At 61.8% G+C, this 113292-nt stretch carries 114 protein-coding genes and 1 tRNA gene (2 of these 115 only partly in view); 76 read left to right on the top strand and 39 right to left on the bottom strand.

Going from position 1 to position 113292, the window contains the following annotated elements; translation table 11 throughout:
* On the bottom strand, positions 1–1036 hold the 5' portion of the coding sequence (locus LDN70_RS14640) for a 6-phospho-beta-glucosidase (RefSeq protein WP_223940625.1). Its footprint begins 335 nt before the window's first position; only the first 1036 of its 1371 coding nucleotides appear in the window; the start codon lies at positions 1034–1036; its stop codon lies off the left edge, out of view.
* On the opposite strand from LDN70_RS14640, the gene LDN70_RS14635 reads away from it, so the two are divergent.
* From LDN70_RS14635 to tsaD, 6 genes are read left to right on the top strand one after another with little or no spacing between them, the layout of a single operon-like run.
* Positions 1026–2195 (top strand): carbohydrate kinase family protein, encoded by a 1170-nt coding sequence (locus tag LDN70_RS14635; protein ID WP_502773747.1) that lies wholly within the window; start codon positions 1026–1028, stop codon positions 2193–2195. The two genes, LDN70_RS14640 and LDN70_RS14635, sit on opposite strands and share 11 nt — an antisense overlap.
* A 56-nt stretch (positions 2196–2251) precedes the next feature.
* Positions 2252–3505: an alanine racemase gene (gene alr, locus LDN70_RS14630; RefSeq protein WP_142938404.1), complete on the top strand. Its 1254-nt coding sequence runs from the start codon at positions 2252–2254 to the stop codon at positions 3503–3505.
* Positions 3502–4086 (top strand): tRNA (adenosine(37)-N6)-threonylcarbamoyltransferase complex ATPase subunit type 1 TsaE, encoded by a 585-nt coding sequence (gene tsaE / locus LDN70_RS14625; protein WP_223940623.1) that lies wholly within the window; start codon positions 3502–3504, stop codon positions 4084–4086. Before alr ends, tsaE begins: the two co-directional genes overlap by 4 nt.
* Complete coding sequence (gene tsaB / locus LDN70_RS14620; protein ID WP_223940622.1) at positions 4080–4751, top strand: tRNA (adenosine(37)-N6)-threonylcarbamoyltransferase complex dimerization subunit type 1 TsaB; 672 nt, start codon at positions 4080–4082, stop codon at positions 4749–4751. The genes tsaE and tsaB overlap by 7 nt, the downstream gene beginning before the upstream one ends.
* 53 nt (positions 4752–4804) lie before the next feature.
* Complete coding sequence (gene rimI / locus LDN70_RS14615) at positions 4805–5260, top strand: ribosomal protein S18-alanine N-acetyltransferase (protein WP_166840869.1); 456 nt, start codon at positions 4805–4807, stop codon at positions 5258–5260.
* The gene (gene tsaD / locus LDN70_RS14610; protein WP_223940621.1) at positions 5257–6405 is read left to right on the top strand and encodes a tRNA (adenosine(37)-N6)-threonylcarbamoyltransferase complex transferase subunit TsaD; all 1149 of its coding nucleotides are present in this window, start codon (positions 5257–5259) and stop codon (positions 6403–6405) included. The genes rimI and tsaD overlap by 4 nt, the downstream gene beginning before the upstream one ends.
* A 25-nt stretch (positions 6406–6430) precedes the next feature.
* Here the strand turns inward: tsaD and LDN70_RS14605 are convergent, their stop codons facing one another.
* The gene (locus LDN70_RS14605) at positions 6431–7582 is read right to left on the bottom strand and encodes a glutamate--cysteine ligase (protein WP_142938409.1); all 1152 of its coding nucleotides are present in this window, start codon (positions 7580–7582) and stop codon (positions 6431–6433) included.
* A 167-nt stretch (positions 7583–7749) separates the two neighbouring features.
* On the opposite strand from LDN70_RS14605, the gene LDN70_RS14600 reads away from it, so the two are divergent.
* Genes LDN70_RS14600 through LDN70_RS14590 form a run of 3 tightly spaced genes read left to right on the top strand, consistent with a single transcriptional unit; the run spans position 7750 to position 9898 of the window.
* A complete protein-coding gene (locus LDN70_RS14600) occupies positions 7750–8895 on the top strand; it encodes a GTP-binding protein (RefSeq protein WP_223940620.1) in 1146 nt (381 codons plus the stop codon).
* Between the two features lie 29 nt (positions 8896–8924).
* Entirely contained in the window at positions 8925–9047 is a 123-nt protein-coding gene (gene ykgO, locus LDN70_RS14595) for a type B 50S ribosomal protein L36 (protein ID WP_011775528.1), read from the top strand.
* Positions 9048–9085: 38 nt separating this feature from the next.
* A complete protein-coding gene (locus tag LDN70_RS14590) occupies positions 9086–9898 on the top strand; it encodes a shikimate 5-dehydrogenase (protein WP_142938411.1) in 813 nt (270 codons plus the stop codon).
* A gap of 20 nt (positions 9899–9918) precedes the next feature.
* Here LDN70_RS14590 and LDN70_RS14585 read toward each other — a convergent pair whose 3' ends face one another.
* The gene (locus LDN70_RS14585; RefSeq protein ID WP_223940619.1) at positions 9919–11148 is read right to left on the bottom strand and encodes a THUMP-like domain-containing protein; all 1230 of its coding nucleotides are present in this window, start codon (positions 11146–11148) and stop codon (positions 9919–9921) included.
* A 67-nt stretch (positions 11149–11215) separates the two neighbouring features.
* Between LDN70_RS14585 and LDN70_RS14580 the strand changes: the two genes are divergently transcribed.
* The 9 genes from LDN70_RS14580 to LDN70_RS14540 all read left to right on the top strand — a co-directional run bounded on the left by LDN70_RS14580 (position 11216) and on the right by LDN70_RS14540 (position 24921).
* The gene (locus LDN70_RS14580; protein ID WP_142938413.1) at positions 11216–11578 is read left to right on the top strand and encodes a hypothetical protein; all 363 of its coding nucleotides are present in this window, start codon (positions 11216–11218) and stop codon (positions 11576–11578) included.
* 191 nt (positions 11579–11769) lie between these two features.
* Positions 11770–12066, top strand: a complete 297-nt coding sequence (gene groES / locus LDN70_RS14575) for a co-chaperone GroES (protein ID WP_011775524.1) — start codon at positions 11770–11772, stop codon at positions 12064–12066.
* An 84-nt stretch (positions 12067–12150) separates the two neighbouring features.
* The gene (groL, locus tag LDN70_RS14570; protein WP_062073085.1) at positions 12151–13764 is read left to right on the top strand and encodes a chaperonin GroEL; all 1614 of its coding nucleotides are present in this window, start codon (positions 12151–12153) and stop codon (positions 13762–13764) included.
* Between the two features lie 162 nt (positions 13765–13926).
* On the top strand, positions 13927–15561 hold the full coding sequence (locus LDN70_RS14565; protein ID WP_223940618.1) for a response regulator transcription factor: 1635 nt from the start codon (positions 13927–13929) through the stop codon (positions 15559–15561).
* Between the two features lie 150 nt (positions 15562–15711).
* Positions 15712–16809, top strand: a complete 1098-nt coding sequence (locus LDN70_RS14560; protein WP_223940617.1) for a flavin-containing monooxygenase — start codon at positions 15712–15714, stop codon at positions 16807–16809.
* Positions 16810–17025: 216 nt separating this feature from the next.
* Complete coding sequence (locus LDN70_RS14555) at positions 17026–19089, top strand: SGNH hydrolase domain-containing protein (protein WP_166839977.1); 2064 nt, start codon at positions 17026–17028, stop codon at positions 19087–19089.
* Positions 19086–21170: an acyltransferase family protein gene (locus tag LDN70_RS14550; protein ID WP_223940616.1), complete on the top strand. Its 2085-nt coding sequence runs from the start codon at positions 19086–19088 to the stop codon at positions 21168–21170. Before LDN70_RS14555 ends, LDN70_RS14550 begins: the two co-directional genes overlap by 4 nt.
* A gap of 242 nt (positions 21171–21412) precedes the next feature.
* On the top strand, positions 21413–22924 hold the full coding sequence (guaB, locus tag LDN70_RS14545) for an IMP dehydrogenase (RefSeq protein ID WP_142938418.1): 1512 nt from the start codon (positions 21413–21415) through the stop codon (positions 22922–22924).
* Positions 22925–23028: 104 nt separating this feature from the next.
* Positions 23029–24921: an ABC transporter ATP-binding protein gene (locus tag LDN70_RS14540; protein ID WP_223940615.1), complete on the top strand. Its 1893-nt coding sequence runs from the start codon at positions 23029–23031 to the stop codon at positions 24919–24921.
* Between the two features lie 3 nt (positions 24922–24924).
* Here LDN70_RS14540 and LDN70_RS14535 read toward each other — a convergent pair whose 3' ends face one another.
* The 3 genes from LDN70_RS14535 to LDN70_RS14525 are packed head-to-tail and all read right to left on the bottom strand — an operon-like array spanning position 24925 to position 27159.
* Positions 24925–25575, bottom strand: a complete 651-nt coding sequence (locus tag LDN70_RS14535; protein ID WP_142938420.1) for a hypothetical protein — start codon at positions 25573–25575, stop codon at positions 24925–24927.
* Positions 25576–25580: 5 nt separating this feature from the next.
* Complete coding sequence (locus tag LDN70_RS14530) at positions 25581–26210, bottom strand: hypothetical protein (protein WP_142938421.1); 630 nt, start codon at positions 26208–26210, stop codon at positions 25581–25583.
* 49 nt (positions 26211–26259) lie between these two features.
* Positions 26260–27159 carry a WXG100 family type VII secretion target gene (locus tag LDN70_RS14525; RefSeq protein WP_142938422.1) on the bottom strand — a complete coding sequence of 300 codons (900 nt, stop codon included), beginning with the start codon at positions 27157–27159 and terminating at the stop codon, positions 26260–26262.
* 181 nt (positions 27160–27340) lie between these two features.
* On the opposite strand from LDN70_RS14525, the gene LDN70_RS14520 reads away from it, so the two are divergent.
* The 7 genes from LDN70_RS14520 (at position 27341) to LDN70_RS14490 (ending at position 38270) form a co-directional block, all read left to right on the top strand.
* Positions 27341–28474 (top strand): GuaB3 family IMP dehydrogenase-related protein, encoded by a 1134-nt coding sequence (locus LDN70_RS14520; protein ID WP_024817526.1) that lies wholly within the window; start codon positions 27341–27343, stop codon positions 28472–28474.
* 82 nt (positions 28475–28556) lie between these two features.
* Entirely contained in the window at positions 28557–30311 is a 1755-nt protein-coding gene (locus tag LDN70_RS14515; protein ID WP_166839988.1) for a glycerol-3-phosphate dehydrogenase/oxidase, read from the top strand.
* Positions 30312–30358: 47 nt separating this feature from the next.
* Positions 30359–30847, top strand: a complete 489-nt coding sequence (locus LDN70_RS14510) for a PTS sugar transporter subunit IIA (protein WP_142938424.1) — start codon at positions 30359–30361, stop codon at positions 30845–30847.
* A 42-nt stretch (positions 30848–30889) separates the two neighbouring features.
* Positions 30890–31759: an SURF1 family protein gene (locus tag LDN70_RS14505; RefSeq protein ID WP_166839990.1), complete on the top strand. Its 870-nt coding sequence runs from the start codon at positions 30890–30892 to the stop codon at positions 31757–31759.
* Entirely contained in the window at positions 31756–32256 is a 501-nt protein-coding gene (locus LDN70_RS14500) for a DUF3817 domain-containing protein (protein WP_223940614.1), read from the top strand. Before LDN70_RS14505 ends, LDN70_RS14500 begins: the two co-directional genes overlap by 4 nt.
* A gap of 106 nt (positions 32257–32362) precedes the next feature.
* Positions 32363–33952 carry a glutamine-hydrolyzing GMP synthase gene (gene guaA / locus LDN70_RS14495; protein ID WP_017200327.1) on the top strand — a complete coding sequence of 530 codons (1590 nt, stop codon included), beginning with the start codon at positions 32363–32365 and terminating at the stop codon, positions 33950–33952.
* Positions 33953–34115: 163 nt separating this feature from the next.
* Positions 34116–38270 carry a DUF4011 domain-containing protein gene (locus LDN70_RS14490; protein ID WP_223940613.1) on the top strand — a complete coding sequence of 1385 codons (4155 nt, stop codon included), beginning with the start codon at positions 34116–34118 and terminating at the stop codon, positions 38268–38270.
* A 26-nt stretch (positions 38271–38296) separates the two neighbouring features.
* Here LDN70_RS14490 and cpaB read toward each other — a convergent pair whose 3' ends face one another.
* The 3 genes from cpaB to LDN70_RS14475 all read right to left on the bottom strand — a co-directional run bounded on the left by cpaB (position 38297) and on the right by LDN70_RS14475 (position 40202).
* Positions 38297–39106: a Flp pilus assembly protein CpaB gene (cpaB, locus tag LDN70_RS14485; RefSeq protein WP_223940612.1), complete on the bottom strand. Its 810-nt coding sequence runs from the start codon at positions 39104–39106 to the stop codon at positions 38297–38299.
* A gap of 64 nt (positions 39107–39170) precedes the next feature.
* A complete protein-coding gene (locus tag LDN70_RS14480; RefSeq protein ID WP_166839999.1) occupies positions 39171–39434 on the bottom strand; it encodes an FmdB family zinc ribbon protein in 264 nt (87 codons plus the stop codon).
* 153 nt (positions 39435–39587) lie between these two features.
* Complete coding sequence (locus LDN70_RS14475) at positions 39588–40202, bottom strand: 5-formyltetrahydrofolate cyclo-ligase (RefSeq protein WP_142938431.1); 615 nt, start codon at positions 40200–40202, stop codon at positions 39588–39590.
* Positions 40203–40331: 129 nt separating this feature from the next.
* On the opposite strand from LDN70_RS14475, the gene galU reads away from it, so the two are divergent.
* The 4 genes from galU to LDN70_RS14455 all read left to right on the top strand — a co-directional run bounded on the left by galU (position 40332) and on the right by LDN70_RS14455 (position 43080).
* Positions 40332–41237, top strand: coding sequence for a UTP--glucose-1-phosphate uridylyltransferase GalU (galU, locus tag LDN70_RS14470; RefSeq protein WP_142938432.1), 906 nt, complete (start codon positions 40332–40334; stop codon positions 41235–41237).
* 7 nt (positions 41238–41244) lie between these two features.
* A complete protein-coding gene (locus LDN70_RS14465) occupies positions 41245–41856 on the top strand; it encodes a GNAT family N-acetyltransferase (protein WP_223942660.1) in 612 nt (203 codons plus the stop codon).
* Between the two features lie 145 nt (positions 41857–42001).
* The gene (locus tag LDN70_RS14460; protein WP_223942659.1) at positions 42002–42892 is read left to right on the top strand and encodes a hypothetical protein; all 891 of its coding nucleotides are present in this window, start codon (positions 42002–42004) and stop codon (positions 42890–42892) included.
* Positions 42893–43007: 115 nt separating this feature from the next.
* A tRNA-Ala gene (locus LDN70_RS14455) sits at positions 43008–43080 on the top strand.
* A 22-nt stretch (positions 43081–43102) separates the two neighbouring features.
* On the opposite strand, the gene LDN70_RS14450 is transcribed toward LDN70_RS14455, so the two are convergent.
* The 3 genes from LDN70_RS14450 to LDN70_RS14440 all read right to left on the bottom strand — a co-directional run bounded on the left by LDN70_RS14450 (position 43103) and on the right by LDN70_RS14440 (position 44987).
* Positions 43103–43513 carry an Hpt domain-containing protein gene (locus tag LDN70_RS14450; RefSeq protein ID WP_165450178.1) on the bottom strand — a complete coding sequence of 137 codons (411 nt, stop codon included), beginning with the start codon at positions 43511–43513 and terminating at the stop codon, positions 43103–43105.
* Entirely contained in the window at positions 43497–44207 is a 711-nt protein-coding gene (locus LDN70_RS14445) for a signal peptidase I (protein ID WP_223940611.1), read from the bottom strand. Before LDN70_RS14445 ends, LDN70_RS14450 begins: the two co-directional genes overlap by 17 nt.
* Positions 44208–44378: 171 nt before the next feature.
* On the bottom strand, positions 44379–44987 hold the full coding sequence (locus LDN70_RS14440) for a TasA family protein (RefSeq protein WP_223940610.1): 609 nt from the start codon (positions 44985–44987) through the stop codon (positions 44379–44381).
* A gap of 225 nt (positions 44988–45212) precedes the next feature.
* On the opposite strand from LDN70_RS14440, the gene arr reads away from it, so the two are divergent.
* The 7 genes from arr to LDN70_RS14405 all read left to right on the top strand — a co-directional run bounded on the left by arr (position 45213) and on the right by LDN70_RS14405 (position 49917).
* Entirely contained in the window at positions 45213–45623 is a 411-nt protein-coding gene (arr, locus tag LDN70_RS14435) for an NAD(+)--rifampin ADP-ribosyltransferase (RefSeq protein WP_223942658.1), read from the top strand.
* A 115-nt stretch (positions 45624–45738) separates the two neighbouring features.
* A complete protein-coding gene (locus LDN70_RS14430; protein ID WP_142938434.1) occupies positions 45739–46275 on the top strand; it encodes a PadR family transcriptional regulator in 537 nt (178 codons plus the stop codon).
* A gap of 5 nt (positions 46276–46280) precedes the next feature.
* A complete protein-coding gene (locus LDN70_RS14425) occupies positions 46281–47984 on the top strand; it encodes an ABC1 kinase family protein (protein WP_223940609.1) in 1704 nt (567 codons plus the stop codon).
* Positions 47985–48012: 28 nt separating this feature from the next.
* Positions 48013–48534 (top strand): universal stress protein, encoded by a 522-nt coding sequence (locus LDN70_RS14420; protein ID WP_142938436.1) that lies wholly within the window; start codon positions 48013–48015, stop codon positions 48532–48534.
* A complete protein-coding gene (locus LDN70_RS14415) occupies positions 48521–48964 on the top strand; it encodes a fluoride efflux transporter FluC (protein ID WP_142938437.1) in 444 nt (147 codons plus the stop codon). Before LDN70_RS14420 ends, LDN70_RS14415 begins: the two co-directional genes overlap by 14 nt.
* Positions 48961–49332, top strand: coding sequence for a fluoride efflux transporter CrcB (crcB, locus tag LDN70_RS14410; protein WP_166840004.1), 372 nt, complete (start codon positions 48961–48963; stop codon positions 49330–49332). The genes LDN70_RS14415 and crcB overlap by 4 nt, the downstream gene beginning before the upstream one ends.
* A 54-nt stretch (positions 49333–49386) precedes the next feature.
* The gene (locus tag LDN70_RS14405) at positions 49387–49917 is read left to right on the top strand and encodes a ferritin (protein ID WP_142938439.1); all 531 of its coding nucleotides are present in this window, start codon (positions 49387–49389) and stop codon (positions 49915–49917) included.
* A gap of 42 nt (positions 49918–49959) precedes the next feature.
* Here the strand turns inward: LDN70_RS14405 and zapE are convergent, their stop codons facing one another.
* The 4 genes from zapE to LDN70_RS14385 form a co-directional block, all read right to left on the bottom strand.
* Positions 49960–50655, bottom strand: coding sequence for an AFG1/ZapE family ATPase (zapE, locus tag LDN70_RS14400; protein WP_223940608.1), 696 nt, complete (start codon positions 50653–50655; stop codon positions 49960–49962).
* Positions 50656–50856: 201 nt separating this feature from the next.
* On the bottom strand, positions 50857–51852 hold the full coding sequence (corA, locus tag LDN70_RS14395) for a magnesium/cobalt transporter CorA (RefSeq protein ID WP_223940607.1): 996 nt from the start codon (positions 51850–51852) through the stop codon (positions 50857–50859).
* A 10-nt stretch (positions 51853–51862) separates the two neighbouring features.
* Positions 51863–52288: a DUF1761 domain-containing protein gene (locus LDN70_RS14390; protein WP_166840006.1), complete on the bottom strand. Its 426-nt coding sequence runs from the start codon at positions 52286–52288 to the stop codon at positions 51863–51865.
* A gap of 18 nt (positions 52289–52306) precedes the next feature.
* The gene (locus LDN70_RS14385; RefSeq protein WP_223940606.1) at positions 52307–52840 is read right to left on the bottom strand and encodes an Lrp/AsnC family transcriptional regulator; all 534 of its coding nucleotides are present in this window, start codon (positions 52838–52840) and stop codon (positions 52307–52309) included.
* 155 nt (positions 52841–52995) lie between these two features.
* Between LDN70_RS14385 and LDN70_RS14380 the strand changes: the two genes are divergently transcribed.
* Positions 52996–54267 carry an MFS transporter gene (locus LDN70_RS14380; protein WP_223940605.1) on the top strand — a complete coding sequence of 424 codons (1272 nt, stop codon included), beginning with the start codon at positions 52996–52998 and terminating at the stop codon, positions 54265–54267.
* A 3-nt stretch (positions 54268–54270) separates the two neighbouring features.
* On the opposite strand, the gene LDN70_RS14375 is transcribed toward LDN70_RS14380, so the two are convergent.
* Genes LDN70_RS14375 through LDN70_RS14365 form a run of 3 tightly spaced genes read right to left on the bottom strand, consistent with a single transcriptional unit; the run spans position 54271 to position 56733 of the window.
* Positions 54271–54777, bottom strand: coding sequence for an Lrp/AsnC family transcriptional regulator (locus tag LDN70_RS14375; RefSeq protein WP_026539896.1), 507 nt, complete (start codon positions 54775–54777; stop codon positions 54271–54273).
* A 54-nt stretch (positions 54778–54831) separates the two neighbouring features.
* Entirely contained in the window at positions 54832–55473 is a 642-nt protein-coding gene (locus tag LDN70_RS14370) for a TMEM175 family protein (protein ID WP_223940604.1), read from the bottom strand.
* 30 nt (positions 55474–55503) lie between these two features.
* Positions 55504–56733: an MFS transporter gene (locus tag LDN70_RS14365; protein WP_223940603.1), complete on the bottom strand. Its 1230-nt coding sequence runs from the start codon at positions 56731–56733 to the stop codon at positions 55504–55506.
* Between the two features lie 97 nt (positions 56734–56830).
* Here LDN70_RS14365 and LDN70_RS14360 point away from each other — a divergent pair, with 97 nt between their 5' ends.
* Positions 56831–57805 carry a LysR family transcriptional regulator gene (locus LDN70_RS14360; RefSeq protein ID WP_223940602.1) on the top strand — a complete coding sequence of 325 codons (975 nt, stop codon included), beginning with the start codon at positions 56831–56833 and terminating at the stop codon, positions 57803–57805.
* On the opposite strand, the gene LDN70_RS14355 is transcribed toward LDN70_RS14360, so the two are convergent.
* Positions 57780–58811, bottom strand: a complete 1032-nt coding sequence (locus LDN70_RS14355) for an NAD(P)H-dependent flavin oxidoreductase (protein WP_223940601.1) — start codon at positions 58809–58811, stop codon at positions 57780–57782. The genes LDN70_RS14360 and LDN70_RS14355 overlap by 26 nt on opposite strands.
* A gap of 41 nt (positions 58812–58852) precedes the next feature.
* Between LDN70_RS14355 and LDN70_RS14350 the strand changes: the two genes are divergently transcribed.
* Positions 58853–59788: an N-acetylglucosamine kinase gene (locus LDN70_RS14350; RefSeq protein WP_223940600.1), complete on the top strand. Its 936-nt coding sequence runs from the start codon at positions 58853–58855 to the stop codon at positions 59786–59788.
* Positions 59789–59851: 63 nt separating this feature from the next.
* Here the strand turns inward: LDN70_RS14350 and LDN70_RS14345 are convergent, their stop codons facing one another.
* The gene (locus tag LDN70_RS14345) at positions 59852–60883 is read right to left on the bottom strand and encodes a pirin family protein (RefSeq protein ID WP_142938449.1); all 1032 of its coding nucleotides are present in this window, start codon (positions 60881–60883) and stop codon (positions 59852–59854) included.
* A gap of 50 nt (positions 60884–60933) precedes the next feature.
* Between LDN70_RS14345 and LDN70_RS14340 the strand changes: the two genes are divergently transcribed.
* From LDN70_RS14340 to LDN70_RS14300, 9 genes are all read left to right on the top strand, one after another.
* On the top strand, positions 60934–62730 hold the full coding sequence (locus LDN70_RS14340) for a glycoside hydrolase family 35 protein (RefSeq protein ID WP_223940599.1): 1797 nt from the start codon (positions 60934–60936) through the stop codon (positions 62728–62730).
* Between the two features lie 47 nt (positions 62731–62777).
* Positions 62778–62936, top strand: coding sequence for a hypothetical protein (locus LDN70_RS14335; protein ID WP_223940598.1), 159 nt, complete (start codon positions 62778–62780; stop codon positions 62934–62936).
* A gap of 28 nt (positions 62937–62964) precedes the next feature.
* Positions 62965–64137 (top strand): ribosome small subunit-dependent GTPase A, encoded by a 1173-nt coding sequence (rsgA, locus tag LDN70_RS14330; protein ID WP_223940597.1) that lies wholly within the window; start codon positions 62965–62967, stop codon positions 64135–64137.
* Positions 64138–64291: 154 nt separating this feature from the next.
* A complete protein-coding gene (locus LDN70_RS14325; RefSeq protein WP_286198860.1) occupies positions 64292–65386 on the top strand; it encodes an ABC transporter ATP-binding protein in 1095 nt (364 codons plus the stop codon).
* Positions 65386–66126, top strand: a complete 741-nt coding sequence (locus tag LDN70_RS14320) for an ABC transporter permease (protein ID WP_166840031.1) — start codon at positions 65386–65388, stop codon at positions 66124–66126. The genes LDN70_RS14325 and LDN70_RS14320 overlap by 1 nt, the downstream gene beginning before the upstream one ends.
* The gene (locus LDN70_RS14315; RefSeq protein ID WP_166840032.1) at positions 66123–66866 is read left to right on the top strand and encodes an ABC transporter permease; all 744 of its coding nucleotides are present in this window, start codon (positions 66123–66125) and stop codon (positions 66864–66866) included. Before LDN70_RS14320 ends, LDN70_RS14315 begins: the two co-directional genes overlap by 4 nt.
* Positions 66863–67819 carry an ABC transporter substrate-binding protein gene (locus LDN70_RS14310; RefSeq protein ID WP_142938456.1) on the top strand — a complete coding sequence of 319 codons (957 nt, stop codon included), beginning with the start codon at positions 66863–66865 and terminating at the stop codon, positions 67817–67819. The genes LDN70_RS14315 and LDN70_RS14310 overlap by 4 nt, the downstream gene beginning before the upstream one ends.
* A gap of 120 nt (positions 67820–67939) precedes the next feature.
* Positions 67940–69160, top strand: coding sequence for a pyridoxal phosphate-dependent aminotransferase (locus tag LDN70_RS14305; protein WP_142938457.1), 1221 nt, complete (start codon positions 67940–67942; stop codon positions 69158–69160).
* Between the two features lie 53 nt (positions 69161–69213).
* Positions 69214–70068 (top strand): polyphosphate kinase 2 family protein, encoded by an 855-nt coding sequence (locus LDN70_RS14300; RefSeq protein WP_223940596.1) that lies wholly within the window; start codon positions 69214–69216, stop codon positions 70066–70068.
* Here the strand turns inward: LDN70_RS14300 and LDN70_RS14295 are convergent.
* Together LDN70_RS14295 and xseA are read right to left on the bottom strand one after the other, a co-directional pair.
* A complete protein-coding gene (locus LDN70_RS14295; RefSeq protein WP_142938459.1) occupies positions 70065–70331 on the bottom strand; it encodes an exodeoxyribonuclease VII small subunit in 267 nt (88 codons plus the stop codon). The two genes, LDN70_RS14300 and LDN70_RS14295, sit on opposite strands and share 4 nt — an antisense overlap.
* Positions 70332–70404: 73 nt before the next feature.
* Positions 70405–71682, bottom strand: a complete 1278-nt coding sequence (gene xseA, locus LDN70_RS14290) for an exodeoxyribonuclease VII large subunit (RefSeq protein ID WP_223940595.1) — start codon at positions 71680–71682, stop codon at positions 70405–70407.
* A 182-nt stretch (positions 71683–71864) separates the two neighbouring features.
* Here xseA and LDN70_RS14285 point away from each other — a divergent pair, with 182 nt between their 5' ends.
* Positions 71865–72728: a hypothetical protein gene (locus LDN70_RS14285; protein ID WP_223940594.1), complete on the top strand. Its 864-nt coding sequence runs from the start codon at positions 71865–71867 to the stop codon at positions 72726–72728.
* A gap of 24 nt (positions 72729–72752) precedes the next feature.
* Positions 72753–73838: a 4-hydroxy-3-methylbut-2-enyl diphosphate reductase gene (locus tag LDN70_RS14280; RefSeq protein ID WP_014922310.1), complete on the top strand. Its 1086-nt coding sequence runs from the start codon at positions 72753–72755 to the stop codon at positions 73836–73838.
* An 89-nt stretch (positions 73839–73927) separates the two neighbouring features.
* On the opposite strand, the gene LDN70_RS14275 is transcribed toward LDN70_RS14280, so the two are convergent.
* Positions 73928–75202 carry a DNA recombination protein RmuC gene (locus LDN70_RS14275; protein ID WP_223940593.1) on the bottom strand — a complete coding sequence of 425 codons (1275 nt, stop codon included), beginning with the start codon at positions 75200–75202 and terminating at the stop codon, positions 73928–73930.
* A 111-nt stretch (positions 75203–75313) separates the two neighbouring features.
* Here LDN70_RS14275 and ychF point away from each other — a divergent pair, with 111 nt between their 5' ends.
* From ychF to LDN70_RS14235, 8 genes are all read left to right on the top strand, one after another.
* Positions 75314–76399: a redox-regulated ATPase YchF gene (gene ychF, locus LDN70_RS14270; RefSeq protein ID WP_026546223.1), complete on the top strand. Its 1086-nt coding sequence runs from the start codon at positions 75314–75316 to the stop codon at positions 76397–76399.
* A 102-nt stretch (positions 76400–76501) separates the two neighbouring features.
* Positions 76502–77014, top strand: coding sequence for a DUF1877 family protein (locus LDN70_RS14265; RefSeq protein ID WP_142938464.1), 513 nt, complete (start codon positions 76502–76504; stop codon positions 77012–77014).
* Positions 77015–77051: 37 nt separating this feature from the next.
* Entirely contained in the window at positions 77052–77495 is a 444-nt protein-coding gene (locus LDN70_RS14260) for an XRE family transcriptional regulator (RefSeq protein ID WP_223940592.1), read from the top strand.
* On the top strand, positions 77492–77824 hold the full coding sequence (locus LDN70_RS14255; protein ID WP_223940591.1) for a HepT-like ribonuclease domain-containing protein: 333 nt from the start codon (positions 77492–77494) through the stop codon (positions 77822–77824). The genes LDN70_RS14260 and LDN70_RS14255 overlap by 4 nt, the downstream gene beginning before the upstream one ends.
* A 313-nt stretch (positions 77825–78137) precedes the next feature.
* Positions 78138–79775 (top strand): peptide ABC transporter substrate-binding protein, encoded by a 1638-nt coding sequence (locus LDN70_RS14250; protein WP_223940590.1) that lies wholly within the window; start codon positions 78138–78140, stop codon positions 79773–79775.
* Positions 79776–79984: 209 nt separating this feature from the next.
* Complete coding sequence (locus tag LDN70_RS14245) at positions 79985–80914, top strand: ABC transporter permease (RefSeq protein WP_142938468.1); 930 nt, start codon at positions 79985–79987, stop codon at positions 80912–80914.
* Entirely contained in the window at positions 80904–81887 is a 984-nt protein-coding gene (locus LDN70_RS14240; RefSeq protein ID WP_062072945.1) for an ABC transporter permease, read from the top strand. The genes LDN70_RS14245 and LDN70_RS14240 overlap by 11 nt, the downstream gene beginning before the upstream one ends.
* A gap of 11 nt (positions 81888–81898) precedes the next feature.
* Positions 81899–83614: an ABC transporter ATP-binding protein gene (locus LDN70_RS14235; protein WP_223940589.1), complete on the top strand. Its 1716-nt coding sequence runs from the start codon at positions 81899–81901 to the stop codon at positions 83612–83614.
* Positions 83615–83787: 173 nt separating this feature from the next.
* Here LDN70_RS14235 and LDN70_RS14230 read toward each other — a convergent pair whose 3' ends face one another.
* Positions 83788–84630, bottom strand: a complete 843-nt coding sequence (locus LDN70_RS14230; protein WP_223940588.1) for an SGNH/GDSL hydrolase family protein — start codon at positions 84628–84630, stop codon at positions 83788–83790.
* A 284-nt stretch (positions 84631–84914) separates the two neighbouring features.
* Here LDN70_RS14230 and typA point away from each other — a divergent pair, with 284 nt between their 5' ends.
* Both typA and LDN70_RS14220 read left to right on the top strand, forming a co-directional pair.
* Positions 84915–86831 carry a translational GTPase TypA gene (gene typA, locus LDN70_RS14225; RefSeq protein ID WP_166840042.1) on the top strand — a complete coding sequence of 639 codons (1917 nt, stop codon included), beginning with the start codon at positions 84915–84917 and terminating at the stop codon, positions 86829–86831.
* A 33-nt stretch (positions 86832–86864) separates the two neighbouring features.
* Positions 86865–87296, top strand: coding sequence for a hypothetical protein (locus tag LDN70_RS14220; RefSeq protein ID WP_223940587.1), 432 nt, complete (start codon positions 86865–86867; stop codon positions 87294–87296).
* Here the strand turns inward: LDN70_RS14220 and LDN70_RS21305 are convergent.
* On the bottom strand, positions 87229–87417 hold the full coding sequence (locus tag LDN70_RS21305) for a putative acetyltransferase (RefSeq protein WP_502773820.1): 189 nt from the start codon (positions 87415–87417) through the stop codon (positions 87229–87231). The genes LDN70_RS14220 and LDN70_RS21305 overlap by 68 nt on opposite strands.
* 198 nt (positions 87418–87615) lie before the next feature.
* Between LDN70_RS21305 and fdxA the strand changes: the two genes are divergently transcribed.
* The 3 genes from fdxA to LDN70_RS14205 all read left to right on the top strand — a co-directional run bounded on the left by fdxA (position 87616) and on the right by LDN70_RS14205 (position 90621).
* Positions 87616–87942 carry a ferredoxin gene (fdxA, locus tag LDN70_RS14215; RefSeq protein WP_017200392.1) on the top strand — a complete coding sequence of 109 codons (327 nt, stop codon included), beginning with the start codon at positions 87616–87618 and terminating at the stop codon, positions 87940–87942.
* Positions 87943–87956: 14 nt separating this feature from the next.
* Positions 87957–89105, top strand: a complete 1149-nt coding sequence (gene dapC / locus LDN70_RS14210) for a succinyldiaminopimelate transaminase (RefSeq protein ID WP_223940586.1) — start codon at positions 87957–87959, stop codon at positions 89103–89105.
* Between the two features lie 232 nt (positions 89106–89337).
* Complete coding sequence (locus LDN70_RS14205; RefSeq protein WP_024817462.1) at positions 89338–90621, top strand: citrate synthase; 1284 nt, start codon at positions 89338–89340, stop codon at positions 90619–90621.
* 84 nt (positions 90622–90705) lie between these two features.
* On the opposite strand, the gene galE is transcribed toward LDN70_RS14205, so the two are convergent.
* A complete protein-coding gene (gene galE, locus LDN70_RS14200) occupies positions 90706–91746 on the bottom strand; it encodes a UDP-glucose 4-epimerase GalE (RefSeq protein WP_024817461.1) in 1041 nt (346 codons plus the stop codon).
* 80 nt (positions 91747–91826) lie between these two features.
* Between galE and LDN70_RS14195 the strand changes: the two genes are divergently transcribed.
* Together LDN70_RS14195 and LDN70_RS14190 are read left to right on the top strand one after the other, a co-directional pair.
* A complete protein-coding gene (locus LDN70_RS14195; RefSeq protein ID WP_223940585.1) occupies positions 91827–92453 on the top strand; it encodes a TetR/AcrR family transcriptional regulator in 627 nt (208 codons plus the stop codon).
* Between the two features lie 110 nt (positions 92454–92563).
* Positions 92564–93175: a hypothetical protein gene (locus LDN70_RS14190; protein ID WP_223940584.1), complete on the top strand. Its 612-nt coding sequence runs from the start codon at positions 92564–92566 to the stop codon at positions 93173–93175.
* 63 nt (positions 93176–93238) lie between these two features.
* Here the strand turns inward: LDN70_RS14190 and LDN70_RS14185 are convergent, their stop codons facing one another.
* On the bottom strand, positions 93239–94081 hold the full coding sequence (locus tag LDN70_RS14185) for a transglycosylase SLT domain-containing protein (RefSeq protein WP_223940583.1): 843 nt from the start codon (positions 94079–94081) through the stop codon (positions 93239–93241).
* 13 nt (positions 94082–94094) lie between these two features.
* A complete protein-coding gene (gene dapD / locus LDN70_RS14180) occupies positions 94095–95120 on the bottom strand; it encodes a 2,3,4,5-tetrahydropyridine-2,6-dicarboxylate N-succinyltransferase (protein ID WP_166840052.1) in 1026 nt (341 codons plus the stop codon).
* Between the two features lie 85 nt (positions 95121–95205).
* On the opposite strand from dapD, the gene dapE reads away from it, so the two are divergent.
* Positions 95206–96330: a succinyl-diaminopimelate desuccinylase gene (gene dapE / locus LDN70_RS14175; RefSeq protein WP_223940582.1), complete on the top strand. Its 1125-nt coding sequence runs from the start codon at positions 95206–95208 to the stop codon at positions 96328–96330.
* A 78-nt stretch (positions 96331–96408) separates the two neighbouring features.
* On the opposite strand, the gene LDN70_RS14170 is transcribed toward dapE, so the two are convergent.
* The 4 genes from LDN70_RS14170 to LDN70_RS14155 form a co-directional block, all read right to left on the bottom strand.
* Positions 96409–97257, bottom strand: coding sequence for an amino acid ABC transporter permease (locus tag LDN70_RS14170; RefSeq protein WP_142938480.1), 849 nt, complete (start codon positions 97255–97257; stop codon positions 96409–96411).
* Complete coding sequence (locus tag LDN70_RS14165) at positions 97254–97904, bottom strand: amino acid ABC transporter permease (RefSeq protein WP_011775440.1); 651 nt, start codon at positions 97902–97904, stop codon at positions 97254–97256. The genes LDN70_RS14170 and LDN70_RS14165 overlap by 4 nt, the downstream gene beginning before the upstream one ends.
* A 93-nt stretch (positions 97905–97997) precedes the next feature.
* Complete coding sequence (locus LDN70_RS14160) at positions 97998–98876, bottom strand: glutamate ABC transporter substrate-binding protein (RefSeq protein ID WP_142938481.1); 879 nt, start codon at positions 98874–98876, stop codon at positions 97998–98000.
* Positions 98877–98932: 56 nt separating this feature from the next.
* The gene (locus tag LDN70_RS14155; protein WP_062072913.1) at positions 98933–99688 is read right to left on the bottom strand and encodes an amino acid ABC transporter ATP-binding protein; all 756 of its coding nucleotides are present in this window, start codon (positions 99686–99688) and stop codon (positions 98933–98935) included.
* A 163-nt stretch (positions 99689–99851) separates the two neighbouring features.
* Between LDN70_RS14155 and LDN70_RS14150 the strand changes: the two genes are divergently transcribed.
* From LDN70_RS14150 to LDN70_RS14135, 4 genes are all read left to right on the top strand, one after another.
* Positions 99852–100691: an LOG family protein gene (locus tag LDN70_RS14150; RefSeq protein WP_187697133.1), complete on the top strand. Its 840-nt coding sequence runs from the start codon at positions 99852–99854 to the stop codon at positions 100689–100691.
* Positions 100692–100717: 26 nt separating this feature from the next.
* Complete coding sequence (locus LDN70_RS14145; RefSeq protein WP_166840055.1) at positions 100718–101050, top strand: DivIVA domain-containing protein; 333 nt, start codon at positions 100718–100720, stop codon at positions 101048–101050.
* Between the two features lie 101 nt (positions 101051–101151).
* The gene (locus tag LDN70_RS14140; RefSeq protein ID WP_223940581.1) at positions 101152–102351 is read left to right on the top strand and encodes a hypothetical protein; all 1200 of its coding nucleotides are present in this window, start codon (positions 101152–101154) and stop codon (positions 102349–102351) included.
* A 226-nt stretch (positions 102352–102577) separates the two neighbouring features.
* Positions 102578–102745 (top strand): DUF3117 domain-containing protein, encoded by a 168-nt coding sequence (locus LDN70_RS14135; RefSeq protein ID WP_009357720.1) that lies wholly within the window; start codon positions 102578–102580, stop codon positions 102743–102745.
* Between the two features lie 86 nt (positions 102746–102831).
* Here LDN70_RS14135 and LDN70_RS14130 read toward each other — a convergent pair whose 3' ends face one another.
* Positions 102832–103464 (bottom strand): O-methyltransferase, encoded by a 633-nt coding sequence (locus LDN70_RS14130; protein WP_142938483.1) that lies wholly within the window; start codon positions 103462–103464, stop codon positions 102832–102834.
* Between the two features lie 236 nt (positions 103465–103700).
* On the opposite strand from LDN70_RS14130, the gene sigE reads away from it, so the two are divergent.
* From sigE to LDN70_RS14115, 3 genes are all read left to right on the top strand, one after another.
* Entirely contained in the window at positions 103701–104324 is a 624-nt protein-coding gene (gene sigE / locus LDN70_RS14125; protein ID WP_142938484.1) for an RNA polymerase sigma factor SigE, read from the top strand.
* Between the two features lie 112 nt (positions 104325–104436).
* Positions 104437–105279 carry a hypothetical protein gene (locus LDN70_RS14120; protein ID WP_223940580.1) on the top strand — a complete coding sequence of 281 codons (843 nt, stop codon included), beginning with the start codon at positions 104437–104439 and terminating at the stop codon, positions 105277–105279.
* A 10-nt stretch (positions 105280–105289) separates the two neighbouring features.
* Entirely contained in the window at positions 105290–105670 is a 381-nt protein-coding gene (locus tag LDN70_RS14115; protein ID WP_223940579.1) for a twin-arginine translocase TatA/TatE family subunit, read from the top strand.
* Positions 105671–105721: 51 nt separating this feature from the next.
* On the opposite strand, the gene LDN70_RS14110 is transcribed toward LDN70_RS14115, so the two are convergent.
* From LDN70_RS14110 to LDN70_RS14100, 3 genes are read right to left on the bottom strand one after another with little or no spacing between them, the layout of a single operon-like run.
* Positions 105722–106849, bottom strand: coding sequence for an Mrp/NBP35 family ATP-binding protein (locus LDN70_RS14110; protein ID WP_223940578.1), 1128 nt, complete (start codon positions 106847–106849; stop codon positions 105722–105724).
* A 4-nt stretch (positions 106850–106853) separates the two neighbouring features.
* Positions 106854–107585 (bottom strand): DUF1003 domain-containing protein, encoded by a 732-nt coding sequence (locus tag LDN70_RS14105; protein ID WP_142938487.1) that lies wholly within the window; start codon positions 107583–107585, stop codon positions 106854–106856.
* Positions 107566–108849, bottom strand: coding sequence for a magnesium transporter MgtE N-terminal domain-containing protein (locus LDN70_RS14100; protein ID WP_142938488.1), 1284 nt, complete (start codon positions 108847–108849; stop codon positions 107566–107568). The genes LDN70_RS14105 and LDN70_RS14100 overlap by 20 nt, the downstream gene beginning before the upstream one ends.
* A 76-nt stretch (positions 108850–108925) precedes the next feature.
* Between LDN70_RS14100 and LDN70_RS14095 the strand changes: the two genes are divergently transcribed.
* The gene (locus tag LDN70_RS14095) at positions 108926–109762 is read left to right on the top strand and encodes a YflT domain-containing protein (RefSeq protein WP_223940577.1); all 837 of its coding nucleotides are present in this window, start codon (positions 108926–108928) and stop codon (positions 109760–109762) included.
* A 125-nt stretch (positions 109763–109887) separates the two neighbouring features.
* On the opposite strand, the gene LDN70_RS14090 is transcribed toward LDN70_RS14095, so the two are convergent.
* Positions 109888–111462 (bottom strand): aminopeptidase P family protein, encoded by a 1575-nt coding sequence (locus tag LDN70_RS14090; protein ID WP_142938489.1) that lies wholly within the window; start codon positions 111460–111462, stop codon positions 109888–109890.
* A gap of 80 nt (positions 111463–111542) precedes the next feature.
* On the opposite strand from LDN70_RS14090, the gene LDN70_RS14085 reads away from it, so the two are divergent.
* Positions 111543–112388 carry a PHP domain-containing protein gene (locus LDN70_RS14085; protein WP_142938490.1) on the top strand — a complete coding sequence of 282 codons (846 nt, stop codon included), beginning with the start codon at positions 111543–111545 and terminating at the stop codon, positions 112386–112388.
* Between the two features lie 31 nt (positions 112389–112419).
* A complete protein-coding gene (locus LDN70_RS14080) occupies positions 112420–113028 on the top strand; it encodes a MarC family protein (protein ID WP_142938491.1) in 609 nt (202 codons plus the stop codon).
* Here the strand turns inward: LDN70_RS14080 and LDN70_RS14075 are convergent.
* On the bottom strand, positions 113001–113292 hold the 3' portion of the coding sequence (locus LDN70_RS14075) for a DNA-methyltransferase (RefSeq protein ID WP_223940576.1). The gene runs 623 nt beyond the window's last position; only the last 292 of its 915 coding nucleotides appear in the window; the start codon falls outside the window, past its right edge; it ends in the stop codon at positions 113001–113003. The genes LDN70_RS14080 and LDN70_RS14075 overlap by 28 nt on opposite strands.

Below are 113292 nucleotides of genomic sequence, written 5' to 3'. Positions count from 1 at the left end.
TGAGGATCAACTGCGCCGTACCTCCGCCGGACAGCGCACGCATTACCGAAAGCGCTACACGTTCGTATCCGCCTCCTGCGAGATCGGACTCGTCCCGCTGTTCCCCGTGGGTCCTCGCTTCTGCCAGGTAACCTTCCTCCCGGGAGCGCCGGGCGTCATCCCACAGCCGGTATGGCTGTGAAGCATGGAGAAGCGACGGGTAAAGCAACTGTTGCTGGCCGTGGATGGACGCCCCGCGGGTTTGCTGCTGCTGTCCAATGGCCTGGGTGGCCTGCGACGTTTGGTAGTAGTAGTAAAGGTATTCGTTGGGCAGGCAGCCAAGGAGAAGGAGGGTGTGCTGCCCGAACAAGCGGCCCTCCTCCATGGTTTCAAGTGCACCGTGATCAGACAGCAGATCCGGTAAGAGGTCCCGTCCAGCGGGTGCCAGCCGGTAAAGCCAGCCGAGGTGGTTCAGCCCGAAGTAGCCCACGCCGTCGAGGTGCCCTTCAGCAAGGGGAGCCCCGGCAGCGCGGGCAGCACGCTGGACCAATCCTCCGGCGGAATCGCAGATGCCGATCACCCGGTTACCCAAAACCGGCACCAAAGCCTCGGTAACCATGCCGGCCGGATTGGTGAAGTTGATGAGCCACGCATCGGGGCAATACTCCCGCATGGCCTCAGCGAGTTCCAGCATCCGGGGGATGGAGCGCAGCGCATAGGAGATGCCGCCGGCGCCGGTGGTCTCCTGGCCCAGCAACCCCAACCTCAGGGGAATCTGTTCGTCCGCGATCCTCCCCGCGGTACCACCGGGTCTGATCGCCGCGAACACCATGTCCGTGCCGGTGAGTGCCTGCCCAAGATCCGTGGAAACAACGACGACGGGCCCGGAACCGCCCGTGGGCATGTCGCGAAGCACCGCCTCAATGGCAGCGAGCCGTAATTCATCCACGTCAAAGAGAACAAGCTCGTCCACCAAACCTGCGAAAGGTCCCTCACACAAAGCCCGGTACACGAGGGGAACCCGGAATCCGCCGCCACCGGCGATCATGAGCCGCATGCTCCGAGTCTATGCAGGCCCACAAGTCTATGCAGCCCACAACGGGCAGCGTAGTCTGCCGTGCATGGACGCTATGCCCCAGCGACGATTCGACCCCCTGGCTGCCGTGCGGTCTGACGGGGACCACCAGTGCGATCTCCTCCTGACCGGCACGGTTTTCCAAGACATCATCTTTACCGGACTTCCGCACGCACCCGAACCCGGCACGGAGGTGTGGAGCGAAGGAATGGGCAGCTGCCCCGGGGGCGTAGCCAACCAGGCCATTGCTGCCGCACGGCTTGGCTTGCGCACCAACCTCGCGGCAACCTTCGGAGACGACGGATACGGCGATTACAACTGGCAGATCCTGGAAAGCCAGGAACACGTTGACCTCTCGCTCTCGCAGCGGGTTTCGGGCTGGCACTCACCCGTGACGGTATCCATGTGCGTGAATCAGGACCGGTCCATGGTGACACACGGCCACCCCGCCCCGATCAGTTCCTCGGAATTGATCGGAAAACCACCCAAGGCACTCGCCGCCGTCGCAGATTTAGGCGAGGAACTGGAGCCGTGGATGCTGGCCGCGAAGGATGCCGGCACCAAGCTCTTTGGCGTGGTGGGCTGGGATCCTACGGGGAAGTGGTCCGAGCGTCGCCTGGACCAGCTGGCTAACTTCTACGCCTTCTTGCCTAATGCCCCTGAAGCGATGGCGTTCACCGGCAAAACCGACCCGTGGGCGGCCTTGTATTCGCTGGCTGACCGCGTCCCAGTGGCGGTGGTAACTCTCGGACCCCAAGGCGCGGTGGCAGTGGACTCAGAAACCGGGGAAGAGGAATGGGTGCCGTCCCTGCCCGTATCAGCCTCAGATCCCACCGGCGCCGGGGACTGTTTCGGGGCGGCCTTCATTGTGGGGTGCCTGGCAGGGTGGAGGCTGGGGGACCGGCTCCGGTTCGCGAACCTTTGCGCTTCCCTGGCGGTCCAGGAAGTGGGGGGCTCACTGGCTGCACCGGGATGGGGAGACATCGCGGATTGGTGGCAACGGGCGAACGCGCGGAAGGAGCGTCAGTCCAGTCAATGGCTGCGGCGCTTCGCCTTCCTGGAACCGATCGTGAAGGACATCCCGGCCGAAGCCCAACGACGAGCCCGGGCCACCATCGCGCATCTGTCTGACGCGCAGTAGCCATGGCCGGGCTCCGCAGTTAACCCGAGTTCACTGACAGCACTAGAATCTCTAGGGTGACTTACGAAGCAGCTGCAGAAATCGGGATCGGCGCGAAGACCTCCATAGCAAAGTCAGCGGTCCTGGAGCGCTCCGCCGTGATCGATCTGGACGCCGTGCGGCACAACGTTCGTCAGTTCGTGGGCATTGCCTCCCCGGCCGCTGTGATGGCTGTGGTGAAGGCGGACGCCTATGGGCACGGTGCCGTGCAGGTGGCGCGGGCAGCCCTCGACGCCGGAGCTGCCTGGCTGGGTGTCGCCCACATTTCCGAGGCGCTCGCCTTGCGCGCCGCCGGAGTCGAGGCCCCGCTCCTCGCCTGGTTGCACACCCGCGAAAGCAACTTCCAAGCGGCAGTCGCCGCCGGCATCGACGTCGGGATCTCCGGTTGGGAGCTCGAAGCGGTAGTCGCCGCAGCGCGGGAACAGGAGCGACCCGCGCGGGTGCATCTCAAAGTGGACACGGGACTGGGCCGGAATGGCTGCACCATTGCGGATTGGGACCAGCTGTTGGGACAGGCCATGGACTACCAGGATCAGGGCCTCCTGCGGGTTGTGGGTATCTTCTCGCACCTGGCCGTTGCAGACGAGCCGCAACGCCCGGAAACGGACCATCAACTGGCCGTCTTCCGCGAGGCAATCGCCATGGCCGAGGACGCCGGCGTTGACACCGAGGTCCGGCATATAGCCAACACGCCGGCGGCTTTGTCCCGACCCGACTCTCACTTCGACCTTGTCCGCGTAGGCCTCGGTGTGTACGGACTCTCGCCCTTCGAAGGGGCCACATCTGCCGAATTGGGCCTGCATCCCGCCATGACTGTCCGGACTCTCCTGTCCAACTGCAAAAAGGTACCCGAAGGCCAAGGCGTCTCTTACGGACTCAATTACCGGACCAGCGAGGAAAGCACGCTGGGCCTGGTGCCGCTGGGCTATGCGGACGGCGTCCCCAGGGTCGCCACCGGGGGTCCTGTACGGGTAAACGGCACGACGTATCCGGTTGTTGGCAGGATCGCCATGGATCAGATGGTCATCGACCTCGGACCTCTGTCCCCGGAGGAGGCGACAGGCCTCAAGGGTGCCGAGGCTGTCATGTTTGGTAATGGAGCAGACGGTGGCCCCACCGCCGATGATTGGGCGGCCGCAGCAGGAACCAACAACTACGAAATCGTGACGCGCATCAGCCCCCGGGTCCCTCGCAGCTACGTCAACGAAATGCCCGCCACGCCGGAGTCACCCGCTGCCCTCAACGACGCAGCTGAAACGGCAACGCTGTGAGCGAAGCCCAGTGGGAGCGCACGCTCACAGTCACGACGGCGGAACAGACACACGCGCTCGCAGCAGCTGTGGGCGGGGTGCTTGAGGCCGGGGATCTCCTGGTCCTGACAGGCGAGCTGGGTGCGGGCAAGACCACGTTCACCCAGGGACTTGGCGAAGGCCTGGGGGTGCGTGCAGGCATCATTTCGCCAACGTTTGTCCTGGTACGGATCCACCCTAATCTCCCGGATGGCCCCAGGCCCGGTGGTCCGGACCTGGTCCATGTTGATGCTTACCGGCTGGACTCGGCAGCGGAGATCGACGACATCGATCTTGAGAACACCATGGATACAGCGGTCACCGTGGTGGAGTGGGGCAGGGACCGGGTGGAGCATCTCTCGGACAGCCGTCTGGAGGTTGACCTGCACCGGTCCGTTGGGGGAGGAGCCGCTGCGCCCACCACGGACGGTGACGTTATGGACTTCGACACCGATGACGACGACGAGCCCCGCACCATTGTTTTCCGTGGATTCGGTCCCCGCTGGGCCGAAGCGCCGCAGGTCCTTGAAACTACTTCACCTGTGGAAGGTCTCTCATGCTGATCCTGGCCATTGATACGTCGGCGGTTGCCAGCGCGGCGCTGATTTCGGACGATGCCATGGAGTCCGTGGTGGAATCTTTCGCCACGGAGGATACGCGCAGCCACGCCGAAGTCCTTGCTCCCGGGATCGCAAAGCTTTTGGCCGGTGCCGGTGTCACCGGCGCTGACATTGACGCGATCGTCACGGGTGTGGGACCCGGCCCGTTCACCGGACTCCGTTCCGGCATTGCGACGGCCCGCACCCTCGCCTACGTATGGAACAAGCCGTTGTATGGGCTGATGAGCCTGGACGCCATTGCCTTGGAAGTTGCGGAGTCAACGGCCTCCACACCCGAGTTCCTTGTGGCTACCGATGCCCGACGCAAAGAGGTTTATTGGGCCCGGTATGTGCTGGCTGACGGACAGCTTCCGGAACTCGTGGACGGCCCTCATGTGGGTTTCGCCTCCGAGCTCCCGGACTTGCCGGTGTTTGGGGCGGGTGCAGGTTTGTACGCCGATGTCCTCACTGCGGACGTTGATTTCGCTCAGACCCAGCCGGACGCGGCCTCGCTGGGGCAGTTCGCTTTGGCAAAGCTCACGGCCGGTCAGACCTTGCTGGACTCTACACCGTTGTATCTGCGCGAATCCGATGCCCAGGTGCCTGGACCCAGGAAGCGTGCGCTGTGACCGAAAGGAAATTCTCACCCAAGCTGGAACTCGCCGGTGTTTCCCTGCGGGACATGACCGAGGCTGATATCCCGGCGGTGGAGACGTTGGAGCGCCGGTTGTTCCCCGTGGATGCCTGGCCGTTGCAGATGTTCTTCGACGAATTGGCCCAGCCCGAGACGCGGCGGTACGTGGTGGCGGAGGTTTCCGGGGAGATCGTGGCCTACGCCGGGTTGATGTGTATTGAGCCGATCGCGGACGTCCAGACGATCGCCGTCGTGCCTGAATTCGAGGGCAAGGGCATCGGTTCGGCTGTCCTGACTGAACTGATTGATGAAGCGCGTCGCCGCCGTGCGGCAGACGTCCTGCTGGAGGTCCGGGCGGACAACCCCCGGGCCCAGCAGCTGTACTTGCGGTTCGGCTTCGAGCAGATCCACGTGCGTCCCCGCTATTACCGGGACGGCACGGACGCCCTGATCATGCGTCTTGAACTGAACAAACCACAGTCCCACGAAGGAGCCACGGCGTGAGCGGGCAGTATCCGGAACAGTCAAAGCAGCAGCCGCTGGTGCTGGGCATCGAGTCTTCCTGCGATGAGACTGGCGTGGGGATCGTGCGGGGGACCACCCTCTTGACCAACACCGTGTCCTCGTCCATGGATGAGCATGTCCGCTTCGGCGGTGTCATCCCGGAGATCGCGTCGCGCGCGCACCTGGACGCTTTTGTGCCCACTTTGCAGGAGTCGCTGCATGAAGCCGGTGTCACCTTGGACGAGATTGATGCCATTGCCGTGACATCCGGTCCCGGCTTGGCAGGTGCGCTCATGGTAGGCGTCTGTGCTGCCAAGGCGCTGGCTGTGGCCACGGGAAAACCGCTGTACGCCATCAACCATCTGGTGGCGCATGTGGGCGTGGGACTCCTGAACGGACGTCAAGGAACTGAGGGAAAGAACGACGCCGGTGCTGCCGCCGGCTTGGGAGCCGGCAAGCTGCCGGAGAACCTCGGAGCCCTCCTGGTCTCGGGCGGGCATACGGAAATCCTGCGCATCCGCAGCATCACGGACGACGTCGAGCTTCTCGGTTCAACCATTGACGACGCGGCCGGCGAAGCCTACGACAAAGTGGCCCGCATCCTTGGCCTCGGGTATCCCGGTGGCCCGGCCATCGACAAATTGGCGCGTCAGGGTAACCCCAAGTCCATCCGCTTCCCTCGCGGCCTGACGCAGCCCAAGTACATGGGTACTGCGGAGGAAAAGGGCCCGCACCGCTATGACTGGTCTTTCAGCGGACTGAAGACGGCCGTGGCGCGGTGCGTTGAGCAATTCGAAGCCCGAGGCGAGGAAGTCCCCGTGGCGGACATCGCCGCAGCGTTCCAGGAAGCCGTGGTGGACGTCATCAGTTCCAAAGCAGTCCTGGCCTGCAAAGAGCATGGCATCACGGACGTCTTGCTTGGTGGGGGAGTAGCAGCGAACTCTCGGCTTCGGGAACTGACCGGGCAGCGGTGTACTTCCGCCGGAATCAAGCTCCATGTCCCGCCGCTGGACCTGTGCACGGATAACGGCGCCATGGTTGCGGCGCTCGGTGCCCAGCTGATCATGGCCGGCATCGGCCCCAGCGGAGTCTCCTTCGCGCCGGATTCCTCCATGCCGGTGACCACGGTGTCAGTGCCCGCCTGAGCTTCAGACTCAGGCAAACAGGGAACTAGGCGTCAGGTCCTTTGCGCATTTGGTGCACGAGGTCCATGACCACTGCCTGCAGGTCACCGTTGTGTTCGGCGGCGACGCGGCGCTGGCGCTGGTAGCTTGCCCCACGCTCAATGATCTTCAGGACGTCTGCCAATTCTTCGGAGCAGCCGAGCTTTGCTGCCACGGGCTCAAGCCGTGCGACGGTCTCCGTGAGGTGCTCTGTGACAAGCTGCTCGTTGCCTTCGGCGTCGAGGATGATGATGGCTTCCATGCCGTAACGCGCGGCCCGCCATTTATTCTCCTGCACATGCCAGGGCGGCATGGTGGGGATGCTGCCGCCTGCATCAAGGATGGAGGAGAACTCGTCCACCAGGCATTGGGTCAGCGCGGCAATGGCTCCTACTTCTTCAAGAGTGGCCAGCCCGTCGCAGATGCGCATCTCGATGGTCCCAAGGTTGGCCACCGGGCGGATGTCCCAGCGGATTTCTGAGGTCGCATCGATGACGCCGGTGGTGAACATGTCCTGGACATAGGACTCGTACGCCTCCCACGTGTCGAATTGGAAGGGGAGGCCTGCGGTGGGAAGCTGCTGGAACATGAGCGCACGCTGGGAGGCGTAGCCGGTCTCTTCTCCGGCCCAGTAAGGGCTTGAGGCGGACAGGGCTTGGAAGTGCGGGAAGTAGTTGACCAGCCCGTCCAGGATGGGAAGGACCTTTTCCTTGCGGTCGATGCCCACGTGGACGTGAACACCGTAGATCACCATTTGGCGTCCCCACCATTGGGTCCGCTCAATGAGCTTGGCATAACGCTCCTTGTCCGTGACGGGCTGGAGCAGGGGAGGGCTGAAGGGGTGGCTGCCTGCGCAGAAGACTTCCACGCCCATGGGATCGGTGACTTCACGCACGGCGGCCAGGGAGCGGCTGAGGTCTTCCTTGGCGTCTTTGACTGTTTCGCAGATCCCGGTGACCAGTTCCACCGTATTGAGGAGCAGTTCGCGCTTGATATGGGGGTGTTCGTCGTCCTCGTTGAGGTCGGGGTGGTTCGCGGCGACGCCTTTGAGGACGTCGTTGGCCACTGATACCAGTTCCCCGGTGCGTGCATTGACGAGCGCCAACTCCCATTCCACACCCAGTGTCGATTGCCTGGATGGCGCAAAATCAATCTGCACGTAGTCCCCTCATTTGTCTTGTCTCAGCCGGACACGGTTCCCCGCTGTGGGGCCGCCAGCGGTCGGAACAAGTCTAATGCAGCTGGAACGCAGGTTTCTGCTGTGGTCTTGCTAGGGGGAAAGTCCCGTCATTTGCTATTGAGAATGCTTCTCAATAGAATCGCTGCATGCATCTCACAGTTGTCAGTTCCTTGGACACCCAATGCCGCGAGTCCGCCGCTGCCCGGCTCGGCCAAACCCACGCCAATTCCGTGGTGGTCCTTCACGATCTCCTTGATGGCTCGATGGTCCTGCGGCGGGTATACCGGAACGGCCAGTTGTTTGAGCGCGAAACCACAGTTCTGGAGCATGGTTGCCTCAGCTGCACTGTCAGATTAGATGTAGTCCCGACGGCGGAACGTCTCGCCTCCTGCGGTTTCGACCATGTAGTGCTGGGCCTCCCTCCCGGCGTTGCGGCCGGCATGGCCGTTGGCGAGCTTCGGCGTGGCCTGAGCCGCCCTGCGGTGATAGACAACGCCGTACTGGCTTTGGACCCTGCGGACTTGGATGACCATATTTGGGACCGTCACACGCTGTTCGAGTCCGGGTTTACGTCCATGCCCACAGATGAGCGAACCAGCGGAGAATTCCTGATCGGCGAGTTCGGGCAGGTGGATACGGTGATGGTGCACCCCGGCCTGGGTGCAGTGCTGAGCGGCGAACCTCGCGAAGGCACTTCGCAGTGGCAGTTGGGTGTCCAGTTGCTTGGCCAGTTGGCGTCCCACGCAGGCGTCATTGGCGCCGCTGACGCCTACAGGCCGGGATGCTTCGACGACGCTGAAGCGGCGGCACGCAACCGTCCCGGCGTCGTGCGTGTGCCCGTCAGCGATGGGGGTGGGTCCTACCGGACGGTGCTCCACAAAGTGGGTCGGCCGCTGCATCCGGGACGCTTCCGCGAAGCCCTGCCCCAACTGGCCGCCGGAACGCACTGGCTGCGAGGCCGCCTCTGGATCGCATCAGCGCCGAAAACAAGGATCGCCGTCCAAGGTATTGGGCCTAGGGTCTGGCTCGAAAGTACCGGGAAATGGCTGGCGGACTCGGCCGAACCTGGCCAGGCGCACCCCGGAAAGGCGGGTGCCGACGTCGACTCTGTCCTGGACTGGCATCCCAGCCGCGGCGACCGTGGAACTGTGCTGGCGATCACCGGCCTTTCGGAGGACATCGACGCCCGGGAATTTCGCGGGCTCCTGGACGGTTGCCAACTCACCCAAGCTGAAATGCAGCAGGATTTCGGCGTGTGGGACGACCCCCTGGAACTCAGCGACGCCCTTTAAACCAACCACCCAACCAAAGGAGAAACACCATGAAGGTCAGGAATTCGCTGCGTGCCCTCAAGAAGATCCCCGGCGCCCAGATTGTGCGCAGGCGCGGGCGTACCTTCGTCATCAACAAGAACAATCCGCGGATGAAGGCGCGGCAGGGCTAACCGCACGTCGGTGATAAAGGGGCGTGTTTAATGGGGGAATGCCAATCCTGAACAAAGACATGTCCCTGTGCATTTCGCTTGCGGCCCGGCCCAGCAATATCGGCACCCGGTTCCACAATTATTTGTACGATCTGCTCGGCCTGAACTTTGTCTACAAAGCATTCGCCCCTGCGGACATCACTCTTGCAGTGGCTGGCATCCGCGGCCTCCCGATCCGGGGCGCCGCGGTTTCCATGCCGTACAAGGAAGCCGTCATCCCGTTGGTTGACGTGATGGATCCGTCGGCCAAGGCCATTGATTCGGTGAACACCATCGTCAACGACAATGGCGTGCTGACTGCCTACAACACGGACTACATCGCCATTGCCCGGCTGCTAAAGGACCACCAGGTTCCCAGCAGCCACAGCGTGCTCCTCCGCGGTGCAGGCGGTATGGCCAAGGCCGTAGCCGCAGCACTTCGGGACGCCGGGTTCACCGCCGTCACCATCGTGGCCCGCAACGAGGACACCGGCCGTGCACTGGCAGATCTTTACGGCTTCGCCTGGCAGGATGACGTCAACGGCTCCACAGCTGATCTCATCATCAACGTCACGCCGTTGGGAATGGCAGGTGCGGACGAAACAGCGCAGTCCTTCGACGACGCCACGATTGCCGCGGCGCAAGTAGTGTTTGACGTCGTGGCTTTGCCGTCCGAGACGCCACTTATCAGTGCTGCCCGGAAAGCGGACAAGAAGGTGATCACAGGCGCTGAAGTTATTGCCATCCAAGCCGAGGAACAATTTGTCCTCTACACCGGCGTGCGCCCTAGCCCTGAGCAGGTCCGCGAAGCCTCGGAGTTTTCACGTCGCTGACTGCCGGGTGCCGCTGACTGCTAGCCCGTCACCGGTTCCACCACAACAGCCACTCTCTCCTCGCCGATCCTGGTGAGGACCAGGGTGGCTGTTTTCGTCCCAAGGGACTTATCCGGTTTGGCGGGCAGCAACTGCTTCCGGAGTTCCTCGGGAGTGACTGCCGTGCCGCGCTTTTTGATGTCCAGCACAGTGATTCCGTTGGCCTTGACCCAGGCCTTGAGGGCCTTGACATTATAGGGCATCACCTCAAGAACCTTGTAGGCACGGGCGAAGGGAGTGTCGTGCAGCGCAGGCGCGCAGATGTAGGCAATGTGCTCGTCCACCAGGTGCCCGCCCAGCCGTTCGGCGACGTCGGCCACCAGTCCTGCGCGGATCACCGCACCATCGGGTTCGTAGAGGAAACCTTCTACAGGCCCGACGGCGGCTACCGGGCCGCCGTCGAAATCCGCGCTGCTGGTGATCTCAGCGGCGCCTTGGCCGCCAATCACCAGCGCGGCGCGACGCACGCCGGGGCGGGACACTGCGTTGAACCACAGGGTCACTTCGGTGACGTCGCCGCCTACCGAAACCCACTGGGCTTCGCAGCCTGAAGGCACGGACTCATGCGGGATGCCGGGACCCATCTTGACGCCGATGGCGCGGCCGGTAGCCGCCAGGCGTTCCACGAAGGACAACGGGGGAGAGAAGGCTTCAGGGTCCCAGATCCGTTTGGTTCCGGAGGTGGACGTGGTTCGCCGTGCGGGATCCAGCCATACGCCGTCCACCCCGTCCAGCTCCACGGTTGTTGCGTCGGAGTGCACCACGGTGGCATGCGGGAAGGGCATGAGATTGATGGTGGCGCAGGCGGCGGTGGTTTCATCCATCTCAACTGCGGTCACGGAAATGTCCATTGACGCCATCGCCATGGAGTCGGCGCCAAGGCCGCAGCCCAGGTCTGCAACGTGCGAGATGCCGGCCTTCGCAAAGCGCTCGGCGTGACGGGCTGCGACGTTCAATCGCGTTGCCTGCTCCAAGCCGGCTTGGGTAAAGAGCATCTGCCGGGCAAACTCGCCGAACTTTGCCTCTGCGCGCGTCCGCAGCCTGGATTGCGTGAGGACCGCAGCCACCAGCTCCGGGGAGTGACCCGCTTTGCGGAGGTCTGCGTTGACGCTGAAGGAATCGGCCTCCCGATAGGGTCCCAGTGAGGCAAGAAGTTCCCATCCTTCAGTAGTCAGCAAGGGTGCGATCTGTTCCTGCGGTGCGTGAGGCATGGGATCAAGCCTAACGGCGCGGCGCTTGACAGCGTGACCGGCGAATCAGCCGGATAGGGTTGTTTTCATGGAAGACAACGCAGCACCGCACCCCTCCACCCTGACGAAGATTGCGCGCCCCGCCCTGATAGCGGGGGTCGTGATCGCGGTGGTCTGCATCGGCCTGCTGATCATTATCTTCGCGTTGGATTCCTTCAATGCGGCTACTTACTCGGTGGCCGGCAAGAGCGTCAATGACGCCACCGATGAAGCGCGGGGCATCCGCGAACTTTACAGCGGCGCCCGGACCGGTGGAATTATCACGCTGGTGATCTCCGGCATCGTGGCTATAGCCGCCGCCGTGGTGCTGTACCTGAACCGCGGCAATGCTCCGCTGGATGAGGATGACGACGGCGAAGACTACGATCTGGACGACCTGACGGGCAGGTAAGGGACGTTCACCCATGACGAAATGCTGGCACTCACCTTGACCGAGTGCTAACGCTTACATAGAGTCTTGTTAGCACTCTCCCCCGGAGGGTGCTAACTACGCCAAGCGTTCTCCGGCACCGCGACGACGGTTGAACGCCCAGGCACCCTAGTTCTTAGTCCATGAATCAGCTCATGAAAAGGAGAGTCCGAGTGTCGGTCTCGATTAAGCCTCTTGAGGATCGTATTGTTGTTCGCCCGCTCGAAGCAGAGCAGACCACGGCTTCCGGCCTGGTCATTCCGGACTCCGCACAGGAGAAGCCGCAGGAAGGCGAAGTTGTTGCAATCGGCCCCGGCCGCTTCGATGACAACGGAAACCGCGTACCCGTTGACGTAGCTGTTGGCGACGTCGTCATCTACTCCAAGTACGGTGGAACCGAAGTCAAGACCGGCGGCAACGAGTACCTCGTTCTGTCCGCCCGCGACGTCCTTGCGATCGTCGTAAAGTAACTTCCCGGAGCCCCGCACCGCCGTCGAGTTGGAATGATTCCAGCCGCCAGCGGTGCGGGTTTTCTGTCTTGAAAGGACACAACCATGGCAAAGCAGCTTGCTTTTAACGATGCTGCCCGCCGGTCTCTTGAGGCCGGTATCGACAAGCTCGCCAACACTGTCAAGGTGACGCTTGGTCCGCGCGGCCGCAACGTCGTGCTGGACAAGAAGTGGGGCGCACCCACCATCACCAACGATGGCGTAACCATCGCCCGTGAAGTTGAGCTTGATGACCCCTACGAGAACCTTGGCGCACAGCTGGCCAAGGAAGTAGCCACCAAGACCAACGATGTTGCCGGCGACGGCACCACCACGGCCACCGTGCTGGCACAGGCCCTGGTCAAGGAAGGCCTGCGCAACGTGGCTGCCGGCGCCGCTCCGGGCGAGATCAAGCGCGGCATCGAGGTTTCCGTTGAAGCAGTAGCCGCCCGCCTCCTGGAGAATGCCCGCGAAGTCGAAGGCACCCAGGTTGCCAGCGTCGCAGCCATCTCCGCACAGAGCGACGAGGTTGGCGAACTGCTGGCCGAAGCGTTCGGCAAGGTTGGCAAGGATGGTGTCATCACCATTGAAGAATCCTCCACCACCCAGACCGAACTGGTCCTCACCGAGGGCATGCAGTTCGACAAGGGCTACCTGTCCCCGTACTTCGTCACCGACGCTGAGCGCCAGGAAGCCGTCCTCGAGGACGCCCTCATCCTGATCAACCAGGGCAAGATTTCCTCGCTGCAGGACTTCCTGCCGCTGCTGGAGAAGGCCCTGCAGGCAAACAAGCCGCTCTTCATCATTGCTGAAGACATTGAAGGCGAAGCCCTGTCCACGCTGATCGTCAACCGCATCCGCGGCACGCTCAACGTTGTTGCCGTCAAGGCTCCGGGCTTCGGCGACCGCCGCAAGGCCATGCTCCAGGACATCGCCACGCTGACGGGCGCCCAGGTTGTTTCCCCGGACCTTGGCCTGAGCCTGGACACCGTTGGCCTCGAGGTACTCGGTACCGCACGCCGCATCACAGTCACCAAGGACAACACCACCATTGTTGATGGTGCCGGTACGGCTGAGGACGTCGCTGACCGCGTTGCACAGCTGCGCGCCGAGCTTACCCGGACGGACTCCGACTGGGACAAGGAAAAGCTGCAGGAACGCCTGGCCAAGCTGGCCGGCGGCATCGGCGTGATTAAGGTTGGCGCAGCCACCGAGGTTGAGCTGAAGGAAAAGAAGCACCGCATCGAGGACGCTGTTTCCTCCACGCGTGCAGCCCTCGAAGAAGGCATCGTTTCCGGTGGCGGTTCCGCTCTCATCCACGCCCTCAAGGCACTGGACGAGTCCCCGGCCGTCAAGGCGCTGGAGGGTGACGCAGCAGCTGCTGTGGGCATCGTCCGCCGCGCCTTGGTCCAGCCGCTGCGCTGGATCGCCCAGAACGCTGGCTTCGACGGCTTCGTTGTTGTTGCCAAGGTTTCCGAGCTGGAAGCAAACCACGGCTTCAACGCCAAGTCCGGCGAGTACGAGGACCTGATCGCCGCTGGCGTGATCGACCCCGTGAAGGTCACCCGTTCGGCTCTCCGCAACGCCGCTTCCATCGCTGCTCTGGTTCTCACCACCGAGACCCTGGTTGCCGAAAAGCCGGCTGAGGAAGAAGACGCACACGCAGGCCACCAGCACTAACGGCCTGGTTTAACAGAAGCCCCGGTCACGTTGACCGGGGCTTCTGTTGTCTGCGGCTTTCCGCGGGGCGGCTATTGTGAGCGTACGACGGCGGCGGTAACCTGACGCTACTAGGGCGGCTTGGGTGCGTCATTCGGTCTGTTCCCGGTCGCAAGGTGAGCCATGACAGTTCCGGACACAGACTTGGATTTGGGACGCTCGGCCTTCCACGAGCGCCGTTGGCGCGATGCGCTTGAGTGCCTCACCCGCGCCGATTCAGAGGGCGGACTACCTCCGCAGGACATCGAATTGGCGGCATCTGTGGCGATGCTGCTTGGCTTGAATAGCCAAAGCATTGAGTACCTGACCCGGGCGCACGACGAATTCCTGACCATGGGAGACACTGACAATGCCGCGAGGTGTGCGGCCTGGCTGGTTATGTTCCTGATGGACATGGGAGAGCCGGCCCGAGGAAACGGGTGGTTGTCCCGTGCCAAGCACGTGCTGGAAGGTATGTCAGGTCCCTGTGCAGCCGAGGGATACCTCATGATTCCAGCGGCCCTCGGTTTGTTGCGCAGTGGAGCCCCGGCAGCTGGACACGGTCTGTTCGCCAAAGCCTTGGAGCTGGGAACCTCCTTCCACGACAAAGACCTCCAGGCCTTGGGCCGGCTCGGTGTCGGCACCACCCGCGTTTCCCTCGGGCACGTGGAAGAAGGTTTGCAGCTTTTGGATGAAGTGATGGTCTCTGTCACCTCAGGTGAGGTCTCTCCCATCCCCGCAGGGATCATCTACTGTGCAGTCTTGGGCAGTTGTCGTCTTTCCAACGATGTGCGCCGCGCCCACGAGTGGACTGCGGCCTTGGAACGCTGGTGCGGGGATCGCCCGGACATGGTGATGTTCAGTGGACAATGCCAGGCTTACCGTGCCGAACTGTTGATACTTCACGGAGCGTGGGAAGAGGCCCTGTCGGTGGCGCGGGCCGCCGAAGGCAGGGTGCGGAAGGGCGACCCGGATGCCACGTTTGGATCCTGGTATCAACAGGGCGAAGTACTTCGCCTGCAGGGTTTCCTGGTGGAAGCGGGGAAAGCCTACGCCATAGCTGCCGGGACCGGATTCGAACCTGTTCCCGGCATCGCGCTGCTTGAGCTGGCCGAGCACAAAACGGCCCAGGCACAGGCCACCATGCGGCGGGCGATGGCAGGGGCCGACCCAGCCAATCGACGTCGCTTGCTGCCTGCCGTCGTCGAGGTTGAACTTGCCGCTGGCGACGCGGCTGCTGCCAGGCTCGCGCTGGACGAACTGTCCGAGCCTCTTCAGCAGGGCAGCCGTCCATTGGAGATGGCCCTGGTTGCCTATGCCGCTGCCCAGGTGCTGTTGGTCGAAGCCGAGCCCCAGGCCGCGCTTCGTGAGGCGAGAAGGGCGTGGCGGATCTGGTACAGCCTCGAAGCTCCCTATCAGGCCGCCCGGTGCAGGGTACTTGCGGCGCGTGCGTGTGCCCTGTTGGGCGATCCCGATTCTGCCGCCATGGAGTTCGAGGCTGCCAAAGCCGAGTTGGAAGATCTTGGGGCGATGCCGGCAGTAGCAGAGGTCCTGGAACTCACCGGCGAGAAGAACAAAGGCAGCTCACCGCTGACTGACCGCGAGGTGGAAGTGCTCCGGCTGGTGGCCGGTGGGCACTCCAACCGAACCATCGCCCGGGAGCTTTACCTCAGTGAAAAGACAGTGGCCAGGCATGTGAGCAACATTCTTTCCAAACTCGCGGTGCCGTCCAGAGCGGCCGCGACCGGCTACGCCTTTGAGCACGGCCTGATTCGCTGAAAACCACTGCGAGTGGTCAGAAATACCCATCCCGCTGGAAATGAGTGGCTCACTTGACCGATGCGGACCCAGGCGCCGCGCTCATAGCGTGGCTCCTATCAGGTCACAGCAAAGATCAGTGATCCACTGCAAGCGAGATAGGAGACGATGATGTCCGTTCACCACAATCCAGAAGTTGACACCGTCATTGTGGGTGGCGGCCAGTCCGGGCTCGCGCTCGGGTACTGGTTGGCAAGGCAGGGCAGGAACTTCCTCATCCTGGACCAGCACCAGAGGCCAGGGGATGCTTGGCGTCAACGCTGGGACTCCTTGCGCCTCTTCACTCCGGCCAAGTATGACGGCCTTCCCGGCGCACCTTTCCCCGGCGACCCCTTGGCATTTCCCACCAAGGATCAGCTGGCTGACTACTTGGAAGACTATGTGCGCCGCTTTGAATTGCCTTACGTTGCCGGCGTACGCGTGGAGGACATCAGCTCTGAGGGTGAGGCTTTCGTGCTCCGGTCGGGAGACCGCGAATGGAGAAGCAGGAATGTGGTCATCGCCACAGGTGGTCACCGTATCCCCAAAGTTCCTGCCTTCGCGGGCGAACTGGATCGGAGCATCCTTCAGCTGCACTCTCAGGATTACAAAAACCCCGGTCAGTTAAAGGAAGGCCCTGTCCTGGTGGTGGGCCTGGGCAATTCCGGTGCGGAGATTGCCCTTGAAGTTGCCCGCTCCCGGCCCACACTTCTTGCTGGCAAGCCCAGCGCCGAGATGCCTATGCGGCATGGCCGTGCAGCTGCGCGTTTTGCCCTGCCGGTAGTCCGCTTCCTGGGCCTTTACGTGCTCAACCTCAATACCCCCATGGGACGAAAAGCGGCTCCCAAGTTCAAATCCATGGCGGCCCCGCTGATCCGCACCAAGAGCAAGGACCTGGCCGCTGCCGGTGTCCGCCTCCATCCCAGGTTGGCTGGTGTGCAGGACGGACTCCCGGTACTGGAAGATGGGACGCAGGTGGAGGCCGCGAACGTCATATGGTGCACTGGCTATCACGAGGATTACTCATGGGTGAACCTGCCGGCATTCGACAGTCACGGGGAACCGCAGCAGACCAGGGGAGTGGCAGACAGCGTCCCGGGCCTGTACTTCCTTGGCCAGGAGTTCCTGTTCGCGGCAGCCTCGGCAACGCTGCCCGGTGCCTGCCGGGACGCCCGATACCTCGCCGGGCGGGTCACGGCGCCGCGTTCCAGCGGCCTCGTCAACGTGTAATAGCTCACGTCGTAGTGGGTTGTGCCGGGCGTCAAGGGTGAGGAGCGCCAGGAGTATCAGCACAGGTCACGCACAGGTTTGGGTGGCAGAATGTATGGCTGGACCTGTGCTGATGGGGCATCGAATGGCGGCCGGGAACACTCTCCCGCATGGGTTGCGTGACTGAAAACGCGTAATATTGATGCTTTGTGCCACAGCTTTGAGGAACTGCCTACCGTGACGACGCCAACGATTCCAGCCCCTGCCCACCACGGTAGGCGGGCTTCCGGACCCGTTGCGAAATCCAAATTCCGACCCGAAATCCAAGGCCTTCGGTCCTTGGCTGTCCTTATGGTGGTGAGCTACCACATCTGGATCGGCAGGGTCTCCGGCGGCGTTGATGTCTTCCTTTTGATCTCCGCATTCCTTATGACTCTCCAGTTCACGGGCCGGTACAAACAAGGCCGTCCCATGGACCTCGTGCGGCACTGGCTGCACTTGTTCAGACGGCTGCTACCCGCCGTGGTCGTGGTTCTTGTGTCAACTCTGGCAGCAACCTTTATTTTCCTGCCGGCCACGCGATGGTTCGAGATTGTCCAGCAAACCTGGGCGTCGCTGTTCTACTTCGAAAACCGGCTGCTGCAGGATCTGGCCGTGGACTATTACGCCACTGACCACAGCATGGCCAGCCCTGTGCAGCACTTCTGGTCGCTGTCCATCCAGGGTCAGGTATTCATTCTGTGGCCCGTCATTTTCGCCACTGCAGCGCTGGTGTGCCGACGCTTCGCCCTGCGATACCGGGCCACGTTGGTGTACGTCTTTGCCATCATCTTCCTGGTCTCGTTTGTCTACTCCATCATTTTCACGGCCAGCAATCAGGCAGTGGCATACTTCGATACCTTTGCCCGTTTGTGGGAGTTCGCCCTGGGCACGTTGGTGGCGTTGATTCTTCCCGCCCTGAACTTTTCCAAACCTGTCCGTATTGTCATGGGCTGGGTTGGTGTGGTGGCGATGCTCACGTGCGGCATCCTGCTGCAAGTACAAACGGCCTTCCCCGGATTCGTCGCATTGTGGCCAACACTGGCTGCGGTGGCCGTTATTGCGGCCGGACAGACCGGAAGCCGTTTCGGTGTGGACCGGATACTGAGTTCCAAATTCCTGGTACGGCTCGGTGACAATTCGTATGCGCTCTACCTCTGGCACTGGCCCATCCTGGTGATTGCTTTGGCCTGGAGCGGAAAGGATCACGCTGGCTGGCTGTCCGGCACGGCAATCGTGGCGTTGTCGCTCATCCTGGCTTTCCTCACCACCAAATTCGTGGAGAAGCCGTTCCGCGAATGGAAATGGCCCGAGGTAAAGAGGCGCCGCTCGGTCATCGCGATCGTGGCCTGCCTGGCCGTGGTGTCCGCACCCCTGATGGCATTCCAATACCGCTTGGACCTGGACCAGCAAGCTGCGGAGGCGCGGATGGTCTTTGATAACCCCGGCGCGAAGGCCCTCCTGCCCGGCTACGTCAATGAAGCGGCTCCGAATGCGCTCACTCAACCCACCGCTGAAAGGATTGGGCGTGACTGGGCCAATCTGCCCAACGGATGCTCCGGTGACACGAAACCCGAATCACAGCTGCTGCAGGACAACTGCAAGCAGAACGGCGTGGGAGATGATGCCACCAAGACGGTCCTTGTTGTAGGCAACTCCCACTCCCAGCAATGGCTTGCTGCCATGGAAGTGCTGGCGGAGCAGCACCATTGGCGCCTCTACTCCTTGCTGTACGGGGCGTGTCCCTTTATGACTGAAGATCCCGAGTCCGAGCCGGGCTGCAACAAGTTCAACAGTGAAGTGCGCAGCCATATCCGGGAACATGCGCCGGACGCCCTTTTCATGGTGGGTACGGCGGCTGTTTCCTCCTTGCCCGATGAAAGACTGACACACGGATTCGAGGACCTCATTCCCGAGGTCACGGGGCTGGGCATCCATGTAGTGGCGGTGCGTGACAATCCGCGGTTTACCTACAGCCTGACGGATTGCACCCTTTCCAAGGGGGTGGACAGCCCGGATTGCCGCCCGCTCAAAGCTGACGTCCTGGCCGAACCCAGCCCCTTTGATGCGGTGACTGGCAAGTACCAGAACCTTTCCTTGCTGGATATGTCCGACCTGATGTGCCAAGGACTCTATTGCCCGCCGATCATCGGTAATACGTTCGTCTACCTGGATGACAACCACCTGACCAAAACCTACGTCAAGAGCATGGCAGGCATGTTGGATGAAAGGTGGTTTACCGCGACAGGGTGGCAGCGATGATGGAGAAGAAGGCCGCCGCACCGGCCACTCCCGCAGAAAAGCCCGCGACCCGGGCCAAACCAGGCTTCCGGCCCGAAGTCCAGGGGCTGCGTGCCCTGGCTGTGCTGATGGTTGCGGCTTACCATATCTGGCTCGGTAAGGTTTCCGGCGGCGTGGACGTCTTCCTGCTGATTTCGGCTTTCCTTCTGACATTGTCCTTCACGCGCAAGCTCGAAAGCCGCGCGCCACTAAGGCTTGTGCGCCACTGGCTGCACGTGTTCAAGCGTCTGCTGCCCGCTGTCGTCGTTGTCCTGCTGGCGATCCTCGTCGGCACCTGGGCATTGATCCCGCAAAGCAGGTGGCCGGATGTCCTCACCGAGGCGTGGGCATCGCTGATGTATCGCCAAAACTGGCAGCTTGCCGCTTTCGCGGTTGACTACTACGCCCAGCAGCACGTGGACGCCAGCCCGCTCCAACATTTTTGGTCGTTATCCGTCCAAGGCCAGGTGTTTATTCTGTGGCCTTTGATTTTCGCCGGGGTCGGCCTTGCCCAGCCGCTGCTGGCCAGGCTGTTCCCGCAGCGGAAGGCCGTGGGCCACAGGCAACTGCTGTTCATCGCCTTCGGTGCGGTCTTTCTGGCATCGCTCGTGTTCTCCGTGGAGCAGACCGCCACCAACCAGGCATACGCGTACTTTGATACCCGTGCCCGTCTGTGGGAGTTCGCCCTGGGTTCCCTGCTTGCCTTGACGATTCCCTATCTGAAACCGGGACGCTGGCTCCGTGTCGTCCTGGGCTGGGGCGGTATTGCTGCGATGCTAGCGTGCGGGCTGGTGCTCCCCGTGGATCGTTCCTTCCCGGGTTTTGTGGCTCTCTGGCCAACCCTTGCAGCCGCGGCCGTGATCGTCGCCGGCCACAGCGGAAGCCGCTTCGGCGCAGACCGTCTCCTGAGTTCGCGCCCGCTGGTGGTGCTGGGGGACAACTCGTATGCCCTGTACCTTTGGCACTGGCCGGTGTTGGTGTTCTTCCTCCTGGCCTCCGGCACCAAGCAGCCGAGCCTCCTCCAGGGCTTGGGAATCATGGCGGTTTCCCTTCTCCTCGCGGTAGCCACCACGAGGTTCGTCGAACTTCCCTTGCGCAGCTGGAAGTGGCCGGACGTGCGGTCCTGGCGGGCCGCCGTCGTGATTGCTGCCTGCGGTGCGCTGCTGGCGCTACCTGTCACCGCCTGGCAAAGCGCCATCACCGCGGAAGCGGCAGCGATTGCCGATCAGCCTCACGAACTGACGCCCGGCGCCGCAGCGCTGGCCCCGGATTACGCAGGTAAGCCGAGCGAAGAAGCCCTGATCATCCCGGCGCCGGCGGCCATGAAGGACGAATGGGCCAACGTAGACGGCGCGTGCACAGGGGACAATGTGCCCACCGACCCCGTGTTGGAGGGATGCCTGCAGAATGAGGAACCCGAGGTAGTCACCAAACGAATTGTGGTGTTGGGTGACTCCCACTCCCAGCAGTACATGGCCGCACTTGGCCCGATTGCCAAGCAGCACGGCTGGGAAGTGGTCACGCTGCTCAAGGGTGGGTGCCGGTTTGGCGCGCAATCGCCGGAACGCCCGGAGTTCTGTAACGACTTCAATAAGGCGAGTTCTGCCTACGTTCTGGAACACAAACCCGACGCCGTGTTTACGGTGGCATCGCTGACGCACGTTGACGCGCCTTTCGAGACCGAAGTCCCCGGTTACCTTGAAGGCATCAAGCCGTTCACGGACCTGGGAATTGATGTGGTGGGTGTCCGGGACAACCCGCGATTCAGCTTTAACATGCCTGAGTGCGTCCAAAAAAAGGGCAAGGATTCTCCCGACTGCAACGTTCCGCTTGAAGAATCCTTGGCGGCTTCCTCACCCTTGGATGACTACGTCGGCAAGGTGGAAGGGCTCCATCTCATGGACATGAGCGACTTCATCTGCGAGCAAGGGACATGCCCGGCTGTTGTGGGGAACGTCTACGTCTACAAGGACGACAACCATCTTTCCAAGACCTACGTGCAGACCATGATTCCAATGTTTGAGCAGCGGCTGCTCGCCGCTACCGGCTGGTCCGCCAGCTAGGTTCGCTCTCCCGCGGTTTTAAACGCACGACGCCGGCCTGCCGCCAGTGCGATTGCTCACAGTCGGGCGTCGCGGAATATGGCGATAGGCGCGGAGGTTCTAGTATTTATCCAATACCTTCTGCGCAGGCAACTTCTGCACAGGTACCTCATGCACAGGCCAGTCCCGTAATGACGGGCTGGTCATCAGTTGCAACCCCTACCAGTTAAGCCCCCGGAAACCCAGGTAAGAGGCGCACACTCATGACCCAGCCCGAACACGATCCCTTTGGCTTTGTTGGCCTGACCTACGACGACGTCCTGTTGCTGCCCGGCCACACGGACGTCATCCCGTCCGACGCAGACACCTCGTCACGCATTTCCAGGCGCATCTCCGTCCAGACGCCCTTGCTTTCAGCAGCAATGGACACGGTGACCGAGTCGCGCATGGCCATTGCCATGGCCCGCCAAGGTGGTTTGGGCGTGGTTCACCGCAACCTTTCCATCGACGACCAAGCCGAGCACGTTGACCGCGTCAAGCGCAGTGAATCCGGCATGATCACCAACCCGCTGACCATTGGCCCGCAGGCAACGCTGCAGGAACTGGACGAGCTGTGTTCCCGTTACCGCGTGTCCGGCCTTCCCGTGGTGGATACGGACGGACGCCTCCTGGGCATTGTCACCAACCGCGATACCCGCTTCATCCCGGAATCGGAATTCCCGCTGCGTAGCGTCAGCGACGCCATGACCAAGATGCCCCTCATCACCGGTCATGTGGGCATCAGCCGTGAGGAAGCCTCGCACAAGCTGGCCACCAACAAGATCGAGAAGCTCCCGCTGGTTGACGAGCAAGGCCGCCTGATGGGCCTCATCACCACCAAGGACTTCACCAAGGCCGAACAGTACCCGTTGGCCACCAAGGATGACGAAGGCCGCCTCCGCGTAGGTGCCGCAATCGGCTTCTTCGGTGACGGCTGGGAACGCGCCATGAAGCTCATCGACGCTGGCGTGGACGCACTGTTCGTTGATACAGCCAACGGACACTCCCAGGGCGTGCTGGACATGATCCGCCGCCTGAAGTCCGATCCCATTGCTGCGCACGTGGACATCATCGGCGGCCAGGCTGCCACCCGGGAAGGTGCCCAGGCACTCATCGACGCCGGCGCTGACGGCATCAAGGTGGGCGTGGGTCCCGGATCCATCTGCACCACCCGCGTTGTTGCCGGTGTTGGCGTGCCGCAGATCACCGCTATCTACGAATCTGCCAAGGCCGCGATCCCGGCAGGAGTTCCGCTGATCGCCGACGGCGGCCTCCAGTACTCGGGCGACATTGGCAAAGCGCTGGTTGCCGGCGCAGACACCGTCATGCTGGGCTCGCTTCTGGCCGGTTGCGAGGAATCCCCGGGTGACCTGATTTTTGTCAACGGCAAGCAGTTTAAGAGCTACCGCGGCATGGGTTCGCTGGGAGCCATGCAGTCCCGCGGCAAGAACACCTCCTACTCCAAGGACCGCTACTTCCAAGCGGACGTTTCCGGCGACGACAAGCTCATCCCGGAAGGCATCGAGGGCCGTGTGGCCTACCGTGGTCCGCTGGCTTCGGTTGCTTACCAGCTGGTTGGTGGCCTCCGCCAGACCATGTTCTACACCGGCGCCCCCACCATCCCGGAACTGAAAGCACGCGGCAAGTTCGTCCGTATCACCCCGGCAGGACTCAAAGAGTCCCACCCGCATGACATCCAGATGACTGTTGAGGCACCCAACTACGGTTCCCGCTGATCCATCACCTGCATCAACAGTTGTTCCCCGTGGAAGTTTCCACGGGGAACAACTGTTTAACATGACGCGGCAGAATTGTCGGTCCCGAAGAATAGGCTGGGCACATGTCAGAAAAGCCCGCGCAACCGCGGCACCCGGAGTCGATCAGGCTAAATGCCTTCCCACCGGGCAAGACGCCGCCCCGCAAGTTGGCCCTGCGTCCTTATGCACGCGCCGTCGGGCAGGTCCTCAAGGTGAGTTTCAAAGCCTCACCTGGTGCGGTCATCATGAAGGTGGCAGGGTCCTTGATTTCGGCCACCCTTCCGCTGGTCACCACGTATTTCGCGGCCCTCACCACCACCGCGCTGGCAGCAGGTTATGCGGGAGACCCCGACGCCGGTCCACGGGCCATCCTGTACGTCATCATCACGGCGGCGCTGGGCTTGTTCTGGGGAGCCTTCAACAGCGTGGACCGGTACATCCAGCAGCTGATGAGCTTCAAAGTCGGTGCGATCGTGGGGGACATGATGTACCAGCGTTTTCTGGCGTTGGAGTTCTGGCGCTATGACGACAAAGAAACAGTGGATCTTTACGACCGCGCCAAAAGGTTCTCCGATTCTTACGCCCGTGTGCTGGACCGTATCGCAGCCATTTTCACCCAGTTCGTCTCAGTGGTCCTGGCCATTGGTGCTTTGTTGCTTGTCAGCTGGTGGATCGCGGTCATTGTGCTGGTTGCCATCGTGCCCAGCGTCTACCTGCAGTTCAAACTGTCCCGCGAGCAGATCGCGCACTGGAATACGCAGGTGGATTCGCGGCGGCAACGCCGCATGATCGAACAGAACCTCCTCCGGCCCCAGCACATCGCAGAGATGCGGCTTTACGGGATCGTTGGGTATCTCATGGACCTGAGGTCCAGGCTTCGCGACGCTGACGAACGCAGGCGCCTTGATTTCCAAAAGCGCTACATCCCCAAGCAGCTGGCCGCTGATGCCCTTCAATACGGAGCCGAGGTTGTGTCCTTGGTTTGGGTGGTGGGGCAGATCATCGCGAGGGCGCAGCCGGTGGGGCAATTCCTTTACGTGCAGCAGATTGTGAGCCGTGCCCTGTCCACGGCCAACAGCCTCGTCTCGTCGCTGAGTTCCATTGATGAGGACCTGGCCAACCTCAAAGACTACGAGCTTTTCATGGCACTTCCCGTTCCCAGCGGACAAGAGGAACCGCTCCCGAAGTCGCCAACCATGGTGGAACTGCGGGACATCCGGTTCAGTTACACCGGGAGCGACATTGAGGTCATCAAGGGCATATCCATGACCATCAAGGCCGGCCAGCACATCGCCATTGTGGGGGAGAACGGTGCCGGCAAGTCCACGCTGATCCGCATCCTGGCTGGTTTATACCGGCCCGATTCCGGCCAGGTCCTTCTGGACGGCGTGGACCTCACCACGATTGACGTCACCAGCTGGCACCGGCACCTCGCGGTTCTGAGCCAGGAGTTCCTGAAATACGAATTCGCTACCGCTGCGGAGAACATCTATCTGGGAGATGTTGACCAGCCCCGTGACGACACCCGCATCCGGCGGGCGGCCTCGGACGCCGAAGCCATGGAGTTCATCAACAAGTTGCCCAACGGTCTGGAGAACCACGTCAGTAACTGGATGGAGGACCCCAGGGGACGGAAGGGAAGCGGGCTTTCAGGTGGCCAATGGCAGAGGCTGGCGATGGCCCGTAACTTCTACCGGGATGCCTCGTTCATGGTCATGGACGAGCCCACATCTGCCATTGATGCCCTGGCGGAGCACCGCATCTTCACCAGGCTCTTCGCGGACCGGAGCAGCACCATCATTGCCATCAGCCACCGCTTGGCCACCATCGAGAAGGCGGACATCGTGTACATGCTGGAGGACGGGCGCGTTGCTGAGCAAGGGACACACAAGGAACTCGTAGCGTTGCGGGGCCGCTATTTCCGGATGTTCGAATCTCAGCTCTCCGTGGATGAGAGCACTCAGAACACACCCTGAGGCTTAGAGCGGGCCGTATCCTGCGTTGCCGTAGGGATCACGCCACGTGGCGAGGTCCTGCTCCAGAAGCGCCCGGAAGTGGGGATCAGTTGCAGCCTTGCGGCGAAGCGACTCCCTCGAACGGCCCGCGATGGTGGCCGGGACGATGATCCCAACCACCAGGAGCGACACCATGAAGGCAAGAACCGTAACCAGCGTTAGCAGCGCGGCAGGATCCTGCCAGGTGGACGGTTTGGCCGTGAAAGCAAACAGTCCCGTGAAGACGAGCAGGACGAACGCCACAAAAGAGAATGCACCGCGCAGGTTTCCAGGACCACGATTGACCAGCGCCCGGTCTGTCCGTGGCAACCGGTTCCTAACCCGCGCGAAGTAGATTCCGCACAGGACGGCGAGGGCTGCGCCGGGAATGCCGAGGGCAGCCAGCGTTACCGGGGTGCCGAACCGAACAGCTAGGACTACACCCAGGAGGACAAGGAACCCGCCCACTCCGATTCCCGCAGCCCACGCGCCCATGTAAGCTCCCCGGGCGCTGGCGAGCTCACGCAGGCGGGAACGCGCATTCGTCGGGGTGATGGCCGAGAGCTCCGGGGAAAGCCAATAGTCAAGGGAACGGTCTGAGTGGTAAAGCGGTGCAGGGCCTGACTGGTAGCTCACCGGGGCTATCGCTCCAAGCCTGCGCGGACCCGTGCGTCGAGTTGATCACGCGTTAGGGCCGTAGAGTCGAGATTTTCGCCTTCGCCCGCAGCGATTGACAGGGAACCGTCGGCCTCAGCTTTGACGTGCACCGCTCGGGAGGTTCCGTCGTTGAAGTGCCGGCGGGTAGTTGCGGCCGCGGGAAAGCCGTCCGGCGCCTGATTCAGGTAATAGTCAGCCATCTGCACTGCGGTGGTGACCATACCTTCGGAGCCCGTAATGGGGTGCAGCTCGTGAACGCCGTACTTGCTCAGATTGAGCAACAGGGCACCCTGCTCGGCGCCGAACATGAAGGAAACGTGTTCCGAGGCCGGGGTGACCAGGGCTGTTTCCAGCCATGCCGTGGCATCCGCCAGGACAGCCGTAACGGTGGCGGCCGGCCCAACCGGCAGGAGTGCGTCGTTTTCGATCTTCATCAACCCACGTTCCAACAGCGTGGCAACACCGGCCTGTTCCAGCGGCGACCCGGCGGCGTGATCGAGGCGGAAGAGGGTCTGGCATTTCAGTGCGCCGTCGGTGCCGGCCAGCGCAATGAGGGCGATGAGCTCGTGTTCGGTGATGAGCAATGCCTGGGTTTCTTCTGTCTGGGTGGTCATTTCTGCCTTCTGTTATGGGTTGCTCTGTCCAGTGTAGGAAGTGGCGCGATCATGTAAGCCATCCCCAGACCTTCTTTGCGCCGTCGGCTATTGCTCCGGCGGCGTCCTGTGCTCCTTCCCAGACATGTTCTGCGCCATCAGCGATCATGGAGGACGCGGAGTCGTAGCCCATGTTCGTCGCCAGGAGGCCCAAGCCACCCCAGGCGATGCCGGCGATGGCGCAGGCAGGGCCAACCACCGGAAAAAAGCTACCCACGGCCAACGCGGCGGAGATTCCGCCGTCCACCGCCATTCCGGGATGACCCGTCTGGATACCCTGGTAGACCTGAATTCCGCCGGTGACAAAGCCCAAGGCCCCCGACAACCGCCCGAGCATTGAACTGCCGTTGAGCAGTTGGGTGCCCCTGACATACCCGGCGCCTGCCGCCTGGCCGTACTGGGCACTGAGCCAAGGCCACCGGGTCAGTTCCGTGACCAACCCGCCCTTGGCCATCTGGGTAAGAATTGAGTCCGTCGCCAAACCGCTGGCGGTGACGAGGGCGTTGCCGGCCCACCAACCCTGGCTGCCGGTGACGCCCAACAGCCCCTCCCACCCAGTGGTCGCGGTGTCGTCGTTGACAGTGCCGCCGGGAGCCTGCGGGCTGTTGGCCTCCGTAGACCCTCCGCTGGAGGACCCGCCCTGGGTGCTGGCCTTTTGCTGTTCATCAGCCTGGGCGCGCAGCATTCTGGAGGCGTCATCCAAGGAACGGGAGGCCCTGTGCAACATAGGCCGCAGGGTGCTGTTCCATTCGCGGCGAAAGCGCTCGCCGTCGGCTCCCTTCCACGCAACGCCCGAGATCAGGCCATTGACCTGGAGTTCCTGGTTCTGGAGCCGGCTTCCCGCTTGTCCCATTTGTTGGGATAGCGAGTTGAGCTGTTCAATGTCGGCTCCGTATAACCCAGGCGCCATGGTTCCCCCTTGCAAGATGTGCGTATGGTTTCGCAGGCTATCGGATGCGTCCGGGCCTCTGCCATGGGCAGCCCTGCCCATGTGGAAAGCTGCCCGGCACGCGCGGGGATGCTTCCGTTGCCGGGGACACACTTGATTCCTCGAATCGGGGTTCCGGGAGGGGTCCAGTAAAGTAAGAGCCGTGACTTATGAGATTGAGATTGGCCGTGGCAAGCGTGGGCGTCGTGCCTACTCCCTGGATGACATCGCGATCGTTCCCAACCGACGGACGCGTGATCCGAAGGACGTCTCGGTTTCGTGGCAGATCGACGCCTACAAGTTCGACATGCCCGTCATCGCCGCGCCCATGGACTCTGTGATGTCACCTGAGTCCGCCATCGCCTTGGGGCGCTTGGGCGGGCTGGGTGTCCTGGACCTTGAAGGACTGTGGACCCGGTACGAAGACCCGCAGAAGGTGCTCGACGAGATCGCCGCCCTGGCGGACGAGACCAGTAGCCCAGCCGTCACCCGGCGCATGCAGGACTTGTACCAGGCTCCCGTGCAGCCGGAACTCATCAGCTCCCGCCTGGCTGAGATCCGCGCCGCGGGCGTGACCGTAGCCGGTTCCCTCACGCCGCAGCGCACCCAGGAGCACTACAAGACTGTGGTGGCTGCCGGCGTCGACATCTTTGTTATTCGTGGCACCACCGTCTCAGCCGAGCATGTCTCCAAGAACCACGAACCGCTCAACCTCAAGCAGTTCATCTACGAACTTGATGTTCCCGTCATCGTTGGCGGTGCAGCCGGATATACCCCTGCCCTTCACTTGATGCGAACAGGTGCTGCCGGCGTCCTGGTCGGATTTGGAGGCGGCGCCACAAGCACCACCCGCCGTGCGTTGGGTATACATTCACCCATGGCTTCCGCTATCTCCGACGTCGCTGCCGCCCGCCGCGACTACATGGACGAGTCCGGCGGACGGTACGTCCACGTCATTGCCGACGGCGGCATGGGCAGCTCCGGCGACATCGTCAAGGCAATCGCCATGGGTGCGGATGCCGTAATGCTCGGAAGCGCCCTTGCCCGCGCCGAAGAAGCCCCTGGCCGTGGCTGGCACTGGGGTCCGGAAGCCCACCACCTCGAGTCTCCGCGTGGTGACCGCGTCAACGTGGGCACCGTGGGCCCGCTTGAGGAGGTCCTGTTCGGACCAGGCCACCATACCGATGGAACGTCCAACCTGATTGGCGCCCTGCGCCGCTCGATGGCGACCACCGGCTACTCGGACCTGAAAGAGTTCCAGCGGGTGGACGTCGTCGTCTCGCCGTATCTCGGCTAAGCCTCCGGGAGCCCCTGCCCAAGGCGGCGAGCAGCAAGTAGGGTAGGGGACTACCAAGCTGTTGCGTTTGAGGAGGGGTCCGATGAGCAATGTCGCAGGCGGTCCACAGGTGAATTCACCGGGAGCACTAAGCCCGGAATCCCGCGCCGCATCAATCGAAGTCTTAAAGTCCACCGCCCAGGCGGGCAAAGAGCTCGACATCCTGATTGTCGGGGGCGGTGTGGTGGGCGCCGGTGCGGCTTTGGATGCCGTGACGCGTGGCCTCACCGTAGGCATCGTGGAGGCAAGGGACTGGTCGTCCGGTACGTCGTCCCGATCCTCAAAGCTCATTCACGGCGGACTGCGGTATTTGGAGATGCTGGATTTTGGCCTCGTCCAGGAAGCGCTCCAAGAGCGGGGGCTGCTGATACAGCGCATCGCACCGCACCTGGTGCGCCCAGTACCTTTTCTGTACCCACTGACCCGCCGTATCTGGGAGCGCCCGTATGTGGGTGCTGGGATTATGCTCTATGACACTCTGGGTTTGACGTCCGGCAACAGCCGGGGCGTCCCCATGCATAAGCACCTGTTCCGGCGTGGAACCCTCCGCGCGGCTCCCAGCCTCAAGGAAGATGCCTTCGTAGGTTCCATCCGCTATTACGACGCACAGGTAGACGATGCGCGTCTGGTGGTCAACGTCGTAAGGACCGCGGCACACTATGGAGCCCACGCAGCGAATCGCGTACGTGTGGTGGACTTCCTCCGTGAAGGGGAACGCGTTGTTGGGGCCAAGGTGGAAAACCAGGAGGACGGTAGCGTCTTCGAGATACGGGCCAAGCAAGTGGTCAACGCCACTGGCGTCTGGACTGACGAAACGCAGGCTATGGTGACCGACCGTGGCCAGCTCAAGGTCCGCGCGTCCAAGGGAATCCACCTTGTGGTGCCGCGCGACCGGTTCCAGTCCACCGTCGGGCTGATTCTTCGCACGGAGAAATCAGTGCTCTTTGTGATCCCTTGGGGTCGGCACTGGATTATCGGCACTACTGATACGGATTGGACGCTGGACAAAGCCCACCCGGCAGCTTCCAGCAAGGACATCGATTATGTGCTGGAACATGTCAACAAGGTCCTCAAGCGCCCGCTGACCCGTGAGGACGTGGAAGGCGTTTACGCAGGCCTCCGCCCGTTGCTGGCCGGGGACAATGACTCCACCGCCAAGTTGTCCCGCGAGCACGTAGTGGCGCATCCAGTGCCCGGACTCGTGGTGGTAGCCGGGGGGAAATACACAACCTACCGGGTCATGGCCAAAGATGCCGTGGACGAGGCAACAAGGGCCATGGATGAACGTGTTCCATCCAGCTGCACCGAAACCATTCCGCTGCTCGGCGCCGAGGGATTCAAAGCCGCATGGAACCGGCGCGGCAGGTTGGCGGAACAGGCGGGAGTGCATGTGGCGCGGGTGGAGCACCTGCTCAACCGTTTTGGCTCCATGACCCCCGAAGTTCTGGAAATCATCGCCGCCCGACCCGAATTGGGGGAGCCTCTTCCCGGTGCGGATGACTACTTGGCTGCCGAAGTCGTCTATGCAGCAACCCATGAGGGCGCACGGCACGTTGACGACGTCTTGACCCGCCGCACCCGCATCTCCATCGAAGCATGGGACCGGGGTGTGTCTGCCGCGCCCGTAGTAGCTAAGCTGATGGGAGAAATCCTTGGCTGGAGCGAGACTCAGCGCGAAAGCGAAATCAAGCACTACCTGGCGCGAGTGGAAGCTGAACGGCTTAGTCAGCAGCAACCCGACGACGAATCGGCCGATGCTGCGCGCATGGGAGTGGATGACATCGTTCCCCTCCGCTGACCAGCTCAAGGAATTGAGGCCTGCAGGCCACACGGAGGGAACACAACTTGGCTGAACCACTTGACCGGTACGATGCGGAACTGACAACCCCGGATACGGTCATTCTTGAACTTGTTGCCCAAGACAAGATCGATGCCGCGGCGCAACTGGCTCACAGGCTCTATGCAGCCGGCAGGATTACCAACCTTGAGGGCTTCCTGGAGCAAGTACATTCACGGGAGCACCAGCTTGCCACCGGCCTTCCGGGCGGCATCGGTCTGCCGCATGCCCGCAGCGAATTCGTGGACAGGATCTCCATAGCCGTAGGGGTAACCAAATTTGGCCATGCCTTGGACTTCGGAGCCACCGACGGTCCGGCAACCCTGATCCTCCTGATCGCCACGCCTGCCAGTTCCTTCTCCGACCACCTCGAGGTTCTGGCCACGCTGGCCCGCTCCCTGTCCAAAGAGTCCTTCCGCGAGTCCCTCCGGCGGGCGCATGACCCCGAAGTCATCTCCGAGCTCATCAACTCCAGCCTGGTGTTCTTCGACCACTAGGGCGTTTCGTTGTTCTACAGCCGGACGAAGTACGGTTAAGGGGTGTTGAAAACCGCGTTGAAACCCCGCTGGATCGCAGGACTGATCTTTGCGCTTCTGTTGTCCGGGGTGTTTGTGCTGCTCAGCCAATGGCAGCTCAGCCGGTCCGCCCAGCATGAGCCCCCGGCACCGTCCAGCATCGAAGAAGTGAAACCCCTGGTGGACGTCCTCCAACCGGGCCAGTTCTTTCCCGGCTCGGTTTCGGACCAGATGGTCACGGCCACGGGTACCTACGATCCCAGCAAGCAGGTCCTGGTTGAAGGCCGCCTCTACAACAACCAAAAGGGCTTCTGGATCGTCTCCGCCTTTGCCGTCAATGACGCCCCCACGCTCAAGGGCGCTGGTGCCTCACCCAAGACGTGGATTCCGGTAGCCCGCGGGTGGGTGGCGGATGCCGCCCAAGCCGGCCCGCCGCCGTCGGGAACCATCACCGTGACGGGCCGCCTCATCCCGTCCGAAGCGCCGCTTCCAAACGTCGACGCCGGCCCGGACCGCGCGTCCGCAGTCTCAACGGCGGAACTCATCAATAAATGGGAAGTTTCCAGCTACCAGGGCTTTATCGCAGCTACCACGGAGGTGGCCGGAGGCGCGCAAATTCCCCTCGGAGATGACGTCAAGGCACTGAACATTCCTCCCCAGCCTCCTGCGGAGCAGGTCAACTGGCTGAACCTCTTCTATGCGGTGGAATGGGTTGTCTTTGCCGGTTTCTCGATCTTCATCTGGTGGCGCCTGGTGAAGGACGACTACCGGCGGGACTTGGAAGAGGACGAATTCGACGACGAATTCGCCGATGACGACTTGGACCAGGCAGGCCACCCCGAGGCAACTACAGAACCTACAAACCCAGAGCCAGAACAAAAGGTGCAGCAATGATTGAGCCAAAACCGGCTATCCAGCCCGAACAGTCCGGACCCAAGCCCAGGAAGCGGCGTTTCGGCGGGACGGAAGCGCAAATTCGTTCGGCGTTGAAGTTCTACAAGGTCATGGCCTACCTCACGGGTGCCATGCTTCTCCTGCTGTGCGCTGAATTGATTGCCCGTTACGGCTTTGGCGTCTCGCTCTTCGCGGGCGGAACGAACGCAGTGACGGGCCAGCCGTTTGGCTTCGGTTTCGCTGAATCCGAACCCAAGGGCGTCATTGGCGGCTTCAACATTTCCATCTCGATTCTGATTGTGCACGGTTGGATGTACGTGGTTTACCTGGTCTCCAACTTCCGCTTGTGGTCGCTCATGCGCTGGCCGTTCTCCAAAATGATCCTTTTGGCACTTGGTGGAGTCATCCCCTTGCTGTCCTTCATCGTGGAGAAGAAATTCCACGCGCAGGTTGAAGCGGAACTCGCAGCCAATCCGCAGGCGTCCAAGCGCTACTAGCACCTCACGGCGTCCCGGTGTGAGATGCCTAACGGCGGGGCCGTTTTGGTCCTCTGACGCCTCTGCCAACGTGCACCGGGACGGCTCGGCAAAGTAGTCTTGTCTGGTGACTACTCCCACCGCACCCCAAACTTCCCAGAAGCCGGTGCTGGTTGTTGACTACGGTGCCCAGTACGCGCAGCTGATTGCCCGCCGCGTCCGCGAAGCGAATGTGTATTCGGAAATTGTTCCGCATACCTTCACCACCGAGCAGCTTCTGGCCAAGAACCCGGCAGCCATCATTCTCTCCGGAGGGCCCTCCAGTGTTTACGCGGAGGGCGCGCCCTTCGTGGGTGCCGACCTCTTCGAGGCCGGCGTTCCGGTATTCGGCATCTGCTACGGATTCCAGGCCATGGCAAATGCCTTGGGCGGCAAGGTGGCCCAGACTGGTTTGCGGGAATACGGAGCTACCGAAGCCCTTCTTGTGGGTGATGCACGCTCCATCCTCGACGGCGTCCCGTCCTCCCAGAACACATGGATGAGCCACGGAGACTCCGTTCATGAGGCTCCGGAGGGCTTCGAGGTGCTGGCAACTACGGCCGGAGCTCCGGTGGCTGCCTTCGCCAATGATGAGAAGCGCCTCTACGGTGTGCAGTGGCACCCCGAAGTGAAGCACTCCGTTCTTGGACAGCACGTCCTGGAAAACTTCCTGTTCAAGGGCGCGGGCTTGAGCCCCAACTGGACAACGGGCAACATCCTCGAAGAGCAGGTGGACCGGATCCGCCAGCAGATCGGGGACTCCAAGGTTATCTGTGGCCTTTCCGGCGGCGTCGATTCCGCCGTAGCCGCTGCTCTGGTCCAGCGCGCTGTTGGTGACCAGCTGACGTGTGTCTTCGTTGACCATGGCCTTCTGCGTGAAGGCGAAGCCGAGCAGGTTGAACGCGACTTCGTGGCCGCCACCGGCGTCAACCTTTACGTTGCCAACGAGCAGGAACGTTTCCAGTCGGCATTGGCAGGCGTCAGCGATCCTGAGACCAAGCGCAAGATCATTGGCCGCGAGTTCATTCGTGCCTTCGAAGAAGCGGAACGGGCCATCATTGCCCAGGCCGCTGCCGAGGGTGAAAAGATCAAGTTCCTCGTCCAAGGAACGCTTTACCCGGACGTCGTGGAATCAGGCGGCGGCGAAGGTGCTGCAAACATCAAGAGCCACCACAACGTGGGCGGACTCCCCGAAGATCTTCAGTTCGAACTCGTTGAGCCGCTGCGAGCCCTGTTCAAGGACGAAGTCCGCGCTGTGGGTGCACAGCTTGGCCTGCCGCAGGAGATCGTCGGCCGCCAGCCGTTCCCGGGCCCCGGCTTGGGAATCCGCATTGTGGGCGAAGTGACCAAGGAGCGCCTGGATCTACTGCGTAAGGCTGATGCCATTGCACGTGCGGAACTCACGGCCGCAGGCTTGGATAACGACGTCTGGCAGATGCCGGTAGTTCTCCTGGCTGATGTTCGCAGCGTTGGTGTCCAGGGCGATGGCCGCACCTACGGTCACCCGATTGTGTTGCGTCCGGTGTCTTCCGAGGACGCCATGACGGCAGACTGGTCGCGGTTGCCGTATGACCTGCTTGCCCGGATCTCCAACAGAATTACCAACGAGGTGGATGGAGTCAACCGCGTGGTGCTGGACGTCACCAGCAAGCCACCGGGAACCATCGAGTGGGAATAGCACATTGAGTGGCCGGCTTCCTCTGGGAGGCCGGCCACTTTGTTTGAAGCCGGGATGCTTCTTTGCCCCACTCATTGCCCTCGGCTGTGAAATGACGGCGAATTTCGCAGTGGAACAGCGTTGCGGAGCGAGCTGTCCGCGGATTCCCGCTACCCTCGAAAGTATGCCGGTATGGTCCAAGGCGTCTAAAGCTAGTACAGAAAAGAAGGCAGAAGTCGTGTCAGTAGGTCAAGGCCAGGAAGAGGGCTCCGAAGAGCTCCGCAAATGGCTGTCTGGTCTCAAACCCGTCACCGGGGCCGACACCATGCTGCGCTTCGTCAAGACGCCTGAAGGCGCCATCGATCTCAGCAACGCCCACCCGTCCGGGCTGGCGCAGTTGCTTGCAGGCCGACGAACACGGCTTTCCACGCTCATCAGGGATCGTCAACAGTACCTGGTCGCAGCCAGGGCGGCCCGCAACATCCGGTCCAAGATCTTCGAGCTCAGCAACGACCGCGGCATCGAGGCCGGGTACTTGTCCGCCGGGACCGTCGTGTGGACCTCTGCCGTTGGCGGTAAGCCCCAACGCGTTTCTGCCCCCGTGATGCTTACTTCCATTGTCCTCACGGTCAGGCCTGGCGAGGACGACTTTGAGCTTCAGCTCACCGAGCAGGCGCGAATGAACCCTGCCCTGGTGCGCCATCTGAAGACAGTTCATGGCATCGTCTTTGATGTTAACGCTGTAGCGCGCATGGCCTACAACACTGCCCGGCTTGATCCCCAGCCTGTCCTGGATCGGTTAACCACGCTGATTCAGCCGATTCATGGCGCAGAGGTGGAGTTTAACCTGCTGGTCACTACGCTGGCTGATCTCTCCGGCAACCTGGATGATCCATGGATCAACATGAACAACCCCACGGTTGCAGCACTCTCGACTGCCGCCAACGGCGGAGACATTGAACCAGAGCCGATCAAGGCAGGCCGGTTCCCAAGCCTGGACCTTCGGGATCCGGCCGATGAGCTTCTCCTGCTCGATGCTGATACGGATCAGCAGTATGTAGTTGATGCCGTTCGTGCCGGGGACTCACTTGTTGTCAGCACCCCGCCAGGAAGCGGCCAAACGCAAACAGCAATCAACGCAATAGGTGCGTTGGTCAGCGAAGGCAAGTCCATTCTGGTGGTGGGGGACAGGCAGACCAGCCTTGCAGGACTTTCCGGCCACCTTGAATCCCTGGGCCTGGAGTCGATGCTCTTCCGGCCCGGTAATGGAACCACTCCTCAGCAACTCAAAGGCCAGTTGGTCAGAGCCATCATGCGCAATGAGAAAGCGCTTGAGCCACAGCTGGGCAACCTTCACCAGACACTTACCAGCCACCGTCATGCACTGATGGACCATGTAGCCTCCCTGCATAACGTCCGTGAGCGGTGGGGTTGCTCGCCGTACCAGGCAATGCAGTCACTTGCCGAATTGACCTCAATTCACCCTGCACCCTCCACTACGGTGCGCTTGAAGCGAAGCGTCCTGGACAATATCAAGGACCGTGAAGAGCTCGCTGGCCGATTGCGTCGGGCCGCCGAGCTTGGCAGCTTCAGCCGGTCCTCCACCTCGAGCCCCTGGTATGGCGCCCGTTTGGTGACCCGCAAGGAGACCGAGGAAGCACAGCAGCTTGCCCGCTCGGCCGAGGAGAAACTTCCGGTCCTGCGGGATCGCATGAAGCAGCTTTCCGATCACGCCGAGATCCGCCTAGGTGAAACTTTCACCGAATGGGGCGCTCAGCTGGAACTGCTCATTGCCGTACGCGAGAGCCTGGATAAGTTCACCCCGGATATCTTTGACCGGCCGGTGCACGATCTCATCTCCGCCACTGCCACCTCTGCCTGGCGCCGTGAGCGCAACCTTGAGATGCCCTCCATGCAGCGCTCCCGCCTGCGTCGGGTAGCTAAGGAATACGTGCGGCCCGGTGTTCACATTGCGGACCTTCACAGCTCCTTAGTGCTGGTCCAGGAGCAGCGTGCTCTGTGGGCAGGGTATGCAACAACCCAGCGGCACCCGGCTGTTCCTTCCGGCCTTGCCGATCTCGGTGCACTCTACCGGGAACTCGATGGCGAGCTGCGCCGCCTGGGTGATGCGCTCAAGTACACCTCCGATGGTGGAGCCCTGCACGGGACGCGGTATGCCCCACTCATGGAACGGTTGGAGCGGCTCGTTGCAGACACAGCCACTTTGGAGACGCTTCCTGAGCGGACGCTCCTTATCGAGGAAATGCGCGAGCACGGGCTCGGTGAACTGCTGGCGGATCTTGCTGCCCGGGAAGTCCCGGCGTCTTCTGTAGCCGCCGAACTGGATCTGGCTTGGTGGCAGTCCGCGCTGGAGGCGATGATCAGCGGTGATGATTACCTCGCCATGTCCGACGGTGATTCACTGCGCCGCCTCGAAGCCGAATACCGCCTTGCGGACCAAGCCCACATTGCCAGTGGCGCCGCTCGCCTCCGTTGGCAGCTGGCCCAGAAATGGCGTCAGGGTCTCCTTGAACATCCCAGGCAGGCGGAGCTACTCCGCGCCCTGTTGAAGGATGGCCGGGTGACGCTGCCCGCCCTGAGCGCCCAGGCCCCGGACCTGGTACCCCTGCTGGTGCCGGTATGGTCCGTCAGTCCTTACTTGCTCACCGGGGTGCTCCCGGCCGAGCAAAAATTCGATGCCGTGGTGATCATCGACGCCGAATCCACTTCATTGCAGGCTGTTCTCCCGGCCATCGCCCGGGCACGCCAGGTAGTTGCCTTCGGCGACGCGAAAATTGCCCATGCGCGCACGTTCAGCGTCGCCGTGGAGCCGCCTGTGGCCGGGGTAGCCAGCCACGAGAATGTGGACAGTGCCTTCAAGGCATTGGCCAGGGTCCTTCCCACCTGGCAGCTGAACTGGGTCTACCGTGCGGTGGACGAGGACCTGATCCTCCAGTTGAGCAAAAACTATTACGACGGTGGCCTGCGTCGTTTGCCCGACGGCAACTCGGTCACCGGCTTGGACCGATCAATCCACGTAGAGTACATACCGGACGGCACCGGGCTGCCTGGGGCGGACCATGAGGGCGTTGAGTCCGTCACCGCGGAGGTCAACCGCGTTGTGGATCTTGTGTTCGAACACGCAAGGCTCCGGCCCCGTACATCACTCGCCGTGGTGACGGCGAGCCTGCGCCATGCTGCCAGGATTGGCGAAGCCATCAGGCTGCAATTGCCCAACCACCCCCTGCTGTCCAGCTTCTTCGGAGCCGGCCCCGAGTCTTTCCGTGTGGTGGACCTTGAGCGCGCACAGGGCCTTGTCCGCGACCATGTGATCTTCTCACTAGGCTATGGCCGCACACCGCATGGCCGTGCGCTCCATTCCTTCGGTCCGTTGTCCACCGAGGGCGGGCGTAACCGTTTCGCCCTGGCAATGACACGTGCCCGGCGCTCCATGCACGTCCTGACGTGCTTCCGGCCCGAGGATCTCGACCTTGATCGCCTGGCCCATGGTGCTGTGGACTTCTATGAACTCCTGGACCGGGAGCTCTCCGGCAACAGCAACCTCGGAACGCCCGCCTCCCGCGCTGTCGCCAGTGAGCAGGCTTTAGGTGAAGATCCGTTGGTGGCCGATCTGGGCGACCGTTTGCGCGCCCGCGGAGCCAGGGTATGGCATCTCTACGACGGCGTGCTGGATATAGCGGCGGCTGCGGACCCCGTCCACACCATTGGCCGGGAGGGTGCTGAAATCCCCACCCCCGTTGCCATCGAATCCGATGGTACTGAACGCTACCGGCGGATGAGCGTCCGTGAACGGAGCCGCCTGCGGCCGCAACTGTTGGAGCGCATGGGATGGCGCTATATGTCGCTCTGGACGATCGAGGTCTTCACCGATCCTTCGTCCTGCGCGGACCGGATAGGCTCCTACTTGGGCCTCGAGAATCACCTTGCACAGTCTGCCTCCACCCACAGTGGTTTCCTTCACGCCCCTGGGGAAGAATTGACCTCGGTAACTGACCAGCCTCTGTTGGCCGGAGATTCCGTTGAGCATGCTGAGGGTGAAGAACCTCAACACGACGTCCATGAAGCAGAGAATTCGAAAGAAGCACCACTGATGGATCAGGAAACAGGCGGCGAGGACCGCGCTACTGAGGAAACCGGCGAGAACACCGCTGGTCCTACGGAGGCGGCCGGGGAACCGAAGTCCCCGGCAGCCAAGACCGGCCCGAGCGGGATTCTGCCCACCAAGGCCGCTGAGGATGATCCCCGGCGGTGGGGCGATGACTCCAACTACGACCATGAGCAGTGGCTCAAGGAACAGAAACCCCCGCACTGGGGCTGAGCGGACAATGATCATTGATTAGCCCGCTAGGGGCTAACCAAAACAAAGAAAAGCTTGCCTTGCGTTGATGCGCCGGCAAGCTTTTCTGCTTGTTGAGGATCAGCCGCCACCACCACCAGACCGTCCGTGTCACCTGTACCCAGCCATTCACCGGGCTTGCCGCCCTGGGCTGACGTCCAGAGTACGGGTACAGGTCCTGCGAGGACTTGACTTTGCTGTGATTCGTCATAGGACCCCGCTGCCGTGAGGACCACTGATACCAGCTGACCGGGGGAGAGTAGCTGGATGGACGAAGGATCGGCCATCCGGAGGGGGACAGCTGCCGATCCCACGGGTGCGCCTGTCAGAAGGCCGGGTCCCAGCAGACTTGTCTCCGAAGGGATCTGTCCCTTACCCAGAGGGGACGCGAGTTGGCGGCCAACAAGGGCGCCGACGCTGTCCAAAGCTCCGCTGATCGCGAGATTGGGTGGTACCTCAACAGTGGTGAAGTCCGCTGCGGTGAGGTGGGTCCCCGTTGGAAGGTCCCGGGCTGCCACGAGGACGCTCACCTGTTGCTCAGACGCAGGGGTGAGTTCCTGGACTGCGATGCCGGCAGCCACGCATAACAGCAGCGCTACTGCCAAGCGGCGGTTACGTGCAATCCAGGAACCAAATCCCGTCCGGCGCCCGCGCTGACCTGAGCGCCCTCGTGGACGACCGCGGTTGAACCGTGAACTGGTCCGGGAGCGGGAATGCGGTTGCAGGGAGCGCGAAGGGCTGATGGGCGGCCAAGTACCGGCGGCTCGCGATGAGCGTTCAGCACGGGCGAGGAGGGCGCTGCGTGACATTTGTGGCATGCCGCCACGCTAGCCAGCTTCCCGGGCCGCAAACAGCGCCCGGTTGCCCTATGTGGAAAACCAGTTAGCTGCTTGCCGCTGCAGTTGCCGGTGCTGCTGAAGGCGCGGGTGTAGAGGCAGCAGGCGCCGCTGAAACAGTGCTGCCCTTGGCATCCCGGGAATCAGTCCGGTAAAATCCGGAGCCCTTGAAAACGACGCCGACGCTGTTGAACTTCTTCCGCAGGGCGCCTTTGCATTCGGGGCACTCCGTCAAGGAGCTGTCAGAGAAGGACTGGACGATGTCGAAGGCATGGTCACAGTCTTTGCAAGCGTATGCGTATGTGGGCACTGAGTTCCTCCTTTAGGACAAAGTTCAGGTCCTGGCAGCGTCGGTGGAGATAGTCCGCCTTAGCAGTCACAGGGCCTGAGTGCTAATTCTATCATCGGTCGCCGCAGGGCGTACCCTCGGTAGTTCCGGCCTCACTTGATAAGCCGGCCACCATCAGCGCTGCTCGGCGTCGTCGCCGAGTTCAACCACTCCAGACGGTGTCAGCACTTGTCGCACGGGGCGATCAAAGGCCTCGGCGGGAATGGACCCCGAAGGTAACAAATCGTCGTCGAACACTACGGCGATGGTGGGCGGCCTGCCGCCGGAAGCATCCAGGCCCTGGAGGAGCCTGTCGTAATAGCCGCCTCCCTGGCCGATCCGGTTGCCGTCCCGGTCCACCGCCGTCGCGGGCATGAAGATCCCCGCGGTACCGGCAACTACCGAGCTCTCCAGCCGCTCACCCTCCGGCTCGTCTATCGGCGCAAAGGTGGACCGGACAAATGCTGTGTCAGGTGTCCAATACACCCAGCTCAAAAGCCGCCCCGGCTCGCAGACGGGCAGTAGCACCCGGTGCCCGGCCTTGTGCAGGGCTGTGATCAAAGGGATGGTGGGCGGCTCGAAAGCGACGCCCAGGTACACGGCAAAGGTCGAGGAAGCGCCGGGGGAGACCTTGGCCGCCCAGGCCGTGCCATGCTGTGCAAGGGACTCTCCAGCGCGAGCCAGGTGTTCAGGACTGAGGGCCCGCCTGTGCAGCCGCCGACTGCTGCGAATGTCTTCCTTCGATGCCATCTCTGTCCGTTCGGGTGGTTGTCGCGCGCCGGTTGAGCTGCAGAGGTTATCCACTGCGGAAAACCAAATGTGCTAACGACGCGGCGAGGGGTTTAGCCGTTGGTGTGTTCCGTCCGTTACATTAGTCCGGTGACTCTAGAAAACAACGCTGTCCGCAAGGCCGTCATTCCCGCAGCAGGCCTTGGCACCCGCTTCCTGCCCGCCACCAAGGCGATGCCAAAGGAAATGCTGCCCGTGGTGGACAAGCCTGCCATCCAGTATGTCGTCGAAGAAGCGGTCAAGGTGGGCCTGCATGACGTCCTGATGATTACAGGGCGCAGCAAGCGGGCACTCGAAGACCACTTTGACCGTGTGCCGGCTCTTGAGGCCACGCTTGCTGAAAAGGGCGACACCGCCAAGCTTGAAGCCATTCAGTCCGCCACCAACCTCGGTGATATCCACTACGTCCGCCAGGGCGACCCTAACGGCCTCGGTCATGCTGTCCTTCGTGCAAAGCAGCACGTTGGGTACGAGCCCTTCGCCGTTCTGCTCGGCGATGACCTGATCGATGCCCGTGAGGACCTGCTGAGCGAAATGATTGCTGTTCAGCAGAAGACCGGTGGTTCCGTTGTTGCCCTCATCGAGGTCGAGCCTTCCAAGATCAGCGCCTATGGTTGCGCCGATGTTGAGGACAACGGTGAAGATGGCTACGTGCGCATCAAGCAACTCGTCGAAAAGCCTTCTCCGGAAGAGGCGCCCTCCAACCTTGCCGTGATTGGACGTTACGTGCTGCACCCGGCCGTGTTCGACGTCTTGGAGAAGACGGCTCCAGGTCGCGGCGGAGAAATCCAGCTGACCGATGCCCTTGAGGTGCTTGCTGCCGGCGAAGGTGAAGGTTACGGCGTCTACGGCGTTGTGTTCCGTGGCCGTCGTTACGACACCGGCGACAAGCTCAGCTACCTCAAGGCCTGCATCGAGCTTGCCTGCGAACGCGAAGACCTCGGTCCTGAGCTTCGCGAGTGGCTGCCCAACTTCACCGCCACACTTCCCAAATAGACAAATGATGTATGGCTCTGCGATCTGGCCGGTAACGCTGGAAAGCGGAGACCTGCTGCTCCGGCCCATCCGATACCGCGACAAGCGGGAATGGTCCGAAGTCCGTTCGCGGAACAGCGAGTGGCTGGCGCCGTGGGAGGCGTCCAACCCGGCTCCGGGTGGGCGCCTGCCCAGCTACCGTCAAATGGTGGGGTCCTTGAATGAGCAGGCCCGTCAGTCAACCGCTTTGCCGTTTCTCATAGTTGAGAGAACGGCCGGTTTTCACGAGCCGCAAATCGTCGGACAGTTGACGGTCTCATCCATCGTGTGGGGATCGGCCATGATGGCCACCCTCGGCTATTGGGTGGATAAGGACCGCGCCGGGCGTGGCATTGCGCCCACAGCGGTTGCGATGGCAACTGACCACTGCTTCCGGGTGCTGGGTCTGCACCGTATGGAAATCAACATCCGTCCAGAGAACTCTCCGAGTTTGAGGGTTGTGGAGAAGCTCGGATTCCGCGATGAAGGTTACCGGGAACGCTACCTGCACATCAACGGCGAATGGGCTGATCACCGCTCTTTTGCGTTGACGGCCGAGGAGGTGCCGGAAGGACTCCTGCGCAGGTGGCTGAGAGGATAAACGGGCAGGTCATCGGCCTTTTCGCTCATATCTCCAGTCATTTGCGGACTCGCCCACGACACACCGGCCGCAATGCCGCCGCACCCGGCGATTTGCTTCTACGGTTTTGAATGTGGACTTCCCTCTCAGCAGCTCAGTGATACTCGTGGTCACTGTCGCGCTGTGGATGGTCTGGGTGGCGCCCTATGTTTTGCGGAACAGGCGCCAACAAGTCCAAACGGCCACTGTTCCAGCAGAGGCTCTTGATGACGAACCAGACGAAACGCAGGCAGGGGTGGTACTGACTTTGGCACCTCAGCAGGAGAAACCGATGGAGACCATGCACAGCAAAGCACCGGCGTCGCCCCAGGACTCCCCAGCGGCGGAGTCCTCGCTCCGGAAGGCGCCCCCTACGCCGTTCACTATCCGTTACGCCCGGCTCACGCTCGCCTTGGCAGGCCTGGCCCTGTTAGTTACGGCCGCGGTGTCAGGGGTTCTCAGAATTCTCGGCATCGGTTCTGTGTGGTTGCCGCTGGTTTCCCTCATTGGCGCTGTGCTGGCTGTCGTTACCTTGCGTAAGCTCGCCTTGCGGGACCTTCGTGAACGGCGGGCTCGCCGTGCGGCTCAGGCCTCACCCATCCCCACACCTGCCCGGTACTTGCCCAAGGAGCCGCTTGTCGCAGCGAAGGAAACCACGGTTTTTGACGCCGAAGCCTCTAGCCGTGAAGCTCCTCGATTGTCAGCCAAGGAATTGCGCGAGGCAGCGCTTGCTGTGGCAGTTGCCGCAGGCGATAAATCCGCTCAAGTTGCCAACGACTCCAAAGGCGCCAGCTGGCAGCCGGTGGAGGTCCCCAAGCCAACGTACGTGGCCGCTGCGAAAGCACCGCGACCAGCTCCAGAGCCCTTGGACCTGCCCGAGGCACCCAAGCCCGTTGGCAAGCCTGTGCTGAAGCAGAACGTTGAGCAGGCCGAGGCAGCAGTTGCTGTAGTGGCCACTGCTAAGAACCACAGCGCCCTGAGCAACTTGGACGATGTCCTGCAGCGTCGCCGCGCCTAAGTCCTGGAAGCGACCACAGGTGCAAGGCCAGGAGACGTTCGTGTGGTGGTTGGAAAAGCGCAGGGAAAGTTTGTAGCCTAGGGACACTGGCCGGGCAGTTGAGGCTCTCGGTCCAGGGGCTATAGCTCAGTTGGTAGAGCGCTTCGTTCGCATCGAAGAGGTCAGGAGTTCGAATCTCCTTAGCTCCACAGATTTATTGCACTCAATCGTTCAAGTGCGGAAGTATCCACCATGCCGGCTGAGCGAAACATGCGCTGCGCGAATGAGGTTGGACCGTGATGCAAGGCAGCGGTCCGTTGTTTGCCTCAGCGCCGGGAGTGCTTGGGCGGCGTCGTCGAAATGATTTTCACGGATCATTGATTCCATCGCCCGGCACTGGTGCTCTGTTTCCAAGGCGCCCACCATGGCTGAACTGATCTTCAGGCTGAGGAGTGCCGTTGTGGTCTCTGATGCGTCGCCCTCATCCACAGCATGAACGATCCTTTCCACCCGTTGGGGGAGCATTGAAAGGTACTTCGCCAAGAACCGCAATGCCGGCCTCGGGTTTCCAAGCTCGTCGGCTAGTGACTGGATTCGGCTCAAGTCCCAGTCGCCGGCGGCAGCGCTACGCGGCGCTTTCATCCCCGGCTCCTACTGTTGCTTGCGGGGCTGTGTTGTCCGGGTTTTTGGTCCAGATGGAGGCGAGCATTCCGATGACGAGGATGGCGGGTGCGCCGTACATGAGGGTGTTCATGACGATGGGTTCGCGCAGGGCCCGGATGGCGTTGCCAACGTAGGGGATGGTGGCTACGTGCTTGTCCACGGTGTTGCCTTGGAGGGTGGCGATCCAGGGGTCGAGGCCGTTGTTGGCGTCGCCTTTGGTCTGGACTGCGATGCCGCCGTCGGCGGTGGTGGTGATCTCGGTGATGCGGTGGGTTTCCACGCGCTGGTCTTCGACGGGGATGTGGTAGGTGATGATGTCGCCTACTTTGACGTCGGTGGTGGGGGTGGGGACGGTGACCACGACGTCGCCCGGGTTGATCAGCGGGGCCATGGAACCGGTGAGCATGCTGGAGGTTTGGTAGCCCAGGATCCGTGGCCCGATCGCCAGGAACAGGAACACCAACGCGCCTAGGATCAGCATGCCCACGCCGATGCCCTTGACCACTTTGCCGGCAATCCGACGGAACCGGCCAGCAGTGCCAGCGGCGCTGGCAGCAGTTGTAGGGGCCGCTGCGGGCTGCTTCACAGCGGCGGTCTCGGCGGCGGTTACGGACTTTGCGGCTGAACGCCGGCCGTGGACGGCGGGGGTGGAGATGGTGCTCAGTGCGCTCATGCCTGGCGTTCCTTTCAGGTGTTCGTTGTGCTTTTAGTGTCTCTCGACAGGCTCAAGGGTTGGTGTGCAATGCCCTCAAGACTTGCTCAGGATATGGACCGGGGACCGGCCTGAAGGGCAAACGGGCCGGCCCCCGGGGCCTTGGGTGGGAGCCTTTGGCTCCCTCTGGCTTTAATTGGTGGTTTCGGTGCGTTGGGTGCCGGTGAAGGCGAAGGCGATGGTGGAGGTGGCGCCTTGGAAGTCGTTGTTCGCGGTGGTGGGGAACGCGGTGGTGACTTTGAGGTTGTCGGTCTTGGCCGAGGTCAGCGAGGTGAGGTTGTTCAGGACCTTGTTCGCTGCGATGACCGGTCCGGAGGCCAGGACGGTGGTCTTGGTCCCGGTGCAGTTATAGGGGGCTGCGGCGCCGGTCCAGGCCACGGAGCAGTTTTCGATGGTCAGCTGCAGGCCGTTGGTCACGTCCGTGGTGAGCAGGGATGCGGTGGTGCCGGCGTTGGTGGTGAGGGTGACGTTGTTCAGGTCCGAGTTGCCGGTGTTGGCCAGGGTGACGAGTTTTTCGACCTTGTCACCGGGCAGCAGTCCAGCGACCGGGACGTTGAGGGTGTTCGCCGGGCCGGGTGCGCCCAGGGCGATGGTGACGGTTCCTGCGGTGACGGCTTGGGAGGCGGAGGTCGAAGAGGTGAACGCGCCGTAGGTTCCCATGCCGGCGACGGCGGCTGCGGTGCCGACCAGTGCGACGGAAGCGAGGATCTTGCCGGAGGTGGTCTTGAGGCTGATGGCCATGGGGATCAGTTTCCTTTCGGGAGGCCACCGTGAGACCGGCCGGCCGTTCGTTTCCAGCCTGTGTGGCTGACAAGAACTACTGTGCCGGGCCCGGATCAAGAACAAATCCTGCATACCCGCAACACTCCCTCAGGAAAACCTCAAGACTCCCGCACAGGTCCAGACTGGAACTCCGATACTGTTGCCGGCCCCTGGAAGTAGGCTGTACGTGTGAGTGAACCGCTGATGAGTCAACCGCTTGACGAGGGTCCCTTCTATCACGGGACGAAGGCCGACCTCACGGAGGGCGATCTCCTGAGTCCCGGCTTCAGATCCAACTATCGTCCTGAAGTCGTGATGAATCACATCTACTTCACAGCTCTTCGGGATGGCGCGGGGCTCGCTGCCGAGCTCGCTGCCGGCGACGGCGAACCGCGCGTCTATGCCGTTGAGCCAACCGGAGCTTTCGAGGACGACCCGAATGTGACGGACAAGAAATTTCCTGGCAACCCCACCCGGTCATATCGCAGCAGCGCCCCCCTCAAAGTTATCGGTGAAGTTGACGGGTGGACTCGCCTAACTCCTGAGGCGCTGCAGGAGTGGCGGGTACGACTGGCGGCGATCGTTGCGGACGAACGCGGCGAAATCATCAACTAAGGATGACGAACACGAAGGGTGCGTTAGCCTGCCAGGCAGCCATTGTTTCGCGCATCCAGCATGTATATCGTTAAGTATCGTTCAGTATCGTTCACGACCAACCGAGGTGAGCTTGATGCACAATTCATTCCCTGCAAGCGGATTTATGGGTAACAACCTTGACGGCATGTGGCAGGCCGTGGAGGAGTTCAGGTCGCGGTTTGAAAAGCGCTCCGGAACCCGTGCTGGACGGGGTGAGTTGAGGACAGCCATTCTGGCCCTCCTCGCTGAACGACCCATGCACGGTTATCAGATCATCCGTGAAATCGAAGAGCGCAGTGGCGGAAGCTGGAAGCCAAGCGCCGGCTCGGTGTACCCCACCTTGCAACTGCTGGCAGATGAGGGTTTCGTCAGCACTGAGGAATCCAATGGCCGCAAAATATACTCCCTCACTGAGGCGGGCCGCGAAGATGTCGCAAGCGCCGAAACGGCAGCGCCTTGGGAATCCACAGGCAGCACCTCAGGTTTCGCGGCATTGCCCAAAGCGGGGGTGGAGCTTGCCCAGGCTGCTGCGCAAGTAGGGCGGACAGGAACCCCCAAACAGGTGCAAGAGGCCGTGACGGTGCTGGAAGAGGCTCGTCGTCGGCTGTATTCGATCCTCGCCCGGGACTGAAGGGAGTGACGTCGCTTCGACGCGACCGGACAGATCCCATGGCCGGGGAAGCCCGTGCCCGCTATCGTCGAATCCTCAGGTTTGCTGCATGGCATTTGCTGGTGACCTGGTGGTTTGAGCTGTTCCTTCCTCGTGTGGGCCTGCGAAAACTGACTGAACGCAGCCGTTCGCGGAGGATGCAACGCTTTGCCCGGCGATTCCATGGCCTCGCCGTGGAGCTTGGTGGGCTAATGATCAAGGTAGGCCAGTTCATGTCCTCCCGGCTGGATGTTCTACCGCCTGAGATTACGGCTGAACTGGAGGGCCTTCAGGACGAAGTGCCGCCGGTTCCCTTCCCCGCCATCAGGGCCCTTGCCGAGGCGGAGCTGGGGGCGCCCTTGGAATCAGTGTTCGCTTCGATAGAGGAGTCGCCCATAGCCGCGGCATCCTTGGGGCAGGCGCACCGGGCGAAGCTGCTCGCGGGCAATGCCGAGGATACTGGCCTAAGCAGCGTGGTTTTCAAGGTACAAAGGCCGGGCATCGACAAGATCGTGGACGTCGATCTTGCCGCTCTGCGACGGGTGGGAGGCTGGCTTAGCCGCATCCGCCTCGTCTCAAACCGCGCCGATGTTCCTGCTCTGATCAAGGAGTTTGCGCAGACCAGCCTTGAGGAGATCGATTACCTTAATGAGGCCGCAAATTCAGAGCGCTTTGCAGCTGATTTCGCCGCCGATGGCAGGGTGACCGTGCCGGGGGTGGTTTGGGAACGGACTACACGCCGGGTGCTCACCCTGGAAGACGTCACAGCCATCAAGATCACGGACGCAGAGTCGCTTCGTATGGCGGGGATTGACCCGGCGGAGGTTGCCCCCGTTTTCGCGTCAGTGATGTTTGACCAATTGTTCACCAAGGGCTTCTTTCACGCCGATCCACACCCCGGCAACATCTTTGTCACACCCCATTCCGGGTCAGTGGAACATCCATGGAAGCTGACGTTCATCGACTTCGGCATGATGGGGGAGGTTCCTGCGAAGACCAGAAGCGGATTGCGCAAGCTCCTGATTGCGGCTGCTTCGCGGGATGGAAGGGGGCTCGTGGCTGCCATCAGCGATGTTGGCGTTCTCATGCCTTCGGCTGACACGGCCGAGCTGGAGCGGGCCATGACGCAGCTCTTCGCACGCTTTGGCGGCATGGGCTTTGCCGAACTTCGAGAAGTGGACCCACGGGAATTTCGAGATTTTGGGACGGAGTTCGGCAGCGTCATCAGGTCGCTTCCGTTTCAGCTGCCGGAGAATTTCCTGCTCATCATCCGCGCCATGTCACTGACGTCGGGTGTATGTAGTTCGCTGGATGCCCGGTTCAACTTGTGGGACTCGGTGGAACCATACGCTGCGCAACTGCTGCGGGATGAGCGCGGCAATCTGGTAACTGACGTCGCAGGGCAGGCATTCGAGGCCGCGGCGGTCGCCTTGCGATTGCCGAAACGGCTGGATGGGCTGGTTACCAGGTTCGAAGACGGAACACTCCAAGTATCCAACCGCCGTCTGGAACGACAGATGTCCCGGCTTATTATCCTGGCGCGGCGAGCAGTAGCTGCCGTGATCTTTGCAGCCCTCCTGGTGGCTGGATCCGTGATGAGAGCTGACGACCTCGTACTTGGCAACGTGGTGATGATCGCGTCGGCGGTTCCGCTGCTCTATGGTCTGTGGCCCGGCCGCGGCAATCTGTGAGCCGACTCCGTCGTCGTAGAATTGCGCTGTGACTGAGACCCCTACACCCCATCCCGAGGCCTCCGGCAAGATGTCCGGACCCATCCTGGTAGGTGTGATGCCCGGGCAGCAGCCCGCAGTTCTGGAGCAGGCAGCACGGTTTGCCGCCCGTGCGGGCCTGCCACTTGTTTGCGCGTATGCCGACGTCACGGTGTATCCAGTCGATGGGACCACCGGAGGGCCGGCAGCGCCCATCGACCCCGATACCGTTGATGGAGCCCAAGGGATCCCGGAATCACTAGCGACCACCATTGCCCAACTCTTGGCTGATCAAGACGTTGAGTGGTCCATTGTCCCGCTTGCAGGGGAACCAGCGCACGCCTTGGCCCGCGAGGCCAGGAGCATCGGCGCCTCCATGATTGTGGTGGGCACCCGTGAGCATAAGCTGACGGCCGCGATCAAGGAGCTGACGGCTGGTTCCGTGGCCCGGCATCTGTTTCATCGGCAGGACGTGCCGGTCCTTGTGGTGCCCGTGAACCCCCGGGTCCCGGACGACGATGACGAGGACTGAGGCAAGCAAGCCAGTTCACCTTCACTGGGGTTTCATCGGCATCGTGGCGGCAGGCGGCGTGTTCGGAACGCTCGCCCGGTACAGCCTTGGACTGGTGATCCCAGCGCCGGATGCCTGGCCGCTGCCTACCTTGGTCATCAACCTCTCAGGTGCCTTGGCCCTGGGGGCCCTGCTGGAAGGACTCTCGCGCAGGGGGCCCGACGTCGGCAGCCGCCGGGTTGTGCGCCTCGCCTTGGGTACGGGGTTCCTGGGCGCGTTTACGACGTACAGCACACTGGCTTTGGATGCCATCCACTTATTCAGAGCGGATGCGGCCCCGGAGGCTGCCGGGTACCTCGCAGCGAGCTTGTTCGGCGGGGCCGCTGCCACTACTGCCGGCATCTGGTTGGGTGCCTGGCATCACCGTCGCGTTACCGGGCGTGTGCCGTGACGGTGATACTTCTCGCCCTTGCTGGCGGAGTCGGTGCAGCGGTCAGGTTTATGGTGGACGGATTGATCCGCCAGCGCCTCAGGACTGCACTTCCCTGGGGAACCATCCTGATAAATGTCACGGGCTCGTTTGCTCTCGGGTTCCTTGCCGGACTGGTAATGCGGGGCCAGGCGCCGGAGTCCCTGTTGCTAATACTGGGGACGGGCTTCCTGGGCGGGTACACGACCTTCAGCACGGCGAGTCTGGAGACCATCAGACTGGTACAGAGTGGAAGGGTGGGTTTGGCGCTCATCAATGGATTGGGATCCATGGTGGCGAGCGTTATCTCTGCTGCGGCCGGTGTTGGGATCAGCCTTCTGCTGCCTTGAGTAGTGGCCAACCTCACCAATAAAAGTGTCATGCCCCGGCTGTAGGATCGAGCCATGGCTAAGAAGACTTTCAATGAGCTGTTGTCCGCCCAGGTTGCCAATGAGTTTGCGGCCTCCCAGCAATACATCGCCGTGGCTGTGTATTTTGATGGCGAAGACTTGCCACAGTTGGCCCGCCACTTTTATCGCCAGTCCCTGGAAGAGCGCAACCACGCCATGATGATGGTCCAGTACATGCTGGACCGCAACGTCCACGTGGAGATTCCGGGCATCGCCCCGGTTCGCAATAACTTCGCCAACGCCAAGGAGCCCATTGCGCTCGCCTTGGAGCAGGAAAAGGAAGTCACCCGCAACATCGAGGAGATGTTCCGTGTTGCCCGTTCAGAGGGCGATGCCTTGGGTGAGCAGTTCATGCTGTGGTTCCTGAAGGAGCAGGTTGAGGAAGTTGCCTCCATGACCACGCTGCTGAACATCACCGAGCGCGCCGAGAACCTCTTCGACATCGAGAATTATGTAGCCCGCGAAACCGTTGGCGACGGCGGTCACGACGCCAGTGCTCCCTCCGCGGCCGGCGGCGTCATTTAGCTGCCAGCCTCGGGGTATTTACTACAGGAGGCCGTTGGAACCTTACCTTCCGGCGGCCTCTTCGCGTTCCAAGGCCTGGTCCGGATGGGATCGGCTCAGCGGGGATAACCGGCTGGCGATGCGCGCGAGATCCACGGGTAGAGCGTTGCCGTTAGGCTCGATGTCCCAGTCGAGGGGGCCGTTGCCGATCAGGAAGAGGGTGATGTCCTGGTCGTAGAGCACATCCACCACGTTGCTGAAGCGCTGCCAGGCCGGCGCGGACGCAGCGTCACCTACCGCTGGCGAAGGGACGTCGTCGATGACCCACGTCCTGAATGTTTCGGCCAGGACCAGAAAGTCCGACGTCGAGGTCAAGCCACCGCACAGTTCCGCAAAACCAACCCATAGAAGGTCCGGGTCGGAGTTCTTGACCACTATCGGCTGGGTTGTCGGTTGCACAACACGTCCCCGGGCTGGCGGCGGCCGGAAAAGTCCGAGGCGGCCCAATTGTCCGCGCGTACCGGGGGAAATGATGCGTCCGGATCGAAATGCCCCGGTCTCCGTGGCAGGGCGGGTTCCAGTGGCTGGATAGCGCCGAAAGTCCGTGCTGCCGTTGATCTCCACCACGTCCATCATGTCCTTGATGGCTTCAATGGTGGGCAGGAAATGGTCATGCCATAGGGGATTGGGCAGCAAATCGTCCGGGGCGTAGTTTGATGTCACCACAAGGGAGACGCGACGCTGCGCGGCGGTCCGCAAGAGTCGGGAAGCTTCGTGGCGGCTTTCGGGGAAGCGCCCGACGGCGGCCTGTCACCTGGGCGCCAAAGGTCGCCAACCGCTCAGCTGCTTGCCGCTGGCTGGGTTCAAAGGCAAAACCGGACTGCCCGGCGTCGTGTGCCATGCCCTCGAGTAAAGTCCTGGCAATGTCGCGTTGACTTTGAGGACGTCCCAAGGAAGGCGTCACAGCCAACCTTTGCGTTTGAAGATGGCGTACATGAGGAGGGCTGCGCCAAACATCAGCCCTACCGCCAGGGGATAACCGAAGTCCCAGTGGAGTTCGGGCATATGGTCGAAGTTCATTCCGTAGACGCCGGCTACGAAGGACGGCGCAAACAAGATGGCCGCCCAGGATGAGATCTTCTTGACCTGCTCGTTTTGGGCGGCGCTTGCCTCGTTTTGGCGGTTGGCCGTTAGCGTCCCATCAAGGGTGAGCGCATTCTGGAGGAGGTCCCTGAACGAGTTGGCCCTTGAGATCACCCGTTGGACGTGGTCCTCCACATCACGGAGGGAGCGCTGGAGCTCGATGTCAACGCCGTACTTTTCGAAGCCCTTTTCCAGGAGCACCATCATGTCCGGCAGGGGGTGGATGGCACGCTGGAACTGGATCACTTCACGGGCCAGCTCATAGATACGACGTGAAACAGCGCTGTCGCCGCTGAAGAGCTGGTCTTCGATCTCGTCGATGTCGTTTTCCAGGCCTGCGACCACGGGAGCGTAATCATCCACCACTTGGTCCAGGAGGGCGTACAGCACAGCCTCGGGGCCATGGCGAAGGAGATCGGGGCGCTCCTCAAGCCGTTTGCGCACTCGAGCTACGCCACCGGTTTCGGCATGGCGGATGGTCACCACAAAGTTTGGTCCGGTGAAGACATGGAGCTCGCCGAATTCCACCGTCTCGGTTTCGTCCAGGTACCGGGCCGGCCGTAGGACGGTGAACAGGTTGTGGTCGTAGCGCTCCAGCTTGGGCCGTTGGTGCGCCGAGACGGCGTCTTCCACGGCGAGGTGGTGAAGCCCGAACTCGTGAGCGACGGCGGCCATCTCATCCTTGGTGGGACGGTACAGCCCAATCCAAGCCATGCCCCCATGTTCGGAGAGCGTCTCAAACGTCTGTTCAAGGCTGTGAGGGGTGGCGGTGCGCACGCCGTCTACATATACGGCGTTGTCGATAATGGTCACTGGTTGAACGCTACTGCATGGCACCGATGATGGCGCCCGCAATGGTCATTGCCAGGAGGTCGTGGCCGGAATCAATGACGGTTACTGCGGTGGGGCGGCCAGCGAACCCGTTGTGAATGACGTGGCCCCCGGCACGGAATACCAAGGCAAGGATGAGGGCGAAGAAACCGCCGGCAACAAAAGTATTGAGATCCAGGGCGCTGATGAGGACGGCCAGGAGAATGCTGGTCACGGCCGCTGCCACCATCATGGGAACCCAGATGCCCGCTCCGCCTTCGATGTTCTTGAGGTCGTCTTCGGTCTTGCCGATTGCCTGCATCCACCTGCGGCCCAGAACGGCCGGCATGTACCAGACAAAGCCGATCACCATGGATGAAACGAAAGCCAGTAGTACGGCGAGCCAGTTGATCTGGGAAATGTGTGAGAGCCAATCCATGCCTAAAAGCCTAGTCCGTTAGCCCTCCGAGCCGGCGCTCCGGCCCTCTTGCCGGGGCCGTGTTGGCGTTGCCGCCATCCTGCCGATCAATGGCTCCGTGCGGTACGGGATGTGGGTGTGCAGAGCAAGCACCGTTTCGGTTCTGATGACTCCCTTAGTGCGAAGCACCGAGCGCAATGCAGACTGCAGGTTGTGGGTGTCCGTTGCCACCACCCGGCACCACAGGTCGCCGCGACCGGAAATTTCGTGGACCTCCAACACTTGGGGGATCAGGCGCAAGGCGCCAATAACGCCGTCGAGTTCCCGGTGGGTGACTTCAATGGTCACAAAGGCGACGACGTCGTACCCCACCTTTTCGAGGTCTACTTCCCGCCCGGCTGCATGAAGCACCCCGGACCGGAGAAGGCGCTTGACCCGGCTTTGAGCAGTGTTACGCGCTATGCCCAGTTCCTCGCTCAACTCGGCGATCTGGATGCGTGGATCCTTGATGAGTTCCAGGAGGATCTTCAGGTCCATGGGGTCAAGGGTGTTCAAATGGTCACTCCAGCTCATTTGGCTCGCAGTACTTTGAGTATTTTGCTCAATTCTTGCATCTCTAAAGCTCTTCGAGGTCAATGCCATTGCATTCTGTTGCCATCAATACTTAGCCGGACTGCGCTTCCCACAAGGAGATCAACAGCCCGGCCACCGAGCCCGAAGGCAATGAAATGACTGTCTTGAGCGAACTCCGCATGCGCCCGGCCACAGCCGCGCGCTGGGGATGGGATGCCTCCACCACCGCCAGGCTGGTCCTGGCCGGGGTTGTGATCTTTACGCTGCTGGTTGGCGCCAACCTCGCTACGCCCTTGTATCCCTTGCTCCAAGCCAGGCTCGGAATGTCATCGCTGGGCGTCACTGTCGCTTTCTCGAGCTACGTCCTTGCCCTGGTAGCCGTCCTCATGGTGGCTGGCCACTGGTCCGACCACATAGGGCGGAGGGCTGCGCTGGTCCTGGCTGTGCTTGTCGGTTTGGCAGGCGGGATCATCTTCGCCAATGCGGACTCGCTGGTCTGGTTGTGCCTTGGCAGGGCGCTGCAGGGCGTGGCCGTAGGGCTTGCTACGGGAGCCAGCTCCGCGGCGCTGCGCGAACTGCTTCCCCTGCGACCTGACTGGGCCTCCCGTTTTACATTGCTGTCCTCAGCCGGAGGTGTAGCGGCAGGCCCCGCCATCGGTGGCCTCTTGTCGCTCTTGCCGGACCCCACCCGCACCCCGTACTTCGTCCATTCGGCAGTGTTGATTGCTGCCCTCATTCCCCTGTGGCTCCTGAAGGCCAGGCCTGCGATCGCTCCGGCGGAAGGCCCCAAACCCCTCAAGGTCCTGGCTCCCCGGAAGCCGTCCATCTCCCGGGATGCCCGCGGAGCCTTCTGGATGGCTGCGGCAACGGGGTTCCTCAGCTTCGCGGTATTCGGCTTCTGCCTTTCGTTGGCACCCGGATACTTCGCCAGCGTGGTCCACGCCGATTCAAGGCCCCTGATCGGGCTGCTTGCCGGTGTCACTTTGGGTGCCTCGGCCCTGAGCCAGCTGCTGGGTGCCCGTGGAAGCTTGGTTGTTCCTGTGTCCCTTGGCGTGCTGGGGGTCTCGGTGGTTCTGGTGGGAGCCGCGGCGGCGTGGTCCAGCCCTTGGCTGCTGGTGGCTGCCAGCATAACTGCCGGGGTAGGCCAAGGGATTGCCTTCCGGCAGGTTTTCAACGAGGTGGCCGGAAAGGTCGAAGCAGCGCGTCACGCCCAGGTGATCAGCACCGTCTACGTCATCACCTACCTGGGCAGTGCTGCTCCGGTGATTGGGCTGGGACTGGCAGTCACCGCACTCGGCCTGCAGACCGCCGTCGTAGTTTTCACTGCTCTGTGCGGCGTGGCAGCCATGATCCTCGCGGCAGTGTCCCTGCGGAGTTCAGTGTCTCGCCGTAGCGCCCTGTCTCTTCGAGGTTCTTCGGGTTCCTGAGGTTTATTCGGGTAGCGGTCCGCGATTGCCGGGAATGTGCTGGAAGACCATGGTGGTTTCGGTGTGGCCGACCACGGGATCAGTGGCGAGGTTGTCCAGGAGCCAGTTGCGGAGGTCATCTGTATTGGCGACGGCTATGTGGAGGAGATAGTCCACTGAGCCGGTGGTGTGGAACGTGGAAATGACCGCCGGGAGCTTGGGGACCCTCGCCGTGAAGCGGTCAATCTGGTCCCGGTCATGGGCGCGCAGGCGTACAGCGATGAGGGCCTGAACAGAGCGGCCGATTGCCGGCAGGCTCAAGACTGCTTCGAAGCCTTCAATGATTCCGCGTTCGGAGAGTGCCCTGGTGCGCATCAGGGCCGTGGAGGGGGCGATCCCCACAAGTTCAGCCAATTGCTTGTTGGAGATGCGGGCGTCGTCCACCAACGCTGCGAGAATCCGTTCGTCGATCGCATCCAGCGGCTCTGCGCTGCCCGGGCTTGACCGAACATTCTTCGTGGGGTTGCTCACGGATCCTCCTGAAATTGCCTTTCAACCATCTTAGGCGGTCAATTCTTCAGGTGACTATCGTTCCGCGGGCGGGCGGCTACCTCGTCGCCGGTCCAACCGTTGGAGCGGTTCGCTGAGGAGCATCAACAGCAGAGGCCAGTTTCCTGCACCGGGAATGACAACGGCCAGAACTAGCGCAGCAAGGAAGAGCCCGGAAACGATGAAACTGGCTCGAATCCCCATAACAGCGTCGGCGTCAGACATCTGGTGGAGGTCAGGGTGGGACCGCAGATAAGTGCGTGTCAGGAGAAGCATCAGGCTGGTAGTGAACAGGGTTCCTATGTAGACCAAGGGCTGGGCCCAATCAGACTCCATCTGGGTGGACAACGAGGTTGCCACCGGCATCACCACAATGGTGAACATCCATCCAACCGTCAACCACAGCAAGCCCGCGTCCACACGCTTGACGCTGTGGAAGATCTTGTGGTGGTGAACCCAAAAAACGGCGATGAGGATGAAACTCAGGGCAAAGCCGAGCAAAGCATACTGTTCCGCAGCCAACCACTCAGCCGTCGTACCGTCGTGGTCAGCAAGTTCTCCCACGCTTTCCATGAGCGGCAAGATCAACAACGTCAAAGCAATCGCCACAACGGCATCCGTAAAGGCCTGCAGACGTTCCGGCGACGACAGCTCCCGGCTTTTCGTGACCTGTGTCATGCCTCCGATTGTAGGGGCAGCCGGGTGAAATCAGCGGCAGTAGCGCGGTGGGCGGTGAACTATCAAGGTGACTGCCGCCGTCGTGCATGACAATGCGATCACACTCAATGCCAGAGCCGGCCAGCCAAACGCCTGAAAGGCGAGACCGCCTGCCCAGCCGATGACGCTGGAACCCAGGTAGTAGGACAGGTTGTACAGGGATGCTGCCTGCGCACGACCCGTTGTGGCGATGGTTCCGGTCCACCCTGAGCCGACGCTATGGGCGGCGAAGAAGCCGCCGGTGAAGATCACCAGCCCGGCCAAGGTGGCTACCAGGTTCTCCACCAACGTCATGGACAAACCTGCCGACATGATGGCGATACCGGCCACCAGAACGTTCCGCCGGCCGAACCTGGTGGTCAGACCCGCAGCCCAGCGTGAACTGACCGTCCCGGACAAGTACGCCAGGAAAATGAGGCTCACAACGGTGGCAGGAAGCCCAAAGGGTTCTGCGTGCAAACGGAATCCGAGGTAGTTATAGACGGCGACGAAACCACCCATGAGGAGGAACGCCTGCAGATACAGCGATAGCAGTTTGGGATTGCCTGCGTGCCCGCCCAGGATGCGGACCGCTCCGCGAAATCCCAGGGCCGGGGCCGGACTGAACCGGCGTTGTTTGGGAACAATCACCAGGAACAAGACGGCTGAAACCGTGGCGAGCAGGGACACCGCCAAGGCTGCGGCACGCCATCCCCAGAGTTCTCCAACGGGCCCGGCCACCAAGCGTCCGGCCAGTCCGCCGAGTGTAGTTCCGGCAACATAGGTGCCGGCTGCCAGCGCCGTGTGGACCTTGGTGACTTCCTCGTTGAGATACGCGATGGCGATTGCGGGGATGCCGCCCAAGGCCATGCCTTCCAAGGTGCGCAGTCCCAGCAACACAGGCACTGTGGGGGCCAGTGGCACCAGCAGCCCCAACAGCGTGGCGGTGGCGATTCCCAAGGTCATGGCGCGGACCCGCCCAATCCTGTCGGCCAGGAATGACCACGGAAGCACGGTGGCGGCCAGGCCTACGGTGGCGAGGGAAATGCTCAAGGCGGCTTCGGCGGCCGTGATCTGCAGCTCAGCCGCCATGAGGGGAAGCACGGCCTGGGTGGAATACAACTGGGCGAAGGTCGCAACGCCGGCGAGGGCCAACGCGGCCAATACGCGGCTGTAACCGCGGGATCCCTTCGCATGCCCGTCCCAGGCTACGGTGCTGGTCACCGAGGTTGTTTTGCTCACTGGGCCAGATTAGGAGGGAGCACACTCCCCGTTCCAATGCATAGGTCTACTAGGATCAATGCATTGACGCATCAATCGTGAATGGCAAAGGAATGCAGTGGAGCCGGATCATCACCAACTCGTTCAGCTACTCCCGTTGCTGCCCGTCCTTGCCGAACTTGGCCGCACGGAACACATGACTGAAACCGCGGAGATCCTCGGCGTTCCACAGTCAACTGTGAGCCGGGCTGTGGCCAGGGCAAGCGCCATAGTGGGCATGGACCTGCTGATCCGGGACGGCCGGGGCATCCGGCTGACCCCCGCAGCCAGGACCCTGTTGCCCTACATCGAGGCAGCACTGCAGGATTTCCAGGCCGGGTTGGACAGGGTACGGCACGAATCGGACGTGGTGCGCGGGCGCATAGGGGTCTCCTTCCAGCACACCTTTGGCGAAGCGACGCTGCCCCTTCTCATCAGTGCCTTCCGCAGCCGGTACCCGCATACGGTCTTCGAACTCTGGCAGGGTCCCCGCGACGACTGCCTGACGCAGCTGGCCAGCGGGGACATGGATTTCGCCCTCACGGCGCCTATTGCACCGGAGGGGCGGGGCGTTCGTGCCATGCCGCTGTACCGCGAACCGTTGCGGGCCGTCCTTCACTACAGGCATCCCTTGGCGGAGCGGAGCAGCGTGCACCTCTCCGAGCTCCGGCACGATCCCTACATCACCCTGCCCGAGGGAGTGGGCCTGCGGGCGCTTGGGGAGGCGCTGCTGCGGGAAGCCGGCTTTCGTCCGCGGATTGCCTTTGAAGTCCAGGAGTCCACCTCGGCCCGTGGCCTGGTCTCCGCCGGGCTGGGGTTCAGCATCCTGCCCCCGGCAGGCCCCGGGGCCGGGACAGGGCAGTTCCTTCCGAAGGCCGAACTCGGGCTCGTGGAAGTAGCCATCGAATCGGACCTGGCCTTCCGGCAGATTGGTCTTGCCTGGCGGGAGCGAAGCTTTGAGCCGGACGCCGTCAAGCTGTTCCGCGAACTCGTGGTCAATGAGGGCGGGGAGTTGCTCGCCGAACTCGTCAGAGCCCGTTCAGGAACTCCCTGACCACGTCCGTCGCGGATCCTCCTCTGGCCTGCTGCCAGCCGGTCCCGGCCCATAGGTTGAGGCGATGAGGATCTCCGGCAGCAGATGCTGCACTCCGGACAGGGCTGGTGAGATGGTGGATCGCGGGATAGCCTTCCGGCGCGTCCCGGTGGTCCCGGACGAAGTCGTTAACCAGGGAACGGGCCCATCGTCCCGTGAAAGCCCGCGTCATTGCCGTCTCCGTAAATGCCGGATCGCCCAGCGCGTCCTTATGCGGCTTCCGTGCACCGCTCTCCTCGGTGCGCACCAAAGCGGTACCCACCTGCGCGGCCTCCGCACCCGCTGCCAGCACTTCACGCAGCGCGGAACTGTCCATGATGGCGCCTGCCGCAATGAGCGGAAGCCCGACGGCGGCACGCACCTGGGCGACCAGTTCCGCCGTCGTACGGGCTAATGGTTCCCGGCCGCCAGGCAGAAAGGCTGCCGCGTGTCCCCCCGCGGAGCTATGTTGCACGGCGATGGCATCAGGGCCTTCCTCTGCCGCAGCTAGAGCTTCCTCCACACTGGTGACACTGGAGATGACCCGGCTGCCGGCTTTTTGCAGGGCCCGGACCACCGGCTTTCCCGGGAGGCCAAACGCGAAGCTTACAAACTCCACCGGGTCGGCCAGCAGGGCGTCGATCTTGTCCTGCCATGAGTCGTCGTCATTGAGCCGAAGGGGCGGAATCGATACACCGTAGCGGGCTGCCTCGGTTTCCAATGCGGCACGGTACGCCTCCAGGCTTGCCTGGGCTTGAGGAGTTGGAGGGAGCTGACTTGCATCCGGTACGAACACATTCATGCCAAACGGAACGTTGAGGGCCCGCGTGGCAGCGATTTCGGCCGTCATGGCTTCGGGGCTCTTGTATCCGGCTGCGATGAAACCCAGCCCACCACCCTCATGAACTGCCTTCACCAACGCCGGTGTGGACGTTCCCCCAGCCATGGGAGCTGCAATAAACGGTGTTCCAAACAACGATTCGGACATGTGCGGTTTCTCCTCCGGACGCTCCAAGCTAGTCTTTCACGGTGAACAATCCTGACTCTGGCCAGCATTCCCACGCCCGCCCGGAAGCCGTGAGCGGCACCGTCATAGGGCTCGACATCGGCGGCACAAAGACCCGCGGCGTTCGGTTCGAAAACGGTACGCCGGTCCGTGATGAGAATGCAGGCAGTTCCAACGTCCAGAACGTCAGCCGGGAGCAAGCCGCAGCCAACCTGGCTGAGCTGTTCGGGAAGATCGGTGGCGGCCATGTCGATCAGGTGTACGCCGGGGCCGGCGGTATCGATACCGACCAAGACGCCCAGGCGCTGGCTGATCTGATTGCACCGCATGCGCCGGGCGCGCGCATCACTGTGGTGCACGATTCGCGCCTGTTGCTGGCAGCAGGGGGAGCGAGCACGGGCGTTGCGGTCATCGCCGGCACCGGCTCGGCCGCGTGGGGACGGAACGACGCCGGTGAGGAAGCCCGGGCTGGCGGCTGGGGCTACCTCCTTGGGGATGAAGGTAGCGGTTACTGGCTTGGACGCGAAGCTGTCCGGCATAGCCTGCGCCGGATGAACCAGGGCCTGGAGCCTGATCGGCTTAGCCGGGCATTGTTGGAATCCGTCGGTGTGGACGAGCCGGGCAAGCTGATCGCATTGTTCCACTCCCCGGATACGGGCCGTCGCTATTGGGCCCAGCAGGCCCGGTTGGTGGTGGAAGCCGCCGACGCCGGTGATGAAACCTGCCGGGCATTGGTGGATCAGGCGGGTGGTGACCTGGCTGACCTTGCCGAACAAGCCATCCGTCAACTGGGCCTGGACGGTCCGGTGATCCTCGGCAGCGGACTCGGAATGAACGTCCGCCGGCTTCAGGAAGCATTCAAGGCCAAGCTGGCCGAGGGCGGTATCACTGATGTGCGCATCCTCCAGCAGGACCCCGTGTTTGGTGTCCCGCGGCTTGTAGCGGAGCAGCGACCCTAGCGAAGTTTTTGTACACCTAATGACCTCAAAGGGGCCTTTTAAGGGCATTAGCTGTACAAAATCTCAGCCGCGGGTTCGTGGACGCAGCTTTACACCCGGCAGGGGCGGGGCCGGAATGCGGCCGGCTTCCGGACCTGCGTCAGGGCCATGGCCGGGAACGAAACCGAAGCGTGAGCTGGCGGCAGCATCGTCGTCGAGCAGCCCTTCGGCTTCCCATTCCTCACGGGCCTTCTCCACTTCTTCGTGCGTCCTGCCTACAAAGTTCCACCACATGAGCAGGTCTTCACCGAACGGTTCGCCGCCGAGGAGCATGAAGCGGGTGTCCGGCTGCGCTTCCACAAAAAGGCTGGACCTTCCGGCTCCCAGGTAGGCCAGGGGGCCCGCTTCAATGTCCTCACCATCGATCAAGAGGTGGCCGTCAAGGACCAACACTGCGTGCTCGAAGTCCGGCCGTAACGGCAGTTCAAGGGAGCCTGTTCCGGTGATGTCCGCTCCAACTATGGGGCTGAACATGGTGGCGGGGGAACGGTGACCGGCAAACTCTCCCACCATAACGGTGGCCCTGAACCCATCGCCCACTGCCACCGGCAGATTCTTCACTTGTTCAAAGGACGGCGCCCGGTGCCGGTGCTCGTCCGGTAGCGCCACCCACAGTTGGAGTCCGCGGGACATGGGAATTTCTTCCACCAACGCAGCGGAGCCGCCCTGGGGTCCGGCTGTAAGGACAGAGAACTCGGAGTGGGAGATGCCATGGCCTGCTGTCATGATGTTCAGCTCACCGGGCTGGACTACAACATCGCTACCCACGCTGTCGCGGTGCCGGACCGAGCCTTCCATGGGCCAAGTGACGGTTTGAAGCCCGCAGTGCGGGTGGGGGAGTACGCTCATGGCCACCCGATCCGGACCGAAGCTGTCCAGGAAGCACCACGCACCTACGGTGGGCAGTCCCCGCTGGGGCAGTGTCCGCATCACGTTCATGGCGCGCACTCCACCCAAAGGAACCTCGCGCTCGGGCCACAGTTGAACGCAGGGACCTTGACCTTCCGGCGCTGCGGGGCAGACTTCTTGGGCGGGGGAAGTATCAAGATTGGTCATGTGATCATCGCCTGTGCATAAATGTTGGAAATTGAGCTAATCTGTTGCACGTGAACAACGCCCTCCTGAGCTACCGTGACGCTGTCCTTTACCGTTCGGGTGAACCGTATCGCATCCTCGCCGGAGCCATCCACTACTTCCGTGTTCACCCGGCCCTGTGGCAGGACCGGTTGCGTCGCCTCAAAGCGATGGGCGCCAACACGGTGGACACGTACGTTGCTTGGAACTTCCACCAGCCTAAGCGCGATGAGGCGCCCGACTTTAGCGACTGGCGAGACCTGGGCCGGTTCATCGACCTCGCCGCCGAGGAAGGGCTGGATGTCATCGTCCGCCCCGGCCCCTATATCTGCGCCGAATGGGACAACGGCGGCTTCCCCGCCTGGCTGACCGGCATCCCCGGCATCGGCCTGCGCTGCATGGACCCGGTGTTTACCGCTGCCATCGAGGAATGGTTCGATCACTTGCTTCCCATCGTCGCCTCACGGCAGGCGTCCGCGGGTGGCCCGGTGGTGGCGGTACAAATCGAGAATGAGTACGGCAGCTACGGCGATGACCACGAGTACATTCGCTGGAACCGGCGCGCACTGGAGGACCGCGGCATCACTGAGCTCCTTTTCACCGCCGACGGCGGCACGGACTACTTCCTCGACGGCGGTTCCATAGAGGGAACTTGGGCGACGGCGACGCTGGGAAGCCGGGGCGACGAAGCGATGGCCACATGGCAGCGACGCCGGCCCGGCGAACCCTTCTTCAACGTGGAGTTCTGGGGAGGCTGGTTCGATCACTGGGGTGAACACCATCACCGCCGGGATGCCGATGAAGCTGCTGTTGAAGCGCGCAAGATGCTGGACCTTGGCGGATCGATCTGCGTCTACATGGCCCATGGCGGGACCAACTTCGGCCTCAGCTCCGGAAGTAACCACGATGGCACCATGCTGCAGCCGACGGTCACCAGCTACGACTCGGACGCGCCCATCGCAGAGAACGGCGCACTGACGGCCAAGTTCCATGCCTTCCGCAAAGAGTTCTTCCGCGCCCAGGGAATCGAAGAGCTGCCCGAGCTGCCCGCTGAATTGCTGGCTGACGCTCCCGTACTGCCCGCCCAGTCCTTGCCTCTGAGCGATGGCCTGGACCTGTTGGAGTTGGCGCGCTCCGCCGGAACGCCGATAACCAGTGTCAAGCCACTGGGCTTCGAGCAGCTGGGACTCGACACCGGCATGGTCCTCTACGCCTCCGAAGCCATCCTTCCCGGGCGCGCCGATGCTCCCACAGAGAGCCGGTTGAAGATCACAGGGCTTAACGACCGTGCCTACGTGTGGGTGGACGGCACCTTCGCCGGGGTCCTTGATGACGTCACAGGAGCGGAGGGTCTCGCCGTTACGGGCACAGGCGTCGCCGCCAAGCTGGAGATCCTCGTAGAGAACCTGGGCCGCATCAATTACGGCCCCCTGACGGGTCACGGCAAAGGAATTCTGGGCGGCGTTCTGGTCAACCAGCGCTACACCTTCCACTGGACACAGACCCCCGTGGCGCTCGCCGACTGGAAGCTTGAAGACCTTGAAAGCTTGGCAGGAGCCGACTTCGAGGTGGACGAGCCGGCCGACACCTATATCGCCTTGCCGGATTCCGGAAAGGGCTTCGTTTGGCTCAACGGCTTCCTCCTGGGCCGCTACTGGGATCAAGGCCCACAGGTCACCCTTTACGCACCGGCTCCACTGCTGAAATCCGGCCGCAACAGCATCAAGGTGCTGGAACTCGTGACGCCCGGCAGCGTGGTTGAACTACGCGGTGTACCGGACCTGGGTCCCGAAGAAGCAAGCCCCATCGAGGCCGCCGAACTCCCGTAGCGGGAACGGAGACCTGAGCCGGAAGGCCTAGCCAAAAGCACCCTATCTTGGCTACGCTGAACATCGTTGCCGGCTCTCCAGTTGCCGGCCAGGATGCCAAGGAGGTGGATTTGATGATTGCCGAGACCTTGCGCGCCCCGCACTCAGTTGCGGCGCGCCGTCATCAGCCCACCATTCCTGTCCCGGCGTCAGCCTGCCAAAACTAGGCGGCCGGGCCTCATCAGAGGCATTTCATTGAACACTTACGCTTCTTCAAGCGAACCATTTTTCAGCACCACGTCAGAACAAATGCAGGGGCCTGTGGAGTACGGCTTCACAGACAAAACCGCGGACCTTTTCCGTGCCCATGCCGCTCCTGATGGCCAGGAAACGGCCGTCCCCGGCCGCGTAGTCCGCTTGGACCGGAATCGGGTCCTCGTAGCCTCGGCAGAAGGCCTCCTGCATCTGCCGTATCCACACCACGGCCTTGTGCCGGCCACAGGAGACTGGGTCCGGCTCGGCCACAACAACGCCGGTGAGGCGGCCGTCGTCGAGGTCCTGCCCCGCCATTCCGCTCTAAGCCGTAAGCGTGCCTTTGAGGCCTCCTCGGAGGAACAGATCCTGGGCAGCAACATTGACATTGTTGCCGTTGTGGTCCCCGTGGATCGTCCGCTGACACATAACCGGCTCGAGCGGACGCTGGTGGCGGCATGGGATTCCGGTGCCACGCCGCTGGTGGTCATCACCAAAGCAGACCTCGCCCACCTTGCGGACGACGTTGTAGGGGAGGTTATCCTGCAGGCCGCCGGCGTGGACGTTGTCACTACCTCCGCGGAGCAGGGCGACGGCTTGGAGGAACTGATGCAGCACATACCCCAAGGTGCCACGTTGGTATTACTGGGTCCTTCCGGCGCCGGTAAGTCAACACTCATTAACGCCCTCGCCGGGCGTGACATCCAACAGACAGGTTCCGTCCGAGCCGGTGACGGCAAAGGCAAGCACACCACCACCTCGCGGGAGCTGGTGCCTCTAGCCGGTGGCGCCGTACTCATGGATACCCCGGGAGTCCGTGGCTTCGGGCTCTTCGACGCCGATGAGGGCATGGAGGAAATGTTCGGCGATCTGGAGGAACTTTTCTCCAAGTGCCGCTTTACGGACTGCGCGCATCAAGCAGAGCCGGGATGTGCAGTTCAGGAGGCGCTCGCGGAGGAAACCCTTGATCACCGGCGTTGGGCCAGTTACCTCAAACTGCAACGCGAATTGGCAGCCTTGGCCAGAAAACACGATGCGGCCGCACGTCGCGCCTACCAGCGTGAATGGCACCAGAAGGTGATGTCGGCTGACCGGGGCCAGCGCGCCGCGGAGCGGTACAGGCACGATCAAGCTGAGGAGCGGGCCGGAAAAGGCGGCAAACGACGGAAACGCTGAACATTGCCGATTCATTACGGAACTCGTGGCGGCGCTGACATCGTCGGTGGTGCTGGCTACGCTGGGTGAAGATTGCTTTGCAGCCAAGTAATAAGAGTGCATATGATCATCAGGCTCTACCGATGTTCTCCTCCACAGATAGGTAAGCCCGGGTATGGCCGAAGCCATGATTGAGTTCAAGAGCGTCACCAAGCAATACCAAGGCGGGCAACCGGCGGTGGATGCCCTCACCATGTCCATCGACAAGGGCGCTATTACTGTGTTCGTCGGCCCCTCGGGCTGCGGCAAGACAACCTCCCTGCGCATGATCAACCGGATGGTGGAACCCACCAGCGGAACCATCACCGTTGCCGGGGAAGATGTCTCGCGGGTTCCCGCAGCCCAGCTTCGTCGTTCCATGGGTTACGTGATGCAGTCATCAGGCCTGCTGCCGCACCGTTCCGTACTGGACAACATCGCTACGGTTCCGCGGCTCAACGGCGTTCCCAAAGCTGCGGCGAGGAAACGCGCTGCGGAACTGCTCGACGTCGTCGGGTTGGCTTCCGTTCTGGGCAAACGGTATCCGTCGCAACTTTCGGGTGGGCAGCAGCAGCGTGTGGGGGTTGCCCGGGCGCTCGCTGCTGATCCGCCGGTACTGCTGATGGATGAGCCCTTCAGTGCCGTGGATCCTGTGGTCCGTGACGAACTTCAGCAGGAACTTCTCCGACTTCAGCGGGAGCTGGCCAAGACCATCGTGTTCGTCACCCACGACATCGACGAGGCAACCGTTCTTGGCGACAAAGTGGCTGTTTTCGCCGTCGGGGGAAAGCTCGCACAGTACGCGGCGCCGGAAGAGATTCTGCGCGCACCCGCCAACGACTTCGTTGCCTCCTTCGTGGGACGTGACCGCGGTTTCCGGCACTTGGCCTTCAACGCCGCAGATGCCGTGACCTTGCACCCGGTGACCATGGTGAGTCCCTCCGACGGCCACCATGCGGGACGCCAATCGGGGGAGTGGGCATTGGTGGTCGATGACGATTCGAGGCCACTGGGCTGGTCCTCGCCGCGCGACGGCGCCGGACTGATCCCCGGAGGGTCACTCTTCCGCAAAGGAGACACTTTGCGGCGGGCGCTGGACGCGGCGTTGTCGTCGCCGTCCGGCCTTGGCGTTGCGGTAGACGACGACGGCCGGGTGGCCGGAGTCCTGAAGGGCCCGGAAGTCCTGGCACTGATCGAAGAAGTCCGCCACCACAGGGAGGATGCCACCTGATGGAGTGGTTCCTTGCCAACAGTGGCATGGTCCTGGGGCTGGCCGGTCAGCACATTGTCCTGGCCGTCATCCCCATGATCCTTGGCCTGCTGATTTCGGTTCCCCTGGCCCAGTTGGCCAGACGTAACAGCACGCTCAGGTCAGTAGTGGCAACAGCGACGTCGCTGCTCTACACCATTCCATCACTGGCCCTGTTCATTATTCTCCCCACCATCCTGGGCACGCGGATCCTGGATCCCCTGAATGTGGTGGTGGCGCTGACAATCTATGCGGTGGCCCTGCTGGTGCGTGCTGCGATGGATGCCTTCGACTCCGTGGACGACGACCTCCGGAACGCTGCGGTGGCCATGGGTTTCAAACCCTTGGCACGCTTCTTCCAGGTGGACCTTCCGCTGTCCCTGCCAGTGCTGTTCGCAGGTCTCCGTGTGGTTTCGGTCAGCAATATCTCCCTGGTGAGCGTGGCGGCACTGCTGGGGGTGGGTAACCTGGGGGTCCTTTTCACGGATGGCTTGCAGCGCACCTTCATTACCGAAGTGGTGGTGGGCATCATCGCCATCCTGGTGCTGGCGCTATTGATGGATGCAGTGCTGGTGGTCTTGGAGCGGCTGTTGACCCCGTGGACCCGGGCAGCTGGTGGAAAGTCGCCGCGTCCGGACACCAACGCCCTGGTAACTGAGCCCAAGACCGGGGCTGCCAAGCCCGTCGCGGCAGTACGCCCGGACCCGGGAGCGTCTGCATGAACATCTTTGCCGAAACCATCGCCTGGCTGACCAACCCCAAAAACTGGACCGGTAGCGGGGGAATCCCCACCCGCTTGCTGGAGCACCTGCAGTACAGCGCGTTGGTCCTGGTTATCGCCGCTGCGATCGCCATACCCATCGGCCTCTATATTGGGCACACCGGCCGTGGCCGCGTAGTTGCGGTTGCCGTGGCGGGCGCTCTGCGTGCTCTCCCCACGCTCGGGTTGCTGGTCCTTTTTGCGTTGCTTGCCGGTAGTGGCCTGATGCCTCCTGTGTGGGCGCTTGTCATTCTCACTGTGCCGCCGCTGCTGGCCGGGACCTATGCCGGCATTTCCAGCGTTGACGCCACTGTGGTGGACGCCGCCCGGGCCATGGGGATGACCGAACTTCAGATCCTGTTTCGGGTGGAAGTACCCAACGGGTTGCAGGTGATGTTCGGCGGTATTCGCACCGCCGTTCTGCAGGTCATTGCCACAGTCTCCGTGGTTGCCTACCTACCGTTGGGCGGGCTGGGCCGGTATCTATTCGATGGCCTGGTCCTGCAGGATTTCCCCAGGATGCTCGGTGGTTCCTTGCTCATAGCGGGGCTGGCCATTGCCGTGGACCTGGTCCTCGCCGGAGTGCAACGGCTCGTTATTTCGCCAGGACTCACCCTCGACTCTCGCGGCCGCCAGAAGGCAGCCGACGATCTCACAGCCGCGGCTCCCGCCGAGGCTGCCGTTCAAGGAGGTACACCATGAAAAACCCCGTCCCCATGACCCTGACGCGCCGTGGTCTCGGCGGCCTCGCCGCTGGACTGGGCGTGGCCCTCGCTTTGAGCGCGTGCGGCGGCAGCCCCTTGGCCACCCCGTCCACCTCCGCAGCCAGTGGCTCCGCCGAAGGCGGCTCGTTGGTGGTTGGCTCCGCTGACTTCCCGGAGAGCCAGGTTGTCGCAGAGATCTATGTGGGTGCCCTCAACGCTGCTGGTCTGACGGCAACGTCCAAGCCGAATATCGGTTCGCGCGAGATCTACTTCAAGGCGGTCCAGGACGGCTCCATAGACCTCGTCCCGGACTACTCCGGCAACCTCCTGTCCTATGTGGACACGGAAGCTACCGAGGTCTCCGCCGACGACGTTTACAAGGCACTCCCAGGCAAGCTTCCGGAAGGCCTTGCAGTCCTGGAGCCGGCCAAGGCCGAGTCCAAGGACGCCATGGTTGTCACCAAGGCCACCGCCGAGAAGTACCAGCTGAAGTCCATCGAGGACCTGGCGAAGGTGTGCAAGGACTTCACCATGGCTGCACCGGCCACTTTCGAGACCCGCGCCTACGGCTTCCCGGGACTGAAGGCCAACTACGGTTGTGAGCTCAAGGGTTTGCAGCCTTTCAATGACGGTGGCGGCAATCTGACGCTCCAGGCCCTCCTCGAAGACAAGGTCCAGGTGGCGGACATTTACACCACCACTCCGTCCATCGCAGATAATGACCTTGTGGTCCTGGAGGATCCGAAGAACAACTTCAAGGCCCAGCAGGTCCTGCCGTTGGTCAAGGAAGCCAAGATGACGGACAAGGCCAAGGAAGCACTCAACAACGTCTCCAAGATCCTCACCACCGAGGACCTGATCAACCTGAACCGCGCAGTCAGTGGCGACCAGAAGCAGGCCCCCAAGGACGCAGCCGCAGCCTGGCTGAAGGACAAGGGAATCGTCAAGTAACACCTGAACAAAACCGCGTACGACGGCGGTGACGGGCCCGCGCGGGCCCGTCACCGCCGTCGTCGTTTCTGTGAGTTAAGTCTCAGCTAAACTCCATCACCCGTATGGCATATTTGAGGGATGGCGAATTTCAAGCAGTCCACCAAGCTTCATAATGTCCTTTACGACATCCGTGGACCGATTCTTCAGGCCGCCCAGCAAATGGAAGCAGAGGGTCATCGGATCCTCAAACTGAACATCGGAAACCCGGCACCATTTGGTTTTGAAGCGCCCGACGCCATTTTGGTGGACATGATCCGGCACTTGCCTAATGCCCAGGGCTACAGCGACTCCCGTGGCATTTTCTCTGCCCGGACCGCGGTCTCGCAGTACTACCAAACGCGTGGCATCCAGAACATCCACGTTGACGATATCTACCTCGGCAACGGGGTCAGTGAGCTCATCACCATGTCCCTCATGGCGCTCCTGGACGACGGCGACGAAGTGCTGATTCCCACTCCTGATTACCCGCTGTGGACCGCCTCGGTGGCCCTTGCCGGGGGCCGTCCCGTGCACTACCTCTGCGACGAAGATTCCGGATGGCAACCCGATCTTGAGGATATGGAATCCAAGATCACGCCGCGGACCAAGGGCATTGTGGTGATCAACCCCAACAACCCCACCGGAGCCGTCTACCCGGAGGAGACCCTCAAGAAGATCGTGGCTTTGGCGGAGAAACATGGACTGGTTCTCTTCGCTGATGAGATCTACGAGAAGATTCTCTACGAAGACGCCGTCCATGTGAATCTCGCCGGGCTCACCGGGGACGACGTCCTGTGCCTGACGTTCAGTGGATTGTCCAAGGCCTACCGTGTGTGCGGTTACCGCGCCGGCTGGATGGCCATTTCCGGTCCCAAGAAGGATGCTGCGGACTATCTTGAGGGCATCAACCTGCTGGCCAACATGCGGTTGTGCGCCAATGTTCCTGCACAGCACGCCATCCAAACTGCGCTGGGGGGCTACCAAAGCATCAACGACCTCATCCTGCCCGGCGGCAGGCTCCTGGAGCAGCGCAATAAGGCCTACGACCTCTTGAACGAGATTCCCGGCGTCAGCACCCAGCAGGCTCGAGGTGCCCTCTATTTGTTCCCGAAGTTGGACCCGGAGGTCTTCCACATTCGGGATGACGAGAAGTTCGTCCTCGATTTGCTGAAGGAACAAAAAATCCTGGTTTCCCACGGACGTGCCTTCAACTGGGTTCGACCGGACCACTTCCGAATGGTGACCTTGCCCAACGTCAAGGACATTGAAGAAGCGATTGGCCGCATGGCGGACTTCCTGTCGAGGTACCCGGGCAACTAGCCTGAGGTCCATAGCCGCGCCACGGAGGCGCGGCAGGGCAGAAAGGCATGCCGATGGCTGCAGCAGTTGAGTTCGCCACAAGTCCGGCCGAAGCCCTCAGGGTGGGATCAGGGTTTTCGCTGGCAGAAGTGGATCCTGAATCCACACCCGGCTACACAGGCGCGAAAGCGGATGGCAAGGCGCTGCTGGAGGCACAGGACGTGCGGTTGGCGGAACTGCAGGAAAAGCTTTTTGCCGAGGGCAGGGCCGGCAGCCAGAAACGGCTCCTGCTGATACTCCAAGCCATGGACACTGCGGGCAAGGGCGGCATCGTCAGCCACGTGGTGGGGGCCATGGATGTGCAAGGCGTTCAAGTGTCCGCTTTCAAAGCCCCAACTGACGAGGAAAAGGCGCACGACTTCCTGTGGAGGATCGAAAAGCGGGTTCCCGACGCCGGGATGGTGGGGGTCTTCGACAGGTCACACTACGAAGACGTCCTGATCCACCGCGTCCACGGCTGGGCTGACGCTCCCGAGCTGGAACGCAGGTATGCCGCGATCAATGACTTCGAGGCTCGCCTTACCGAGCAGGGAACCACCGTGGTGAAGGTCATGCTCAACATCAGCAAGGACGAGCAGAAGAAACGCCTCATTGCCAGGCTCGACGATCCCACCAAACATTGGAAGTACAGCCGCGGTGACCTCGCGGAGCGTGCATTCTGGGACGACTACATGGACGCCTATCGCGTTGCCTTCGAGAAGACCTCCACGGAGATTGCTCCCTGGCACGTGGTGCCGGCCAACAGGAAGTGGTACGCGCGCATCGCAGTGCAGCAACTCCTGTTGGATGCCCTCGGTGGCCTGCAGCTGGACTGGCCCAAGGCTGACTTTGACGTCGCCGAGGAACGCGCCCTCGTGGAGGAGTCCTAAACGGTCCGGTTGCCGGGTGCCGAAGTGCCGTCGTCGTTGCTTGCATCGCGGGCGGTTGCCAGGCGCTGACGGGCTCCTTCAAGCCAGTCCTCGCAGCGCTTGGCCAATGCCTCGCCGCGTTCCCAGAGAGCCAGCGATTCTTCCAAACTGGCTCCGCCTGCCTCCAGGCGTCCCACCACCGCCACAAGTTGTTCGCGGGCTTCCTCATAGCTAAGTCCGTCAAGGGATTCCGGGGTAGGTGCTGTCTGGTTGTTCTCAGTCATGGTGGTCCTTCGTGGTGGTGACGGTGTAACCGGCGAATCAAGTTCGGGTGAGAGGTGGGTGCTGGGAGGGTTGTCAGCGTTCCATAAGCTGACCTGATCCAGCCGAGACAGCCCTGAATCGTCCCTCAGCTACCCGAACGCTCAGTGGTGTTCCGTCCGGAGCTTCTTCGGGGCTGCTGACCACGTGGTGACCCGCTTGGTCCTGGCCAATGAGCTGAACGACGGCGTAGCCTCGGTCCAGCGTCTTCTGGGGTGACAAGGCGCGAACCTGCGCACGGAGATGGTGGACCTGGTCCAAGGCCCGGAGAACCGCGGTGCTGACCGCTGAATGAGTTCGTCGCTGGAGGCGGTGGATGTCCTCGGAACGGGCATCCACCATCGAAGAGGGGGTGGCCAGGACGGGCCGGGACCTCAATGCGTGGAGCCGATCAGTCTCCCGGTCCACCATGCGGCCGATGCTTCGGCGAAGATGGTCCCTGGCCTGCCGGACCATGGCCAGTTCCTCGGCCACATCCGGAACGATTCGTTTGGCCGCATCAGTGGGTGTTGACGCCCGGAGGTCCGCGACGTCGTCCAGGATAGGACGGTCGGCTTCATGGCCGATCGCACTAACAACCGGTGTAGTGGCCGCAGACACGGCACGGATGAGGTCCTCATTGCTGAAAGGCAGGAGATCTTCCAAAGCGCCGCCGCCGCGAGCGAGGACAATCACATCCACGTGCGGGTCGGCATCCAGTTTCTTCAAGGCGGCTATGATCTGTGAAACGGCGGTGTTGCCCTGGACAGCCACTTCGCGGACGTCAAACTCCACCGCCGGCCAACGCAAAGCAGCGTTGCGCATGACGTCCTTCTTGGCATCGGAATCCCTGCCGGTAATGAGGCCGATGCGGTGGGGGAGAAGAGGAAGCTTCCGCTTCCGGGAGTCAGCGAACAGGCCCTCGGCCGCCAGCGCCTGGCGCAGCCGTTCAATTCTTGCCAGCAGATCGCCGAGGCCTACCGGACGGATGTCCTTCACAGACATGTTCAGGCGCCCTGTCTTCACCCAGAAGTCCGCTTTCACCAAGGCAACCACGCGGGAGCCACGTTCCAGGGGTATCTTCTGGCGGTCAAGCACCGTTGACCACACAGATGCAGGGAGTGAAATCTCCGCGTCCACATCACGCAAGGTCAGAAAAGCGTTACCGCCCCTGCGGTTCAGTTCGATGACCTGACCCTCAATCCACGCAGCCGGCGCCCGCTCTATGTGTGCCTTGAGCTTGCGGGAGAGCAACTGCAGGGGCCATGGATTGTCCGGGCTGGTCTCAGCAGCGGTCCCAGGCAGCGTCGATTCCGGCGTTGCTTCAGCGGACATGGGTGGTCCATGCCTGGTTCAAGCGCCGTGTTTGTACCTGCATTGTCATTGTCCTCGCTCAGGGGTGCGGCTGTGGTGCCAACCGGCCTTCCAACTCTATCCATAGCTTGGGCGAGGCCTCCGACATTTTTTCTGCTATGTGGACACACCTAGGATGGTGGCATAGCCCCCGAACCCCGAGGATGACCTTGCGTAGTTTTGTTTCAGCATTGGGAGTGATCCTCGCTTTACTCCTCACAGCCGTCGCCGTTCCTACCGCGTGGGTTGACCAGAACATCGTCAAAGAAGAGGGCTTTGTCCGGATGGCAGGTGCACTGGGCAATGATCCGGAATTCCAAAGCAAACTGGCCGCTGCCGCAGTTGGAACCTTCGAGTCATCCGTGGATCTCCCAGGGCCCATCCAATCGTTGGCGGCTGACGCACTCCGCAGCGCTGCATCTGGAATGCAATCGTGGAGCGACTACCCCCGGGCGTGGGAAGAGACAGTGCGCAACAGCCACAGGTTGAACTTCGGCGCGGCGAACCAATCAGAGGAAGCAGCCACCACCTCTGCGCTGGTCCTTGATATCAGCCCCATGGTCAGACTCATTCGCGATCATTTCGCCGAGGCCACCCGGATCCGGATTGATGTTCCAGCGGAAAGCCTGGTCTCTCTGGGGGAGCCCTCCCACCGCCAACTGGTGGAGCGGGTGGCTGCGTTTGCGCCCCTATGGTGGGTGGCCGCACTCGGCGCTCTCATTTCCTTATTGCTGGCTCTTGTGGTTGCACGCAGGCGTTCCCTGGTGCTGGTCTTCGTTGGGCTTGGCGGCCTGGCGCTGGCTGCGCTCTGGACGGCGGGCGCGGACCTGGCCGGAGGAGTAGTGGGTAACCTGTCCAGCGCAAACGGTGTGGCTGAGCTTTTCAAACAAGAGTTCTTCACGGCCGCAAAGACAAGCTTCGGGCAATGGATCCTGATCGCAGCGGTGACATCCGGCGCATTGTTTGTGGCAGGCGTCATAGGATCCTTCGTGTCAGGGCGACGACGGTCACGTTCGGCCCCCGGGTAAAGGCCGGGCCGGTAGCATGGAGGAATGACCAGCACAGCAGTTTCCATTCCTATGCCCACGGTGCCCCGCAGACGCCGTTCTCCGGAAGAGGTCCAGGCAGCGGCGCCCGTCACGGGTCCCAAGAAGGTCCTGTTGGCGGCCCCTCGAGGTTATTGCGCTGGCGTAGACCGGGCTGTCATTGCTGTGGAAAAGGCTTTGGAGCACTACGGGCCTCCCGTCTACGTACGCAAGCAGATCGTCCACAACGTGCACGTTGTTAGCTCCCTGGAGGAGCAAGGCGCCATCTTCGTTGAGGAAACCGACGAGGTCCCCGAAGGCGCACTGGTCATCTTCTCCGCACACGGCGTCTCACCTGCAGTGGTGCAGTCAGCCGAGGATCGCGGATTGCGCACCATCGATGCAACCTGCCCTCTGGTCACCAAAGTGCACAAGGAAGCTGTGCGCTTTGCCAAGGAAGATTACGACATCCTGCTCATTGGTCACGAAGGCCACGAGGAAGTCGAAGGAACAGCCGGCGAAGCCCCGGAGCATATCCAGATCATTAACGGGCCCCATGAAGTGGACAAGGTCACCGTCCGTGACCCTGAGAAAACCATCTGGCTTTCTCAGACCACGCTCAGCGTGGACGAAACCATGGAAACCGTTCGCCTCCTCAAGGACCGTTTCCCTACCCTGCAGGATCCGCCCAGCGATGACATTTGCTATGCCACCACCAACCGGCAGGTGGCTATCAAGAAGATCGCCCCGCAGGCTGACCTCGTGATCGTTGTTGGTTCGGCCAACTCGTCCAACTCCGTGCGCTTGGTTGAAGTAGCGCTGGAATATGGTGCCAAGAGCTCGTACCGCGTGGATTTTGCCAATGAAGTGGACGAGTCCTGGTTCGAGGGCGTTGCCACCGTGGGCGTGACTTCCGGCGCTTCCGTTCCTGAGGTGCTCGTCAAGGATGTTCTGCGGCTTCTGGCTGACTACGGTTACGGTGAGGTCCAGGAAGTGGTGACAGCAGAGGAAGACCTGCTTTTCTCGCTTCCCAAGGAACTGCGGGCCACCTTGAAGAAGGCCGGCGATGTGACACGTGCCCTTGGCGGCCGTGGAAACCGTCCGACGTCCTAACAAATACTCGTTACACAACTGGCCCGCAGTGGTTGCCTTCCTTCGGGAAAGCCTTCACTGCGGGCCAGTTCCGTTAAGCGGCCCATCTCTTAGGCGGCCGACTCCCGGTCCTGGCGGTCGTCCTGGTCGTGGGCTGCGTCCTGATGCCCATGGGTGTCCACGGCCAGCAGTTCCGGGGCTGCCAACGCGCGGGGGACAACCTCAACGGACACCGGCGCGGCGAGGCCAGCATCGTCCATAGTGTTGAGCTTGCGCGCTGTAGGGAGCACCCGTGCCTCCAGTGTGCCCACCATGGCGTTGTAGCGATCCACAGAGGTCTTCAACGAGCTGCCCAGCTTGCTGACATTCTCACCGAGAGTACCCATGCGTTCGTAGAGCTGCTTTGCGAGCTCAAACAGTTCGTGGGCGCTATCGGTGAGGACGTCCTGTCGCCACGTAAACGCCACAGACTTGAGGACTGCCAGCAAGGTGCCTGGCGACGCCAGGACCACGTTCCTGGACAAGGCGTGTTCCAGCAGGGCGGGATCGGCCTCAAGGGCTGACGCCAGAATGGACTCTGCCGGAAGGAAGCAGATCACCAGCTCGGGGGAGTTCCCAGGAATATCCCAGTACTTCTTGGCCGCCAAGGCGTCGATGTGGGCCTTGAGAGCCTTTGCATGCTGTGCCAGCAGCGTCTTGGAGTCATGGCTGATGGCAGGACCTACCGACTCACCGAAGGATCCGTCTCCGTGGAGTTGTTTCTGCGCAGCGAGGTAGGAAGCCAAGGGCACCTTGGCATCTACTACCAGCTGCTTACCACCAGGAAGCTGAACCACCAGGTCCGGCCGCAGCGTGTTGTCGTTACGGCCCGAATGAACCTGCTCATGGAAGTCCACGTGCTTGAGCATTCCAGAGGCCTCCACCACTCTGCGGAGCTGAACCTCGCCCCACTGGCCGCGTGCACTGTTGGAACGGAGTGCTGAGGCCAAGGCGTGCGTTGACCGCAAGAGCTGTTCGTCGGATGAACGCGCATCCTGCAATTGCTGGGCCAGTTGGCCGTACTGCTCCACCCTGTCCCGCTCGAGCAGCGATACCTGTTGCTGCACCGCTGTGAGCTTTTCGGCCACGGGAGCGAGCGCGCGCAAAACACTGCCGTCGGAGTTCCTTGCTGCGCTCAACTCCCGGTTCTGTGTGAACAAAAGCCGCCGCTCGGCGTCGGCGGCTGCCAGCTGTGCCGTCACTTCCGAAAGCCGTGACGAAACGGCATCAAAGTCCTCCTCCAGCCCAGCGCCCCGGCGTCGGAAGACAATATAGCCGGCCGCAAGCCCAACCGCGGCGCCAATCAGCAGCATGAGCAGGGCCAATACCAATCCAAATCCATCCATGTGGCAACCCTGTCACAGGGGTACGACAGTTTTAGCGAGGCTGTACGCGTGGGCCCGGTTTGCGGGTGGTGACAACCCCGGACGTGGTTCCAACGGGTAGAATCAATGCTCGTGGCTCTTACTATTGGCATCGTCGGACTGCCCAACGTCGGCAAATCAACTCTTTTCAATGCACTGACTCGTAACCAGGTGCTCGCTGCGAACTATCCGTTCGCGACGATTGAACCCAACGTCGGCGTGGTGAACCTTCCCGATCCGCGTCTGGCGAAGCTGGCGGAGATCTTCGGTTCGCAGAAGTTGCTGCCCGCTCCGGTGTCCTTCGTGGACATCGCAGGCATCGTGAAGGGTGCCTCGGAAGGCGAAGGCCTGGGGAACAAATTCCTCGCCAACATCCGCGAAGCGGAGGCCATCGCGCAGGTGGTTCGTGTTTTTGATGACCCGGATGTCATCCACGTCGATGGCAAGGTTGATCCGCGCTCCGACATGGAAACCATCAACACCGAGCTGATCCTTGCTGATCTTCAGACCATCGAAAACGCCATCCCGCGTATCGAAAAAGAAGTCAAGATCAAAAAGCGCGAAGCAGCTGAACTGGCCGCCATCAAGGCAGCCCAGGCAGTCCTGGAACGCGGCGACACCATCTTCTCCTCGATCAAGAGCGACAAGCTGGAGATGGAGCACCTCAAGGAGCTCGGGCTTTTGACTGCCAAGCCCTTCATCTACGTCTTCAATGCCGATGAAGGCATCCTTGGTGACCAGGAAAAGCAGGATGAGCTGCGTGCTTTGGTGGCCCCTGCTGATGCGGTGTTCCTTGATGCCAAGCTCGAATCCGACCTCGTTGAACTGGACGAGGAAGAAGCCCGCGAAATGCTGGAAATGAACGGCCAGAGCGAATCCGGCCTGGACCAGTTGGCCCGCGTTGGGTTCCACACCCTTGGCTTGCAGACCTACCTCACAGCCGGTCCCAAGGAAACCCGTGCATGGACCATTCGCCAAGGCGACACTGCGCCTCAGGCCGCTGGCGTGATCCACTCCGACTTCCAGCGCGGCTTCATCAAAGCTGAAGTTGTTTCCTTCGACGATCTCATCGACGCCGGTTCCATGGCTGAGGCCAAGTCCCGAGGCAAGGTCCGTATTGAAGGCAAAGAGTACGTGATGGCCGACGGCGACGTGGTGGAGTTCCGCTTCAACGTGTAGGTCCACAGCCAAAAAATCCTTGGTCCGCTCGCAGACCATGCGTTATCCACATATGGCCACTGGCCGGGCCTTCCGAGGTCAGCCAGTGGCCATACTTGGCAAATGGGAATCAGATACTACGCATATGCCTTCGACGCTGACGTCACGGACTTAGTCCTCGCCGATCCGAGACGCTTTTTATCGACAGACCCAATTGCTGACGCTTGGGGTCTCAAAGCTGCCGACGGGTTTGAGATCGCCACCTTCGAACAAGCCGTACCGGAGTGCGACATGCTCTACCTGGACAAAGCATGGCGCTACTTGCAGGCCTTCTCCGCGCCCTCAAGGGCCGGAGGCGAAGCAAGGCCTGCGTTTCGCATGTTTGAAGGTGCAGTGACCATGCATCATGACGGGTGGGAATCATGGGTGCGCGTCCTTCCTCCGTCCGACGTGGTGGCCATTGCCGAGGATCTGCACGATGTATCTGACTCGGAGTTCGGCGACTGGCTGCAGGAGTACTTGCCGACCGAGAGGGACTCGAATGTCCCGTACGGTGTTGGCTATCTCCAACAGGCCCGGGTTTTCGTCACGGATCTGGCGGCCGTCGGTCGCGGGCTGGTCTACCTGATTGGCTAAAAGCCAGTGACGACATATCACGCGATATCATGGCTGCATGGGAAACGCGGTGAGGGAAGTCCGTGAGGCTGCTGGCATCAGCCAGGGCGAGTTGGCTCGGCGCTCTGGGGTGGCCCAGCCAAACATTGCTGCTTACGAAGCTGGTCGGCGCACGGCATCCCCGGTGATGTTGGACCGTCTTCGTGCAGCAGCGCGCCCTTTGCCGCATGAAGTCCTTGCATCGCGGGGCCAGGAATTGCTTCAGCTGGCACTGCGCTATGGTTTCAGCAATGTTCGCGTCTTCGGTTCTGTGGCCAGCGGACTCGATCGCCCAGGAAGCGATCTGGACATCCTGGTCACACGATCACCCGGCGTCGGGTTATTGACTGTCGCGGCGTTTGCCGCCGAAGCAAGTGAATTGTTGGGGGTAGAAGTTGACGTCGTCACCGATGGCGGCTTGCGGGAAGATCACGAAATCCTGACCACCGCGGTCGCCCTATGAATCAAAGGGACGCAGCCGCACTCAGAGAGATCGTCCGTTTGTGTGGCGTCGGGGTTGCCCTCGTCAAGCGCGGCCGTGCCTGGTACCTCGGCGACGCTGACAATGTGCCGGGCTTGGCGGCGGAGTCGTTGATCATCAAAATCGGAGAAAATGTCGCTCGCTTGAGCATCGAGACGACCGATCGGTACCCCGAAGTTCCGTGGTCTCTGATCAAGCGAATGCGGGATCGGCTCGCGCATCACTATGAGGGGACAGACTACGACGCGGTCTGGGACACCCTCGACGCTGACTTACCGACGATAGAGCACCTTATCCGATCGATCAACTAGTTCCTCTATCAGGAGCCTCGATCCACTGTATGTTCAGCGCGGACCGGGGCTCCTTTTTCGTCTGAAAATCGTCCTGTCCTGCTGTCAGACAGCGTATGCTACCACCGAGTAACGTTTGACTTGAAATCCGCGGCAAATTAGGCATGTGTAGGTTGCGGAACGGTTACAGTTTGGCCAGCACGTCCCATCATCCGGACACAATGTGGGTAGGCTTACACTCACATGTAGGCAACGTCACAGTAGGAAACTGTGCCTGTGCCTGGGGGAAATCACGAATTTTCCCTGCTCAACTCCACGACTCATAGGAGGCGGAATGCGTTTCTCGCGCACTTCCAAAGCTCTAGGCGTAGCGGCGATCATCGCCCTCGCAGCTACCGGTTGCGGTGGCGGCGGCAGCAACGACTCCGGTACATCCGCGGGCGACCCGAACAAGGTCATCATTGCCGACGGCTCCGAGCCGCAGCGTCCGCTCATGCCGGCTGACATCAACGAAGTCGGCGGTGGCAAGATTGCCACGCTGATCTTCTCTGGCCTTGTCAGCTATGACCCTTCCGGCAAGCCGGTGAACGAGTTGGCGGAGTCCATTGAGGCGCCTGACGCGCAGAACTTCACCATCAAGATCAAGAAGGACCAGAAGTTCACCAATGGTGACGCCATCACGGCCAAGACCTTTGTTGACTCCTGGAACTACGGTGCAGCGGCAAAGAACGCGCAACTGAGCGCCACCTTCTTTGAGAGCATCAAGGGTTACGACGAAGCCAGTGCAGAGGGTTCCACGGTGGACACGCTGTCCGGCCTGAAGGTTGTGGATGACACCACCTTCACCGTCGAACTCAAGCAGCCGGAATCTGACTGGCCGCTCCGTCTCGGTTACACGGCGTTCATGCCGGTTCCGGCGGCAGCACTTGCCGACCCCAAGACCTACGGCGAGAAGCCCGTGGGCAACGGCCCGTACAAGATGGCGGAGAACGGTTGGCAGCACAACGTGCAGATCCAACTGGTCCCGAACCCCGATTACAACGGTCCCCGTAAGGCAAAGAACGGTGGCGTGACGTTCAAGATCTTCCAGAACGATGACGCTGCCTACCAGGATCTGCTGTCCAACAACCTGGACATTCTGCAGGTCATCCCCACGAGCGCCCTCAAGAACTTCAAGTCTGATCTTGGCGATCGATTCATTGAGAAGCCGTACGCAGGCAACCAGACCATTGCTATCCCGGAGTACCTTCCGGAATGGAGTGGCGAGGCTGGCAAGCTCCGCCGTCAGGCAATCTCCATGGCCATCAACCGGGAAGAGATCACTAAGGTGATCTTCAGCGGTGGCCGCCAGCCGGCCAAGGACTTCACTGCCCCCGTCCTCGACGGTTACAGCGACAGCATCCCGGGCTCGGATAACCTGAAGTTCGACGCCACCAAGGCCAAGGACCTCTGGGCCAAGGCAGATGCCATCCAGAAGTGGGACCCGAACACGGCCTTCACCATTGCGTACAACGCTGACAAGGGCGGCCACAAGGCTTGGGTTGAGGCTCTCACCAACCAGCTGAAGAACAACCTCGGCATCAAGGCCGAGGGACTTCCCTTCGCAACGTTTAAGGAAGCACGCGATCTTGCAACCACCGGCAAGCTCACTGGCGCCATCCGCGCAGGCTGGCAGGCAGACTACCCGTCGCTGTACAACTTCCTCGGCCCGATCTACAAGACCGGCGCTGGCTCGAACGATGCCCGCTATGAGAACCCCACCTTTGACAAGGCTATCTCTGACGGACTCTCCGCACCTTCCGTTGCAGAAGGTAACAAGGCAATGAACAAGGCACAGGAAATCCTTCTGCAGGATCTTCCCGCCATCCCGCTGTGGTACCAGGTTTCACAGGGTGGCTGGAGCACTGGCGTCTCCAATGTTGACTACGGCTGGGACGGCGTTCCGCTGTACTACAACATCACTGGCAAGTAACCGCGAAACGGCGGCGGGGGTGCTCAGCTGAGCATGTCCGCCGCCGTATCACGTTGCAAATCAATGACGCCCAACTACGGTTGGGCGTCCTTGTGCAGGCCTACTTGCCCCGGCAGGGAACGTTTGCACATCAGACGAAAAGGTTCTTTGATGAACAACTCCGCTGCACCCCTGGACAGGGTGCCTGCTGATCGGGGTGTGATGCGCTGATGGCCACATACATCCTCAAACGATTCCTCCAGCTGATTCCAGTTTTCCTGGGGGCCACACTGCTGGTGTACTTCCTGGTTTTCAGCCTTCCCGGCGACCCCATTGCCGCCTTGTTCGGTGATAAGCCGGTTAACGAAGCGGTTGCTGCGAAACTACGGGCTCAGTACAATCTGGACCAGCCTTTCTTCATCCAGTATTTGCTGTACCTCAAGAGCATCTTCACCTTCGACCTTGGCCAGGACTTCTCCGGCCGGCCCATTGCCGCCGTCCTCGGCGAGGTCTTCCCAGTCACAGCCCGGCTTGCCGTGATGGCTCTGATTTTTGAAGCGGTCTTCGGCATCGCCTTCGGCCTCATCGCCGGTCTTCGCAAGGGAAAGCTCTTCGACGGCACCGTCCTGATCGCCTCGCTAATCGTCATCGGTATCCCGATCTTCGTGCTCGGCTTCATTCTTCAATTCTTCATCGGTGTGCAGCTGGGGTGGGCTAAACCAACTGTCAGTGCGGCCGCGACAGTGCAGGACTTGATCCTGCCTGCAATCGTTCTTGGCCTCGCGTCGTTCGCTTACGTTCTCCGTTTGACCCGGACCAGCGTCATCGAGAACATGAATGCCGACTACGTCCGGACAGCCACGGCAAAGGGGTTGTCCCGTTTCAGGGTGGTCAACGTCCACATTTTGCGTAACTCGCTTATTCCAGTGGTGACGTTCCTGGGCGCAGACCTTGGCACCCTGATGGGAGGAGCGATTGTCACAGAAGGTATCTTCAACGTTCCCGGCGTAGGCAACAGGCTTTATCGGGCCGTCCTGTCGGGTGAGGGACCCACGGTGGTCTCCATTGTCACGGTGTTGGTGTTGATCTACTGCCTCTCCAACTTGCTTGTTGACCTCCTTTACGCCTGGCTTGACCCGAGGATCCGCTATGACGCCTGAAAGTAACCTGACCGGGCAGGACACCACCCGGCGACACATTGAGCACTTCGTTGCCGATCTTGACGAAACGCCGCTGCAGGCAACCGACAAGGTCAAGGAAGACAGCGCTCCCTCCAGCCTTTGGGGTGAGGCATGGAAGAACCTGCGCAAGCAGCCATTGTTCATCATCTCGGCCATCATGATCCTGGCCGTAGTAGTGGTTTCCCTCTTCCCGGGTTTGTTCTCTCAAATTGATCCCTCCAACGAAGCCTGCCAGCTGTCCAACTCAGACGGCGGACCTGCATCGGGTCACCCTCTTGGCTTCACGCAACAGGGCTGCGACGTTTACGCTCGCGTCATTTTCGGTACCCGATCGTCGGTGACCGTCGGCCTGTTCACGACCATCGGCGTCGTCCTGTTCGGGGGCATCGTTGGTGCCCTCGCCGGATACTACGGCGGTTGGGCGGATGCACTGCTGGCCCGCCTGACGGATATTTTCTTCGCACTGCCGCTGATCCTTGGCGCAATCGTGATGATGCAGCTCCCCGTTTTCCGTGCGAACCGTACGGTATGGACGCTGGTGTTGATTCTTATCGTCTTCGGGTGGCCGCAGATTGCCCGCATCACCCGAGGCGCAGTGATCGAGGTCAGAAATGCTGACTTTGTGGTGGCCGCGCGATCCCTTGGTGTTTCGCGTTTCCGTTCGCTGCTGCGCCATGTGCTGCCGAACTCGCTGGCTCCGATCATCGTCGTGGCAACCATCTCCCTCGGCACCTTTATCGTTGCCGAGTCGACCCTTTCCTTCCTTGGAATCGGGTTGCCACCGAGTGTCATGTCGTGGGGCAATGATATTCAGGCCGCACAGGCATCCTTGCGATCCAATCCGATGCCCTTGCTTTACCCGGCAATAGCTCTATCCATCACAGTCTTGAGCTTCATCATGCTGGGCGACGCCCTGAGGGATGCGCTGGACCCCAAGGCGCGTAAACGATGAAAGGCGAAGCCATGAACTCTTCAGTTCACATCAAGGAAGAAGTCGCCGGCTCTGAGCGTCCGCTGCTGGAGATCAGAAACCTTGCAATCAACTTCACCACCAGTAATGGTGAGGTCAACGCAGTAAGGAACGCTCATCTGACGGTCATGCCCGGCGAGACTGTCGCAATCGTGGGGGAGTCGGGCTCAGGAAAATCAACCTCAGCCCTGGCTGCCATTGGACTACTTCCCGGAAATGGCCGGGTGGCCGGCGGAGAAATTTTCTTTGACGGCGAGGACATTGCCCACGCGAGCGAGAAGCGCATGATCGAGCTCCGCGGCAATTCCATTGGCATGGTTCCTCAGGACCCCATGTCCAACCTGAACCCCGTGTGGAAAATCGGATTCCAGGTCAAGGAGACTTTGAAAGCGAACGGGCTCCCCTCAGGGCCCGAGGACGTCGCCAAGGTCCTCTCCGAGGCAGGCTTGCCCGACGCTTCGCGCAGAGCCAAGCAGTACCCGCATGAGTTCTCCGGAGGCATGCGTCAGCGTGCGCTCATTGCCATCGGACTTTCATGCCAGCCGCGCCTGCTGATCGCGGATGAGCCGACGTCGGCACTTGACGTTACGGTACAGCGGCAGATTCTGGATCACTTGGACAAGATGACGTCCGAGCTGGGTACAGCCGTGCTTCTCATCACCCACGATCTCGGCCTCGCCGCCGAGCGTGCGGACAAGGTGGTTGTCATGTACAAGGGCCAGGTTGTGGAGTCCGGGCCTTCGCTGGAGCTGCTCCGCAACCCACGGCACCCCTACACGAAGCGACTGGTCGCTTCGGCGCCGTCGCTGGCTTCACGTCGTATCCAAGTGGCTAAGGAGCAGGGGATCGAATCTGAGGAGCTGCTGGCTCCTGCAGAACCGGTGGTCGTCGAGGCAGCCCTGCCGGAGGAGGTTCTGAAAGTTGAGGACTTGACGAAGGTCTTCAAACTTCGTGGCGGCATTGGCAAGTCCACGGACTTCACTGCAGTCGACTCTGTTTCCTTTGCCGTTAAGCGCGGAACCACTACGGCCATTGTTGGCGAGTCCGGATCCGGCAAGTCGACTGTGGCGCAAATGGTTCTCAACCTGTTGGAACCGACGTCGGGAAAGATCATCTTTGACGGCGTGGATACGTCGACGCTCAGCAGCAAGGACCTGTTTAAGTTCCGTCGCCGGGTCCAGCCGATCTTCCAGGATCCCTACGGTTCCCTCGATCCCATGTACAACATCTTCCGCACCATTGAAGAACCGTTGAGGACCCACAAGATCGGCAACAAGGCCAGCCGTGAAAAGAAGGTCCGGGAGCTTCTGGACCAGGTGGCCTTGCCGCAGTCCACCATGCGCCGGTACCCCAACGAACTCTCGGGTGGCCAGCGGCAGCGCATTGCCATTGCCCGCGCGCTGGCCTTGGACCCGGAAGTCATCATTTGCGATGAAGCGGTCTCAGCACTGGACGTCCTCGTCCAAGCCCAGGTGCTGAACCTGCTGGCTGATCTTCAGGACAACCTTGGACTGACGTACCTGTTCATTACCCACGACCTCGCGGTTGTCCGTCAGATCGCGGACCACGTCTGTGTGATGCAGAAGGGCAAGCTTGTGGAAACGGGAAGCACGGATGATGTCTTCGACAACCCGCGCGAGGCGTACACCCAGGCGCTTTTGGATGCTATTCCGGGCGGCTCTTTGCTGCTGCCACCAGAGGTGGCCTGACCGGCGTCGTAAGTTCCCTTCGCCGTGAAGCAACAGAGCCGGTGGTTCCCTGAGAAGGGGACCACCGGCTCTTGCCGTTTAAGGCACGTGTTGCGGGGCCCGCTCTGCAGGCCAAGGCGCTCACAAAGCATGCAAAGCGGGCCTCACAACGTTCGGGTTGACGACGGCGCGGGCTACTTCGCCGGCGGGGCGGTGTCCGGGCGGGCCGTGAGGCCAAGGGCAGTTAATTCGCGAGCCAATGCTGCGCCCAGTTTCGCGTGCCCGGCAGGCTTCAGGTGCACGCCATCCTGGAGATCCCCGATCGCGTCGTAGCGGCTGAGCCAGTCGCCCGCACTGACGAACGGGATGGCGTGCTTGGCCGCGATACGTCCCAAGAGGGCGTCGATTTCCGTACGGCGTCCGCCGCCATTGCTCACGCCCCTGGCCAGGGTTCCAATCATGGCAAAGGTGGTTCCCGGGTAGCGCTTCTTGAGGGCAGCGAGGAGCCGCTCGGCATTGCTGGTGATCTGCGCGTCCGTGGCGCGTTGGGTGGCGTCATTGCCGCCACCCTGGATCACGATCAACGGTGGATCGCCAAAGGGCAACACCCAGTCTCCGCGTTGCAACGCATCGATGTAGTTGCCGGTTTTCCCGTTGGTTGCTACGTATCCTGTGCCGCCCATGCCCACGACGTGCAGTTTGTAGCCCATCGCAGCAATTCCTTGCTGCGGCCATGAATCCTTCGGCATGGATTGGGAATCGCCGATGAGTACAGCGGTGTGGCGAACGTCCGCCAGGACCAGCTCGCTGCGGTTATTCGCCGGGTTTTTGTACAGCGAGCCCACCGGTAGGTTGAGGGAACTGGGGGCAGGGGCCACTCGTAGCGGTTTATCGGCGGCCGCTGTCTGCGCGGGCACGGGCGCGACTGATCCAGAGGGGGCGGTGATTGGCGCTGGGTTTGATCCGCAGCCCACCAGGAGAACGCCGGAGGCGATCAGGGGTGCGAGCATGCGGAACGCGGCCGGAGCTTGTCGCATCTATTGTTCTCCACGTGGCACTGGTTCTGGAGCCAATCATGCTGCACGCGACCGCGAAAATCCAGCATCTTGACTTGCGTTTACGTCACAACGCGGGAGTGTGAGCAGTGCCACATTCGGGGGGTGAATGGCTTGCTTTTTAGGCTCATAAATGCAACTGCGTTTAGACTGGATGCAGGTGCCCTGTGTCCCGGGGTCTTTTCGCTGTGTGTTCCGATCAAGTCGATCAGGTATGCGCGCGGATACAAACAGCTGACTTCACCACTGAAACGAGTCATTAACGCATGTCTGAAACCATCACCAACACTGCGTCGCGGAGCGATCTGCGCAACGTCGCGATCGTCGCACACGTTGACCACGGCAAGACCACGCTGGTCGACGCCATGCTCAAGCAGACCAACTCCTTCGCTTCCCATGGTGAGGTTGAGGACCGTGTCATGGACTCCGGTGACCTGGAGCGCGAAAAGGGCATCACCATCCTCGCCAAGAACACCACGGTTGCCTACAACGGCCCGTCGTCCAACGGCGAGACCATCACCATCAACGTCATTGACACCCCCGGCCACGCCGACTTCGGTGGCGAGGTAGAGCGCGGTCTGTCCATGGTTGACGGCGTCGTCCTGCTGGTCGACTCCTCTGAGGGTCCCCTGCCCCAGACCCGCTTCGTGCTGCGTAAGGCCCTCGCCGCCCACCTGCCGGTGATCCTCCTGGTCAACAAGACCGACCGCCCGGACGCCCGCATCGACGAAGTTGTCCACGAGTCCATGGACCTGCTCCTCGGACTTGCCTCGGACCTTGCTGACGAAGTTCCGGACCTGGATCTGGACAAGGTCCTCGAAGTTCCCGTCGTTTACGCCGCTGCCAAGGTTGGCCGCGCTTCCCTGGAGCAGCCGGATAACGGTTCCGCTCCGGAGAACGAGGACCTCGAGCCGCTCTTCAAGACCATCATCGAGCACATCCCCGCTCCCACGTACAACCCGGACGGCGTGCTGCAGGCACACGTTACCAACCTGGACGCATCGCCGTTCCTTGGTCGCCTCGCCCTGCTCCGCATCTACAACGGCACGCTCCGCAAGGGCCAGACCGTGGCCTGGGCGCGCGCAAACGGTGAGCTCAAGAACGTCAAGATCACCGAACTGCTTGCTACCAAGGCCCTGACCCGCGTTCCCGCTGAGTCTGCCGGTCCGGGTGAAATCGTTGCTGTTGCCGGTATCGAGGAGATCACCATCGGTGAAACCTTGACGGATGCCGAGAACCCGCAGCCGCTGCCGCTGATCACCGTGGATGATCCCGCGATCTCCATGACCATCGGTATCAACACCTCGCCGCTGGCCGGCAAGGTCAAGGGCGCCAAGGTTACGGCCCGCCAGGTGAAGGATCGCCTGGACAAGGAACTGATCGGTAACGTCTCCATCAAGGTTCTCCCCACCGAGCGTCCCGACGCCTGGGAAGTTCAGGGCCGTGGTGAGCTCGCGCTGGCCATCCTGGTTGAGCAGATGCGCCGTGAAGGCTTCGAACTGACCGTGGGCAAGCCGCAGGTTGTTACCAAGACCATCGACGGCAAGCTCCACGAGCCGATGGAACACATGACCATCGACGTGCCGGAAGAATACCTCGGCGCCGTCACCCAGCTCATGGCTGCCCGCAAGGGTCGCATGACCAACATGGCCAACCACGGTACCGGCTGGTGCCGCATGGAGTTCATCGTTCCTGCACGTGGCCTGATCGGCTTCCGCACCCGGTTCCTCACGGACACCCGCGGCGCCGGCATTGCTGCCTCCATTTCCGAAGGCTACGAGCCGTGGGCCGGCCCGATCGAGTACCGTACCAACGGTTCCATGATCGCCGACCGTGCCGGTGTTGTTACGCCGTTCGCCATGATCAACCTGCAGGAACGCGGTTCCTTCTTCGTGAAGCCCACCTCCGAGGTCTACGAAGGCATGATCGTGGGCGAGAACTCCCGCGCTGATGACATGGACGTGAACATTACCAAGGAAAAGAAGCTCACCAACATGCGTGCGGCTTCCTCTGACACCTTCGAGAACCTGACGCCGCCGCGCGACCTGACCCTCGAAGAGTCTCTGGAATTCGCCCGTGAGGACGAATGCGTTGAGGTCACCCCGGAATCCATCCGGATCCGCAAGGTCATCCTGGACTCGAACGAGCGCGCCAAGGCCAACCGCGCCCGCGCCAAGTCCTAGCCTGGACTTTCTGACGCAGTCAGGAACAGCTGAATGAAGAAGAGAGCCGCCGGTATGGCACGCAGCATTGCTGCGGCCGTGCCGGCGGCTCTTTTTGTTGCCCTCGCCGGAACAGCGCTCCATCGGCGGACCGTACTGTGGTCCGGCGTTGAGCTCCCATGGGGCGTGGCCGCAGCTCTGCTGCTCGTGGCGTCCGTACAGTTGTGGCTCGCTGCCTGGTGCCGCTCGGTGGTACCGGCGGCGGTGGCAGGCGTGGTGAGCTACGCCGTCGTCGGAATCCTGTCCTCAGCCGGTCCGGCCAAGCAGTTGATTCCGGGCGACGCCGTGGGGAACGTCTGGGTTTTCGGCATCGGCGGAGTGACGTTAATCATGCTTGTGGTCATCAGTCGGCTGCCCGTCAGTCGGACGCGGCGCGCACGGGTTGCCGGCGCGGCGGCGGAGGTGGAACCTCTTTCGCGGCGATAACCATTGCCAGCGGAATGTCGACGTCGGACGTGCGGGTCCGGACTGTACAGGCGCCTTCGGTGGTTCCTACCAGATAGCCGAGTGCGTCCGTCAAACCGTCCTCGATCCTGTACCGGACCACTACCCGGATTCCTGGCTCTGCGTTGAGGAGGAACTGTTGGGGCGGCACATTCGGGGGAGTCACCGTTTCATACTAAGACGCGGGCTAGGTTGGCGTTAGCGCACTGTTGGATAATAGGCTCGGAAGTTGAGTGCCCGGCATGATGCCGGCAGTGTTACCCCGGCCATCGCCGGGACAAACCGTGGAGAGGTCTGGGACGTGACGTACGTAATCGCGCAGCCGTGTGTGGATGTCAAGGACAAGGCATGTATTGAAGAGTGCCCTGTCGACTGCATTTACGAAGGTGAGCGTTCCCTCTATATCCACCCCGATGAATGTGTCGACTGTGGTGCTTGTGAACCCGTGTGCCCTGTTGAGGCCATTTACTACGAGGATGACACCCCGGAAGAATGGGCCGACTACTACAAGGCCAACGTTGAGTTCTTTGATGACCTGGGTTCCCCTGGCGGAGCCGCCAAGATCGGAAACACGGGCAAGGACCACCCGTATATCGCTGCACTGCCCCCGCAGAACCAAGACCACTAAGGGCGGTTGTTTCCTTGATTTCCGCGGCGCCGGCTTTCGGCCTGAACCTGCCTGACTACCCGTGGGAGGCTATGGCGCCGTATGTTGCCACAGCCGCTAAACACCCCGGTGGCGCAGTGAATCTTTCCATCGGCACGCCGGTGGACCCCACTCCCGAACTCATCCGTGAGGCCCTAGCGGCGGCCTCGGACGCCCATGGTTACCCCACGGTGCACGGCACAGAGGCCCTGCGCCAAGCCGTGGTGGACTGGTTCGCCAGCCGCCGCGGCGTGCCGGGGCTGGACCCCAAGGACGTCATGCCAACCGTTGGCTCCAAGGAGCTCGTGGCCTGGTTGCCGTTCCTGCTCGGTTTGAGCGCCGGCGATGTTGTTGTCAGGCCTACCGTTGCCTACCCGACGTACGATATCGGCGCCTCACTCGCAGGTGCCACGGCAGTTGCTGCGGATGACCTCGACGAACTTGATGCAGCCACCCGCGCGAAGGTTCGTTTGATCTGGATCAACTCGCCCGGCAATCCCACCGGTAGCGTCCGTGATGTTGAGTCACTGCAGCGGATCGTGGGCCAGGCCCGCGAGCTCGGCGCGGTGGTGGCTTCGGATGAATGCTACGCCGAGCTGGGTTGGGGCGTATGGGATGCCCAACGCGGGGGAGAAGCTGTGCCCAGCATCCTGGATCCCCGCGTCACCGGCGGCTCCACGGACGGCTTGCTGTGCGTGTACTCGCTGAGCAAGCAATCCAACCTTGCCGGATACAGGGCAGCCTTCGTTGCCGGGGATTCGGCCATTATGGCCAACCTGGTGAACAGCCGTAAGCATGCGGGCATGATTGTTCCCTACCCCGTGCAGGAAGCCATGCGCGTTGCACTGGGCGATGCCAGCCACGTGCTGGCCCAAAAGGATCTGTACCGCGGACGCCGCGAGAGGATTGTGCCTGCGCTGGAGAAGTTCGGGCTGACCATCCACGAATCCAAGGCCGGGCTCTATCTGTGGTCCACGGCCGGAGAAGCCACGTGGGACACCGTGGCTCGATTCGCTGACCTCGGCATTGTGGTGGGCCCGGGCGTTTTCTATGGAGACGCCGGTAACGGATTCATCCGGGTGGCCCTCACCGGCAGTGACGAACGAATCGATGCCGCAGTTGAACGGCTTGCCACAGCCTCATAACAATGCTGTGACTTGCGCCACTAATAGCGTCATTCCGCCAGTAACCGGACGGTACGGATTAGTTCCGTAGGGTTACTGGCGGTAGCTTTTTAACTGACTATCAATGGTGGCCTTCTCTAAGAATGCACTTCGGCCGTTGGAGCCCTGCAACAGTAGGGCCGAAGGCGGCGGCACCAGAAGGTGGTTGGACAAGCGTTCGATAGAGGCCCTGAGGCCTCATGAAGGGGACTCCATGACTGAGACCACCAGCGCGACACTGCGCCATGCCGGCGGCGAACTCGAACTGCCGCGCATCAAGGTTGTAGAAGGAAACGAAGGCTACGACGTTTCCAAGCTGCTGAAGCAGACGGGCGCCGTTGCCTATGACCCCGGCTTCATGAACACAGCGGCCACTACCTCGGCCATCACCTACATCGACGGTGACGCAGGCATCCTGCGCTACCGCGGTTACCCCATTGAGCAGCTCGCGCAGCACTCGAGCTTCCTCGAAGTTTCCTACCTGCTGATCTACGGCAACCTTCCCACTCCTACGGAATTGGAAGAGTTCGATCAGAAGATCCGCCGCCACACACTCCTGCACGAAGAGCTCAAGGGCTTCTTCGGCGGGTTCCCGCGTGACGCCCACCCCATGCCGGTGCTCTCCTCGGCTGTTTCTGCGCTGTCCACGTTCTACCAGGACTCGCTGGATCCCTTCAACGCGGAGCACGTGGAAGTTTCCACCATCCGCCTGATGGCCAAGTTGCCGGTCATTGCTGCCTACGCGCACAAGAAGTCCATCGGCCAGCCGATGCTCTACCCGGATAACTCCATGAACCTGGTGGAGAACTTCCTGCGCCTGAGCTTCGGTCTTCCGGCCGAGCAGTATGAGATGGATCCGGTAGTGGTCAAGGCACTGGACCTCCTGCTCATCCTGCACGCAGACCACGAGCAGAACTGTTCCACGTCCACCGTGCGTCTTGTGGGCTCGTCCAACGCCAACCTCTTCGCGTCGGTGTCCGCCGGCATCAACGCCCTCTTCGGCCCCGCACACGGTGGCGCCAACGAGGCCGTGCTGAAGATGCTCCGCCAGATCCAGGCCGACGGCATCAAGCCCGAGGACTACATGGAGAAGGTCAAGAACAAGGAAGACGGCGTCCGCCTCATGGGCTTCGGACACCGTGTCTACAAGAACTACGATCCCCGCGCCAAGATCATTAAGGCAACGGCACACGAAGTTCTGGGCAAGCTCGGCGGCAACGACGAACTGCTGGACATCGCCATGCGCTTGGAAGAGAAGGCCCTGGCTGACGACTACTTCATCCAGCGCAAGCTGTACCCGAACGTCGACTTCTACACCGGCCTCATCTACAAGGCCATGGGCTTCCCGGAGAAGATGTTCACCGTACTGTTCGCCATTGGACGCCTCCCGGGCTGGATTGCCCAGTGGCGCGAAATGATCAACGATCCCCAGACGAAGATCGGCCGTCCGCGGCAGCTCTACACAGGGGAGCCGGAGCGCAACTACCCGGCCAACTGACACGGCAGCAGCGTTAATAACGACGGCGGCCGCTCACCTCGCGCGAGGTGAGCGGCCGCCGTCGTTGGTTGCGGTGTTTGCAGACTAGGCGTTGTTCGCCGCGGCAGGCTGAGCGGCGTTGTACCCGTAGGGGTTGTTTTTCTGCCAGCGCCAGTGGTCCTCGCACATCTGGTCCACCGTCTTGGTGGTGGACCAACCGAGGTCTGCGAGGGCGGAAGAGGCGTCGGCCCAGAAAGCAGGAAGGTCGCCGGCCCGGCGGCCGGTGATCTCGTACGGGATGGGCTGGCCCACGGCCTTCTCGAAGGACCGCAGGACCTCCAGGACGGAGGAACCGCGGCCCGAGCCAAGGTTCCAGCGGCGGACGCCGGCACGCTCAGCGATGTAGTTCAGGGCTGCTACGTGCCCATCGGCCAGGTCAACCACGTGGATGTAGTCGCGCTGGGCTGTGCCATCGGGGGTGTCGTAGTCTCCGCCGAAGACCATGAGCTTCTCGCGGCGTCCCACGGCTACCTGCGCGATGAAGGGGACAAGGTTGTTGGGGATGCCCTGGGGGTCCTCGCCAATGCGGCCGGACGGGTGTGCTCCCACGGGGTTGAAATAGCGCAGCAGTGCGATATGCCAGCGGTCGTCCGCGTTGCCAAGGTCAGAGAGGATGTCCTCGATCTGCTCTTTGGTGCGGCCGTACGGGTTGTTGGCGCCGATTTCCATCTTCTCGATGTACGGGATGGGGTTGTGCTCACCATAGACCGTGGCGGAGGAGCTGAAGACGATGGAGCGGACGTTGTGCTTGTCCATGGCGCGGAGCAGGTTAAGGGTGCCCACAATGTTGTTGTAGTAGTAGGCGAGGGGTTCCTGGACGGACTCGCCCACGGCCTTCAGGCCGGCGAAGTGGATCACGGCGTCGATCTGGTGCTGGTCGAAGACCGCCTCAACTGCGGGCTCATCTACCAGGTCAACCTTATGGAAGGCGGCGGTCTTGCCGGTGAGCTCGGAAACGCGGCGGAGGGATTCCTCGCTGGAGTTCACGAGGTTGTCGAGCACAACGACGTCGTGGCCGGCTTCCTGGAGGGACAAAACGGTGTGGGAACCGATGTAGCCGGTGCCACCCGTGACAAGAATTTTCATGGTTCCTACGCTATCGGAAATTGGAGCCACGCCGCTCTCTGTTGAGCGGTGTTGAAGCACATTCGTGCTAAAAACAATTAGTGCCCAAAATTGTTGATGCCGAAGCCCGGCGCCATGAAGTTGTCCAAGCCGTCTTCCGGATCATTGCCAGCGATGGCTTGGAACGGGCATCACTGAGGGAAGTGGCTGACGAAGCAGAACTGGCTGTTGGTTCGGTGCGCCACTACTTCGCAAGCAGCGATGAGCTCTTGGTCTTCTCCTTCGGGGCAGTGATCGATCGCATCGTAGGCCGCCTTGAAGCGGCACTTGCATCGGTCGAGGATGCGTCGCCGGACAGCGCCGAACAACACGACGCCGTGCTAAATCTCCTCGGCCAGTTCCTGCCGTTGGACGAGGAACTGGCGGTAGACGCTTGTGTATGGATGGCGTTCCGGCAGGCTGCCCGGATCAGGCCGGTCCTGGCCGCTGAAGCCGAGCGCAGCCACCGCACCGTGGCCGCCGTCGTCGGTCGCCTCATCCTGATCCTTAACCCCGGTGAAGCTGACGCCCGGCAAACCCTTGTGACTGAAGCGGAGAGGCTCCTTGCCACCATGGACGGCTTGTGCATGCACGCATTGCTGCAGCCCGAGTGGATGACCGCAGAGATGTGCAGCGACGTCCTCACGGCTCACCTGCGGTCCCTCAGGGCCGCGCCATCCAGCCGCTAAGCGTCATTGCGTCGGCCGAGCCCCATAAGAGGCGGATGACGCCATTACCGTGCGGAGTCATCGGGAATAGACTGGAACATGTCGGGGACCTGCCAAAGGGAGGAATTCGCATGCACGAGTCAGGCGGCCCGGGATGGCGCATCACCATGGATACGTCCGGGCCGATGCTCATCGCCCTGTACTTGCGCGACGTAGCGGGACTTGATGGCGCCGGAAAACCCATACTCTCGCACGCAACACCAAAAGTCCGGCATGCAGACCATAAACACCTCACTTCTGATGTGGGTGGCCTCCCTGCACTGAAGACCGAATGGGAGGCTTGGTGGGAGAGTCTGGTGAAGTCCTATCCCCATCCGGCCCCGGAGCTCTCGCCGCCCAGCTTCAAGGCTTTTGGCAACTCGCCGGCCCTTCAACGCGTTCTGCAAGCTCATTTTGGCTCTGCCTTGGGGTGGGCCACCGACAGGATCGATGAGTATGCCAACCTTGAGGCCACCCGTGAAGCCAACGGGATGACACAGGTGCTGAGCGAAATGGTGGAGGACAGGCTTCTTGAAGTTGGCCGCAGTTCCCGTGACTTCGAACTCACCATTATTGAGTTGCCGCTCAATGAACCCCGTGCCTGGTATCTGGAACCCAACACCATGATCATGAGCCACCGACTGCTCTCCGAGCCGGATGTCTTCCGCAGCTACGTCCAACCTGTGGTGGAGATTCTCGCCTGAGCGAGTTTTTGGACAGATACGGCCCTTAAGACGCGCGTATAAGGGCGGGAGCTGTACAAAAACTCAGGTGGCGGGGGCGGAGACCGTGATGGTGACCATCTCAGGTGGGGCGGCAGAAGGTTGCCAGCTGTCCCGTTTCTCCCGATTCCACGTCTGGCCAGCAACGTCCACCTGGGTAATGGACAGCGTCTTGGCGTTGGCCACTGCCCAATGGGCCACAGCCCAGGCCAGTGTTCCATCGATGTCCAGCTGCACCGAGCGGCCCTGTACGGTGGCCGCTTGGGTGCCGAACGCCGTCGTGAGTTCATCAACGACGGCGGCAGGGTCACCAGCCGCCTCGGGCATGCGCAGTTCGCAGTTCAGTGCAGCCTCGGAGTGACCGGTGAGAGCAGAAGCGAAGGCCCTGCCCATGCCTTCGTGCTGGGCATAAGCGCGGGGGAAGGCTGAACGTTGGACCGCTTGGGCAGCCTGGGTGATCTCCATGGATTCGTAGCCTGGGACCTTAACCAAGCCGTCATAGAACGCGTTCGATGCGTAGACGGGGTCCATGACCTGTTCTTCGGTTCCCCATCCCTGCGAGGGCCTTTGCTGGAACAGTCCACGGGAGTCCGGGCCGGCGTCATCGCCGTAGTTGATGTTCCGCAGCCTGGATTCCTGCATGGCTGTGGCCAGGGCAATGGTTGCTGCCCGTGGTGGAAGCCCTCGCTGGACGGAGATTGCGGAGATGAGTGAAGCATTGGCTGTCTGATCCGTGGCGAGCTCGTGGCTTTCGGGACCGACCATGGCGAGGCAGCGCTCCGTGACAAGTGTCTCGGAGCGCTGCAGCACTGCAACTATCGCGTAAATGGCACCTGCTACGAGGGCCAAAGCCAGCACCGCAACTATGGCGCGGCGGAACCGGCGCATTGATTCTCTCCTGCTAATTGGCGTGGAGAGCCTCGTTCAGCTCCACCGTTTGGCCCTTGCGGGGAAGTACTTCCACGCCGCCGGTGGTGGAGTTGCGGCGGAAGAGCAGGTTGGGAACGCCGGAGAGTTCCACGGCTTTGATGATCTTGGTGGTGTCCTCGCCGTTTTCGTCTTTGGGGCCCGGAACGCGGACACGGGTACCGGCGGTGACGTAGAGTCCGGCCTCCACCACGGAGTCGTCACCAATGCTGATGCCTACGCCGGAGTTGGCACCGAGCAGGACGCGCTCGCCCAGTGCGATCTTTTCCTTGCCGCCACCGGAGAGCGTGCCCATGATGGATGCTCCGCCGCCAACGTCTGTACCGTCGCCGGCAACAACGCCAGCAGAGATGCGGCCTTCCACCATGGAGGTGCCCAGGGTGCCGGCGTTGAAGTTCACGAAGCCTTCGTGCATCACAGTGGTGCCCTCGGCGAGGTGGGCACCCAAGCGGACGCGGTCGGCGTCGGCAATGCGCACACCCGTGGGAACCACGTAGTCAACCATCCGCGGGAACTTATCCACGCCGTACACCACAACGTTGCCGCGCTTGCGAAGGCGTGCGCGGGTCAACTCGAAGCCGTCAACGGCGGCGGGGCCGAAGTTGGTCCACACCACGTTGGGCAGCTTGCCGAAGACGCCGTCCAGATTGATGCTGTTCGGTTTGACCAGGCGGTGGGAGAGGAGGTGCAAACGCAGGTAAGCATCGGCAGTGTCTGCCGGGGCGGCGTCGAGGTCGATCTGCGCGAAGACCACTTTCTGCTCCGTCCCGCGGTCGGCATCCTTGCCGTCGTTGGCCAGTGCAGTGAGCGCGGGGTCGGCATTCTCAACGTCACGGAGGGTTTCGGCCGCAACGCCAAGTGCGGGTGCCGGGTACCAGACGTCCAGCACGGTTGCTTCCCCGGAAGCCGAGGTGGCGATGGTGGCGAGGCCGAAGCCATAAGCCGATCGGGGGTTGGCGGGCGCGGTTGCGGGCACAGCAGAGGAGGCAGTTTCAGTCATGCGCCAAGTCTATCCAGCAGGCGGAGGTCGGTTAAAACCTGTCTCACACCACAGAAGTCGCATTTGCGGGCATTAGGCTGGACGGGTGACTTTGAACCCTGCCCCCGCCCTCCTTGACCTGCGCCAGGACGTTGCCTTGCTGACGGCTGCGATCATCGACTTCAACAGCGTTTCCGGCAACGAGACCGAACTCGCCGACGCCGTCGAGGCAGCTTTGCGCGCCATTCCTGCCTATACCGTGATCCGGGACGGCGACGCCATCATTGCACGGACCGAACTCGGCCGCTCGGAGCGTGTCATCCTGGCCGGACACCTGGACACCGTGCCCCTGCCTACGGTTGAGGGCTCCTTGGGTACAGTTCCGGCCACCTGGGAGTCCGGCGTTCCTGGTGAAGGCGTGCTGTATGGCCGCGGCACCACGGATATGAAGGGCGGCGTGGCGGTGCAGCTGGCGCTTGCGGCAACACTCTTCGACGACGGTAGGCAGCCGGACAAGGACGTCACCTTCGTCTTTTATGACCATGAAGAGGTGGAAGCGGTCAAGAGCGGACTCGGCAGGTTGGTTCGGAACCACGGAGATCTGCTGAAGGGTGACTTCGCAATTTTGTTGGAGCCAACCCACGGCACGGTGGAAGGCGGTTGCAACGGAACCAGCCGTTTCGAGGCCACCACTATCGGCGAAACAGCCCACTCAGCCCGCGCATGGATGGGCATCAACGCGATCCACGCCGCGGCACCCATCCTGGCGCGGCTCGCCGCTTACGAGCCACAGACCATCAACGTGGACGGCCTGGATTACCGCGAAAGCCTGAACGCCGTGAAAATCAACGGGGGCACGGCAGGGAACGTCATCCCGGACCGCTGCGTGGTGGAGATCAACTACCGTTTCGCTCCAGACAAGAATCCGGACCAGGCAGAGGCCATCGTCAGGGAGCTTCTGGAAGGATTCGACGTCGTCCGTACAGACGCTGCTGCCGGCGCGAGGCCCGGACTCAATCACCCCGCCGCCGCGTCCTTCATCGCCGCAGTCGGTGCCGAGCCCAAACCCAAATACGGATGGACCGACGTCGCGCGTTTCAGTGAACTGGGCATCCCGGCGGTGAACTTCGGCCCCGGCGATCCTTTGCTGGCGCACAAGGACAACGAGCACGTCGACGCCGATGCCATCCGTGAGTGCCTCCGTGCACTGAGGACGTGGCTGGCGCCGTAGTCCCGAGCACGTTCAAGAAATCAAAAACGGCGGGTCCGGTTCCATTGGAACCGGACCCGCCGTTTGCTTGCCAGAGAACTACTTGGCGGTGGGAACCGCTCCGGCTGCGGTCGCCTTGGCCGTGCCGCCAGCGGTTTTTTTGGAACCGCGGCGTTCAATCCAGATGGCAATCCGCGACACTGTCAGGTTGATCAGGATGTAGATGGCCGCGCCCACAAAGAACGCCGGGAACAGGAAGTCCGGGCCCAGGAAGTCGGCCATGATCTGGATCTTCCGGAGCAGTTCCTCGTAACCGACGATGTAGCCCAGCGAGGTGTCCTTGAGCAGAACCACCAACTGGGCAACCAATGAGGGAAGCATGCGGCGCACAGCCTGCGGGAATTCGATGGACATCCGTGACTGGAAGCTGCGGAGGCCAATGGCCAAACCAGCCTCGCGTTGTCCCTTGGGGAGGGACTGGATGCCGGCACGGAGAATTTCAGCGAAGATAGCGGCGTTGTAGAGAACCAGGCCAACAACAACGGCTTGGAACTGTCCCGTGGCGAAAACCAGCAGGACGAACAACATCATGAGCACCACAGGCATGCCGCGGAGGAACTCCAGCACTACCTGCGTTGGTATACGGACCCAGGGAATCAGGGAGATGCGCAGGAGGCAGAGCGCGATACCCAGGGGGAACGCGATCACGGCTGCAACGGCAGCAGCGGTCAGGGTGGAAACGATGCCCTGGCCGATCAGGTTCCAGACGTCCGGCGCCATGGGGCCGTAGAAAATCTCCCAGCGGTCGGCATCGAAGATACCCTGCTGCGCCAGCGTTATGACAGCGATAGCCAGGATGCCAAGAATGATCAGAACGCCGGCGGCAGAGCCGATGAGCGAATAGAGGCGGGCCTTGGGCCCGGGGACGTCGTAAAGGACCGATGTCATCGGGCAATCGCCACCTTTCGTTCAACAAAGTGCGCCAGGAGTCCCAAGGGAACTGTGATCAAGAGGTAGAAGAACGCCACTCCGAGGAGGATCCAGAGGACCTGGTTGCCGTAGTCGTTGGAGAGCTGCCGGCCGTAACCGAAAAGCTCCAGGACGAAGAATGCGCCGGCCACCGAGGAGTTTTTGACCAAGGCAATCAGGATGTTGATCAACGGGGGTATGACGGTCCGCACGGCTTGGGGGAGGACGATGAAGCCGAGGACCTGGGTGAAGGTCATGCCGACGCTGCGGGCAGCTTCTGCCTGGCCCACAGGCACGCTGTTGACACCGGAACGGACCGCTTCGGCGATGAAGGCGGCCGTGTAGCTGCTCAACGCGATGATGGCAGCAACTTCGAATTGTTCGAACTTGACGCCCAATCGGGGCAAAACAATGGCGGCGAAAAAGAAAATGATGGTCAACGGGGTGTTACGCGCCACTTCAACATAGAACATGCTGAAACCGCGAAGTGCTGCCACGGGGGAAACCCTCATGGCCGCCAGGAGTGTGCCGACAATGAGGGCAATGATTCCTGAAATTACGGAGAGATACAGGGTTCGGAGAAATCCGTCCCAGTATTCGGGGAGGCTTGCTATGACGGCGTCCATGGCTTCCTTTGGCTGCAGCTAATCAGGGAACAGGGTCCTGGATTCGTCAACTGCCGCCGCCCGGAGGGGGCGGCGGCAGTTGACGGGTCCCGACTAGTAGCGGTTGATCGTAGGAAGTTCAGGTGCGGTCTTGATGACCTTGCCTGCTGTGGCTTCCCAAGCCTTCTTGTAGGTATCGTCCTTGGCGAAGCCCTCAAGCTGATCGTTGATCCAGTTGCGGAAGACAGTGTCATCCTTCTTCAGACCGATGCCGTAAGGCTCCTTGGTGAAGGTTTCATCCGAGGCGAGCTTGAAAGCATCCGGTTCCTTGTCCACATAGCCGGCAAGGATCACGTTGTCAGTGGTGACCGCGACGACCTGCTTGTTGCGCAGCGGTTCCAGGCAAGCGGTGTAGGTGGCCGCGGGGACTACCTCTGCGTTGTACTTCTCGGCGATGGTCTTGGCCGGGGTGGAACCCGTAACGGAGCAGACCTTCTTGCCGGCAACATCTTCAGGCTTGGTGATGGAGTTGTCGTCCTTATTCACCAGCAGAGCCTGGCCAGCTTCGTAGTACGGTCCGGCGAAGGAGACCTTTTCCTTACGGGCATCGTTGATGGTGTACGTGGCGATAACGAGGTCCACGCGACCCTGCTCGATGAACGACTCGCGGTTTTGGGAGACCGTCTCTACCCACTCGATTTTGTCCGCGGCGATGCCCAGTTTTGCGGCGATTGCCTTGCCCATTTCAACGTCGAAACCGACAGGCTTGCCATCAAGGCCCTTCTGGCCGAACAACGGCTGATCGAATTTGGTTCCGATCTTGATGGTCCCGGCCTTGTTGAGCTTCTCCATGGTGGTGCCGGCTTCGAAGCTTGCCGAAGCAACCGGGGGAGTAGTTGTGGTGCTGCCGCCGCCGCAAGCGCTCAGCGAGAGAGCAAGCGCAGCCGATGCGGCCACCAGGAGTGACTTCCTCCGGGTAATAAGAGACTTCATGGTGTTCCTTTCATATGGGTGGCCGCCTTACGGCCGGGGGTGCTGGCGGTAAGGAGCTAGTGGGTCAAGAGCTTGGACAAGAAGTCCTTTGCGCGGGTGCTCTTCGGGTTGGTGAAGAATTCCTCGGGGGTGGCGTCCTCGACGATCTGGCCGTCAGCCATGAACACCACGCGGTCGGCAGCCTTGCGGGCGAAGCCCATCTCGTGGGTGACCACGATCATGGTCATGCCTTCCTTGGCCAGCTGGATCATGACGTCCAACACTTCGTTGATCATCTCGGGGTCCAGTGCCGACGTAGGTTCGTCGAACAGCATGACCTTAGGCTTCATGGCAAGAGCGCGGGCAATGGCCACACGTTGCTGCTGGCCGCCTGAGAGCTGGGCGGGAAGCTTCGGGGCTTGGTGGCCAACGCCTACGCGTTCCAGGAGGGCCATGGCTTCCTTGTCGGCCGTACCCTTGGCCACTTTCTTCACCTTGATGGGACCCAGCGTGACGTTCTCAAGAATCGTCTTGTGGGCGAACAGGTTGAAGGACTGGAAGACCATGCCGACGTCGGCACGCAGGTGCGCGAGGTCCTTGCCTTCTTCGGGAAGCTTCTTCCCGTCGATGGCGATGTCGCCGTCGTCGATTGTTTCCAAGCGGTTGATCGCACGGCAGAGAGTGGATTTACCGGATCCGGATGGTCCGATAACCACCACCACTTCACCCTTCTTAACCTGAAGGTTGATGTCTTTGAGGACATGCAATTGACCGTAGTGCTTATTGACGCCGTTCAGGGAGACGAGGGCATCGCCGGACGCTTGAGTAGTCATACGACGAATCTAGCGAACAAAGAAGCAAATATGACCACGGTCACGGCAACTTCCTGAAGATCGTGACTGAACAGAAACCTGCCCCACAGCGATATACCAGACTGCAATGCAAGATGCGGGTCGCTGCCACGGAGCGCGCCGTCATCCGCGCTAGCCTTGGGCAATGAGCATGAGCCAGCACCACGTTCCCCGTCCGGATGCCAACGGCCGCGTCACGGGCACCCATGTGCCCCTCCCTTCGGAGGTCGCCCCCGCCAAGCACAAAGGCTCCCTTGAGCTTCGGCGCAAACAGGCTGACACGGGAATGTCGGACCAGCATTTGCTGGATACCAGCGGTGCCGGGCAGTTCATCCACACCGATCCGTGGCGTGTCCTGCGAATCCAGAGTGAGTTCGTAGAGGGCTTCGGAGCCTTGGCTGATCTGGGTCCTGCCGTTAGTGTGTTTGGCTCCGCGCGGACCAAACCCGGATCCGAGTACTACGAGATGGCCGTGGATGTGGGCCGCAAGCTTGCTGAAGCCGGCGTGGCCGTGATTACCGGCGGTGGCCCGGGATCCATGGAAGCTGCCAATAAGGGGGCTGTGGAGGGCAATGGCGTTTCCGTTGGCCTGGGCATCGAACTTCCCTTCGAGCAGGGGCTCAACCAATGGGTGGATTTGGGCATCAATTTCCGCTACTTCTTCGCCCGCAAAACCATGTTCGTCAAGTACGCGCAAGGCTTCGTGGTGCTTCCCGGAGGACTAGGGACTCTCGATGAATTGTTCGAAGCCATGGTGCTGGTGCAAACACGTAAGGTCACTTCCTTCCCCATTGTTCTTCTGGGAGTGCGGTTCTGGGGTCCCATGATCGAGTGGATCCGGGAGACCTTGGTGGCAGAGGGCATGGTTTCGGAGAAGGACCTTGACCTGATCCAGTTGGTGGATGACCCCGCCGACGCCGTGCACCGCGTCCTACATGGCGCGCCGTTGCCTCCGACTCCCAACGGAGACCAGCGCCCGGAGTAGACCTTCGTTTCTGGCACGATGGACCTGTGAGCTTTTTCCTGGTGTTTCTCGCGATAGTCCTCGTCGGCGCTGCGTTGTATCTCGGTGCCGGAATCGTCAAGGGGCGCTCTCTTGGATCGGGACTGGAGCAACCCGTTCCCAACCTGCCCGCTGTCCTGCTGCCGGAGGACGCCAAGCCCGTCGACGTCGATTCCCTCCGTTTTGCGCTTGGCCTCCGTGGCTATCGGATGGATCAGGTGGACCAGGTCCTCGACGAGCTCAGGGACCAGTTGCAGGCCAAGGATCGCGAGATCCAACGGTTGGGCGCGCTGGTTCAGCGTCGTGGCGAGGACGGCGAAACCGGCCGGACCCGGCAGTGAGCTCGCGGACTCCAGCCTCGCAGCCCCCTGGCTCAAAGACGCAAGGGGCGCGGGGACCCGCGGACCGGCTGTCCTTGGGTCTATCAGCTGCCGTCGCCGGAATGGCCGGATGGCCTTGGTGGCTGCAGGTTACCTTGATATTTGTGGTGGCCCGGCTGGTCAGTGCCTGCATCTTCATGGCGGCAGCCATTCACCAAGGAACCAACCCGTGGTTCCCGCCCGCTCCGGATTACTGGAACTTCATCACTATCTGGGATGGACGCTGGTATCAGGAAGCGGCTGATAAGGGCTATCCCTCGGTCCTGCCCGTGGACGCGAACGGCGTCGTTCAGCAAAACGCATGGGCGTTCTATGCACTCTTTCCCTTCCTGGCCCGGGGTCTCGCGGCAGCCACCGGGATAGGAACCCTCCCGGCGCTCACCATCATCGCCATGGTGGCGGGTGTGGGCGCCGCTTTGGTGATTTACAAGCTCTTCCGCGAGTTCGAAGGTAAGCGCGCGGCGCTGTGGGGCGTCGTCTTCGTTTCCACTTTTCCGGTGTCCCCAATCCTTCAGGTCCCGTATGCCGAGTCCTTAAACCTGCTGCTGTTGTCCGGCTCGTTGTTGCTGGTGGTCCGCGGCCGATATCTGGCGGCAATTCCGGTAGTGCTTCTCATGTGTCTTTCCAGGCCCACGGGAGTCCCGTTTGCCGCCATGGTGGGATTGCTGTTGCTCTGGCGTCTGTGGCAGCGCTTCAGGCCTTCGGGGACGCTGTCAGCCCCCGCGTCAGGCGGTGACGACGCGACGTCGGTGCGCAGCTTGCTCTCGCTGGGGGCGATGGTGCTTGCGGCGGGCATTGGAGCTCTCGCGTGGCCAGCCATTGCCTGGGCAACCACCGGTGAACTCACTGCCTACACACGCACGGAAACAGCGTGGCGGGGGCACGATCTTGTGCCTTTCAAGCCGTGGTTCGACACGGGTCGGATGCTGTTCGGTCCTGTGTTGGGCGTGTTGGCCCCGTTCGTCTTCACGGCGCTTTTCGTGCTGGTCATGATGTCCAGGCCGGTCAGGGCGCTGGGAACTGAGTTGCGGCTTTGGTGCGCTTGTTACATGGGCTACCTGCTGGTCTTCCTTCACCCCCAGACCAGTACCTTCAGAATGCTGCTGCCGCTTTTTCCCCTGGCCTTGGCGGTGGCGTTGCTCTCCAAATCCAAAGCGTACCGGGGGACGGTCGTGGTGATGTTCGTCCTCCTCCAGATCGTCTGGGTGGTGTGGCTGTGGGCGTGGGCTCCGCTCCCCGGCGGCGGGGACTATCCGCCCTGACGTGGACGTTTGCCGCGCCGGCGGAGTATGTACAAAGTCCGGACAAATGCGCGTTTGATTAGCTACGGACAGGTAATTACGGGATAATAGGACAAGAGCAAGGACAAAGCACCGAAAAGTGCCCGGCCAAGGCGGCCTCCCAAGCGGTGCCGCCGGCTGCAATTGCGACGCGGAACCAGCCCGGCCGGGTTGGCGTGACTTGGGACAAATGGAGGGGATTTTCCTAATGGCGGCTATGAAACCACGTACCGGCGACGGCCCTATGGAAGTTACCAAAGAGGGACGCAGCTTGATCATGCGTGTGCCGCTCGAAGGCGGAGGACGACTCGTTGTCGAACTCAACGCTGCGGAAGCGGCCAACCTCAAGGAATGCCTCGTAGGCGTTACTGAATAGGCATTTGGATAGATTTACAAAGCAGGGCCCGGAAAACCGGGGCCCTGCTTTTGTTTAACCTGCTTTTCCTGATGCTGGCAGGCACCCTACTTCTTGACGGCCACCAGAAGGCCGTCGCCCGTCGGCAGCATCGCCGACGCCAACCGGTCGTCGTCGCGGATGGCCTTCACAATCTGACGCAGAACCACCGTGGTTGCCTCACGCGCTGCCGGGTTGGCGACGCGGTCCTTGTCCAAAGCATCGTTGATCACCAGGGTGCCGCCTGATTTCAGGAGGCGGATTGCCTGTTCCACGTATTTGGGGAAGTTGGGCTTGTCGGCATCGATGAACACGAGGTCGTACGCGGAGTCGGTCAGTCGTGGCAACACATCCGCCGCGCGGCCTGAAATGGTGCGGGTACGGTTGGCAGGGCTACCGGACTCAAGGAATGCTTCCCTGGCGGCCTTCAAATGCTCGACGTCCACATCGATGGTGGTCAGCACGGCATGGGGGCTGAGGCCACGCAGCAGGCAAACCCCGGACACTCCTGCCCCGGAGCCAACTTCCACCACTGTCTGCGCTTTGGACGCCGCGGCAAGCACTGTCAGCACCGCACCCACACCGGGGCTGATGGGGGTAACACCCAGCTCAAAGGACCGCTCACGGGCGCGCAACAACACGTCATCCTCAGCCGGCAGATCTTCTGCGTAGGACCAGCTGCTTGACTTGTCGGCACTCATGAAGGGGTTCGCTTTCCGCGGGAAGGGGTGTTTGTACCAAGACTACTGTGTCCGCACGGGTAAACCCGCTGAAGGGATGCTCCCTGGGGCTGTGTCCATGGCCGTTTTCAGCCTTGCGGAGAAATCGCCGTCCAGTCAGGAAATTCCCAGACAAACTTGGGATGATAATGCTCCGGTCATCCATGAGGTGGGCGGCACCGAAAGTTCGGTGAACCACAGTTTGAGGGGAGTGGACGATGCCGGCATCGCATGCTGCGCCAGTCCAAACAGCGGAAAGCCTGGAGGCCGTTACTGACTGGGTCATGCCCAGCTGGGAGGAAGTGGTGTCAAACCACTCCGCCAAGGTATATCGCCTCGCCTATCGCCTGACCGGCAACAAGTACGACGCCGAAGACCTCACCCAGGAAGTTTTTGTCAGGGTGTTCCGTTCCCTGGAAAACTTCAAACCCGGAACCTTGGATGGCTGGTTGCACCGCATCACCACCAACCTGTTCCTGGACGGGGCACGGCGCAGGAGCAGGATCCGCTTCGATGCGCTCGCCGAAGATGCCGAATCCCGTTTGCCGGGCCGTGAACCCGGACCTGAGCAGAGCTTCGAGCACAATAACCTTGACCTCGATGTCCAGCGCGCTTTGGAAGAACTCCCGCCGGACTTCCGCGCCGCCGTGGTGCTGTGTGATCTTGAAGGTCTTTCCTATGATGAAGTCGCCGAGGCGCTCGGTGTGAAACTGGGAACTGTCAGGTCCCGAATCCACCGCGGGCGGACCATGCTCCGGGAGAAACTGGCCCACCGCGATCCCCGCCCGGCAGAGGCGCGCAAGCCGCGGTTGAAGATGCCCCGCATCGCCAGCATTCTTTAGGTTGTCGATGCCTCGACGTCCCCTTCGTCCGGGAGCCCCGCCCCGGCGCACCTTGGCTTCGCTGCGCCATACTCGCAGCACGGAACACCTGCAGCACTGCGCTGAATGCCGCATGGCCCTCCGCCGCGAACGGCAGTACATTGAGCGCCTTCGTGGCGCGGCCGTACCTGAAGCCAGCCAGGACCTTGCCGCGCGACTGATCCAGCACACGGAACGCCTGGCGAACGATCCTGGACCGGCTGGCTCGACGCCGCACTTCCCACCGCTGCGAAATTCGTACCGTCGTTTCCCGGGCCTTCGTATGGCAGGCATTGCTGCGGGCACCCTGATGGTCAGTGCGGGTGCACTGGCTGTGTCTGCCTACGTGATCGCCGGCGATGCCGAGCCGCAAGTCCTCGCGGGAACAAGCAGCGCCAGCGGGTTTGCCGGTGCCTGGACGGGCAGCCCCGCCGATGCCATGGTGGGACCTGCGTTCCGAGCCGGGAGCACCGTCAGTTTGAGCCCTGACCAGTTGGATTCACTTCGGGCAGAAGGTTGGGCGTGCCCTGAGCTGTCAGCAATGGGCTTCCACGTTGTATCCGCCCAAGCAACCAAGCACAATGGCAACCCTGCTGTAGAGATCCGGCTGGAAAACAACGGTCACTTTGCCACCATCGTGGAGGAACACTTGCCTGCGAACCGAGAACCGGGGCAATCTACATCCGCGCAACTCTCACTCACGCAGGGAACCCCATGGAAGGCTGTCTACACCATGCCTGCAGCCGTTATCAGTTACGCCTCCGACCTTCCGGCGGACACTGCGGACGATGCTGTCCCTGAAATCGTCCGCGCGGGGGAGTCCATGTCCATGGCTCCTGCACCGGAAGATCAGGAGCCGTGGTACAAAAGGGTGCTGCGAGGGGTGCAAACCCTACTCCGTCCTGCCGGTTTAGGAGCGGCACCAGAGACAAGGTAATCTTCGTTACGTGCTTGGAATCAATGGCCCGGAGTTCATACTTCTTCTGATTATCGGCGTACTCGTCATCGGTCCCAGCCGTTTGCCCGAATACACTCAAAAGCTGGCCAACCTGGTTAAGGAAGTGCGTCGGATGGCATCCGGCGCCCGCGAGCAGATCAAAGAAGAAGTCGGCATCGACATCGATGAGGTCGATTGGAAGAAATACGATCCCCGCCAGTATGATCCCCGGCGCATCATCAAGGATGCTCTTCTTGATGACGAGAAACCTGTCAGTGCCGGAGCGCCCGCTGCTGCCGCTGCCGTAGACGTTAAACCCAAGACCCCGGTGCGGGTCATTGAGCGGCTGGCCGAGGGCGAAGCCGCCCCCTTCGATTCCGAAGCGACCTGAGCCGAACTAGAAGCAAGCTCTGCCGAGGTCCGTCGGCCCAGGCCTCGTGACTTAGCGGGGCTGGATCCCCAACGGCATGCCGGACAGCCCGCGGGGCCGCGTGGCCAAAGAGGCAGCAATACCCTCCAGCGCTTTCGCGGCAGCCGTCTCTGGTGCTGCCAGAACCACAGGCTTCCCGGCGTCGCCACCCTCCCGCAATCGGATGTCCAGCGGAATCTGGCCGAGGAGCGGAACGCTGGCGCCCACGGCAGAGCTCAACCGCTCAGCCAGGATGGCGCCCCCGCCGCTTCCGAACAATTCCATGCGTTCGCCGTCGGGCATTTCCAGGTAGGACATGTTCTCGATAATGCCGGCCACCTTCTGTCCGGTCTGGGTGGCGATGGTGCCGGCTCGTTCGGCCACATCAGCGGCAGCTGCCTGCGGGGTGGTCACTACCAGAATCTCTGCGTTGGGTAAAAGCTGCGCCACGGAGATGGCGATGTCCCCCGTGCCGGGAGGCAGATCCAGGAAGAGGGCATCGAGGTCGCCGAAGTAGACATCGGTCAGGAATTGTTCAAGGGCCCTGTGCAGCATGGGGCCGCGCCATGCCACTGGCTGGTTGCCGTCAACGAACATGCCAATGGAAATGACCTTGACGCCGTAGGCCACGGGCGGAAGGATCATGTCGTCCACCTGCGTGGGTTTTTGGGTGATCCCCATCAGCCCGGGCACGGAAAAGCCGTGCACGTCGGCGTCCACGATGCCCACACGGAGGCCTTGGGCGGCCAGTGCGCAGGCCAGATTAACAGTGACAGAGGATTTGCCTACACCGCCTTTTCCGCTGGCCACGGCGTACACCTTGGTCAGGGAACCGGGTTTAGTGAAGGGTATGCCGCGTTGTCCGGCTGGTCCGCGGAGCTGTTCCTTGAGGGCTTCACGCTGTGCCGGCGTCATGACCTTCAGCTCCACGTCTACACCGGTGACGCCTTCCACGTGGAGGAGGGCGTCTGTAGCGTCCTTGGTAATTGTTTCCCGCAGGGGGCACCCGGCGATGGTCAGCAGAACAGCCACATGCACGGTGCCGTCATCATTGGCCGATACCGATTCCACCATGCCAAGTTCGGTAATGGGGCGCCGTAGCTCGGGATCAATGACGGTTGCCAAGGCAGCATTCAGCGCCTCGACCGATGCGATGCTCATGTGGTCAGGCTCGGCTTTCAGGGTTTTCGGGCGATGGTTTGGTGGTTGAATGCTGCGGACCTGCGGCGCGAGGGGCGCGGACTCGGGGAATCTGCTGGGTGCGGGGCCCGCGCGATTTGTCCCGCTTGTCCTTCAGCTTCTCCTTGACCCTCTCGCCGGGTGATTCAGTGCCGTCAGCGGCGGCATCGCCCTCGCGAAGTTCCTCTTGGGCATCAATGATGTCTTCAAGCAGGCTTCGGAGTTCGGTCCGGACATAGTCACGGGTGGCCACTTCACGCAAGGCAATGCGGAGCGAGGCCAATTCCCGTGTCAGGTACTCGGTGTCGGAGAGATTGCGTTCGGCCCGCTGGCGGTCCTGCTGGAGCGAGACGCGGTCGCGGTCGTCCTGCCGGTTTTGGGCCAGCAGCAGGAGCGGCGCGGCGTAGGAGGCCTGCAGCGAAAGCATCAGCGTCAGCAGGGTGAAGCCCAGCTCCATGCGGTCGAACTGCCAGTCCGTGGGAGCGAAGGAGTTCCACGCAAGCCAGAACACACAGAAAACCGTCATGTAGACGAGGAACGTAGGCGTGCCCATGAACCGGGCGAAACCCTCCGTAGCGTTTCCAAAAGCGTCCGGGTTCGGCGAGAACTTGGGCAGGATGCGTTGACGTCCGCTCAGGGGCGTGTCGAGGCTGCTGCTTGAGCGTCCCGTGGACTTGGTGGATCGGGTGGCGTTGTTATCAGCCAATGCGGCCTCCAAGTTTCCTTATAGGGGCGTCGTCCTCGTGGGCGCGCCAGTCATCCGGCAACAGGTGATCCAGCACGTCATCAACAGTCACCGCCCCCACAAGGCGGCCGTCGTCGTCCACGACTGGAAGTGAATTCAGGTTGTACGTCGCCAAGGTCCGGGCCACTTCGGAGATGTGGGCTTGGTCCGAGAGCGGCTCAAGGTTTTTATCGACGAGGTTGCCCAGCGGTTCCGGCGGAGGGAAACGCAGGAGCTGCTGTATATGCACCACGCCCAGGAAACGTCCGGTGGGGGTTTCCAGGGGCGGACGGGCAATGAAGATGGATGACGCCAGCGCGGGCGAGAGTTCTTCACGCCGGACGTGGGCAAGGGCTTCGGCCACCGTGGCTTCCGGAGGCAGGATGACCGGGACAGGAGTCATGAGGCCACCGGCGGTGTCTTCGTCGTACTCGAGGAGGCGGCGGACGTCCTCGGCTTCCTGGGGTTCCATGAGTTGAAGCAGCTCTTCCGCCTGGGCGGACGGAAGCTCGGCCAGGAGGTCGGCGGCGTCGTCAGGATCCATCTCTTCGAGGACGTCGGCGGCGCGTTCGACGTCCAGGGCGGAGAGGATCTCCACCTGGTCATCTTCCGGGAGTTCCTGGAGGACATCTGCCAGGCGTTCATCCTGAAGCTCACTGGCCACTTCAAAACGCCGTTTGTCGCTCATTTCCTGCAGTGCTTCAGCGAAGTCGGCAGGTTTGAGGTCTTCGTGGGTGGCAACGAACTGCGTTGCGGCCTGTGGCTCGTTGTGGCCGCCGGTCTGGGCGTCGGCCCAGTCGATGATCAGTGTCTCGTTGCGGCGGAGCCTGCCGAAGGGCGACAGGGAGTGTCCACGACGGACGAACAGCTTGCTGACAAACCAGTCCTTGGACCTGTGCTGGTCCATGGCGATGTCCTCGATCGTTGCGTCTCCACTGCCATCGGCCAGCGTCACGCGGCGGTCGAACATCTCAGCCACCACCAGAGTTTCGGCACCGCGCTGCTCGAAGCGCCGCAAGTTCACCAGTCCGGTGCAGATAATTTGCGTCTGGTCGATGGACGTAATCCGCGTCATGGGAACGAAGACCCGCTTCTTGCCCGGAACTTCAACCACGATGCCCACCACATGGGGAGCGCCACGGGTGCCGCGGGAGAGCACCACGACGTCGCGCAACCGGCCAAGACGATCGCCCAGGGGGTCGAAGACGTCCAAGCCGAGCAAGCGCGCGACAAAGACGCGTGAGGGATGTGTGCTCATATTTACAGGCTACCGAGTCTGCTCTCTTTTAGCTGAATTCCAGCCGCTACACATGTCCATGAGACACAATGGGGCTATGTCAAACATTTTTGGTGGTCCCAAAGCCGTTGAGGAGTCCCGCAGCGTCCCCCAAGGGGACACCGTAGGCTCGTACACCTCGTATTTGGACGCCCAGAAGGCGGTGGACTACTTGGCGGATCAGCAGTTCCCTGTTCAGCTGGTGTCGATCGTGGGCAATGACCTCAAAATGGTGGAGCGGGTGACCGGCCGCCTGAGTTACCCGAGGGTGGCACTGTCCGGTGCCCTCAGCGGCATGTGGTTCGGCCTGTTCGTCGGCGTCATGCTGTCCTTCTTCACTCCCGCCGGGGGTCCGTTCTCTATCATCACCTCAGTTCTGATGGGTGCGGCTTTCTTCATGCTGTTCGGCATCGTCACTTATGCCACGCAACGCGGAAAGCGTGACTTCACCTCCACCAGCCAGGTGGTGGCCACCAATTACGATGTGATCGTTGCCGCGGAGGCAGCCCAGGAGGCCCGCCGACTGCTCCATCAGCTGCCGATGAACCCGTCCCAGGCTGCTACGCCGCAGGCCAGCGGCTACAACCAGCCAAGCGCCCCCTTCCAGCAGCCCGGTACGGCGCCTGAGCGGCCCACCACGTGGAATGATCCCTATGGCCAGCGCGCCCCCGAGCCCAGTGGCTCAAGTGCCCCGGAGGGACAGGACGCAGCCCCGGCGAACCAGCCGGCACCATCCCCCGCGCCGGCAGCTGTCCGGTACCCCGACCTCCCGGACGGACGTCCGCAATACGGTGTTCGGGTAAGCGACGGACAGGCTCCTGCACGGAATCATGAACAAAACGCGCCGCAGGAAGATTCACAGCAGTCCAGCTCCGAGGATTCTTCCAAGCAGTAGACGCCTCCGCAGGACAACAATTTTCCTCAGTACAGATTTTCCTCAGTACAGAAGGGAAGGCCACCGGATCCCCGGTGGCCTTCCCTTTTGTTCTGTTGAGTCCCTGGGTTATTCCAGAGGCCTGGTTAGCCCTGGGCTTCCTGGTAGATGCCTGCCATCCAGGACTCGACGTCGTCGGCCTTGCGCGGCAGCGCGGCGCTGAGGTTGACGGGACCGTCGGAGGTCATGAGGATGTCGTCCTCGATGCGGACGCCGATCCCGCGGTACTCCTCGGGGATGGCGAGGTCTTCGTTCTTGAAGTACAGGCCAGGTTCGATCGTGAAGACCATGCCCTCGGTGAGGATGCCATCAAGGTAGAGCTCACGTTTTGCCTGCGCACAGTCGTGGACGTCGAGTCCCAGGTGGTGGCTGGTGCCGTGAGGCATCCAGCGACGATGCTGTTGGCCCTCGGGGGAGATTGCTTCCTCGACGGAGACGGGCAGCAGGCCCCATTCAGCCAGGCGTTCGGCCAGGACCGTAGTTGCCGCCGTGTGGATGTCCCGGAACTTCACGCCCGGTTGTGCGGCCGCGAAGCCGGCATCTGCGGCGTCGAGTACAGCTTCATACACCTTCCGCTGGACGTCGGTGAAGGTGCCGGTGGCCGGAAGCGTGCGGGTGATGTCAGCTGTGTAGAGGGAGTCCGCTTCCACTCCGGCATCGAGGAGCAGGAGTTCGCCGGCGTTGACGGTACCGGAGTTGCGGTTCCAGTGCAGCACCGTGGCGTTGTTGCCTGACGCTGCAATGGTGTCGTAGCCGAGTTCATTGCCTTCCTCGCGGGCTCGGGCAAAGAAGGCGCCTTCGACTACCCGCTCGCCGCGCTGATGGGTCAACGCGCGGGGGAGTGCGCGGACTACGTCAGCGAAGCCTTCCACCGTTGCAGCCACGGCAATCTTCATCTGCTCGATTTCCCAGTCGTCCTTGATCAGGCGCAGTTCGGACAGTGCTTCGCTGAGCTTCTCATCCAAGGCGTCCAGTTCGCCGAGGTCCAGGTTCTCGGGGTCCTTGGCCGTGTTGTAGCGGGCGGTGTCTACCAGCGCGTCAATGTTCTCGTCCGTCTTGCGGACCAGTCGAATGGAAATGCCGCCGATTTCCGGGGCGCCAACATTCTTGGTGATAGCCATTTCAAGCTCGGAGATGTGCGCGGTGGGGAGGCCGAGGCGGGCTTCGAATTCGGCGAGTGTGGGCCGTGCACCGATCCAGAACTCGCCGGCGCGCGAGTCGGCATAGAACTGTTCGGTGTCCCTTCCGGCCAGAGGACGGAAGTAGAGGGTGGCGGTGTGGTGACCGCCGTCGTCGCCCTTTCCTTCAGCCACGGGCTCAAGGATGAGTACGGCGTCGGGCTCGTGGTCCAGCCCCAGCCCCGTGAGGTGGGCGAACCCGGAGTGGGGGCGGAAGCGGTAGTCGCAGTCGTTGGATCGGACCTTCAGCGGACCGGCCGGGATGACTAGACGTTCGCCTTTGAACTGTTCGGAAATAGTACGACGCCGGCGTGCGGCGTGGTCTGCAACGGCGTCACGCGCAGGGGTCACCTGCGGGGCGGGCGCCCAATTGCTGGCCATGAATGCCTTGAAGGCATCTGACGTGGGCCTTTGCGAGCGGTTGTTGACACGCTCCTGCAGTGGCTGGGAGGACGAGTTCTGGGTGTTTTCGGCATCGTTCACCGTTACATCGTCCCACCAGTTAGGTGAGGAGGCCAACGGCGCAACCCGCCAAGCGGGCCCGCATCCCATAGGCTGGGAAAGTGAGGATAGACCTGCATGCGCACTCGAATGTTTCCGATGGAACCGAGACACCGGCCGGGGTGATCATTTCCGCCGTCTCGGCCGGTCTGGATGCCGTGGCCCTGACCGACCACGATTCCACAGATGGCTGGGAGCCTGCCGCTGCCGCCGCACGGGAGCATGGCATTGCATTCGTACCCGGGATGGAGATCTCCTGCCGTACGGAGCAGGGAATCAGCGTCCACTTGCTCAGTTACCTCCACGACCCCGCCCATGCCGGCCTGCTGGAGGAAATTACCAAGTCCAAGGATGCCCGGCTCACCCGTGCCGAGCATATGGTCACTTTACTGTCCGAGGATTATCCATTGACCTGGGACGACGTGATCCACCATGTTGCACCCGGTGCCACGGTGGGCCGCCCCCACATTGCCGATGCTTTGGTGGCCGCCGGCGTGGTGGCGGATCGAACGGAAGCGTTCACTTCCATCCTCACCTCCCACTCGCGGTATTTCGTGCAGCACTATGCGCCCAACCCGGCTTTCGCCGTCGAGCTTGTCCGCGCGGCTGGCGGCGTGCCCGTCTTCGCCCATCCGGTGGCTTCATCGAGAGGACGGATCGTGGGGGAGCGTACTTACCGGGACATGATTGATGCCGGACTGTTGGGACTTGAGGTTGAACACCGGGACAACCCGGAGGAGGGCCGCGCTTTCCTCCGTGGCCTGGCGGTCGAACACGGCTTGCTCATGACAGGATCTTCCGACTATCACGGGGCAGGAAAACCCAATCTCTTGGGCGAGAACACCACCCCGCCCGAGGTCTTGTCCAGGATCGAGGAGCTGGCAACGGGCAGCACGGTCATCCGGTGATGCACGGGCATTCTGTGAGAGGAGTCCGCTGATGGACCTGCAGCTGCTGGCCTCCGTGATCATCACGTTGTTCGTGATCATGGATCCGCCGGGTACAGTCCCGATATTCATGTCCTTGACGGCCCAAATGTCCGCCAAGGACCGGAATCGTTCCGCGTTCCAAGCCCTCTTGGTGGCCACAGGTGTGATCGTGGTGTTCGCGATCTTCGGCCAGTCGATTCTCAACTACATGCACATCTCGCTGGCGGCCTTGCAGGGTGCCGGTGGCCTGCTCCTGGTGCTGATCGCGCTGCAGCTGCTCACAGGCTCCACCAGCGGCGAGGAAAACGCCGCCAAGTACAAGAACGTGGCGTTCGTGCCGCTGGGCACACCGCTCATGGCCGGGCCGGGCGCGATTGTTGCCGTCATGGTGTTCGTGCAGCAGTCCAGCCAGCTCGCGGAGTATCTGGCGGTGGGTCTGGGCATCGCTGTGGTGCTTGGCTCGTTGTACCTGGCGATGCGCTTCGCGGGCGTCGTTCAGCGGGTCCTCGGTGAAAACGGTGTGGAGCTGGTGACGCGGATCGCCGGCCTGCTGCTCTCAGCCATTGCCGTGCAGATGATCGCGGACGCCGTTCAGGCTTTCGTGAAAGGTGCTGCCTGATCCTGGCTGGTGTCCGGCAAGGAACCGCTCCGGCGGAAGTCTGCCTTGTTGCCCAGCCTTTTCCGCATGACTTCGATGGCTTGCTCGTTCTGGTCGACGCACACAAAGTTGCGGCCCAACTTGGCTGCCACAGCTCCGAGGGTCCCTGAACCAGCGAAGAAATCGAGGCACCAATCGCCCTCACGGCTTGATGCGGAGACAATCCTGCGTACCAGGCCCTCGGGCTTTTGGGTGGGGTAACCGGTCTTCTCGCGGCCGGTAGGC

Origin of the sequence: Arthrobacter sp. StoSoilB22, assembly GCF_019977315.1 — a bacterium.
Lineage (GTDB): Bacteria > Actinomycetota > Actinomycetes > Actinomycetales > Micrococcaceae > Arthrobacter.
The sequence above is the reverse complement of the archived record's forward strand: the minus strand, read 5'-3'. Positions and strand labels throughout refer to the sequence as shown.

Bases quoted from the DNA above. Each gene is read 5' to 3' on its own strand.
- LDN70_RS14285 (WP_223940594.1), top strand. From the start codon at position 71,865: ATGACCTTGCGTAGTTTTGTTTCAGCATTGGGAGTGATCCTCGCTTTA.
- LDN70_RS14120 (WP_223940580.1), top strand. From the start codon at position 104,437: ATGGCCCTCCGCCGCGAACGGCAGTACATTGAGCGCCTTCGTGGCGCG.
- LDN70_RS14100 (WP_142938488.1), bottom strand. From the start codon at position 108,849: ATGAGCACACATCCCTCACGCGTCTTTGTCGCGCGCTTGCTCGGCTTG.
- LDN70_RS14095 (WP_223940577.1), top strand. From the start codon at position 108,926: ATGTCAAACATTTTTGGTGGTCCCAAAGCCGTTGAGGAGTCCCGCAGC.
- LDN70_RS14600 (WP_223940620.1), top strand. From the start codon at position 7,750: ATGCATCTCACAGTTGTCAGTTCCTTGGACACCCAATGCCGCGAGTCC.
- LDN70_RS14220 (WP_223940587.1), top strand. From the start codon at position 86,865: ATGAAGAAGAGAGCCGCCGGTATGGCACGCAGCATTGCTGCGGCCGTG.
- LDN70_RS14440 (WP_223940610.1), bottom strand. From the start codon at position 44,987: ATGGCCATCAGCCTCAAGACCACCTCCGGCAAGATCCTCGCTTCCGTC.
- LDN70_RS14415 (WP_142938437.1), top strand. From the start codon at position 48,521: ATGACGAGGACTGAGGCAAGCAAGCCAGTTCACCTTCACTGGGGTTTC.
- LDN70_RS14405 (WP_142938439.1), top strand. From the start codon at position 49,387: ATGGCTAAGAAGACTTTCAATGAGCTGTTGTCCGCCCAGGTTGCCAAT.
- LDN70_RS14560 (WP_223940617.1), top strand. From the start codon at position 15,712: ATGTCCGTTCACCACAATCCAGAAGTTGACACCGTCATTGTGGGTGGC.
- LDN70_RS14325 (WP_286198860.1), top strand. From the start codon at position 64,292: ATGGCCGAAGCCATGATTGAGTTCAAGAGCGTCACCAAGCAATACCAA.
- LDN70_RS14260 (WP_223940592.1), top strand. From the start codon at position 77,052: ATGGGAAACGCGGTGAGGGAAGTCCGTGAGGCTGCTGGCATCAGCCAG.
- LDN70_RS14155 (WP_062072913.1), bottom strand. From the start codon at position 99,688: ATGACTACTCAAGCGTCCGGCGATGCCCTCGTCTCCCTGAACGGCGTC.
- LDN70_RS14465 (WP_223942660.1), top strand. From the start codon at position 41,245: ATGTATGGCTCTGCGATCTGGCCGGTAACGCTGGAAAGCGGAGACCTG.
- LDN70_RS14130 (WP_142938483.1), bottom strand. From the start codon at position 103,464: ATGAGTGCCGACAAGTCAAGCAGCTGGTCCTACGCAGAAGATCTGCCG.
- LDN70_RS14385 (WP_223940606.1), bottom strand. From the start codon at position 52,840: ATGAGCTGGAGTGACCATTTGAACACCCTTGACCCCATGGACCTGAAG.
- LDN70_RS14300 (WP_223940596.1), top strand. From the start codon at position 69,214: ATGGCTGCAGCAGTTGAGTTCGCCACAAGTCCGGCCGAAGCCCTCAGG.
- LDN70_RS14320 (WP_166840031.1), top strand. From the start codon at position 65,386: ATGGAGTGGTTCCTTGCCAACAGTGGCATGGTCCTGGGGCTGGCCGGT.
- groL (WP_062073085.1), top strand. From the start codon at position 12,151: ATGGCAAAGCAGCTTGCTTTTAACGATGCTGCCCGCCGGTCTCTTGAG.
- LDN70_RS14430 (WP_142938434.1), top strand. From the start codon at position 45,739: ATGCACAATTCATTCCCTGCAAGCGGATTTATGGGTAACAACCTTGAC.
- cpaB (WP_223940612.1), bottom strand. From the start codon at position 39,106: ATGCCACAAATGTCACGCAGCGCCCTCCTCGCCCGTGCTGAACGCTCA.
- LDN70_RS14165 (WP_011775440.1), bottom strand. From the start codon at position 97,904: ATGGACGCCGTCATAGCAAGCCTCCCCGAATACTGGGACGGATTTCTC.
- LDN70_RS14635 (WP_502773747.1), top strand. From the start codon at position 1,026: ATGAGCCGCATGCTCCGAGTCTATGCAGGCCCACAAGTCTATGCAGCC.
- xseA (WP_223940595.1), bottom strand. From the start codon at position 71,682: ATGTCCGCTGAAGCAACGCCGGAATCGACGCTGCCTGGGACCGCTGCT.
- LDN70_RS14565 (WP_223940618.1), top strand. From the start codon at position 13,927: ATGACAGTTCCGGACACAGACTTGGATTTGGGACGCTCGGCCTTCCAC.
- LDN70_RS14185 (WP_223940583.1), bottom strand. From the start codon at position 94,081: ATGCGCCGGTTCCGCCGCGCCATAGTTGCGGTGCTGGCTTTGGCCCTC.
- LDN70_RS14540 (WP_223940615.1), top strand. From the start codon at position 23,029: ATGTCAGAAAAGCCCGCGCAACCGCGGCACCCGGAGTCGATCAGGCTA.
- LDN70_RS14580 (WP_142938413.1), top strand. From the start codon at position 11,216: ATGGAAGACAACGCAGCACCGCACCCCTCCACCCTGACGAAGATTGCG.
- LDN70_RS14490 (WP_223940613.1), top strand. From the start codon at position 34,116: ATGCCGGTATGGTCCAAGGCGTCTAAAGCTAGTACAGAAAAGAAGGCA.
- LDN70_RS14190 (WP_223940584.1), top strand. From the start codon at position 92,564: ATGCACGAGTCAGGCGGCCCGGGATGGCGCATCACCATGGATACGTCC.
- LDN70_RS14390 (WP_166840006.1), bottom strand. From the start codon at position 52,288: ATGGATTGGCTCTCACACATTTCCCAGATCAACTGGCTCGCCGTACTA.
- LDN70_RS14450 (WP_165450178.1), bottom strand. From the start codon at position 43,513: ATGAAAGCGCCGCGTAGCGCTGCCGCCGGCGACTGGGACTTGAGCCGA.
- LDN70_RS14205 (WP_024817462.1), top strand. From the start codon at position 89,338: ATGACTGAGACCACCAGCGCGACACTGCGCCATGCCGGCGGCGAACTC.
- LDN70_RS14230 (WP_223940588.1), bottom strand. From the start codon at position 84,630: ATGCGACAAGCTCCGGCCGCGTTCCGCATGCTCGCACCCCTGATCGCC.
- LDN70_RS14530 (WP_142938421.1), bottom strand. From the start codon at position 26,210: ATGACCACCCAGACAGAAGAAACCCAGGCATTGCTCATCACCGAACAC.
- LDN70_RS14245 (WP_142938468.1), top strand. From the start codon at position 79,985: ATGGCCACATACATCCTCAAACGATTCCTCCAGCTGATTCCAGTTTTC.
- arr (WP_223942658.1), top strand. From the start codon at position 45,213: ATGAGTCAACCGCTTGACGAGGGTCCCTTCTATCACGGGACGAAGGCC.
- LDN70_RS14135 (WP_009357720.1), top strand. From the start codon at position 102,578: ATGGCGGCTATGAAACCACGTACCGGCGACGGCCCTATGGAAGTTACC.
- LDN70_RS14380 (WP_223940605.1), top strand. From the start codon at position 52,996: ATGACTGTCTTGAGCGAACTCCGCATGCGCCCGGCCACAGCCGCGCGC.
- LDN70_RS14515 (WP_166839988.1), top strand. From the start codon at position 28,557: ATGAGCAATGTCGCAGGCGGTCCACAGGTGAATTCACCGGGAGCACTA.
- LDN70_RS14500 (WP_223940614.1), top strand. From the start codon at position 31,756: ATGATTGAGCCAAAACCGGCTATCCAGCCCGAACAGTCCGGACCCAAG.
- LDN70_RS14150 (WP_187697133.1), top strand. From the start codon at position 99,852: ATGAGCATGAGCCAGCACCACGTTCCCCGTCCGGATGCCAACGGCCGC.
- LDN70_RS14265 (WP_142938464.1), top strand. From the start codon at position 76,502: ATGGGAATCAGATACTACGCATATGCCTTCGACGCTGACGTCACGGAC.
- LDN70_RS14110 (WP_223940578.1), bottom strand. From the start codon at position 106,849: ATGAGCATCGCATCGGTCGAGGCGCTGAATGCTGCCTTGGCAACCGTC.
- LDN70_RS14445 (WP_223940611.1), bottom strand. From the start codon at position 44,207: ATGAGCGCACTGAGCACCATCTCCACCCCCGCCGTCCACGGCCGGCGT.
- LDN70_RS14295 (WP_142938459.1), bottom strand. From the start codon at position 70,331: ATGACTGAGAACAACCAGACAGCACCTACCCCGGAATCCCTTGACGGA.
- LDN70_RS14235 (WP_223940589.1), top strand. From the start codon at position 81,899: ATGAACTCTTCAGTTCACATCAAGGAAGAAGTCGCCGGCTCTGAGCGT.
- tsaB (WP_223940622.1), top strand. From the start codon at position 4,080: ATGCTGATCCTGGCCATTGATACGTCGGCGGTTGCCAGCGCGGCGCTG.
- LDN70_RS14355 (WP_223940601.1), bottom strand. From the start codon at position 58,811: ATGTCCGAATCGTTGTTTGGAACACCGTTTATTGCAGCTCCCATGGCT.
- typA (WP_166840042.1), top strand. From the start codon at position 84,915: ATGTCTGAAACCATCACCAACACTGCGTCGCGGAGCGATCTGCGCAAC.
- LDN70_RS14140 (WP_223940581.1), top strand. From the start codon at position 101,152: ATGGCCGGATGGCCTTGGTGGCTGCAGGTTACCTTGATATTTGTGGTG.
- LDN70_RS14315 (WP_166840032.1), top strand. From the start codon at position 66,123: ATGAACATCTTTGCCGAAACCATCGCCTGGCTGACCAACCCCAAAAAC.
- LDN70_RS14170 (WP_142938480.1), bottom strand. From the start codon at position 97,257: ATGACATCGGTCCTTTACGACGTCCCCGGGCCCAAGGCCCGCCTCTAT.
- LDN70_RS14255 (WP_223940591.1), top strand. From the start codon at position 77,492: ATGAATCAAAGGGACGCAGCCGCACTCAGAGAGATCGTCCGTTTGTGT.
- LDN70_RS14275 (WP_223940593.1), bottom strand. From the start codon at position 75,202: ATGGATGGATTTGGATTGGTATTGGCCCTGCTCATGCTGCTGATTGGC.
- sigE (WP_142938484.1), top strand. From the start codon at position 103,701: ATGCCGGCATCGCATGCTGCGCCAGTCCAAACAGCGGAAAGCCTGGAG.
- dapD (WP_166840052.1), bottom strand. From the start codon at position 95,120: ATGACTGAAACTGCCTCCTCTGCTGTGCCCGCAACCGCGCCCGCCAAC.
- LDN70_RS14585 (WP_223940619.1), bottom strand. From the start codon at position 11,148: ATGCCTCACGCACCGCAGGAACAGATCGCACCCTTGCTGACTACTGAA.
- LDN70_RS14590 (WP_142938411.1), top strand. From the start codon at position 9,086: ATGCCAATCCTGAACAAAGACATGTCCCTGTGCATTTCGCTTGCGGCC.
- LDN70_RS14525 (WP_142938422.1), bottom strand. From the start codon at position 27,159: ATGGCGCCTGGGTTATACGGAGCCGACATTGAACAGCTCAACTCGCTA.
- guaB (WP_142938418.1), top strand. From the start codon at position 21,413: ATGACCCAGCCCGAACACGATCCCTTTGGCTTTGTTGGCCTGACCTAC.
- LDN70_RS14240 (WP_062072945.1), top strand. From the start codon at position 80,904: ATGACGCCTGAAAGTAACCTGACCGGGCAGGACACCACCCGGCGACAC.
- LDN70_RS14250 (WP_223940590.1), top strand. From the start codon at position 78,138: ATGCGTTTCTCGCGCACTTCCAAAGCTCTAGGCGTAGCGGCGATCATC.
- LDN70_RS14370 (WP_223940604.1), bottom strand. From the start codon at position 55,473: ATGACACAGGTCACGAAAAGCCGGGAGCTGTCGTCGCCGGAACGTCTG.
- LDN70_RS14080 (WP_142938491.1), top strand. From the start codon at position 112,420: ATGGACCTGCAGCTGCTGGCCTCCGTGATCATCACGTTGTTCGTGATC.
- LDN70_RS14550 (WP_223940616.1), top strand. From the start codon at position 19,086: ATGATGGAGAAGAAGGCCGCCGCACCGGCCACTCCCGCAGAAAAGCCC.
- rimI (WP_166840869.1), top strand. From the start codon at position 4,805: ATGACCGAGGCTGATATCCCGGCGGTGGAGACGTTGGAGCGCCGGTTG.
- LDN70_RS14305 (WP_142938457.1), top strand. From the start codon at position 67,940: ATGGCGAATTTCAAGCAGTCCACCAAGCTTCATAATGTCCTTTACGAC.
- LDN70_RS14160 (WP_142938481.1), bottom strand. From the start codon at position 98,876: ATGAAGTCTCTTATTACCCGGAGGAAGTCACTCCTGGTGGCCGCATCG.
- LDN70_RS14475 (WP_142938431.1), bottom strand. From the start codon at position 40,202: ATGGCATCGAAGGAAGACATTCGCAGCAGTCGGCGGCTGCACAGGCGG.
- LDN70_RS14345 (WP_142938449.1), bottom strand. From the start codon at position 60,883: ATGACCAATCTTGATACTTCCCCCGCCCAAGAAGTCTGCCCCGCAGCG.
- galE (WP_024817461.1), bottom strand. From the start codon at position 91,746: ATGAAAATTCTTGTCACGGGTGGCACCGGCTACATCGGTTCCCACACC.
- ykgO (WP_011775528.1), top strand. From the start codon at position 8,925: ATGAAGGTCAGGAATTCGCTGCGTGCCCTCAAGAAGATCCCCGGCGCC.
- LDN70_RS14280 (WP_014922310.1), top strand. From the start codon at position 72,753: ATGACCAGCACAGCAGTTTCCATTCCTATGCCCACGGTGCCCCGCAGA.
- LDN70_RS14310 (WP_142938456.1), top strand. From the start codon at position 66,863: ATGAAAAACCCCGTCCCCATGACCCTGACGCGCCGTGGTCTCGGCGGC.